This window comes from Thermomonas beijingensis, from assembly GCF_020034655.1.
Taxonomy (GTDB): domain Bacteria; phylum Pseudomonadota; class Gammaproteobacteria; order Xanthomonadales; family Xanthomonadaceae; genus Thermomonas; species Thermomonas beijingensis.
The window spans coordinates 685204-800546 of record NZ_JAIQDJ010000001.1; the positions used below are offsets into that span (position 1 = coordinate 685204).

The 115343-nt window shown below is 61.9% G+C and carries 102 protein-coding genes and 6 tRNA genes (2 of these 108 only partly in view); 46 read left to right on the forward strand and 62 right to left on the reverse strand.

All coding sequences use genetic code 11. The annotated features are described in order from the left end of the window. A protein-coding gene (locus K7B09_RS03190; RefSeq protein ID WP_223626704.1) for a LytTR family DNA-binding domain-containing protein crosses the window boundary here: on the forward strand, positions 1-29 show its 3' end. 856 nt of this gene lie to the left of the window's left edge; 29 of the gene's 885 nt are visible here — the last part of the coding sequence; its start codon lies off the left edge, out of view; the stop codon is at positions 27-29. Between the two features lie 17 nt (positions 30-46). On the opposite strand, the gene K7B09_RS03195 is transcribed toward K7B09_RS03190, so the two are convergent. The 15 genes from K7B09_RS03195 to ccmA all read right to left on the reverse strand — a co-directional run bounded on the left by K7B09_RS03195 (position 47) and on the right by ccmA (position 11605). Beyond that, complete coding sequence (locus K7B09_RS03195) at positions 47-832, reverse strand: SDR family oxidoreductase (protein ID WP_223626705.1); 786 nt, start codon at positions 830-832, stop codon at positions 47-49. Between the two features lie 109 nt (positions 833-941). Continuing rightward, the gene (locus tag K7B09_RS03200; protein ID WP_223626706.1) at positions 942-1493 is read right to left on the reverse strand and encodes a phosphatase PAP2 family protein; all 552 of its coding nucleotides are present in this window, start codon (positions 1491-1493) and stop codon (positions 942-944) included. Continuing rightward, complete coding sequence (locus tag K7B09_RS03205) at positions 1471-2619, reverse strand: glycosyltransferase family 4 protein (RefSeq protein ID WP_223626707.1); 1149 nt, start codon at positions 2617-2619, stop codon at positions 1471-1473. The genes K7B09_RS03200 and K7B09_RS03205 overlap by 23 nt, the downstream gene beginning before the upstream one ends. Before the next feature lie 131 nt (positions 2620-2750). Further along, positions 2751-2837 (reverse strand) — tRNA-Leu (locus K7B09_RS03210). A gap of 32 nt (positions 2838-2869) precedes the next feature. Then, positions 2870-4021, reverse strand: a complete 1152-nt coding sequence (metX, locus tag K7B09_RS03215) for a homoserine O-acetyltransferase MetX (RefSeq protein ID WP_223626708.1) — start codon at positions 4019-4021, stop codon at positions 2870-2872. Between the two features lie 89 nt (positions 4022-4110). Continuing rightward, positions 4111-5121 (reverse strand): tetratricopeptide repeat protein, encoded by a 1011-nt coding sequence (locus K7B09_RS03220; protein ID WP_223626709.1) that lies wholly within the window; start codon positions 5119-5121, stop codon positions 4111-4113. Beyond that, a complete protein-coding gene (locus K7B09_RS03225; RefSeq protein WP_223626710.1) occupies positions 5115-5573 on the reverse strand; it encodes a cytochrome c-type biogenesis protein in 459 nt (152 codons plus the stop codon). Before K7B09_RS03225 ends, K7B09_RS03220 begins: the two co-directional genes overlap by 7 nt. After that, positions 5570-6115 (reverse strand): DsbE family thiol:disulfide interchange protein, encoded by a 546-nt coding sequence (locus tag K7B09_RS03230; RefSeq protein WP_223626711.1) that lies wholly within the window; start codon positions 6113-6115, stop codon positions 5570-5572. The genes K7B09_RS03225 and K7B09_RS03230 overlap by 4 nt, the downstream gene beginning before the upstream one ends. After that, positions 6112-8037 carry a heme lyase CcmF/NrfE family subunit gene (locus K7B09_RS03235; RefSeq protein WP_223626712.1) on the reverse strand — a complete coding sequence of 642 codons (1926 nt, stop codon included), beginning with the start codon at positions 8035-8037 and terminating at the stop codon, positions 6112-6114. The genes K7B09_RS03230 and K7B09_RS03235 overlap by 4 nt, the downstream gene beginning before the upstream one ends. Continuing rightward, positions 8037-8525 (reverse strand): cytochrome c maturation protein CcmE, encoded by a 489-nt coding sequence (ccmE, locus tag K7B09_RS03240; protein WP_223626713.1) that lies wholly within the window; start codon positions 8523-8525, stop codon positions 8037-8039. Before ccmE ends, K7B09_RS03235 begins: the two co-directional genes overlap by 1 nt. A 10-nt stretch (positions 8526-8535) precedes the next feature. Further along, a complete protein-coding gene (locus K7B09_RS03245) occupies positions 8536-8712 on the reverse strand; it encodes a heme exporter protein CcmD (protein ID WP_223626714.1) in 177 nt (58 codons plus the stop codon). Continuing rightward, a complete protein-coding gene (locus tag K7B09_RS03250; protein ID WP_223626715.1) occupies positions 8709-9461 on the reverse strand; it encodes a heme ABC transporter permease in 753 nt (250 codons plus the stop codon). Before K7B09_RS03250 ends, K7B09_RS03245 begins: the two co-directional genes overlap by 4 nt. Before the next feature lie 101 nt (positions 9462-9562). Next, positions 9563-10141, reverse strand: coding sequence for an azurin (gene azu / locus K7B09_RS03255; RefSeq protein WP_223626716.1), 579 nt, complete (start codon positions 10139-10141; stop codon positions 9563-9565). Positions 10142-10289: 148 nt separating this feature from the next. Continuing rightward, a complete protein-coding gene (gene ccmB / locus K7B09_RS03260) occupies positions 10290-10961 on the reverse strand; it encodes a heme exporter protein CcmB (RefSeq protein ID WP_223626717.1) in 672 nt (223 codons plus the stop codon). Beyond that, positions 10958-11605: a heme ABC exporter ATP-binding protein CcmA gene (gene ccmA, locus K7B09_RS03265; RefSeq protein WP_223626718.1), complete on the reverse strand. Its 648-nt coding sequence runs from the start codon at positions 11603-11605 to the stop codon at positions 10958-10960. Before ccmA ends, ccmB begins: the two co-directional genes overlap by 4 nt. A gap of 106 nt (positions 11606-11711) precedes the next feature. Here ccmA and K7B09_RS03270 point away from each other — a divergent pair, with 106 nt between their 5' ends. From K7B09_RS03270 to K7B09_RS03300, 7 genes are all read left to right on the forward strand, one after another. Next, positions 11712-12860: a pyridoxal phosphate-dependent aminotransferase gene (locus tag K7B09_RS03270; protein WP_223626720.1), complete on the forward strand. Its 1149-nt coding sequence runs from the start codon at positions 11712-11714 to the stop codon at positions 12858-12860. Positions 12861-12880: 20 nt separating this feature from the next. Then, entirely contained in the window at positions 12881-14218 is a 1338-nt protein-coding gene (gene msrA, locus K7B09_RS03275; RefSeq protein ID WP_223626722.1) for a peptide-methionine (S)-S-oxide reductase MsrA, read from the forward strand. Positions 14219-14234: 16 nt separating this feature from the next. Beyond that, a complete protein-coding gene (locus K7B09_RS03280; RefSeq protein ID WP_223626724.1) occupies positions 14235-15038 on the forward strand; it encodes an amidohydrolase in 804 nt (267 codons plus the stop codon). A 360-nt stretch (positions 15039-15398) separates the two neighbouring features. Continuing rightward, a complete protein-coding gene (locus K7B09_RS03285) occupies positions 15399-19502 on the forward strand; it encodes an RHS repeat-associated core domain-containing protein (protein WP_223626726.1) in 4104 nt (1367 codons plus the stop codon). Beyond that, positions 19484-19798, forward strand: coding sequence for a hypothetical protein (locus K7B09_RS03290; protein ID WP_223626728.1), 315 nt, complete (start codon positions 19484-19486; stop codon positions 19796-19798). Before K7B09_RS03285 ends, K7B09_RS03290 begins: the two co-directional genes overlap by 19 nt. After that, positions 19789-20403 (forward strand): hypothetical protein, encoded by a 615-nt coding sequence (locus tag K7B09_RS03295; RefSeq protein WP_223626730.1) that lies wholly within the window; start codon positions 19789-19791, stop codon positions 20401-20403. The genes K7B09_RS03290 and K7B09_RS03295 overlap by 10 nt, the downstream gene beginning before the upstream one ends. Positions 20404-20682: 279 nt before the next feature. Continuing rightward, entirely contained in the window at positions 20683-21267 is a 585-nt protein-coding gene (locus tag K7B09_RS03300) for an SEL1-like repeat protein (protein ID WP_223626732.1), read from the forward strand. A gap of 94 nt (positions 21268-21361) precedes the next feature. Here the strand turns inward: K7B09_RS03300 and K7B09_RS03305 are convergent, their stop codons facing one another. From K7B09_RS03305 to queG, 6 genes are all read right to left on the reverse strand, one after another. Then, on the reverse strand, positions 21362-23608 hold the full coding sequence (locus K7B09_RS03305) for a nitric-oxide reductase large subunit (protein WP_223626734.1): 2247 nt from the start codon (positions 23606-23608) through the stop codon (positions 21362-21364). Positions 23609-23758: 150 nt separating this feature from the next. After that, on the reverse strand, positions 23759-24511 hold the full coding sequence (locus K7B09_RS03310) for a helix-turn-helix domain-containing protein (RefSeq protein ID WP_223626736.1): 753 nt from the start codon (positions 24509-24511) through the stop codon (positions 23759-23761). Between the two features lie 19 nt (positions 24512-24530). Beyond that, the gene (gene hemN, locus K7B09_RS03315; RefSeq protein ID WP_223626738.1) at positions 24531-25931 is read right to left on the reverse strand and encodes an oxygen-independent coproporphyrinogen III oxidase; all 1401 of its coding nucleotides are present in this window, start codon (positions 25929-25931) and stop codon (positions 24531-24533) included. 63 nt (positions 25932-25994) lie between these two features. Beyond that, positions 25995-26648 carry a thiopurine S-methyltransferase gene (locus K7B09_RS03320; RefSeq protein ID WP_223626740.1) on the reverse strand — a complete coding sequence of 218 codons (654 nt, stop codon included), beginning with the start codon at positions 26646-26648 and terminating at the stop codon, positions 25995-25997. A gap of 104 nt (positions 26649-26752) precedes the next feature. Beyond that, positions 26753-29002 (reverse strand): DNA topoisomerase IV subunit A, encoded by a 2250-nt coding sequence (parC, locus tag K7B09_RS03325; protein ID WP_223626742.1) that lies wholly within the window; start codon positions 29000-29002, stop codon positions 26753-26755. Positions 29003-29065: 63 nt separating this feature from the next. After that, complete coding sequence (gene queG, locus K7B09_RS03330; protein ID WP_223626744.1) at positions 29066-30118, reverse strand: tRNA epoxyqueuosine(34) reductase QueG; 1053 nt, start codon at positions 30116-30118, stop codon at positions 29066-29068. Between the two features lie 47 nt (positions 30119-30165). Between queG and K7B09_RS03335 the strand changes: the two genes are divergently transcribed. The 4 genes from K7B09_RS03335 to recD all read left to right on the forward strand — a co-directional run bounded on the left by K7B09_RS03335 (position 30166) and on the right by recD (position 40993). Continuing rightward, the gene (locus K7B09_RS03335; RefSeq protein WP_223626746.1) at positions 30166-31638 is read left to right on the forward strand and encodes an NAD(P)H-hydrate dehydratase; all 1473 of its coding nucleotides are present in this window, start codon (positions 30166-30168) and stop codon (positions 31636-31638) included. 120 nt (positions 31639-31758) lie between these two features. Continuing rightward, positions 31759-35514, forward strand: a complete 3756-nt coding sequence (recC, locus tag K7B09_RS03340) for an exodeoxyribonuclease V subunit gamma (RefSeq protein WP_223626748.1) — start codon at positions 31759-31761, stop codon at positions 35512-35514. After that, positions 35511-39131 (forward strand): UvrD-helicase domain-containing protein, encoded by a 3621-nt coding sequence (locus K7B09_RS03345; RefSeq protein WP_223626751.1) that lies wholly within the window; start codon positions 35511-35513, stop codon positions 39129-39131. Before recC ends, K7B09_RS03345 begins: the two co-directional genes overlap by 4 nt. Beyond that, positions 39128-40993, forward strand: coding sequence for an exodeoxyribonuclease V subunit alpha (recD, locus tag K7B09_RS03350; protein WP_223626753.1), 1866 nt, complete (start codon positions 39128-39130; stop codon positions 40991-40993). Before K7B09_RS03345 ends, recD begins: the two co-directional genes overlap by 4 nt. Before the next feature lie 113 nt (positions 40994-41106). Here recD and K7B09_RS03355 read toward each other — a convergent pair. Then, positions 41107-41183, reverse strand: a tRNA-Asn gene (locus tag K7B09_RS03355). 81 nt (positions 41184-41264) lie between these two features. Then, positions 41265-41795, reverse strand: coding sequence for a GspH/FimT family pseudopilin (locus K7B09_RS03360; protein WP_223626755.1), 531 nt, complete (start codon positions 41793-41795; stop codon positions 41265-41267). Between the two features lie 172 nt (positions 41796-41967). Here K7B09_RS03360 and uvrB point away from each other — a divergent pair, with 172 nt between their 5' ends. From uvrB to rfbD, 15 genes are all read left to right on the forward strand, one after another. Then, positions 41968-44016 (forward strand): excinuclease ABC subunit UvrB, encoded by a 2049-nt coding sequence (uvrB, locus tag K7B09_RS03365; protein WP_223626757.1) that lies wholly within the window; start codon positions 41968-41970, stop codon positions 44014-44016. A gap of 70 nt (positions 44017-44086) precedes the next feature. Beyond that, positions 44087-44161: transfer RNA gene (locus K7B09_RS03370), tRNA-Val, on the forward strand. A gap of 237 nt (positions 44162-44398) precedes the next feature. Then, entirely contained in the window at positions 44399-46300 is a 1902-nt protein-coding gene (gene thrS / locus K7B09_RS03375) for a threonine--tRNA ligase (protein ID WP_223626758.1), read from the forward strand. A gap of 41 nt (positions 46301-46341) precedes the next feature. Beyond that, entirely contained in the window at positions 46342-46911 is a 570-nt protein-coding gene (gene infC / locus K7B09_RS03380; protein ID WP_223626760.1) for a translation initiation factor IF-3, read from the forward strand. Positions 46912-47296: 385 nt separating this feature from the next. Further along, a complete protein-coding gene (gene rpmI / locus K7B09_RS03385; RefSeq protein ID WP_027083463.1) occupies positions 47297-47494 on the forward strand; it encodes a 50S ribosomal protein L35 in 198 nt (65 codons plus the stop codon). Between the two features lie 11 nt (positions 47495-47505). Further along, on the forward strand, positions 47506-47865 hold the full coding sequence (gene rplT / locus K7B09_RS03390) for a 50S ribosomal protein L20 (RefSeq protein WP_223626762.1): 360 nt from the start codon (positions 47506-47508) through the stop codon (positions 47863-47865). 102 nt (positions 47866-47967) lie between these two features. Next, on the forward strand, positions 47968-48978 hold the full coding sequence (pheS, locus tag K7B09_RS03395) for a phenylalanine--tRNA ligase subunit alpha (RefSeq protein WP_223626764.1): 1011 nt from the start codon (positions 47968-47970) through the stop codon (positions 48976-48978). A gap of 9 nt (positions 48979-48987) precedes the next feature. Then, a complete protein-coding gene (gene pheT / locus K7B09_RS03400) occupies positions 48988-51372 on the forward strand; it encodes a phenylalanine--tRNA ligase subunit beta (protein ID WP_223626766.1) in 2385 nt (794 codons plus the stop codon). 12 nt (positions 51373-51384) lie between these two features. Further along, on the forward strand, positions 51385-51702 hold the full coding sequence (locus K7B09_RS03405; protein WP_223626768.1) for an integration host factor subunit alpha: 318 nt from the start codon (positions 51385-51387) through the stop codon (positions 51700-51702). Further along, a complete protein-coding gene (locus K7B09_RS03410; RefSeq protein ID WP_223626770.1) occupies positions 51695-52051 on the forward strand; it encodes a MerR family transcriptional regulator in 357 nt (118 codons plus the stop codon). The genes K7B09_RS03405 and K7B09_RS03410 overlap by 8 nt, the downstream gene beginning before the upstream one ends. Before the next feature lie 33 nt (positions 52052-52084). After that, positions 52085-52161, forward strand: a tRNA-Pro gene (locus K7B09_RS03415). A 114-nt stretch (positions 52162-52275) separates the two neighbouring features. Further along, a complete protein-coding gene (gene rfbB / locus K7B09_RS03420; RefSeq protein WP_223626772.1) occupies positions 52276-53331 on the forward strand; it encodes a dTDP-glucose 4,6-dehydratase in 1056 nt (351 codons plus the stop codon). Beyond that, on the forward strand, positions 53328-54227 hold the full coding sequence (gene rfbA, locus K7B09_RS03425; protein ID WP_223626775.1) for a glucose-1-phosphate thymidylyltransferase RfbA: 900 nt from the start codon (positions 53328-53330) through the stop codon (positions 54225-54227). The genes rfbB and rfbA overlap by 4 nt, the downstream gene beginning before the upstream one ends. After that, positions 54224-54787 (forward strand): dTDP-4-dehydrorhamnose 3,5-epimerase, encoded by a 564-nt coding sequence (gene rfbC, locus K7B09_RS03430; RefSeq protein WP_223626777.1) that lies wholly within the window; start codon positions 54224-54226, stop codon positions 54785-54787. The genes rfbA and rfbC overlap by 4 nt, the downstream gene beginning before the upstream one ends. Next, positions 54784-55674, forward strand: a complete 891-nt coding sequence (gene rfbD / locus K7B09_RS03435) for a dTDP-4-dehydrorhamnose reductase (protein WP_223626779.1) — start codon at positions 54784-54786, stop codon at positions 55672-55674. The genes rfbC and rfbD overlap by 4 nt, the downstream gene beginning before the upstream one ends. Here the strand turns inward: rfbD and K7B09_RS03440 are convergent. The 8 genes from K7B09_RS03440 to K7B09_RS03475 form a co-directional block, all read right to left on the reverse strand. Then, a complete protein-coding gene (locus K7B09_RS03440) occupies positions 55663-56700 on the reverse strand; it encodes an acyltransferase family protein (protein WP_223626781.1) in 1038 nt (345 codons plus the stop codon). The genes rfbD and K7B09_RS03440 overlap by 12 nt on opposite strands. Beyond that, the gene (locus K7B09_RS03445; protein ID WP_223626783.1) at positions 56697-57515 is read right to left on the reverse strand and encodes a M15 family metallopeptidase; all 819 of its coding nucleotides are present in this window, start codon (positions 57513-57515) and stop codon (positions 56697-56699) included. Before K7B09_RS03445 ends, K7B09_RS03440 begins: the two co-directional genes overlap by 4 nt. A gap of 31 nt (positions 57516-57546) precedes the next feature. Continuing rightward, entirely contained in the window at positions 57547-58083 is a 537-nt protein-coding gene (locus K7B09_RS03450; RefSeq protein WP_223626785.1) for a hypothetical protein, read from the reverse strand. A 1-nt stretch (position 58084) separates the two neighbouring features. Beyond that, entirely contained in the window at positions 58085-59398 is a 1314-nt protein-coding gene (locus K7B09_RS03455; RefSeq protein WP_223626787.1) for an alpha/beta hydrolase, read from the reverse strand. A 1-nt stretch (position 59399) separates the two neighbouring features. Further along, a complete protein-coding gene (locus tag K7B09_RS03460; protein ID WP_223626789.1) occupies positions 59400-59588 on the reverse strand; it encodes a DUF4177 domain-containing protein in 189 nt (62 codons plus the stop codon). Next, positions 59585-59767 (reverse strand): type II toxin-antitoxin system antitoxin, encoded by a 183-nt coding sequence (locus tag K7B09_RS03465; RefSeq protein WP_223626792.1) that lies wholly within the window; start codon positions 59765-59767, stop codon positions 59585-59587. The genes K7B09_RS03460 and K7B09_RS03465 overlap by 4 nt, the downstream gene beginning before the upstream one ends. A 3-nt stretch (positions 59768-59770) precedes the next feature. Continuing rightward, positions 59771-60655: an SPFH domain-containing protein gene (locus tag K7B09_RS03470; protein ID WP_223626794.1), complete on the reverse strand. Its 885-nt coding sequence runs from the start codon at positions 60653-60655 to the stop codon at positions 59771-59773. Between the two features lie 114 nt (positions 60656-60769). Then, complete coding sequence (locus K7B09_RS03475; RefSeq protein ID WP_223626796.1) at positions 60770-61693, reverse strand: SdiA-regulated/phytase-like domain-containing protein; 924 nt, start codon at positions 61691-61693, stop codon at positions 60770-60772. A gap of 81 nt (positions 61694-61774) precedes the next feature. Between K7B09_RS03475 and purT the strand changes: the two genes are divergently transcribed. Together purT and K7B09_RS03485 are read left to right on the forward strand one after the other, a co-directional pair. Further along, a complete protein-coding gene (gene purT / locus K7B09_RS03480; RefSeq protein WP_223626798.1) occupies positions 61775-62968 on the forward strand; it encodes a formate-dependent phosphoribosylglycinamide formyltransferase in 1194 nt (397 codons plus the stop codon). A gap of 20 nt (positions 62969-62988) precedes the next feature. Continuing rightward, a complete protein-coding gene (locus K7B09_RS03485) occupies positions 62989-63345 on the forward strand; it encodes a hypothetical protein (protein ID WP_223626800.1) in 357 nt (118 codons plus the stop codon). Between the two features lie 10 nt (positions 63346-63355). Here the strand turns inward: K7B09_RS03485 and K7B09_RS03490 are convergent, their stop codons facing one another. After that, positions 63356-64075, reverse strand: coding sequence for an arginyltransferase (locus K7B09_RS03490; protein WP_223626802.1), 720 nt, complete (start codon positions 64073-64075; stop codon positions 63356-63358). 111 nt (positions 64076-64186) lie between these two features. On the opposite strand from K7B09_RS03490, the gene K7B09_RS03495 reads away from it, so the two are divergent. Further along, a complete protein-coding gene (locus K7B09_RS03495; protein WP_223626804.1) occupies positions 64187-64669 on the forward strand; it encodes an EF-hand domain-containing protein in 483 nt (160 codons plus the stop codon). 52 nt (positions 64670-64721) lie between these two features. On the opposite strand, the gene K7B09_RS03500 is transcribed toward K7B09_RS03495, so the two are convergent. From K7B09_RS03500 to K7B09_RS03510, 3 genes are read right to left on the reverse strand one after another with little or no spacing between them, the layout of a single operon-like run. Next, positions 64722-65528 (reverse strand): hypothetical protein, encoded by an 807-nt coding sequence (locus K7B09_RS03500; RefSeq protein ID WP_223626806.1) that lies wholly within the window; start codon positions 65526-65528, stop codon positions 64722-64724. After that, positions 65525-66427, reverse strand: a complete 903-nt coding sequence (gene tesB / locus K7B09_RS03505) for an acyl-CoA thioesterase II (RefSeq protein WP_223626808.1) — start codon at positions 66425-66427, stop codon at positions 65525-65527. Before tesB ends, K7B09_RS03500 begins: the two co-directional genes overlap by 4 nt. A gap of 40 nt (positions 66428-66467) precedes the next feature. Beyond that, positions 66468-67028: an N-acetylmuramoyl-L-alanine amidase gene (locus K7B09_RS03510; protein WP_223626810.1), complete on the reverse strand. Its 561-nt coding sequence runs from the start codon at positions 67026-67028 to the stop codon at positions 66468-66470. Between the two features lie 22 nt (positions 67029-67050). On the opposite strand from K7B09_RS03510, the gene K7B09_RS03515 reads away from it, so the two are divergent. Together K7B09_RS03515 and rlmKL are read left to right on the forward strand one after the other, a co-directional pair. After that, on the forward strand, positions 67051-67575 hold the full coding sequence (locus K7B09_RS03515) for an alpha/beta family hydrolase (protein ID WP_223626812.1): 525 nt from the start codon (positions 67051-67053) through the stop codon (positions 67573-67575). Between the two features lie 3 nt (positions 67576-67578). After that, positions 67579-69708, forward strand: coding sequence for a bifunctional 23S rRNA (guanine(2069)-N(7))-methyltransferase RlmK/23S rRNA (guanine(2445)-N(2))-methyltransferase RlmL (gene rlmKL / locus K7B09_RS03520; protein ID WP_223626814.1), 2130 nt, complete (start codon positions 67579-67581; stop codon positions 69706-69708). Positions 69709-69751: 43 nt separating this feature from the next. On the opposite strand, the gene K7B09_RS03525 is transcribed toward rlmKL, so the two are convergent. The 14 genes from K7B09_RS03525 to pyrH form a co-directional block, all read right to left on the reverse strand. Continuing rightward, positions 69752-70711, reverse strand: coding sequence for an acetyl-CoA carboxylase carboxyltransferase subunit alpha (locus tag K7B09_RS03525; RefSeq protein ID WP_223626816.1), 960 nt, complete (start codon positions 70709-70711; stop codon positions 69752-69754). Positions 70712-70756: 45 nt separating this feature from the next. After that, positions 70757-74326 (reverse strand): DNA polymerase III subunit alpha, encoded by a 3570-nt coding sequence (gene dnaE / locus K7B09_RS03530; protein ID WP_223626818.1) that lies wholly within the window; start codon positions 74324-74326, stop codon positions 70757-70759. Positions 74327-74400: 74 nt separating this feature from the next. Next, positions 74401-74982 carry a ribonuclease HII gene (rnhB, locus tag K7B09_RS03535; RefSeq protein ID WP_223626820.1) on the reverse strand — a complete coding sequence of 194 codons (582 nt, stop codon included), beginning with the start codon at positions 74980-74982 and terminating at the stop codon, positions 74401-74403. Further along, positions 74979-76115 (reverse strand): lipid-A-disaccharide synthase, encoded by a 1137-nt coding sequence (gene lpxB / locus K7B09_RS03540; RefSeq protein WP_223626822.1) that lies wholly within the window; start codon positions 76113-76115, stop codon positions 74979-74981. Before lpxB ends, rnhB begins: the two co-directional genes overlap by 4 nt. Positions 76116-76248: 133 nt before the next feature. Further along, the gene (gene lpxA, locus K7B09_RS03545; RefSeq protein ID WP_223626824.1) at positions 76249-77040 is read right to left on the reverse strand and encodes an acyl-ACP--UDP-N-acetylglucosamine O-acyltransferase; all 792 of its coding nucleotides are present in this window, start codon (positions 77038-77040) and stop codon (positions 76249-76251) included. Next, positions 77037-77507, reverse strand: coding sequence for a 3-hydroxyacyl-ACP dehydratase FabZ (gene fabZ, locus K7B09_RS03550; protein ID WP_223626826.1), 471 nt, complete (start codon positions 77505-77507; stop codon positions 77037-77039). Before fabZ ends, lpxA begins: the two co-directional genes overlap by 4 nt. Next, the gene (gene lpxD, locus K7B09_RS03555) at positions 77504-78523 is read right to left on the reverse strand and encodes a UDP-3-O-(3-hydroxymyristoyl)glucosamine N-acyltransferase (protein ID WP_223626828.1); all 1020 of its coding nucleotides are present in this window, start codon (positions 78521-78523) and stop codon (positions 77504-77506) included. Before lpxD ends, fabZ begins: the two co-directional genes overlap by 4 nt. Positions 78524-78534: 11 nt before the next feature. Beyond that, positions 78535-81006 (reverse strand): outer membrane protein assembly factor BamA, encoded by a 2472-nt coding sequence (gene bamA / locus K7B09_RS03560; RefSeq protein WP_223626830.1) that lies wholly within the window; start codon positions 81004-81006, stop codon positions 78535-78537. 97 nt (positions 81007-81103) lie between these two features. Continuing rightward, positions 81104-82462 (reverse strand): RIP metalloprotease RseP, encoded by a 1359-nt coding sequence (gene rseP, locus K7B09_RS03565; protein WP_223626832.1) that lies wholly within the window; start codon positions 82460-82462, stop codon positions 81104-81106. Beyond that, positions 82459-83634, reverse strand: coding sequence for a 1-deoxy-D-xylulose-5-phosphate reductoisomerase (gene dxr / locus K7B09_RS03570; RefSeq protein WP_223627732.1), 1176 nt, complete (start codon positions 83632-83634; stop codon positions 82459-82461). The genes rseP and dxr overlap by 4 nt, the downstream gene beginning before the upstream one ends. Beyond that, complete coding sequence (locus K7B09_RS03575) at positions 83634-84485, reverse strand: phosphatidate cytidylyltransferase (RefSeq protein ID WP_223626834.1); 852 nt, start codon at positions 84483-84485, stop codon at positions 83634-83636. Before K7B09_RS03575 ends, dxr begins: the two co-directional genes overlap by 1 nt. Further along, the gene (uppS, locus tag K7B09_RS03580) at positions 84482-85234 is read right to left on the reverse strand and encodes a polyprenyl diphosphate synthase (protein WP_223626836.1); all 753 of its coding nucleotides are present in this window, start codon (positions 85232-85234) and stop codon (positions 84482-84484) included. Before uppS ends, K7B09_RS03575 begins: the two co-directional genes overlap by 4 nt. Positions 85235-85251: 17 nt before the next feature. Beyond that, positions 85252-85809, reverse strand: coding sequence for a ribosome recycling factor (frr, locus tag K7B09_RS03585; RefSeq protein ID WP_223626838.1), 558 nt, complete (start codon positions 85807-85809; stop codon positions 85252-85254). A gap of 66 nt (positions 85810-85875) precedes the next feature. After that, complete coding sequence (pyrH, locus tag K7B09_RS03590; RefSeq protein ID WP_223626840.1) at positions 85876-86598, reverse strand: UMP kinase; 723 nt, start codon at positions 86596-86598, stop codon at positions 85876-85878. Positions 86599-86757: 159 nt separating this feature from the next. Between pyrH and K7B09_RS03595 the strand changes: the two genes are divergently transcribed. Together K7B09_RS03595 and K7B09_RS03600 are read left to right on the forward strand one after the other, a co-directional pair. Next, positions 86758-86834: transfer RNA gene (locus K7B09_RS03595), tRNA-Asp, on the forward strand. A gap of 170 nt (positions 86835-87004) precedes the next feature. Next, positions 87005-88972 (forward strand): SurA N-terminal domain-containing protein, encoded by a 1968-nt coding sequence (locus K7B09_RS03600; protein ID WP_223626843.1) that lies wholly within the window; start codon positions 87005-87007, stop codon positions 88970-88972. A gap of 78 nt (positions 88973-89050) precedes the next feature. On the opposite strand, the gene K7B09_RS03605 is transcribed toward K7B09_RS03600, so the two are convergent. Together K7B09_RS03605 and gloB are read right to left on the reverse strand one after the other, a co-directional pair. Beyond that, on the reverse strand, positions 89051-89839 hold the full coding sequence (locus K7B09_RS03605) for an enoyl-ACP reductase FabI (RefSeq protein ID WP_223626845.1): 789 nt from the start codon (positions 89837-89839) through the stop codon (positions 89051-89053). A 97-nt stretch (positions 89840-89936) separates the two neighbouring features. Then, positions 89937-90701, reverse strand: coding sequence for a hydroxyacylglutathione hydrolase (gene gloB / locus K7B09_RS03610; protein WP_223626847.1), 765 nt, complete (start codon positions 90699-90701; stop codon positions 89937-89939). Between the two features lie 46 nt (positions 90702-90747). On the opposite strand from gloB, the gene K7B09_RS03615 reads away from it, so the two are divergent. The 3 genes from K7B09_RS03615 to dnaQ are packed head-to-tail and all read left to right on the forward strand — an operon-like array spanning position 90748 to position 92587. Continuing rightward, positions 90748-91422 (forward strand): class I SAM-dependent methyltransferase, encoded by a 675-nt coding sequence (locus tag K7B09_RS03615; protein ID WP_223626850.1) that lies wholly within the window; start codon positions 90748-90750, stop codon positions 91420-91422. Next, a complete protein-coding gene (gene rnhA / locus K7B09_RS03620; RefSeq protein WP_223626852.1) occupies positions 91419-91877 on the forward strand; it encodes a ribonuclease HI in 459 nt (152 codons plus the stop codon). Before K7B09_RS03615 ends, rnhA begins: the two co-directional genes overlap by 4 nt. Further along, positions 91877-92587, forward strand: a complete 711-nt coding sequence (dnaQ, locus tag K7B09_RS03625) for a DNA polymerase III subunit epsilon (RefSeq protein WP_223626854.1) — start codon at positions 91877-91879, stop codon at positions 92585-92587. Before rnhA ends, dnaQ begins: the two co-directional genes overlap by 1 nt. A 48-nt stretch (positions 92588-92635) precedes the next feature. Here the strand turns inward: dnaQ and K7B09_RS03630 are convergent, their stop codons facing one another. The 4 genes from K7B09_RS03630 to rpsB form a co-directional block, all read right to left on the reverse strand. Beyond that, positions 92636-93340, reverse strand: coding sequence for a PP2C family protein-serine/threonine phosphatase (locus tag K7B09_RS03630; RefSeq protein ID WP_223626856.1), 705 nt, complete (start codon positions 93338-93340; stop codon positions 92636-92638). 259 nt (positions 93341-93599) lie between these two features. Next, positions 93600-93690: transfer RNA gene (locus tag K7B09_RS03635), tRNA-Ser, on the reverse strand. Positions 93691-93824: 134 nt separating this feature from the next. Next, positions 93825-94703, reverse strand: coding sequence for a translation elongation factor Ts (gene tsf / locus K7B09_RS03640; RefSeq protein WP_223626858.1), 879 nt, complete (start codon positions 94701-94703; stop codon positions 93825-93827). Positions 94704-94884: 181 nt separating this feature from the next. Beyond that, on the reverse strand, positions 94885-95661 hold the full coding sequence (rpsB, locus tag K7B09_RS03645) for a 30S ribosomal protein S2 (RefSeq protein WP_223626861.1): 777 nt from the start codon (positions 95659-95661) through the stop codon (positions 94885-94887). 317 nt (positions 95662-95978) lie between these two features. Here rpsB and map point away from each other — a divergent pair, with 317 nt between their 5' ends. The 5 genes from map to dapE all read left to right on the forward strand — a co-directional run bounded on the left by map (position 95979) and on the right by dapE (position 101824). Then, complete coding sequence (map, locus tag K7B09_RS03650; RefSeq protein ID WP_223626863.1) at positions 95979-96755, forward strand: type I methionyl aminopeptidase; 777 nt, start codon at positions 95979-95981, stop codon at positions 96753-96755. A gap of 2 nt (positions 96756-96757) precedes the next feature. Further along, positions 96758-99352: a [protein-PII] uridylyltransferase gene (gene glnD, locus K7B09_RS03655; protein WP_223626865.1), complete on the forward strand. Its 2595-nt coding sequence runs from the start codon at positions 96758-96760 to the stop codon at positions 99350-99352. Continuing rightward, positions 99349-100194, forward strand: a complete 846-nt coding sequence (dapD, locus tag K7B09_RS03660) for a 2,3,4,5-tetrahydropyridine-2,6-dicarboxylate N-succinyltransferase (protein ID WP_223626867.1) — start codon at positions 99349-99351, stop codon at positions 100192-100194. The genes glnD and dapD overlap by 4 nt, the downstream gene beginning before the upstream one ends. A 140-nt stretch (positions 100195-100334) precedes the next feature. Further along, on the forward strand, positions 100335-100694 hold the full coding sequence (locus tag K7B09_RS03665) for a Spx/MgsR family RNA polymerase-binding regulatory protein (RefSeq protein WP_223626869.1): 360 nt from the start codon (positions 100335-100337) through the stop codon (positions 100692-100694). Continuing rightward, positions 100691-101824, forward strand: coding sequence for a succinyl-diaminopimelate desuccinylase (dapE, locus tag K7B09_RS03670; protein ID WP_223626872.1), 1134 nt, complete (start codon positions 100691-100693; stop codon positions 101822-101824). Before K7B09_RS03665 ends, dapE begins: the two co-directional genes overlap by 4 nt. Here the strand turns inward: dapE and K7B09_RS03675 are convergent, their stop codons facing one another. Then, positions 101825-104188, reverse strand: coding sequence for a penicillin acylase family protein (locus K7B09_RS03675; RefSeq protein WP_223626874.1), 2364 nt, complete (start codon positions 104186-104188; stop codon positions 101825-101827). 294 nt (positions 104189-104482) lie between these two features. Here K7B09_RS03675 and asnB point away from each other — a divergent pair, with 294 nt between their 5' ends. The 4 genes from asnB to K7B09_RS03695 all read left to right on the forward strand — a co-directional run bounded on the left by asnB (position 104483) and on the right by K7B09_RS03695 (position 108588). Further along, positions 104483-106171, forward strand: coding sequence for an asparagine synthase B (gene asnB, locus K7B09_RS03680; RefSeq protein ID WP_223626876.1), 1689 nt, complete (start codon positions 104483-104485; stop codon positions 106169-106171). Between the two features lie 70 nt (positions 106172-106241). Next, positions 106242-106877 (forward strand): transcriptional repressor LexA, encoded by a 636-nt coding sequence (lexA, locus tag K7B09_RS03685; RefSeq protein ID WP_223626878.1) that lies wholly within the window; start codon positions 106242-106244, stop codon positions 106875-106877. 182 nt (positions 106878-107059) lie between these two features. Continuing rightward, positions 107060-108091: a recombinase RecA gene (gene recA, locus K7B09_RS03690; RefSeq protein ID WP_223626879.1), complete on the forward strand. Its 1032-nt coding sequence runs from the start codon at positions 107060-107062 to the stop codon at positions 108089-108091. After that, on the forward strand, positions 108088-108588 hold the full coding sequence (locus tag K7B09_RS03695; RefSeq protein WP_223626880.1) for a regulatory protein RecX: 501 nt from the start codon (positions 108088-108090) through the stop codon (positions 108586-108588). Before recA ends, K7B09_RS03695 begins: the two co-directional genes overlap by 4 nt. 48 nt (positions 108589-108636) lie before the next feature. On the opposite strand, the gene dxs is transcribed toward K7B09_RS03695, so the two are convergent. The 6 genes from dxs to trxA all read right to left on the reverse strand — a co-directional run. Further along, positions 108637-110541, reverse strand: a complete 1905-nt coding sequence (dxs, locus tag K7B09_RS03700) for a 1-deoxy-D-xylulose-5-phosphate synthase (RefSeq protein ID WP_223626882.1) — start codon at positions 110539-110541, stop codon at positions 108637-108639. Between the two features lie 115 nt (positions 110542-110656). Beyond that, positions 110657-110893 carry a hypothetical protein gene (locus tag K7B09_RS03705; protein ID WP_223626884.1) on the reverse strand — a complete coding sequence of 79 codons (237 nt, stop codon included), beginning with the start codon at positions 110891-110893 and terminating at the stop codon, positions 110657-110659. A gap of 114 nt (positions 110894-111007) precedes the next feature. After that, positions 111008-111778 (reverse strand): queuosine precursor transporter, encoded by a 771-nt coding sequence (locus K7B09_RS03710; RefSeq protein WP_223626885.1) that lies wholly within the window; start codon positions 111776-111778, stop codon positions 111008-111010. A gap of 2 nt (positions 111779-111780) precedes the next feature. Beyond that, on the reverse strand, positions 111781-112473 hold the full coding sequence (locus K7B09_RS03715) for a DUF502 domain-containing protein (RefSeq protein WP_223626887.1): 693 nt from the start codon (positions 112471-112473) through the stop codon (positions 111781-111783). Between the two features lie 32 nt (positions 112474-112505). Further along, on the reverse strand, positions 112506-114503 hold the full coding sequence (locus K7B09_RS03720) for a serine/threonine-protein kinase (protein WP_223626889.1): 1998 nt from the start codon (positions 114501-114503) through the stop codon (positions 112506-112508). Positions 114504-114624: 121 nt separating this feature from the next. Continuing rightward, positions 114625-115343, reverse strand: the 3' portion of a protein-coding gene (gene trxA, locus K7B09_RS03725; RefSeq protein WP_223626891.1) for a thioredoxin. 154 nt of this gene lie beyond the right edge of the window; the window shows 719 of its 873 coding nt (coding positions 155-873); the start codon falls outside the window, past its right edge; the stop codon is at positions 114625-114627.

Here is a 115343-nt window from a genome sequence, read left to right on the forward strand (position 1 = left end):
AAAGCGTGGGTCTTGACTCGGGCGGGTGAGTGACACCGATGACATCTCAAATCGACTGCATCCGTCCACCGTCCACCGCGATTGACTGGCCGTTGACGTAGGCGGCCACTGGCGCGCACAAAAACGCGATGACGCCGGCGATTTCCGGGGCTTGTGCGAACCGCGCTACCGGCACCGTGGCCAGCATGCCGGCGGCGACGTCTTCTTGCGATTTGCCGGATGCCGCGCTGCGGTCGCGCAGGATTTGCTCCAACCGTTGGGTGCGGGTGTAGCCGGGCAGGACGTTGTTGACGGTGATGCCCGCGCCGCCCAATTCACGCGAGAGCGTCTTGGCCCAACTGGCCACCGCGCCGCGGATGGTATTGGACACGCCCAAGTTGGGGATGGGCTCATAGACCGAGGTTGAAATCACATTGACGATGCGTCCCCAACCGGCGGTACGCATGCCCGGCAGCAACGTTTGCACGAGGGCCTGCCCGGCAATCACGTGCTTGTTGAAGGCGTCTTGATACGCGCCAATATCGGCTGTATGCGCCGGTCCACCGGGTGGCCCGCCGGTATTGTTGATCAAAATATGCACCGGTGTTGCCGCCGCCAGTGCACCCACGCGTGCGCGCAAGGCATCGGTATCGGCCATATCCACCGTCAAGTAGCCGTGGGTTTGCGACTGTGGGCAGGGCAGGCTTGCAACTGTGTCGCGCAATGCACCCTCGCGCCGGGCCAGCAGCGTCACGGCTGCCCCTAGCGTAGCCAGTTCCACTGCCGTTGCGCGGCCAATGCCTTCCGAGCCGCCGCAGACCAGTGCGTGTTTTCCAGTGAGATCCAGTTGCATGGGGCCTCCAACGATGAGGCTTGATTGTAAGCGTGCAAACGTAAGGCTCTGCAATGATCCAATCTTGCCGCTTGCGTGGGCATAGGGTGCCCAGCGCAACAAGCCCAGGTCAAAGCGGCATGCCCAGCAGCTGTATCAAGCACAGCGATGCGACCGCCAGCAGTGTGCCGATACCGGTTGCCGCCAGCACGTCGCTGGGGTAGTGCAGCCCCAACACGACGCGTGAAACCGCAACGCTTGCGGTGAACGGAATCAGCAACCAAGCCAGCTTTGGGTAATAAGCGACGGCGACCACGCTGAAGGCGACCGCGTGCAGGGTGTGTCCAGAGGGGAAGCTGTACTCATCCAAGGGTGCGATCCAGGCACGAATACGCAGATCGCTGGCAAACGGGCGTGATCGCCGTGTGTGCCGTTTCAGCGATCGGTACAAGAGCAGGGCAACCACGCCGATAGCCGCCAAGTGCAGCGCGGCACGCAGGCCGGTCGCGCCATTGACGACTACCAACATGGCCATTAAGCCGTACCAGAACACACCATCGCCTAAGCGGCTGACGGTGGTGAAGTAGCGCAACATATAGCGCCGGCTGCATAGGGTATTGGCACGCAGGCACCAGGATTGTTCAACGGCGAGTAGCCGTTCATGGGAGCGCGGTTGCGACATGGCGATCACCCCGTATGGTCAGCGATTGCAGGATCTGGTCAAACGCTTCAGCCACCCGCGCCGGTTGCAAACCGGAGACAGCATCGCGGCAAGCCAGGCGCATTTGGGTGAGGTTGGTGTTATCACTTCCAAGCCGCATTGTGGCTGCGATAAAGGCAGCGTCGTCATTGCACGCGATCGCGGCGCCCTGCACACCGTCTTGCAGCGCCTCATGCGCTGCGCCGTAATCGAATGCAATCGTGGGGATGCCGCTTGCCAGCGCTTCCAGGGTCACGTTGCCGAAGGTTTCGCTAAGGCTTGGAAACAAAAATAAATCACCACTGGCGAAGTGGCGCGCCAGTGCTTCGTTGCGTTGAATGCCGCAAAAAAGGAAGTCCGGATTTTCACGCTGCAAGGCTGCACGGGCGGGGCCGTCCCCAACCCAGATGAAGCGCGCTTGCGGGCGTATCTGTTGCAGTTGGCGAAAGGCGCGGACCGCCAATGGCAGGTTTTTTTCAGCGGCAATGCGGCCGACATAAATCACCGCCAAATCGTCGTCTTTCAATCCCCAGCGCGCGCGCAGGCGTGGATCCCGCAGATTGGGGTGAAACATCTGTGTATCCACCGCACGCGGTAACCGAATCACATTATTGAACCGCTGGCCTTCAAGAAACGCTTGCAGTTCACGCGTAGGCACCAAGGTGGCCTGCGCGCTGTTGTGGAAATGCCGCATCCATCGCAATGCTGTGCCCTGTAGCCAGGGTGCACCGTAGCTGCGTACATAATCGTCGAAACGGGTATGGAACCCGCTGATGGCTGGGATTTGCAATTGCCTAGCGGCACGCAAAGCCGACCACCCCAGTGGACCTTCGGTAGCCACATAGATGGCATCCGGCCGACATTGCCGCCAGCGGTTGCGCAATAGATGCGTGGCAGGGAGGCCAAACTTGAGGCCGGGGTAGCGGGGCAGGTTGGCGCCACGCACCAGCGTGCAATGTTCCGACGGACTGTGTTCTGCCTGTTGACGTGGCCGCACCAAAGAAACGTTATGCCCGCGTTCGCGTAGGCCATGTTCGAGCCCCTGCACCGTCAGTGCAACGCCGTTGATTTCCGGGGGGTAGGTTTCGGTGACGAATGCGTAATGCATATGCGCGGCGTAGGCACCAATTGAACGTGATCAGCCTCGGGCTCGGTCGTGACCACACGGTGTCGCTGGGATGACGCAACAATGACGCGTAAAAATAAAGCCCGCACGTGGCGGGCTTTATTGCAAAACTTTGGTGCCGAAGGTGGGACTCGAACCCACACGCTTTTAAGGGCGGCGGATTTTGAGTCCGCTGCGTCTACCGATTCCGCCACTTCGGCGTGGAGCGTGCAAGTATAGCGGAGAGTTACGTTTATGCCACCCTGTTCGTGAAAATTTGTGTCGCAGGCAGGGTGCGCAGGAAGCTGGTGACTGCCGGGCCAAAGCGGGCGGCGTCGACCAGAAAGGCGTCATGGCCTTGTGGCGAGGGCATGGGCAGAAAGCGGGTTTCGCAGCCGGCATTGCGCAAACCGGCGGCGATTTCTTCTTGTTGCTGGATCGGGAACAGGATGTCGGTCTTGACCCCGATCACCAGTGCCGAGTGCACGCCCTCAATCGAGGATAGCCCGTGCAAGGTGTCGCCGCCGTGCGCTTCGCCCAGATCAAACCAATCCATCGAACGGCTCAAGTACAAATAGCAATTGGGGTCGTACTTGCGTACAAAGCGGCGGGCGTGGGCTTCCAGATAACTTTCGACTTCAAACTCCAGGCCAAACGGCTCATCGTCCTCGCGCTGCTCGGCGTCCAGCCGCACGCGGCCAAAGCGGCCGTCCCATTCCAGTGCCGAACGATAAGTCACCACGCCCAGTTTGCGCGCCATGCGCATCCCGTTTTCGGGATAGTGGTCCTCACTGTAGTCGCCGCCGTTCCAGTGCGGATCGAGGCGAATGGCTTCGCGTTGCAACGAGCGAATCGCAATCGAAAACGGCAGCGCACGCGCCGCGCCGCAGATATTGATATGGCTGCGGGCGATGCCGGGGTGGCGCGCCAACAACGACAGCGCGGTCATGCCGCCCATCGAATTGCCCAGCACGCAGGCCAGTTGCTCGATGCCCAGCTCGCGCACAACCGCCAGTGCGGCGTCGGCACCGTCTTCGATGGACAGCTCCGGGAAATCGAGGCGATAGGACGCGCCAGTGTTGGGGTTGATGCTGGCCGGCCCGGTGCTGCCTTTGCAACTGCCCAGTGCGTTGACGCACAGCACAAACCAGCGCTGGGTGTCGATGGGCTTGCCGGGGCCGATCATCCATTCCCACCAGCCAGGTGCGGGGTTGCCAGTATTGGACGCCGCGTGCGCATCCGGCGACATCCCGGTCAACACCAGGATGGCGTTATCGTGCGCGGCATTCAGCGTGCCCCAAGTTTCATACGCCATGCGCGCGCCGTGTAGCGCGCCGCCGCGCTTGATCGGAAACGGCGAGGGCAGATCAACCCAGCGGGTGCCGGGCGGGATGAATTCGGCCATGGCGATAACAAGGAAATTGAGCGATGGCCCATCTTCCTCCTTGCTTGTCCTGCCGGTGATGCCGAAACGGCATACCGTTATGCGTGTAGTCAGGGGGTGCCGATCACCAAGTCCACCGCGTCCTTGGCCGGCAAGTGCACGCGCAGTGGTTTGCTTTGCAGGTCACCGGCTTGCGGCATGGCCTCGCCAGTGGCCGATAGCCGCGCCACCAGTTCCACTTCGGTCATTTGCGAAAGCTTCAAGGTGGGCATGGGGCTGTCGGCGTCGCTGAGGCTGGCGCTGAACGGGAGTTCGGAGACGGCGTGTTTTTGTGCGGCGACCGGCATCGGCGGGCCGCCCACTTGGCGGGCGATGACAAATACTTTTGCATCCGGCTGCAAACGCACCCGCGCTGCCAGCGAGGGATCCAGTGACACCTTCACGGTTAGCAGGACGGATGCCGCCGCTGCCGGTGGTGCATCGGGCAGTGGCGGTTGCCCGGCCAAGTTGCGGGCGACGTTGATTTCCTTGCGCAAGCTGGCGGCGGTGCTGGCATCCACTTGCGCCAACAATGGCGCCCAGGTGGCCGCAGCTTGCGCATTCTGGCCGGCCTGGCGCTGCGTCACGCCGAGGAACCAACGCGCGCGCTGATGCTTGGGATTGATCTGCAAGGCGCGGTGCAAAAGTGCCAACGCCTGTGCATCGAAGTTGTGTGCGGCATCGGCCATGGCGCGGGCTTGCGCGGCATCGGTTTGCAGGTCGGCATCGTCGGCGGACAAGGCGGCGGCCTTGGCAAACGCATCGCGTGCGCCGCCGGTATCGCCGGTGCGCTGATACGCCTGCGCCAGCAACACCCAACCTTCGGCTTGCTTGGGGTCGCGCGCCAGTGCGGTCTTGAGTTGTTCGATGGCCGCTTCCAGCGTTTGCGGGGCTTGCCGGGCGGCGGCATCCAGTGCCTGCGGGGTGCCGAGCAATTGATACAGCAAACCGGCCGAGAGCAGGCTGATGCCCGCAATGCCCAGTGCCACGCCGCGTGCGCTGGCCCACAGCGGGCGCAGCACGGTGGCCAGCACGATCAGGCCCAGGACGATGGCAATAACGATGAGTGCGGCCATCACCATTCCTGCCCATCGTCGTTGGCCACGTTGCCGGTAGCGGGTTTGCGTTTGCGCACGATGGCGGTGATCGCGCCTGCGCCCACCAGCAGCAGCAGTGCCGGGCCCACCCACAACAGCCAGGTGCTGCCTTCGAATCTGGGGTTGTACAGCACGAATTCGCCGTAGCGTTGCACCAGGTAGTCCTTGATCTGCGCATCACTCTTGCCTTGCCGCATCAAGTCCAAGACTTCGTGACGCAGTTGCAGGGCGATCAGCGCGTTGGAGTCGGCCAGCGATTGGTTTTGGCACATCACGCAGCGCAGTTGCAGGGTCAGCTGATGAAAGCGGGTTTCTTCGCCACTATTGCGAAACACCAAGGGCGCGGCGTCGGTTTGTTGGCCGGCTTGGGCGAACACCGGCAGCGCGACCGCCAGCGTGGCCAGCCAGAGCAATGCGGTGAGCAGAATCCGCATCATTGCGCGGCCTCGATCTTGCCCAGCAGCGGCAGCAATTGAGTCTGGATGATGGCATCGGTCAATGGCCCCACATGCTTCCAACGCACGATGCCGTGGCCATCCACCAAGAAGGTTTCCGGCGCGCCATACACGCCCCAATTCAGTGCGGTGCGGCCTTCCACATCAGACAGCACCACCATGTACGGGTTGCCGAATTGTTCCAGCCAGCGCAGCGCATCGGCGGGTTCGTCTTTCCAGTTGTAGCCCACCACGCGCAGACGTTTGGTTTCGGCAAAGCGGGTCAATACCGGGTGCTCGACGCGGCATTCCACGCACCAACTGCCCCACACGTTCAGCAGGAACGGCTGGCCGCGCAGGTCGGACAATTTCACCGTGTAGTTGAGGTCGTGCAGCACCGGCAGCGCGAACTCCGGCGCGGGTTTGCCGATCAGCGTCGAGGGCAGGGCATCGCGGTCGGGTTTGCGGCTCATCCACACGCCTGCCGCCAACAGCGCGGCAAGCACGGCGAACGCCGCCAACGGCAGCCAACGGGCGGGTTTCATGCGCGCTCCTTGCGAATCGTGCGGAAGCGCTTGTCGGTGGCAGTGATGCCAGCGCCGAGCGCCATCAGCAGCGCGCCGGCCCAGATCCAGCGCACGAATGGCTTGACATGCACCCGCAGTGCCCAGGTGTTGTTGCCCAGCGATTCACCGAGGGCCACATAGGCATCAGCAAACACGCCACGGGCGATGCCCGACTCGGTCATCACTTGGCCACCGGCGCGGTAGCGGCGTTTTTCGGGATGCAGCTCCACATCGAAACGGCCGTTGTGCAGCACTTGCACGGTGCCGTAATCGGACACGTAATTGGGGCCTTGCACGCTGCGAATACCATCGAAGCGGAAGCTGTATGCGCCGAGTGTGACAGTGTCACCGGCTTTGACTGCCAGCTCGCGTTGCAGGTTCAGGCCTTCGACCAATAACGCGCCGATCAGGAACACCGCGATACCCAGATGGGCCACGCTCATGCCCAGCATTTCGCGGGTCATGCGCCCGCCCGGTGCGCGCAGGCGCGACCACACAAACCGTAGCGTGCCCAGCGCCACCCATACCGCACCCAGCACACCAGCGGCCACTTTCCATTGCCCTTGCGGGGCCAGAAAGAACGCCACCACCCCCAACAGCACGGCCAATGCCGCCCAGGGTGCCAGCAGGCGCAGCGGCGAGCTCATCTGTTCACGTTGCCAGCGGGTCAAGGGGCCCAGCGGGACCAGCGCCACCAGCGGGGCCATCAGCACGATGAACATGATGGCGAAGTAGGGCGGGCCGACCGAAATCTTGCCCAGCTCCAGTGCGTCGGCCAGTAGCGGATACAGCGTACCCAGCAGCACCATCGCGCAGGCGCAGGCCAGCAACAGATTGTTGAGCAGCAGCAGGGTTTCCCGCGAGCCGGCGGCGAATGGTTTGGCATTGGATTCGGTATCGGGTGCGCGCAATGCGTACAGCAGCAGCGAGCCGCCAATCACGATGCCAAGGAAGATCAGCACGAAGAGGCCGCGCCCGGGGTCGGCAGCAAAGGCATGTACCGAGGTCAGTACGCCCGAGCGCACCAGGAAGGTGCCCAGCAGCGACAGTGAAAACGCGGTGATTGCCAGCAGCAATGTCCAGCCGCCAAAGCTGCCGCGTTTTTCGGTGACCGCTTGCGAATGCAGCAGCGCGGCACCGGCCAGCCATGGCATGAAGCTGGCGTTTTCGACCGGATCCCAGAACCACCAACCGCCCCAGCCCAATTCGTAATACGCCCACCACGAACCAATGGCGATGCCCAAGGTGAGAAAGGCCCAGGCCGCATTCGTCCACGGCCGCGTCCAACGCAGCCATTGTGCGTCGATGCGGCGTTCCAGCAGTGCGGCAATGGCAAACGCAAACGGCACCGCAAAGCCGACGTAGCCGGCATACAGCATCGGCGGGTGCATGATCAGGCCGGGGTCTTGCAGCAGCGGGTTGAGGTCGCGGCCTTCGCCGGCGGCGGGCAGCAAGCGCGCAAACGGGTTGCTGGTGAAAATCAGGAACGCCAAAAAGCCTGCAGCCACAATCCCCATCACGCCCAGCACACGCGCCACCACGGGCTGCGGCAATGCGCTGGAAAAGCGCGCCACGGCGGCGGTCCACAGCGCCAGCACCAAGGCCCACAGCAGCAGCGAGCCTTCATGCGCGCCCCAGACTGCGGTGTAGCGGTACAGCATGGGCAGCAGTGAGTTGGAGTTCTCGGCCACGTATTGCACCGAGAAATCACCCACCACAAACGCATGGGTCAAGATGGCAAACGCCAAGCCCACCAGCAGCAATTGCATGTAGGCCGCAGGCCGCGCAATGGCCATCAGCGGCGCGATACCGCGCTGCGCACCCAGTAGCGGCAGCAGCGCCTGCAGTGCCGCAACCAGGAACGCCAGGATCAGGGTGATCTGGCCAAGCTCAGGCAGCATTACGGTGTGCCTGCCGCGGGGGCGGGTTGCGCATCCTGCACCTGATGTTTCTTGTGCGCCTGCGCCATCTTGTCGGCGACTTCCTTGGGCATATAGGTTTCATCGTGCTTGGCCAGTACTTCTTCGGCCACGAACACCTTGCCCCGCATGCGGCCGGTGGCGACCACCGACTGATTCTCGCGGAACAGATCGGGCAGGATGCCGGTATAGACCACCGGCAGGCGCGCATCGCCATCGTCCACCTCGAAATGCGCCTCCATCGAACCGACGGCACGCTTGAACGAGCCCTTGGCCACCATCCCGCCCAGGCGGAAACGCGCATCGCCATTGCTGACATGGGGGCCGGCGCTGCCGTTCAGGATTTCATGCGGCGTATAGAGGTAGGCCACATTGCGTTGCAGGGCCATGGTGATCAACGCCGTGGCAATACCTGCGGCAGCAAGCAAGGCAAGAATCAGGATCAAGCGGCGTTTACGAGTGGGATGCATGGTGTGTGGGTCAGTCCCGCGACAGCGGAAGGTCCGGGTTGCGAGTAGGAGAGGAGGGTTTGCGTGCATTGCGCAGCTTGGCGGCGCGCAGGGCGGCGTGGATTTGCAATTTGGGGATGAGGATGTCCCACAGCAGCACGCTGGCGAACACCGCGTAAGCACCGATGACGTACTCGCGATAGCTCATCGCGCGCCCCCTGCGGCCAATTTGGCGACCCAATCCTTGCCGGTTTCGCGGCGCAGATTGTCGGCACGGGCGCGGGCCAGCAGTGAGCCCACAAACCACAATTTGGTGCCGATGATCATCCAGATCAGTGGCCACATCATGCTGGGGTCCATCTGCGATTTGCCGAACAGGCTGATGGTTTGGCCTTGATGCAGCGAGTTCCACCACACCACCGACCAGCGGATCACCGGCAACAGCGCAACCCCAACGATGGCCAGCAAGCCTGCCGCACGCGCGGCGTTGCGGCGGTCGTCGATGGCGGCATACAGGCCGATCACGCCCAGATACAAAAACAGCAGGATCAGTTCGGTGGTCAGCCGCGGATCCCAATCCCACCACGTGCCCCACATCGGCCGGCCCCAGATCGAACCCGTCGCCAAGGTAATGAGAGTGAAGGCCGCACCGGTGGGCGCACATGCCATCGCCAAAATTTCACACAGCTTGATCCGCCAAATCAGTGCGATGGCCGAATACAGTGCCATCAGCGCAAAGGCCGCCATGCTCATCCACGCGGCGGGCACATGAATGTAGAGAATGCGGAAGCTATCGCCTTGCTGGTAGTCGGCAGGCACCTGCAAGAGGGCGCCATACAAGCCCACCGCCATGGTCAGCACGCCCAGCAGATAGGCCCACGGCGTCCAGCGGGCGGCAAAGCGATCAAAGTACGGCGGCGAGCCGAGTTGGTGGAACCAGCGGATCAATGGGGACATCGTGGCCTGAGACAGTGGCGGCGCAACGGCGGCTGCGGGCAATCCTGCCAAGGATACCAGCCCGCCTTGGGGCTGGTATCCCCATTCACCACGGAAACCGCTTACTGCACTTGGATGCTGCCCTGCATCAGCGCCAGATGGCCGGGGAAGCTGCAGAAGAACTTGAACGGGCCGCCGTCCTTGATCTTGGCCACATCGAAGCTGACCGAGGTGGATTCGCCACCGCCAATGACCTTGGAATGTGCAATCGCACGGGTATCGCCGGCCTTGACATGGGTGGCCGGGTCGGCTGCGCCATCGGCGGCGATGCCGGCCATGTCGGCTTCCTTCGCAATCACCACGTTATGCCCCATCACATTGGCGGCCAGCTTGCCGGTGTGCTTGAGGTTGATGGTGAACTGGGTGCAGCTGGCCGGCACGGTGATCGAATCGGCGTTGTATTGCATCATGTCGTTGGCTTCGACGGTGGTTGCGCAATCGGCCACCACGGCCGGCTTGCTGCTGGCTGCCGCCGGTGCTGCTGCAGGCGCAGGTGGGGCTTCCGCCGGGGCCGCAGCAGGGGCTTCGGCAGCAGCCGGGGCCGCTGCGGGGGCAGTGGTGTCGGTGGGGGCTTCGGACTTGCCGCAGGCGGCCAGGGCCAACGCAACAGCACCGGCCAGCAAAAGATGACGGGACTTCATGGGTAGAACTCCATAGTTAGGGGGCTGGCCCTGCGGCCAGTACACGTATTGTCTGCCTGTGAATGTGAAGCTGGCCTTGACTTGTCTCAAGTGTGAATGGGGGCGTCCTGCAGCGCTTTACCGCCACGCAGTGTCCGATCACGGCGTGTCATTGATGTGCAATCCGTAGCGCCGCTGCGGCGGTGACGGGGGCCAACACCAGCGACAGCACCAGCCCGGCACCCAGCAATAGCAGCGCGCCACTGGCATCCATGCCTTGCGCATGCGCGGCCACCGCGCCGGCACCGAATACCAGGACCGGCACATACAGCGGCAGTGCCAGCAGCGCCACCAGGATGCCGGCACGCCGCATGCCCACGGTAAGGGCAGCCACTACCGCTCCCAGCAGGCTGAGAATGGGTGTACCCAGCAGCAAGGACGCCAGCAGTACCGGTAGTTGCGTATGCGGCAGATGCAATAACTCACCCAGCAAGGGCACCGCCACAATCACCGGCAATGCGGTGGTCAGCCAGTGCATCACGGTGCGCACCAATATCAACCACCACAGCGGCACCGGGGCCAGCATCCATTGCTCCAGCGAGCCGTCTTCGGCGTCGCTGCGAAATAAATGATCCAGCGCCAGCAGCCCGGCCAGCAGAACCGCCAACCACAACACCGCCGAGGCCACCGGCGCCAGCGATTTGGCATCCCCCCCCAAGCCCAAGGCAAACAACACCACCGTCAACAGCGCAAACAGCGCCGGTTGCAGGGCATCGCCACGCCGCGCCCACAGCAAGTGCAGGTCGCGGGCCATCAGGGCGCGGGCGGCTTGCAGCATCATGCGGCGTGCTTGCCCAGTTCCAGCAGGCGGGTGCGTACCGGCGGCGCGGCATACGCGCCGTGGGTGGTGATCAGCGCGGCACCACCTGCGCGCAAATGCGCCTGCACCATTTGGTTGACCAAATGGATGCCGTCCAGATCCAGATTGGCATAGGGCTCATCCAGCAACCATAACGGCGCGGGGGAAAGCCACAGCCGCGCAAGGCCCAGGCGTTTTTTCTGGCCCGCTGATAACGTGCGCACCGCGGCATCTTCATACCCGGCCAAACCGGTGATTCCCAATGCCGCTTCCGCGGTTTGCGTGCGGCGACGGCCATGCAGGCCGCACAGATAATGCAGATTATGCAGTGCAGACAGATCCGCCTTCAGCCCCGGCAGATGCCCCAAATAGGCGATGTGCCGGGCACGCGAGGCTGCGTCGGCCGCCACGCCTTCGATCTCGATCACCCCTGCATCAGCGCGCAGCAAACCCGCCAGGACGCGCAGCAGCGTGGTCTTGCCGGCACCATTGCCGCCTTGCACCAGCAAGGCTTCATTGGCATCGACGGAAAACGCCAATGGCCCGAACACCAAAACGTCATCACGCGAGAACGCAAGCGCGCGCACGGCAAGCAGAGGTAATGATGGCGAGGGGATAGTTGGCATGAATGGGCGATTTTAACCGGCTACGGCCACTGAAAGGCGCCGCCGTCACCAAGCTGGCCTGCGCGATTGCGTACACTTTCCATCCCCACACCGTTCAGAGCTGGCGATGCGCGTTGAGACCAAACTGCCCAAGGTGGGCACCACCATTTTTACCGTGATGTCGCAGTTGGCGGCGCAGCATGGTGCGGTCAATCTGGGTCAGGGCTTTCCGGACTTCCCGGTACCGGCGCGCTTGGTGGAGGCACTGACCCGTGCGATGCAGGCGGGGCATAACCAGTATTCGATGATGACCGGCATCCCTGCGCTGCGGCAGGCAATTGCCAGCAAGACCGCGCGCTGCTACGACTGGATGCCGGATGTGGATGCCGAAATCACCGTCACCAGCGGTGCCACCGAAGCGATCTTCAACGCCATCCATGCGGTAGTGCGCGCCGGTGAAGAGGTCATCGTGCTGGATCCGTGCTACGACTGCTACGAGCCGGCGATCGAGTTGGCTGGGGCCACCGCCGTGCATGTGGCGTTGAATCCGCAGACCTTTGCCCCCGATTGGGACGCAGTGCGTGCGGCGATCACCCCGCGCACCCGCATGTTGATGATCAACAGCCCGCACAACCCATCCGGGGCGATGTTCAGCGCGGCCGACATGCAAGCCCTGATCGCGCTATTGGATGGCACCGAAATTATTTTGCTCAGTGACGAGGTGTACGAGCACATCGTGTTTGATGGTGCGCGGCATGAATCGGCGCTGCTGTACCCGCAATTGCGGCAACGCGCTTTCGTGATCTCGAGCTTCGGCAAGACCTACCACTGCACTGGCTGGAAGTTGGGCTATGCGATTGCGCCGCCTGCGCTGTCGGCCGAGTTCCGCAAAGTGCATCAGTACAACGTGTTTTGTTCGTTCAATCCGGCCCAGCATGCGTTTGCCGAAATGATCGAGGCCGAGCCCGAGCATTACGAAACGCTGGGCGCGTTCTATCAAGACAAGCGCGACCGCTTCCGTGCGCAGCTGGCCACGACAAGATTGAAGCTGCTGCCGGTCCCGGGCGGGTATTTCCAGTTGGTGGATTATTCGGCGGTGAGCGACCTGCCCGATTTGGAATTTGCGCGCTGGCTGACGCAAGCGCACGGTGTGACGGGGATTCCGCTATCGCCGTTCTATGCCAATCCGCCTGCCGGCCAACGGTTATTGCGGCTGTGTTTTGCGAAAAACGAAGCCACGGTGAACGCTGCGGTCGAACGCTTGTCCAAGTTGTAATCCCGCCACCGGAGGCAGCCATGTCCACCGACAAGTCCATCGCCCTGCTATTGGCACTGCTGCTGACCGCTGCTGCGGTGTTCTTGGGTTGGCGGGTGGTGAGCGCCCGTCCGATGCCCGTCCCCCCAACTGGAGCCATGCCCGTGAGTAGCCGTCAATTGCAGGATATTTATTTCGGGATGGGCTGTTTTTGGGGCGCGGAAAAACGCCTGCGTGCGGTGCCCGGCGTGGCCGAGGTGGAAGTGGGTTATGCCGGTGGCGATGCGCCTGAAGTCGGTTATGAAGATGTGCTGCGGGAAGAACAACTGATTCGCGGTGGCCGCAGCCACGCCCGCAACCATGCCGAAGTGGTGCGGGTGCGTTATGACCCCAAGCAGCTGGATTTGATGACGCTGCTGGCCACGTTCTGGGAAAACCACGACCCCACCCAGGTGGGCGGGCAGGGCAATGATCTGGGCAGCAATTACCGCAGTGCGATCTACTTCACCAATGCGGCGCAAAAGGCGTTGGCCGAACAAAGCCGCGACATCTATCAGGCCAATCTCGGCAAGGCCGGTTTTGGCACCATCACCACCGAAATCCTGCCGGTACGCAACTACAACCGCGCCGAGGAAAACCATCAGGACTATCTGCTGAAAAACCCGCAAGGCTATTGCGGGCTAGGCGGCACAGGGGTTGCCTTTGGCAAAGGTGTCAACCCGCAAGCCACGCCCGCATTGGATGCCAGCACCCTGAATGCTGCGCGGCAGTTGGTGGTGTATGAGGCCGAAGACTGCGCCTATTGCGAACGCTTTCAGGCCGATGTGCTGGCGCATTGGTCTGCGCCGGTCGCCTTTGTGAAGACGCGCTCGCAGCAAGCACCCAGCGGCTGGGCATTGGCAAAATCACTGGTGGCCACGCCGACGATTGTGCTGTTCGAACACGGGCACGAAGTCTCGCGCTTCACCGGCTATGCCGGTGATGCCAAAAAATTCTGGCAGTGGTTGGGCTTTCATCTGCTTACAAAAGAGCAACAACAAATCGCCTTCGACAGTGGCACCGAGCTACCCGGCACCGGCCCGTATCTGGACGAGCACCGCGCGGGCACCTATGTGGATCCGATCAGCGGCGTGGCGCTGTTTCGCAGCGATGCCAAATTTGATAGCGGCTGCGGCTGGCCCAGTTTCTTCGAACCGAAGGCCGGCGCATTGGAATTCATCGACGACAACAGCCACGGCATGCACCGTGTCGAAGTGCGCAGCACCAGTTCCGGGATCCATTTGGGCCATGTGTTCGATGATGGCCCCCCGCCCACCGGCAAGCGTTATTGCATCAATGGCAAAGTGTTGAAATTCATCCCCGATCCGCCCAAGGCGTGACACTTCAGGACACCGCATGCAAAACCTCCGCGTCTCCATCGTGCAGGGCGATACCCGCTGGCATGACCCCGCCGGTAACCGCGAGTACTACGGCCATTTGATTGCGCCGCTGCACGGCACCACGGATTTGGTGGTGTTGCCGGAAACCTTCACCAGCGGGTTTTCCAACGAGGCCATTGGCAACGCCGAAGACATGCACGGGCCCACCGTGGCGTGGCTGCGTGCGCAAGCGGTCAAGCTGCAAGCCGCCATCACCGGCAGCGTGCAGTTGCGTACCCCGGAAGGCGTGTTCAATCGCATGTTGTTTGCCACACCCGATGGCCAATTGATGCATTACGACAAGCGGCATTTGTTTTCCTTCGCCAAGGAGCACGAACGCTACGCCGCAGGCAGTACGCGGGTGGTGGTGGCGTGGAAAGGCTGGCGCATTTTGTTGCAGGTCTGCTATGACCTGCGCTTCCCGGTGTTTTCACGCAATCGCTTCGATGCCGATCAAGCCGGGCAGGCCGATTACGATGTGGCGCTGTATGTGGCGAACTGGCCAGCGGTGCGCAGCTACCCGTGGAAAACATTGCTGCGCGCCCGCGCCATCGAAAATTTGAGCTATGTGGTGGGCGTCAACCGCGTGGGCACCGATGGCAATGGTCTGCAGTATTCCGGTGACAGCGCGGTGATTGATTTTCTCGGCCACCCACTCAGCGAAGCCACCGATGCCGAAGTGGTCTCCACCATGCTGCTGCAAGCCGCACCGCTGCTGGAACATCGCGCCAGGTTCCCGGCATTGTGTGATGCCGATGGGTTTGGGCTGGGCGTGGATTAGTTAATTAGGATAATCATAAAGGTGTTGTTTACTTGAGTCGTTATTTATAAAATGGGCAACAACCATTCAAGATAAGGAAATCGGATGCCATACATTTCGCTATGCCAATTATTACAAAGATTACTAGCCCTCGCACTGCTTTTGAGTGGCATGACATATATACCTATGGTTCATGCCAACGGAATTTGCGGGCAGGGATATATAATGGGGATTGTCACGACCAAAGATCCGAAAACTAATAAAGTCAGTACAAGTGTGCAATGCGTACGGATGGATGTTATCAGTACGAGAGGTGGAGGCGCAGGTGGCGGAGGCGGTGGGGGTGCTGGCGGCTCAGGAGGACATACCTCCCATTTGTCCATGTCGGATGGCGGCGCAGGGTTCATAGGCAGCAAGGATTCTGGTGACGCGGACCAGACAAAGCTCCCGTGCGGGAACCCGGTCATCATCGACAACGGCAACAAAATTGAACCCGAATCAGACTTTGATACGTCTGGCGAATTTCCATTGCAGCTGACGCGCACCTACAACCACATGTGGAAAGGTGCGGGATTATTTGGCCGCTATTGGAACAGCAGCCTGGACTACAAGCTCACGTTTGGCGGCATGGAGTTGAATGCCTGCTATCCAAGACCGGGTGGCGGTACATGTACCATCGGCGCGGCAACCAGCATCTTTGCCTGGCGTCCTGATGGGCGCGTCGTGAAGTATGTCAAAGCAGCCGATGGCGTCTTCTACGAGAACAAGGCGGATCCGGTGGCACGGATCGTGAAGGAAACAGACGGCTCATTTACACTGCATGCCGATGACGACAGTACAGAAACCTATACCGCGTCCGGCTATATTTCAACCATCTCCAATGCACAAAAAATCCGCTGGACATTCACTTACACCGGTACGACCTATCCGTATCGCGTCACCCATACATCGGGTCGATATATACAATTTACCTGGTCGGGAACGCAACTGACCCAAGTGCAGGATCCTGCCGGAAACTTGTACAGCTATTCGTATTCCGCGAACCAGTTCGGCACCGGCCTGCATCGATTGGCTGCAACAACCTGGCCCGGGACACCCAACACAATCATCACCTACCACTATGAACTTTCCAACGATGCAAGCGCACTGACAGGCAAATCGCTGGGTGGCCTGCGTTATTCCACCTTCACCTACGATTCGACTGGACGTGCGACCAGCACCCAGCACAACGGATTCAACAAGTTCACTTTCGCCTATTCCACTGGTGCCGGGGGCACCGCGAACACCACGGTCACCAATCCCTTGGGCAAGCAGACGACATTTGTCCACGAAGGCGGGAAACTCAAGGCCGTGTCTGGTTCGCCCAGTGCGTACTGTCCTCTCACAACGCATGTGCTGACCGAATACGATGCAAACGGCTATCCAGCCCTGGCGCAGGATGCCAACGGCAACTTCACTGCATACAGCTACAACGCGAAAGGGCAATTACTCAGCCTCACCGAGGCTTATGGAACACCGCTGGCAAGGCAAGCGACGTACGTCTGGGATACGGGTTTCAATCGCGTGAAAGAGGTTGCAAACACCGACCGCAAACTCGTCTATACCTATACGGCTGACGACCGTGTTGCCAGCATCTCCGAAATCAATCTGGGTGCGCCATCGCCGGCCACCAACCTCAACGAGGTGCGTACAACAACCTTCACATACACCAAGCATGCAAACGGCATGCTGGCGACGATGACAATCAATATGCCATCCGCGGGAGGAAGCACAACCAACACCTATGACGCGCTGGGCAACACGGTGTCGATCAGCAACAACCTTAATCACACCACGTCATACGCCAGCCACAGCGGCAACGGTCTTCCCGGGTCCGTCACTGGCCCCAATGGAGATACTCATGAGTATGCCTACGATGCGCAAGGGCGCGTACTGACATTCAGGACGAAGTACAACGGATCAACGCAGAACTACATCTACACCTATAACGGCGACGGAAATCTATCGAGCATGGCAATGCCGGATGGTCAGTCGCGCACGTTCTATTACCATCCCGGCAACCGGGACTGGTTGAGCATCATGCAAGACAGCAGGGCCCCTTGGCTGGGGCAACCCGCTTGGGACGGCATCAGTTGGACCCGGGATGCTGCCGGAAACGTCACACAGATTCGTACATACATCAGCCACGACACCCCGCAGCCTTGTTCGCCAACCCCCTGCAGCCCACAAGGCGCACCAGAATCCGGCGAGGTGACGGGTGTACAGGACGTGCTGGCATTCGCACCATCATCGGTGCAGTCACCGGTGATGGCCGCCCTTGGCGGAGGGGGGTATATCGAAGATCTGAAAACACAAACGTTCATCGACTACGATGAGCTCAACCGCGTTCGCGCACGTCGCGGCAATAATCAGCAGAACGTCCGCTACACCTATGATGCAAATGGAAATTTGGAGACGATCACCGACTCCCTCAACAACATCACTCGGTTCACCTACGACGCCCTCAACCGAGTCATTGAAAACCGTGACCCGAACAATGAATCAACCCACTTTGCCTATGGCATCGCATCAGACAACATCGTTCGCGTAACGGATCCACGAGGAAAGCAGACCCACTACGTGTACGACGGATTCGGTCAACTGTGGCAGCAGGACAGCCCGGATACGGGAATAACCCATTACACCTACGATGCACAAGGCCGGCAGACATCGATGACGCGGGCAAGCAATCAGGTCACGGCCTATACGCACGACAGTCTCGGCCGCTTGACGGGTGTTTCCGCAGACGGTTCCACACAAGCATTTACCTACGACACCTGCGCCAACGGCAAAGGCCGGCTGTGCATGGTCAGCGACCCTACGGGGAGCGCCAGCTTCAGCTACACCCCGCAAGGCCAGGTGCTGTCGCAGTCCAGCACCCTGCCAGCAGGGGGCACCGGTACCCTTGCCTACACCTATGACCTGATGGGCCGGCTCAGCACCATCACCTACCCGGATTCCACGCTTGCCTCATACACCTACGCATACGGCAAGCCCGTGTCGATGAAAGCCACCATCAACGGCGCAAACCAATCCATCCTCACCCTGGCACAGAACCTGCCCTTCGGGCCTGCCACCCAATGGACGTACGGCAACGACGTCCGCCGTACCTATGCCTATGACCTGGACGGGCGCATCACAGGCGTTGGCGCAGGGGTACTGGCACAACCGCCGCTGCAGAGTCTGACGTATGGCTACAACGCCAACGACAACATCGCCCGGATCACCAACGGCATCAACGCCAGCCTGACGCAAGACTACGGCTATGACGCTCTGTCCAGGCTGACATCGGCAATGGCCACCGGCGCAAACCAGTCATTTGCTTACGACGCCAGCGGCAACCGCACCCGCCATACCCGCAACAGCGCCATCGACACCTACACCATTGCGGGGACAAGCAACCGCTTGCTGTCCCTCGCCGGCGGCGTGTCGGCCAGCTTCGCCTACGACGCAAACGGCAATGTGACATCGGGTGACGGCAACAGCTATACCTACGACGCCTTCAACCGGATGGCCACGGCAACGCGGGCCGGAGTAACCACCAGTTATGCGGTGAACGCCCTTGGCCAGCGGGTCTACAAGCAGGTGGGCGGGGTGGGTTCCTGGTTCCTGTATGGCGCAGGCAACACGCTGCTGTCTGAATTCAGCACGGGACAGGGTTGGACGCACTACCTCCCGTTTGCGGGTGAACGAGTAGCGATGGTGCGGGGTGGCCAGGTGTATTACCTGCACAACGACCATTTGGGGCGGCCGGAGATTGCGACCAACAGCGCGAAGGCCGTGGTGTGGCGTGCCAACAACGATGCATTCGACCGGACGGTGACGCTGGACGCCATCGGCGGATTGAACCTGGGCTTTCCGGGGCAGTATTTCGATGCCGAGACCGGCCTGTGGAGCAACGGATTTCGCGATGGCTACGACAGCAAACGTGGCCGCTATCTGCAATCCGATCCGATTGGGTTGGCGGGGGGTGTGAATACGTATGCCTATGTTTCCTCGAATCCAATCAGCAATATTGACCCCCTTGGGCTCGTAGATTGGAATGTTGGGACTTGGCAGATCAATGTTGGAAAAGGCCTCTTTGGAGCGGGAACAGGTCGTTTTACCGCAACCTCGGAATGCGTAGATGGCAAGTTCGCTGTCGTGTCTGGAGTTTTCAGCTTTGCTGGCGCAGGGTTTTCAGTTCCCGGAGTACAGGGGGCAACAAGCAAATTTTATGATGGAAATTCAAAGATAGACCCGAGTGTATTCAATGGTGGTTATGTCTCTTTGTCAGTATCAGCCTCTATCGGAGGTGGGATTGGATATTCCGCAACGAGAATTGGCGATGTCAAATCGGATTTCAGTTTTGGAGCTGTAGGTGGGATTGGGGGCGGAACAAGTGCGGATTTTGGCGCCGCAGAAACAACCGGAGCAAACTTCTACAAATGCGGTTGCAGCAAATGATTAGTTTATTGGGGGTTCTCTTTTTATTTCTTGGCCTTGTTTCTACTGTAGGCCGGATTTCGTTGTTTAGTTCCATTCGAAGAAGGTATCCGGTGGCCTACAAGAAGATAGGATCACCTTCTGTATATTTCATCAACTTTAATCCGGTCATCCCTCTCTCTGTAATTGAGATGGATGTTGGCAGCGAAGATTTTTCATCGTATAAAAGAATAAGATTTGCAATTATCGTTGCTGAAATGCTACTTGCTGCCTTTATTGTGGTTTTTGCATATCTCATATTTCTAGATTGGATTTAGCTAACATCTATACCTGTGACGGAAGGAATCCGGTTCCCCTCGTTGACCCGTGGGGCTTGGATGGTGCCGGTATGGGTTGGACGCCAGAGCAAATGCACCAAATGGGTGAGGCACACGGCAAGTACATTCATGATTATTCGGCAGGTTTGAGAGATTTTCTGTGCAACTATCTTGATATGCGAAATTTCAATACGATTGATGTAGATAAATATTTTCACTACAAAGCTAATTGTGAGGCTACTAAGCAGGGTCAGGGAGGCAAGGGTGCAGCTTGCGATGTCAGCAATACACGAGAGAAATTTGACCAGAACGTGAAAAGAGACCCAGCCTCTGCATCGGCGGCAGACCGGCAGACCAAGCTGCCAACATCTTCGGTCGCAGTAACGCTGGCTCAGGAACCTGCAGCCAAGTATGTTCTGTGCACCGCCCATCGGGCTTGGGGTCGGAGTACTAGCATGAGGAAGGCGATGCAAGTAGCAGTGGTTCTGATTATTTTTTTAGTGGTGATCATGGTCGGATTTTGGATCAAACGCCAACTTTCTATCGACAGCTGCCTTGATGAGGGGGGTAAATGGAACTACTCACTATCAAGCTGCGATAGATAAGAAATACATATCCGGAAGCTTCGAAAAATACGGGGCTTCTTTATCCAGCTCTCATGCATGATATTTGATGATCAGGCGATCCAGCACTTCGCGCACCACGCCTATTCGTTGATAAAATACGAAACATCAACAATTTGGTATGAAAGCAGTCGCCACCGCCTATCCCCTTTGGATATTCCACCCAATGGGCGTACGGCAACGACGTCCGCCGTACCTATGCCCTATGACCAAGGCGGGCGAAAAACGGGGAAAACGGGGTCATAAGAATTGAAGCCGGAGATGTTGAAAGAGTCATATTCCCCGCTGGATGCTGATCGTTTTGCTCTCGCGTGGTCGCCCTCTCAGAGAGGGAGCAAACGTCAAGCAGTTGAGCTTGGCCAGGAACTAGTGCGCGATGGCTATAAGCCCGCGCACTTGCTGATGGGATTGATTTATGAGTTTGGCGGTGACGGAATAGAAGTAGATCTATCCAAGGCAGTCGATCATTATCGAATGACCGCCTATGCGATTCCGTCTCCGATTGGCTATATCCATTTAGCTCGGGCACTAATGAAGAAAGGTAAGGAAAGTTATCCGGAGGCCCTTAGATATCTGAAAGAAGCTGACAGGGAGGGAGCCACCCCAGAGTTGAATCTCGCTTATGCCAAGTATTATGAGCCCGCCTCTGTGCCCGACTACGCGACCGCACAGCAACACTATCTGAAAGCTGCGCTACGTGGTCGATTCATGGGGTTCTTTGGATATGCAACGATGTCGAGAAGACTGGGGCAGCATTTCAGGGCATTGCTGGTTGATTGCACTCGGACCGCGCTAGGCCCTTTCATCTTCTTGCTTCTTGGAAAAACAGCAAGAAAAGGGTTTTAGAGGTGGAAAGCAGGGTCAGGCTCACCTAATCCGAAGGCTATAAAAAAGGGACGGCTTGCGCCGTCCCTGAGGGTGGTACCAAGGGGTTTTTGGATTACTTGCTGAGGCTAGGCTTCAGCCATTTGCGGGCCACGAACAGGGCAAGCAGCAGGGCGCCGGCGGAGAACACCAGGTCGCCCGGCATGCGCATCCATACCAGCATGTCGATGATCGGGCGGTTCATGAACTCGGCCGAACGTGCGAACCAGTAGCCATGTTCCAGTGCGGCATTGAGTTGCAGTACGCCCATCGGCAGCAGCGTCAGCAAACCCATCAGGCCCAAGCCGATGTTCAGGCTCCAGAACGCGCCGCGTAGCAGACCTTCCGGCCATTGCACTTGCGGCTTCAGGCCGCGCAGGCAGAACAGCATCAAACCAATACCCAGCATGCCGTACACACCAAACAGCGCGGTATGGCCGTGCAGCGCGGTCAGGTTCATGCCCTGCATGTAGAACAGCGCCAGCGGGGTGTTGACCAGGAAGCCGAACAAGCCCGCGCCCACCAGGTTCCAGAAGCTGGTGGCCAAGAAGAACATGATCGGCCACTTGTAGCGTTCCATCCACGGGGTGGCGCGGCTATGGCTCCAGGTTTCATAGGCTTCCAGCCCGATCAGCGCCAGCGGCACCACTTCCAGTGCCGAGAAGCTGGCACCTAGTGCGACAGCCGCGGTGGTGGTGCCGGCAAAGTACAGATGGTGGAACATGCCCAGCACGCCGCCGCTCAGATACACGATGGTGGCGAACAACACATTGATGGTGGCGGACTTGCCGCGCAGCAGCCCCAGTTTGACGAACAGGAAGCTCATCACGGCAACGGCGAACACTTCGAAGAAGCCTTCCACCCACAGATGCACCACCCACCAGCGCCAGTATTCGACCACCGAGATGTGGCTGTTTTCGCCCCACATCAGGCCGGCACCGTAGAACAGGCCGATGGCCACCGTGGACAGGAACAGCAGGCCCACGATCGAGGACATTTCATCCTTGCGCTGCATCGCCGGCCACAACGCACGGCCGACCAGGGTCAGCCACACCAGCAGGCCGACGAACAGGAACGCCTGCCAGAAACGGCCGATGTCCACGTATTCCCAGCCTTGATGGCCAAACCAGAAGTTGTACTTCAGGCCCAACTTCTGCATGACCGCAAACCACTGGCCGGTAAACGAGCCGACGACAATGATCAGCAAGCAGACGAACAGGAAGTTGACGCCAGCGCGCTGGTATTTCGGTTCATGGCCGGAGATCGCCGGGCCGATATACAGGCCGGTGGCCAGCCACGCGGTGGCAATCCACAACACCGCCAGTTGCGTATGCCAACTGCGGGTCAGTGCATACGGCAGGAACTCGGCAATCTTGAAACCGTAAGCTTCCTGGCCTTCCACCTGGAAGTGCGCGGTGGTGGCACCCAGCAGGATTTGGCACAGGAACAGCGCAATCACCACCCAGAAATATTTGGCGGTGGCTTTCATCGACGGGGTGATGGTCAAGCCCTGCAACGGATCCTGCGCGGGTGGTGTCGGCAGCGCTTCCTTGCCGTGATAGGCGGCGTAGTGCCACGCCAGCAAACCAACGCCACCAATCAGGAACAGGATCGAGAACATCGACCAGATAAATGTATCGGAGGTTGGCGTGTTGCCAATCAGCGGCTCGTAGGGCCAGTTGTTGGTATAGGTGCGATGGGTTTCGCCGGGACGATCGGTGCCGGCAGCCCATGCCGTCCAGAAGAAAAACGCGGTCATTGCGCGCCGATTGTCGGCATCCGGCACCGTGTTTTCACGCATGGCATAGGCTTCGCGCAGTGCATGCGTGGCGGGATCATTGGAGAACACGCTCTCGTAATGTGCGGCCACATTACTGATCGCTTGCGCCCGCATATTGCTGACGACGATGTCTTGTTTGCTGGCATCAAACGTGTTGGAGCGTATCAAGGGTTTGACGCTGGCCTGGGTCTTGGCCTGATCACCAGCCTCCATGCTGGCGTAGGACTGCCCGGCATCACTACGCGCCTGCAATTCCAGCATGGCTTCGATTTCGCGATGCAGCCAGTCAGCCGACCAGTCGGGTGCCAGCAGTGCACCGTGGCCCCAGATCGAGCCGAGTTGTTGGCCGCCGATGCTTTGCCAGACTTGGCGGCCGCGATCGATATCGGCTTTGGTGTAAAGGACTTGGCCGTTGGCGGCAACGACGCGGTTGGGGATGGGTGGGGCAGTGTGGATCAAATCCACGCCCAGCCAAGCCATAACCGCAAAACTTGCGATCAGCAGGGCGGCCAAGCCCAGCCAAAGCCGTTTCGTGGTGGACATAGTGACTCTCCTGATTGATCAAGCCGAATAAAATCAGCGGTGGCATCGTCGGTGGTTCCGCGATGCCACTCCATGACTTGTGTCAATTGTGTGTGAAGAACGCAAAAATCAGGGCAAGTACCACGGCAGGATCATGCGTGTGCGACAGCATCAGTCGCGCAGGATGGGCGCGGCGAGGGCTTCGATACGGTCCTGATCAAGCAGCTCGACTTCGCGGCGATCCACCGCAAGGATGCCGTCATCCTGCATTCGGCGCAGCACGCGGCTCACCGTTTCCGGTGCCAGGCGCAGGTAGTTGGCAATGTCGGTGCGTGCCATCGTCAATTGGAAGCGCGTGGCCGAAAATCCGCGTGCTGACAATCGCCGGGACATCCCCAGCAGGAACGCGGCAACACGCTGATCGGCGCTCCAATCACCCGCCAACAAGGCGGCGCGGCCGATGTCGCGGCTGAGCAGGCGGAACAATTCACGCTGCACGCCGGGTACCTTCGCCGCCAATACTGAAATCTTGGGGAAGGAGAATTTGCACAGCATCACCGTATCCAGTGCGATGGCATCGCAGGGGTAGCGGTGGCCGTCGATGGCGTTCAGTCCGATAACTTCGCCGGGGAAATGGAAGCCCAGCACATGCTCGTGGCCGTCGCGATCGGTCACGCAGGTCTTGACCGTGCCGGCGCGCACCGCAGCGATGGCTTCAAACGGGTCACCTTCGCGGAACACATGTTCACCGGCATGGAACGGGCCAATGTGTTCCACCAGCACATGCAGTTCTTTCAGCGCACTCTTGTCCATGCCCTGCGACAAACAGGCGTGCGAGAACGCGCAGGTGGAGCAAAACTGCAGTTCATTGCCGTCATCGGACAGCACTTGCGGGCTCAGCCGCGGAAACGGCAGGCCGCTCATCGCACACTCCGGCAACAAGTCAGATCGCGCGCGAGAAGCGCGGTTTGGTGTCGGCAGCGGTTGGGGTCAGGTATTGGTCGAAGCACATGGCAATGTTACGCAATAGCAGCCGACCTTGCGAGGTGGCTTCGATGTTGCCTTGGCCAAATCGCACCAATCCGTCCTCCTGCAGCGGCTGCAACTGCGCCAGCGCACCGGCGAAGTAGTCTTCAAAGCGGATACCGTAACGGCGCTCCAGTGCGGCTACCGGGATTTGGCCCTGGCACATCAGCGATTGGATCAGGTCGGCACGCAGCGTGTCGTCCTCGCTCATGCGCATCCCGCGGAACACCGGTAGCTTGCCGGTATCAATGGCGATCTCCCAACTGGGTAAATCGCGCGGATTTTGGCTGAAGGTATTGCCGATATGGCTGATGGCAGAGACGCCCAGACCAATCAAATCGCTATCCGCGTGGGTGGTGTAACCCATGAAATTGCGGTGCAGGCCGCCGCGCTGCTGCGCTTGTGCCAGATCATCATCGGGCAAGGCGAAATGGTCCATGCCGATATAGACATAGCCCGCGGCAGTGAGTTTTTCCACCGCCAATTGCAGCAGCGCCAGTTTGGCGTCACCGTCCAGCAGCAGGGCCTCGTCGATTTGCTTTTGCGCTTTGAACAGGTGCGGCATATGCGCATAGCTGTACACCGCCAGCCGGTCTGGACGGATCTCGGTGACGATATCCAGCGTCTTGCCGAAGCCTTCCAGATTTTGCCCCGGCAGGCCATAGATCAAATCGATATTGACCGAACGGAACCCGGCACTGCGTGCGGCATCCACCACGGCACGGGTTTCTTGCACGCTCTGGATGCGATTGACCGCTTCTTGCACCTTGGGGTCGAAATCCTGCACGCCCAGCGATGCGCGGTTGAACCCGGTCGCGGCCAGTGCCGGCATCCATGCGGGGTCGCAGAAGCGCGGGTCGATTTCGATCGAAATATCGCTGTCGCGGCGGTCGGCAAAATGGAATTGCCGGCGCAGCACATCCACGGTGTCGGCCAATTGCGTGGGGTTGAGGAAGTTCGGTGTGCCGCCACCAAAGTGCAACTGGATCACTTCCCGATCACGGTCAAACGCGGGGGCAATCAACGCGACTTCGCGATACAGGCGCGCCAGATAGCTATCCGATCGGCCCAAATCACGGGTGATGATGCGGTTGCAGCCGCAGTAAAAACACGGGCTAAAGCAAAACGGCACATGCACATACAGTGATAGCCGGCGCGGGATGGGTTCCTCATTGCTGGCCTGCACGGCTTCGCGCAGCTGCACCTCACCGAACTCCGCGCTGAATTGGGGCGCGGTCGGGTACGAGGTATAGCGCGGGCCGGGGCGATCGTAGCGACGCGCCAAATCGGCATCAAAGGCAATAGTCTGGGAGTGCATGGGCGCAGCTTAGGCAGATACGGGCAGATACGAATTGATCTTGATCAATCACTTGCGATGCGGTCAGCGGCGATGCAAGGCATACACGGCAGTATCCACCCGCGATGCCCCATTCACGAAGCCGGGGTGAGCCGCGGGAATGTTGCGCCGTTCGCACAGCGCGACATCCCAATGTTCGCCATAGCGTGCACGTACTTCGTCTTCGTGTACCGAGAACGGTGGGCCGTCGCGGTCTTGTTGCGGGTATTCCAGAGTAATCAGCAAGCCTTGGCAGTTGCTGGGCAGTGCTGCGTAGAGTTCTGCCACATAGCGTTGGCGCAGATCAGGGGGAAGTGCAATCAATGCGGCACGGTCGAACACGGCGGCACAGCTTGATAGTGCGTCACGATCCAGCCCGAAGGCGTCGCCATGGATGATTTCAATACCACCGGCGAGGTAGTGCGTGCCGTAGCGGCTTTGACGCAGCTCCGGCATCAATGCGTGGTCAGCAAAAAATTGTTCGATGGCCAGTTGTGACAGTTCCACGCCCAGCACGCGATGGCCTTGTGCGGCCAGCCATGCCAGGTCCAGCGATTTTCCGCATAGCGGCACGAACACGGTGCAATCGGCGGCAACGCCCAATCCGGCCCAGTGCTTTTGCAATAACGGGGTGGGGGTGGATTGGTGAAAACCGATTTGCTGGTTGGCCCAGCGTTGGTGCCAGAAGTCGGGTTGCATGGGTGTCTCCTTTGGATCGCTGGTGAAGCCGCCGTGCGTTTCGCGTAGCCGCATTTCGAGCGACGTAGCGAAACGCACGGCGGCTTCACCAGCGTTGGAATGGTTCAGGCTTCCACCATCAATCCATCCACTTTTTGCCAGCCACGCGGCAGCAAACCACCGCGTGAGCCGCGCGCGCCCAGATACGGCTCCAATTCCTTGTACGCGAGCGTCATCGTGCGTGCACCCGATTGCACCAACAACTTGCCGGTGGCGGGCACGACTGCAATCGCCACCACATGCTCGGTGCCGCGCTTGGCTTTGGGGATGTCGATGATCTTGTTGCCCTTGCCTTTATCCAGCTCCGGCAATTCGCTGATGGAAAATGCCAGCACGTGACCGGCACTGGTGATGGCAACGATGCGAGCGGCCTCGATGTTGGCCACTGGCGCGGGTGGCAACACCGTGCCACCTTCCCCCAGCGACAGCAGCGCCTTGCCGGCTTTCTGGCGTCCGGTCAGGTTTTCAAAGCGGGTGACGAAGCCATAGCCGTGGCTCGATGCGATCACGAATTTATGGTCGTTATCGCCGCTGGCAAGTGCCTGGAAGGTGCTGCCGGGTGCGGGCGAGAAGCGCCCGGTGAGTGGCTCGCCATTGCCGCGCGCGCTGGGCAGGGTGTGCACGGCAGTGGAGTAACTGCGGCCAGCGGAATCAATGAACGCCACTTGCTGATTGCTGCGTGCGCGCACCGCCAGCAGCAGGCTGTCGCCATCGCGATAACTGAGCGTTGCGGCATCGATATCGTGGCCTTTCGCAGCGCGTACCCAGCCCTTTTCACTCAGCACCACGGTCATTGGCTCACTGGCCACCAGCTCGGTTTCATCCAGTGCTTGCGCGGCTTGGCGTGCCACCAGAGGGCTGCGGCGGGCATCGCCAAACTTCTTGGCATCGGTCAACAATTCATCCTTGACCAGTTTTTTCAGCTTGGTTTTGTTGTCCAGGATTGAAATCAGTGTTTGACGCTCGGCCGCCAGCTCGTCCTGCTCGCCACGAATCTTCATTTCTTCCAGCCGCGCCAATTGCTTCAGGCGGGTATCCAGGATGTAATCGGTCTGCTCCTCGCTGAGGCTGAAACGTGCCATCAGCACCGCTTTGGGCTCGTCCTCGCTGCGAATGATGCGAATGACTTCATCCAGGTTGAGGAAGGCCACCAGCAAACCTTCCAGCAGGTGCAGGCGACGTTCAACTTTTTCCAGCCGATGCTGCAAGCGGCGGATGACGGTGTCTTGACGGAAAGTCAGCCATTCGGATAGCAGCATTTTCAGGTTTTTGACCTGTGGGCGGCCATCCAACCCGATCACATTCATATTGACCCGGAAGCTTTTTTCCAGGTCGGTGGTGGCAAACAAATGCCCCATGAGTTGGTCGGCATCCACGCGGTTGCTGCGCGGCACCAGCACGATCCGGGTGGGATTGGCGTGGTCGGATTCATCGCGGATGTCTTCCAGCCACGGCAGTTTCTTGGCCCGCATTTGTGCGGCAATCTGCTCGATGATTTTGGACGGCGAAACTTGATGTGGCAGTTCGGTGATGACGATATTATTGTGTTCTTTCACAAACACGCCACGTGCCCGCACGCTGCCGAGGCCGGTTTCATACATCGCCAGCAAGTCGCCGGGCGAGGTGATGATTTCCGCCGCAGTGGGGTAATCCGGGCCGCGCACGTGTTCGCACAGGTCGCGCACCGTGGCGTCGGGGTCATCCAGCAAGCGCACGCAGGCGCTGACGACTTCATTGAGGTTGTGCGGCGGCACATCGGTGGCCATGCCGACGGCAATGCCTGTAGTGCCGTTGAGCAGCAGGTGCGGCAAGCGCGCCGGCATCCACGTGGGTTCTTCCAGCGTGCCATCGAAATTGGGCACCCAATCGGCGGTACCGTGGCCCAATTCACCCAGCAACACTTCGGCAATCGGCGACAGTTTGGATTCGGTATAGCGCATCGCCGCGAACGACTTGGGGTCATCGCTGCTGCCGAAATTGCCCTGCCCTTCGATCAGCGGGTAGCGGTACGAAAATGGCTGCGCCATCAGCACCAATGCTTCATAGCAGGCGCTGTCGCCATGCGGATGGTATTTGCCGATCACGTCGCCCACGGTGCGTGCCGATTTTTTCGGCTTGGCCGATGCCGCCAGCCCCAGCTCGCTCATCGCATAGATGATGCGGCGCTGTACCGGCTTCAGGCCATCGCCGATGAACGGCAGGGCGCGGTCGAGCACCACATACATCGAGTAGTCAAGATACGCGCGCTCGGCGTATTCGCGCAGGGGGATTTGTTCAAAGCCGTGAAACGTGGTGCGCAGGAGGTCGTCGGTCATCTGCATAGTCTAAGGCTAGCGCCGGTCAACGAACATTGCGTACAGAAGTTGCGGCTGTTTCACTCAGGCCTGATGCTGCCGTAGCGCCCATTCCACATGCTCACGCACCACCGGCGAGGGGTGGTCGCGGCGGGAGTGAAGTGCCGCCAGCACTGCGGGTGTGGTGGGTGCGTTGCCCAGCGCGATGGCGATATTGCGCAGCCAGCGTTCATGCCCGCTGCGGCGGATGGCGCTGCCTTCGCTGCGGCGCAGGAATTCGTCTTCTTCCCAGGCAAACAGGTCCACCAGGCTGGCGTTGTCGAGGTCATTGCGGACGCGGAAGTCCGGCTCGTCGCTGCGTTTGGCGAATTTGTTCCACGGACAGACCAACTGACAGTCATCGCAGCCGTAGATACGGTTGCCTATCAGTGGGCGCAACGCTTCGTCGATGCTGCCTTCATGTTCGATGGTGAGATAAGAAATGCAGCGGCGCGCATCCAGCCGATAAGGCGCGGTGATCGCGCCGGTGGGGCAAACATCGATACAGCGCGTGCAGCTGCCGCAATGCGCGCTGGCGGGCGGGTCGATGGGCAGAGGAATATCGACAAACAATTCACCCAGAAAAAACCAGCTGCCACCGTGTTTGTCGATCAAGCAGGTGTGTTTGCCAATCCAGCCCAGCCCGGCATTGCGCGCCAACGCGCGCTCCAATACGGGCGCAGAATCGGTGAAGGCACGGTGGCCGAATGGGCCGATTTCCGCCTGCACGACCTCCGCCAATTTTTGCAGGCGGTTGCGCATCAGCTTGTGGTAGTCGCGGCCCAGCGCGTAGCGCGCCACGTAGGCGCGTTCGTGCGCGCGCAGGTTGGCCCATGCGGCGTCGGGGTCCTTGCCGTAATCCAGGCCCACCGAAATCACCCGCAAGGTGCCGGGCAGCAATTCGGCAGGCCGCGCACGCAGCGTGCCGTGGCGGGCCATCCATTCCATCGAGCCGTACAAGCCTTGCTGCAACCAATCCAGCAGATGTGCTTCGTCTTCACCCAGTTCGATGCCGGAAATTCCCACGCGCTGGAAGCCAGCCGCATGGGCAAGTTTGCGGATACGCTGCGCCAGTGCGTTGTAGTCGGGTGTGGACATGGCGCAAATTATAGGTCTGCGCCGCGTTGCCACCCCGGAGTCCTTCGATGCATAGCCCGTATCCACTGTTTGATCCTGCGGCACTGCGCGAAATGGAAGCACGCGGCGCGCATTATTTTGATGGCGATGCCTTTGCATTGATGGCGCGTGCCGGGCAGGCCGGTTGGCGCTGCCTGCTCAAGCATTGGCCGCAGGCACTGCGGATTGTGGTGGTGTGCGGGCCGGGCAATAACGGTGGCGATGGCTATGTGCTGGCGCGGCATGCGCACACTGCGGGGCGTACGGTACGTGTGGTGCAGCTCGCGCCACCTGCAACCCCATTGGCACAGCGGGCATGCGCGGAGTATGTCGAAGCGGGTGGCGCGTTTGGCCCTGCATTGGGTGATTGCGATGTGATTGTCGATGCACTGTTCGGCATTGGCCTGTCGCGTCCGTTGGATGCGGTCACTGCGGCACATATCGACGCGATCAATGCGTATCCCGCCAAGGTGTTGTCACTGGATGTGCCCAGTGGCATCGATGCGCGCAACGGGCATGCGGTTGGCATGGCCATCCTGGCCGATGTGACGGTGCAATTCCTCGCCCGGCACCGTGGCTTGCGCACCGGCATGGCCTTGGATCATTGCGGGAAATTGGAGTTGGCGGGATTGGACTTGCCCGAGGCATTGTGGACGGGTATTGCACCGTCGGCGCTGGCGTTTCGTGCCGATGCCTTGCACGAGTGTTTGCCGCTGCGCCCGCGCAATGGCCACAAAGGGCGCAATGGCCATGTGCTGTGCATCGGCGGCGAACATGGCAGCGGTGGCGCGATTGTCCTGGCCGCGCAAGCCGCGTTGCGCACGGGGGCCGGCTTGGTCAGCGTGGCGACGCGTGCCATGCATGTGCCAGCGCTATTGGCGCGCTGCCCGGAAGTGATGGCGCATGCCGTGGAAAGCAGTGCCGAGTTGCTGCCATTGTTGGCACGTGCCGATGTGATTGCCATTGGCCCCGGTTTGGGCCAGGGCGAGTGGGGCCGGGCGATGCTGGCCGCTGTGCTGCACGCGCTCACGCCGCGGGTGCTGGATGCCGATGCGCTCAATCTGCTGGCCGCATCTGCCACGACACTGGGCGAGGACGACATCATCACCCCGCATCCAGGCGAAGCCGCACGCTTGTTGGCAACCACCACGACGGATATTCAAGCCGATCGCTTTGCGGCAGCCACTGCCTTGCAGGACAAGTTCGGCAGCAGCGTGGTACTGAAAGGTGCGGGCAGCCTGGTGCAAGCGGCGGGCAGCGTGCCGGCGGTGATTGGCGCCGGTAATCCCGGCATGGGCGTGGGCGGCATGGGCGATGTGTTGACCGGCGTGATTGCAGCCTTGCGCGGGCAAGGTTTTGCAGCACCAGCGGCGGCCACCATCGGCGCACTGCTGCATGCCGCCGCCGGCGATGCGGCCGCATTGGACGATGGCGAGCGCGGCTTGTTGCCCAGTGATTTGCTGCCTTGGCTGCGCAGATTGGCCAATCCAGTGCGACGGTAATGTCGCTGATTCACGCCGCCTCCCTCTATGGATTCGAGGAATCGCTCTCAACTCATGTTGCGTCGCAGCCGATGAGATGCCGCTGTGCTCAAATGGCGTTTCAGATCCGAGGGCCGACGGTTGAATACTGCTGAACACGATGCGGGCCTGATCCTGCTGCGCGCCAGCCGGCTGGAGGCGTTGCTGGAACCACTGGAATCCCTATTGGCGCAAACGCGGCCGGTGCACCCGCTGGCCCCGCAGACGGTGATCGCCGCGCATCCCGGCATGAAGCAATGGCTGGCCGGCGCACTGGCACGGCAGGTGGGCGCAGGCCGCATCGTTGCCAATCTGGATGTGCAATTGCCCAGCACTTGGCTGGACCGGCTTTCGGCCGATCTACTGGACGCACGCGCGGTGGCCCTGCCGAATTACCGCCGTGGGCATCTGCGCTGGACCCTGCACGCGATGCTGGGCGATCCGTCCGCGCATGGCGTCACCGACCCACGCGTGCTGTCCTACCTGGACGCTTCGGCCAGCGCCGATGAGCGCGCTCTGCGCCGCTTCCAACTGGCCGACCGGCTGGCGCGGGTGTTCTCGCAGTACCTGGTGTATCGCAGCGACTGGCTGCAGGCCTGGGAGGCGGGCAAGCACGCCTTCGCCACCGCCAAGCATGGTGATGCGGCGTTGAGGGCACTGGAATCGGCCTGCCTCGCGCCGCTCTGGCAGGCGGTCGTCACAGCGCTGGGTGAGCATCGCGGCCGCTTGGTCGATGCGCTGGTCTCGGCACTGCAGGCGGATCCCGCGCCGCGCGCGCCGCTGCACGTGGTGGGTCTGTCGCACCTGCCGCCGGCGGAACTGTCGGTGCTGCGGGCCTATGCGCGCCGCGCGCCGGTGTTCCTGTACGTGCCCGATCCCTGCCGCGAGTACTGGGGTGGCCTGCACAGGGCGACGGGGCAGGGCGGCTGGCGCAAGCCCGATGCGTCCGGTTGGCAAGCCTTCCGCGATGAAGAGCAGGCGCGCTTCGACGATCCCGGCGCGCTCGACTGGCGCGATCAGGGTCATCCGCTGCTGGCGCGCTGGGGGCGCCTGGGCCAGCACTTCTTCGCCGCCCTGGTGGACGGCGAGCTGCGCGAAGATATCCGCCACTGGCAGGACGACGGCGCCGGCACGCCGCCCGATCGACTGGCGCGCCTGCAGGACAGCATCCGCCGCTTGCAGCCGGAGTTGCTGCAGGAGGATGCGGTCGCCGCCAATGCCACGGCCGATCCCAGCCTGCGCATCCACGCCTGCCACACCCGCCAGCGCGAGCTCGAAGTGCTGCGCGATGCGCTGCTGGATGCCATCGATAAAGCGGGGGTGCGTCCCGGCGATATCGCGGTGATGGCACCCGACATCCAGGCCTACCTGCCGTTGATCCCGGCGGTGTTCGGTGAGCCGGGCTCCGCGCGCGAGCGGCTGTTGCCCTACCACCTCGCCGACGTGCCCGTCGCCCGCAGTCATCCGCTGTTTGCCGTGTTCGACACCCTGCTGGGGCTGGGCGCATCGCGCATCACCGCGCCCGAGGTGGTGGACCTGCTGGGCGTGGCGGAGGTGCGCGCCGCCTTGGGACTGGATGCGGGCGATGCCGATATCCTGGTCGAATGGCTGCGCAACAGCCGCGTGGCCTGGGCGCTGGACGCTGCGCACAAGCAGGCACTGTCGCTGCCGGCGCGCGCCGAGCACAGCTTCGCCTGGGCGATGGACCGGCTGCTGGCCGGCTACCTGATGGCCGACGTGCCGGGCGGGATCGATCCGCAGCCGGTCACGCTGCCCGATGGCACCGCACTGCTGCCACTGGCCGGCATCGAAGGCCCGTCCGCGGCGGCGCTGGGCAGTCTGGACCGGCTGCTGTGCGAGCTGCAGGCGTGGCGCGACCTGGCCCCGATCGAACAGCCGGCAAGCCGGTGGGCGACGGTGCTGCGCGAGCGCGTGGACGCGCTGCTGCGCATCGACCGCACCGATGCCGACGCCCGCGCCGCGCTGTCGGTGGTGCATCGCGCGATCGCCCAGCTCGCCGCGGAACCGGCGCGCAACGGCGAGGACCCCGCGCTGCGCATGCCGGTGGTGTGTGAGCTGCTGCAGGACGCGCTGGCCGCCGCGCCGGAGCGCCAACGCTTCCTGATGGGCGGCATCACCTTCTGCGGCATGGTGCCGCAGCGCGCGATCCCGTTCGCCATGGTCTGCGTGTTGGGGCTGGACGAAGGCGCGTTTCCGCGCCGGCCATCCGATGGCGGCATCGACCTGATGGCGCGCCTGCGCCGCCTCGGCGACCGCGACGTGCCCGGCGACGACCGCTACCTGTTCCTGGAAACCGTGATGTCCGCGCGCAAGCGGCTGCACCTGTCGTACATCGGCCAGGGCGCGCGCGACGGCAAGCACCGCAACCCGGCCGCGCCGCTGGCCGAGCTGCTGGCCGAACTCGACCGTGCCTGCGGCAACGCGCCCGATGACGACAAGGCGCCGCGGCCGTGGCTGGTGCGACATCCGCTGCAACCGTTCGACGGCCGCTACTTCGACGGCACGCATCCGGCGCTGTTTTCGTTCTCGCCGGCATTCGCGGGCATGCGCGGGGCGGGCAGGGGAACGCTGCCGCGCCTGCGCGACGGCAATCTCCCCGTGCCGGAACCGCTGCCGGAGCCGCTGCCGCTGGCCACGCTGGAAGGCTTCTTCAAGGACCCGGCCAAGGCGCTGTTGAAGGAGCATCTGCAGCTGTCGCTGGATGCGCTGGACGACGACGTGCGGCTGGCGGAAGACGAGCCGATGGATGCGATTTCAAGGATCCACGCGGTGGCGCGCACGGTGTTCCTGCAGCAGGTGCTGCCGCGCAAATGCGGCGATCCCGCGTGGGCCTGGGACCGCCAGCCGCCGGCGTGGGTGGGGCTGGGCGGGCTGTTGCCGCTGGGCGCGGCCGGTGAAGCCGCATGGGCGAAGGAAGCGGACGCAGTGGATGCGCTGTGGAGCCAGGCCGATGCCTGTGGCCGCTTCGATGCGCGCGGCGAGCACGGCGGCCAGGCGATAAGGATCGACGTGCCGCTGGTGCTGCCCGGCGACGCGATTGCCGGGGCAAGCGCACCGCAGCGCATGACCGGGTTGCTGCGTAATGTGTTCCCGCTCAACGGGGTGGCGGACGGCGTGCAGATCGTGTTCGCATTCCCCAATCCGAAGGATGGAAAGAAGCATCTCAAGGCTCCGAAGGATCTCGGCTTCAAGGAGCGCGTCCCCGCTTTTCTGCAGTGGGCGCTGCTGCGCCTGCAGCACGCAAGCACCGACACGCCTGCGCCGGTGCGCCTGACCATGCTGGCGGCCGGCGAGCCGGATCTTGCCATGCAGGCGAATGACTGGGATGCGAGATACTGCGCCGCCGACACTGCGAAGCGTGCGGCCATGGAAGCCGACCTGCGCCGGCGCCTGCGCGCCTTGGTCGAGCTGATGCGGATGGGCCGCGAGGGCACCTCCTGGTTCCATCCGAAGTCCGGGTGGGCCGCCTTGCAGGCACAGCAAGGCGTGCCGAAAAAAGCCAAGGGCAAACAGGGCGAGGCCGAGGCGGAGAAGGACGCCGACTGCGCAGACGAGCCTTCAGCGGAAGCAGCGGCGCAGCAGTCGCGTGAGGCCGCGATCGCCAAGGCGGTGCGCGGCAAGTGGGTGAGTGAGTCCGGCCAAGGCGTCGGCGAGCGCGACTACGCCCCTGGCTACGCGCAGTTGCTGGAAGGCGACCTGATCTTCGGCGATCCCGACACCGACCCGGACAGTCGCGCCCTGCACGCACTGCTGCAGGACGCGCAGGCCATCCACGCCCTGATCCTGCTGGGTGACGGCGACGCCAGCCCTGCAAACGCCAGCGAGGAAGCCGCATGAGCCAGCCCATGGATTGGACCACCTTGCCCTTGCAGGACGGCGGCCGCAGCCTGGTGGAGGCCAGCGCCGGCACCGGCAAGACCTGGACCATCGCCGTGCTGTACCTGCGCCTGCTGCTGGAGGAGAAGCTTTCGCCGCGGCAGATCATCGTCAGCACCTTCACCAACGCCGCCGCCGCCGAACTGCGCGAGCGCCTGCGCGGCAAGCTGCTGTGGGCGCTGGCCGAGGCGAACCAGCACCAGCAGGGCATCGCCAGCGACGCGGGCAAGCATGCGGATCGCGACTGGATCCGCAAGCGCTGGCGCGACCAGCCGGCCGCGCTTGATGCGGACGTGCAGCGCCTGCAGGCCGCGCTGGCCGAGTTCGACGCCGCGCCCATTTCCACCCTGCACGCGCTGTGCTCGCGCATCCTTGCCGACCATCCCTTCGCCGCCGGCGCCTTGTTCCGCGGCCGCGAGATGATCGACGGCAAGACGCTGGAAGCCGCGCTGGTCGCGGATCTGTGGCGGGTGATCGCGCAGGGCGATGAAGCGGATGAGCTGGTGGCGCTGGCCCGCGCGGCCGGGATCACCCTCAATTCGCTGAAGAAATACGTGCCGGTGTTGTTGCAGGCGGATGTGGAGGTGGGGTGTCTGGATCTCAATGCGCTTCGTGGCCGGCTGGGTTTTCTTGGCGATCTGGATGCGTGGGCGAGCAGGGTACGCGGCTTGCTTGACGATGATTGCTGGTTCCACCAACGCAGCGCGCTACGTCAGACGTGGCGCAGTCTGGTTGATGTCATCGTGCCGTTGCCGGGTGTGGTGCCGGGTGAAATTGATCTGGCGAAGCTCAAGGCCGCAAAGGCGCTCACGGCAATCAGCAAGGCGGGTGTTGCAAATCCTGATATTCAGGCATTGGCAAACGTATCCGGTGATATCGCTGCGGTGTTCTCTGATGAGGAATGGGATCGTGCCGGCAGCATCCCGCTGCGCCAATTCCTCGCCGTCGCCCAGCACTGGTGCCGCGCCACCCTGCAGGCGCGGCTGGATGCCGCCAACCAGTCCAGCTTCGACCAGCTGCTGGTCACGGTGCGCGACGCGCTGGCACCTCGCGACGGGCAGCGGGTGCTGGCCGATGCGCTGTTCGCCGCCTGGCCGGTGGCGCTGGTGGACGAGTTCCAGGACACCGACCCCGTGCAGTTCGGCATCCTCGATGCGATCTACAGCGACGAGGACAGCGCGCAGCGCGGGCGGCTGGTGATGATCGGCGACCCCAAGCAGGCGATCTACCGCTTCCGCGGCGGCGACGTTGCGACATACGAGCGAGCCAAGGCGCTGGTACCGGACGCAGACCGGCTTACGCTGGGCACCAACCATCGCTCCAGCCGGGGCTATGTCGAGGCGGTCAACCAGTTCTACGCGAACACACGCGCCGAACTGGGGCCGCAGCAGTCGGCGACGTCCATCCGCTATCAGCGCGTTGCGCCGAGCGGCCGCCGCGACGGCCAGCCGCTGCGCGCCGCGCACGACAATACGCCCGTCAGCCGTCCGCTGATGCTGCACCGGCTTGCGGCGGACGACGCTGCGCCCGACCTCGAAGCGCACGCGCTGCGGGTGTGCGCGGGGCAGATCGCGTGGGCGCTGTCGGAAGATGGCTATTCCATCGGCGAAGACCGGCTCCAACCCGGCGACATCGCCGTGCTGCTGCCGAGCAATGCGCAGATCGTCAAGCTGGCGGTGATGCTCAAGGCGCGTGGCGTGCCCTGCGTGACGGGCTCGCAGAAGAGCGTGTTCGACACCGCCATCGCCCGCGAGCTGCGGCTGGTCCTGCACGCGGCGCTGCACCCCGAGGATCCGCGCACGCTGCGTGCCGCGCTGGCCACGCGCCTGATAGGCGCGAGCCTCGGCACGCTGCAGGCCCTGCGCCACGATGCGGCAGCCTGGGACAGCCACGCCAGCCGCTTCCATGTCCTGCACGCCACGCTGGAGCGCGGCGGCCCGCTGGCGCTGGTGGCGGCGTTGCTGGAGCAGCACGCCGCGCGCTTGCTGGACACGGCGGAAGGCGAGCGCATCCTCACCGACCTGCGCCACCTCGGCGAGCTGCTGCAGGAAGCCTGGGACGAAGGCGGCGGCGAACGGCTGCTGGCGTGGTTCGCCGAGCAGATGGCCGATGGAGCCGAAGGCAGCGACGCCGTCGACGCACGCGCGCTGCGGCTGGAATCGGATGCCGCGCGGGTCAAGCTGATGACCCTGCACGCCAGCAAGGGGCTGGAGTTCGGCGTGGTGTTCCTGCCGCTGATGTGGAAGCACGGTCGCTCGAAGATCGCCGAGCGCAAACCGCATGTGCTGGCCAGTGCCGACGGCAGCGTCAAATATCTCGTCGAAGGGCCGGCCAAGGACATCGTCAAGCAGCAGGAATCCGAGGAGCGCCATCGCATCCTCTACGTGGCGCTGACCCGCGCCATCCATGCCTGCCATGTGTTCGTGCTGCCGACGGGCGATGTTCTGGCCGACGCCATCCGCAGCGCGAGCGCAAAGGACGTGGCGTTGAACGACCTGGAGCTGTCCGTGTTCCCGACCGACGAGGCCAACTGCATCCACGTCGTCGACGGCTGGGATCCACATCCAGACCTCGTATGGCTGGGTGGCGGAGAAGTGGCCGAGGCGCGCAGCGCCCGTCCGTTGCCCGCCGCACCGCCCGGCCCGCTGCCGATGCGGCACAGTTTCACCACGCTCGGCGGTGGTGGCCGGCATCGCCTGGGGTTCGAGGACAGCGCGGCCGAGGATGAAGCGCAGACCGAGCAATTCGCCGCTGAGCAGACCGATGCCGCTGAGGTGACAGCCGCGCCGATCATCGAGGCAACCCGCCATCCCGAACTCGACGCACTGGCTGGCGTCGCCGGTGCCGACTTCGGCAACGCCGTGCATGCATTGTTCGAGCATCGCGTGCCGGGGCAGCCGATTGCGCCGCACACCGTGCTTGCCGCCCTGCACGAGCATGGCGTGCGCCCGCGCGAAGGCGAGCTCGACGCGCTGGCCGCGCCGTTGACGCGGCGCCTGCAGAAGGTGCTGGAGGCGCCGCTGGCGGATGGCGGCGGTCCGCGCCTGTGCGATCTCGCGGCGACCGACATGCGCGCGGAACTTGAGTTCAACTACCACCTCGACGGCGTATCGCTGCGCGCCTTGCGCAAGGCCTGCGAGGCCCATGGGGAGCCCGGCCTGGTGCCGGTACGCGAACAGACCCTGGCGGGCTTGATGAACGGCAAGATCGACCTGGTGTTCGCCCATGGCGGGCGCTTCCATGTGCTGGACTACAAGGGCAACCAGCTCGCCGCCGGGCCGCAAGGCTGCCTGCAGGACTACGCCCCCGAAGCGCTGGAGACGAAGATGCTGGCCACCGGCTACCGCCTGCAGGCACTGCTCTACACCGTTGCGGTCGAGCGCTACCTGCGCGAGCGCCTGGGCAAGGACTACCGCCGCGACCAGCACCTCGGTGACTGCTGGTACCTGTTCATCCGCGCGGTCGGCCTGCGCCTGCCGGACGGCACGCCCTGCGGCGTCTGGCGCCACCGGTTTGATGATGGCTTGCTGGATGCCGTGCAGGGCGTGCTGGGGCTGGACCTGGAGGAGGCTGCATGAGCGCGTACACCGCCGGCGAGGCATTCGGTTTCGCTCGACAGCAACGGGTGGTGGACAGTCCCGACGAGTGGCGCGACCTCGATCGCGCGGTCTGGCACTGGGTGATGGCGCATGGTGGCGACGAGGCGACCGCCCGAGCGGCGGCTTGGGCCAGCCACGCCGAAGGCCAGGGCCACAGCGCGCTGCCGCTGGCGTATTGCGACAGCAGCGGGCGACGGGTGCTGGATGACCGGCAATGCGACGCGCTGGCGCGAAGCCCGCTGGTGGCCGCGGTGCAGGCGGGTGATGCGCCGGAGGCACGGCCGCTGGTGCTGGATGGCGAGCATCTCTACCTGCTGCGCAATCATCGCGCCGAAGTGGACGTGGCCCGTGCGCTGCGCGCCCGCCGCGATGCCGCGCACGCACCGCGCAGCCCGATCAGCGATGCCGACCTGCGCGCGCTGTTCAACGGCAGCTGGCAGGACGCCGAGGAGCGCCAGCGCGCCGCCGTGCGCCAGGCCCTCGGCCGTCGCCTGATGGTGCTGACCGGTGGTCCGGGGACCGGCAAGACGACGACCGTGCTGCGCATGCTGCTGGGCCTGTCGTGCGAACACCACGCCGTCACCGGCCGTCTGCCGCAGCTGCGGATCGCCGCGCCCACCGGCAAGGCCGCGCAACGGCTGGCGGAATCGTTGCGGCAAGGGGCCGAGCGCCTGCACGGTGGCGCACAGCCAATCGGGGCGGAATGGCTGCCGCATCTTGGCGCGGTGCTCACCGCCGATGCCGCCACCGTGCATCGCCTGCTGGGCAGCCGCGGCCGACATGGCGGATATGCCTTTAACGCCGGCGAGCCGCTACCGGCCGACATCGTCGTCATCGACGAAGCCTCGATGCTCGATCTCGGCCTGCTGCGCGCCCTGCTGGCGGCATTGCGCGAGGACGCGGTGCTGGTGCTGGTGGGCGATGCCGACCAGCTCACCTCGGTCGGTACCGGCTCGGTGATGATGGACGTGGTGCAGGCACTGGAAGACGACCTGCGCGGCGACCTGGTGCGGCTGTCGCACTGCTTCCGCGCCGATGTCGCGCTGGTGCCGATCAACGAAGCCGTGCGTGCCGGGGATGTCGCGGCGTTCGATGCCGCCATCGGCGCCGCCACTGTGCATGCGGTGCCCGACGTGGCCAGCCTGCGCCGCCGCCTGTTCGCCTGGGCGCGCGACCTGCAGGCCGCGCTGGAAGCAGTGGCCATCACCACGCCGGTTGCCGCGAACCACCAGCGCGCATTGGCTGCGCGGCTCGCGGTATTGCGTCGCCAGCAGTTGCTGTGCGCCCTGCGCGAAGGCTCGTTCGGTGCGACCCAGGCCGCCGAAACGATTGCCGCGCGCCTGCGCGCGTGGGAGGCGCTGGCGCCGTGGTCCGGCGGCGCGTGGTATCCGGGCCGCTGCGTGATGGTGACCCGCAATGACCACGCCGCGCGGCTCTACAACGGCGATGTCGGCGTGTGCGTGCTGGTCGATAACGGCGCCGGCAAGCCGCTGTTGCAGGTTGCGTTCGAGCCTGCGCCCGATGCGTCCTCTGCCATCCGCGAAACAACTGCCGCCGGCTTGCGGCTGCTCGATCCAACCACACTGCCGCCACACGAGGACGCATTTGCACTGACCGTGCACAAAAGCCAGGGCTCCGAGTACGACCGCGTGGCGGTGCTGCTGCCACCCGATCCCGCCTCGCCCCTGCTGGTGCGCCAGATGCTTTACACCGGCATGTCCCGCGCCAAAACCGTCGTCGAGTTGTGGGCGCTGTCGGAGGTCACGAAAAAAGCCCTGTCCACGCGGCTGGCGCGGCATGGGCGGCTGGCAAACCGAATAAGCGCATCCCGGCATGGATGACCTGGACGGCTACGCTGAACGAGTGCGCATGCAGTCACTGACGATTGGCTACGATTTGGCTAGGCTAGGAACGAGAAAGGGCCGCCGAAGCGACCCTAAATCATTGAAAAAATTGGCGCCCGAAGTTGGACTCGAACCAACGACCCCCTGATTAACAGTCAAGTGCTCTAACCGGCTGAGCTATTCGGGCGGGGAGCGGCATTGTAGTCGGCAGTCTCCGTTCGGGCAAGCGCTTGCAGCGAAAATATTGCAATTGATGACGGGTACGCGCTTATGCGGGGCAGGGCGTGGTGGCTTTTGGATGTTCGCTGCGTGGGCGTCCCATGTTGTTGACAATCACTTGGCCCAGCAGCTCACCGGCGTGGTTGCAGATGGAAATGGTGAGATTGCTGCCGGCGCTGCTGCCATCGGGCAGGTAGCGTAATTGCTGACGCCCGGTGGTGCTGACCACGCGCAGGTGTGTGCTGGTGGGTTGCAGGTCCACCCGTAGGATGTCGTCATTGTGGTCGGGACGGCGGTTGCCATCGTCGTCCACGAACAGCATCCAGCCGGTGCTCCAATCGATACCAGCGGCGCAGCTGGTACCGTCGCTGGAGGGGCACAACACGGCGCGGCGGTTGCGGCTGACGGCAGCCATTCGCGCTAGTTGCATGTGCGTGGTCAGGGAAGCTGCGGCGGCCGTGGCGCGTTGGTGTTCGATAAAACTTGCCATGGCCGGGCCCGCAACACCCGCCAAGATCGCGATGATCGCCAAGGTGATGGTCAATTCGATCAGAGTGAAGCCAAAGTGCTGGCGGCGCATGGCGAGATTCCCGTGGGTGTGCAAGTCAGGCTAGGCGCGCCGGACTGAAGCGGGGATCGGCAGACGCCTGGACGCGATGTCGGAAAACCCCGAAATTGGGTCAGGAGTTTTGAGGTCTGTGCCTCAGGCGGCTTCGGCGTAAACTCAGCGGTTGCCCTTTGCCGTGCCCGCGATGAGCCAGTCCGTTCCCTCCGATCTCGACCTTGCCACTGCTTCGGATCGCTTCGAGTTGGTTTCGCCTTACCAGCCGGCAGGCGGTCAGCCGCAGGCGATTGAAAAACTGGTGGCCAATTTTGGCGCGGGCATTGCCAAGCAGGTGCTGCTGGGTGTGACCGGTTCGGGCAAGACCTACACCATTGCCAATATGATCGAGGCGGTGCAAAAGCCGACTTTGGTGATGGCGCCCAACAAGACCCTGGCGGCGCAGTTGTATGGCGAATTCCGCGCATTTTTTCCACGCAATGCGGTCGAGTATTTCGTCAGCTATTACGACTACTACCAGCCCGAAGCCTACTTGCCGTCGACCGATACCTTCATCGAGAAGGACAGTTCGATCAACGATCACATCGAACAAATGCGGCTGGCGGCGACCAAAGCCTTGCTGTCGCGCCGTGACACGATTGTGGTGGCCACGGTGTCGGCGATTTATGGGTTGGGTGCGCCGGAAGATTACCTGTCGATGCGGCTGATTTTGTCGCGCGGTGAGCGCATCGATCAGCGCGAACTGCTGCGCCATCTGACCACGCTGCAATACAGTCGCAATGAATTCGAGTTGGATCGCGGCACATTTCGCGTGCGCGGCGAGAGTATCGACGTGTTCCCGGCTGAGTCGGATCTGGAGGCGCTGCGCATCGAATTGTTTGATGGCGAGATCGAGCAGTTGTCGATGTTCGATCCGCTCACTGGCGAAGTGTTTCGCAAGTTGCTGCGCTACACCATCTATCCCAAAACCCACTACGCCACACCGCGTGCGCGGGTGCTGGCGGCGGTCGACACCATCAAGGAAGAATTGCGCGAGCGCCAGGAGCAGTTGTACTCGGCCAATAAATTGCTGGAAGTGCAGCGGCTGTCACAGCGCACGCAATACGATCTGGAAATGATGGCCGAGGTGGGTTTTTGCACCGGTATCGAAAACTATTCCCGGCATTTGACCGGGCGCAATGCGGGTGATCCACCTCCCACCTTGTTCGACTATTTGCCCGCCGATGCGTTGCTGGTGATCGACGAATCGCACGTCACCATTCCGCAGATCGGCGCAATGTACAAAGGCGACCGTTCGCGCAAGGAAACCCTGGTGGAATTTGGTTTTCGGCTGCCATCGGCGCTGGACAACCGGCCGCTGCGGTTTGAGGAATGGGAGCAGCGCGCGCCGCGCAGTATTTATGTGTCGGCGACGCCCGGCCCGTACGAACTGCGCGAAGCTGGCGATGATGTGATCGAGCTGGTGGTGCGCCCGACCGGTTTGGTCGATCCACCGGTCGAAATTCGTCCAGTGGCGACGCAAGTGGACGATCTATTGGGTGAGATTCACGGGCGGGTGGCGATGGGCGACCGCGTGTTGGTCACCGTGTTGACCAAGCGCATGGCCGAGAATTTGACCGAATACCTGTCCGAGCACGATGTGAAAGTCCGCTATCTGCATTCCGATGTGGACACGGTGGAGCGCGTGGAGATCATTCGCGATCTGCGGCTGGGTGTGTTCGATGTGCTGGTCGGCATCAACCTGCTGCGCGAGGGGCTGGACATGCCGGAGGTGTCGTTGGTGGCAATTCTGGATGCCGACAAGGAAGGGTTTTTGCGCAGTACCGGTTCGCTGATCCAGACCATTGGTCGTGCTGCCCGCAACCTGCGCGGCAAGGCGATTTTGTATGCCGACCGCATCACCAATTCCATGCAGCGCGCACTCGACGAAACCGATCGTCGTCGCCAGAAACAGCAAGCCCACAACGCCGAACACGGTATCGTGCCGCAGTCGGTGCAGCGTGCGGTGATGGATGTGATGGAAGGTGCGCGCGCCGAGCCGGGTGAGCTGAAGGGCCGTGGAAAAATGAAGCGGGTGGCCGAGCCGGAGCAGGAATATTTGCGGATGAGCCCATCCCAGCAAGTCGCCAAACTCAAGGCACTGGACGCGCAAATGCACCAGCACGCCCGTGATCTGGAGTTTGAAGACGCCGCCCGCGTCCGTGACCAGATCCGCAAGCTGCGTGAAGCCGCGCTGTAATTGCGGGCGCTGTGCTTGTCGTTCGCCTCAAGCACAGGCTATAATCACCGGCCCCGTGTTTGGGGATAGCGGGCGGTTAGCTCAGCGGTAGAGCACTACCTTGACATGGTAGGGGTCACAGGTTCGAACCCTGTACCGCCCACCACGCCAGATTCTCGTAAAGTAAGAGCGTTGGCGTGGCAACACATCGGAGACCAAGGTGGCCTGCGGCAGCGCAGGTCTCGCGTGCGACATGAACACTACCTGCGCCCATTGCTGAGTCTGCCGACGCATTCGTCCACGTGTTGACGTGGGTTATCGAAAGGCGCTTCGGCGTCTTTTTTCGTTTTAAATTCCGCAACCGGCCGCGCGCCAGTGCTTACGACTTTTGAGTGTTGTCACCATGATCAATATCACGCTTCCCGATGGTTCCGTGCGTTCGTTCGACAATCCCGTCACCGTAGCCGAGGTGGCTGCCAGTATTGGCGCAGGGCTTGCCAAGGCCACCCTGGCCGGCAAAGTGAACGATGTGCTGGTGGATGCCAGTACCCTGATCGACCACGATGCCGCGCTGGCGATCGTCACCGAAAAATCCCCGGAGGCGCTGGACATCTTGCGCCATTCCACGGCCCACTTGTTGGCGCAGGCTGTGCAGCGCCTGCATCCCGGTGCGCAGGTCACCATCGGCCCGGTGATCGACAATGGCTTCTATTACGACTTTGCCTACGAGCGTCCGTTTACGCCGGAAGACCTGCCCGCGATCGAAGCGGAAATGCAAAAGATCGTGAAGGAAGCCCTGCCGCTGAGTCGCAGCGTGAAATCGCGCGACGAGGCGGTGGCCTACTTCAAGGGGATTGGCGAGGCCTACAAGGCCGAAATCATCGAAAGCATTCCGGCCGATCAAACGCTGTCGCTGTACACGCAGGGCGAGTTCACCGACTTGTGTCGTGGCCCGCACGTGCCCGGCACCGACAAGCTGCGCGCGTTCAAATTGATGAAGGTGGCCGGCGCGTATTGGCGTGGCGACCACAACAACCAGATGCTCAGCCGCATTTACGGTACGGCATGGCTGAACGACAAAGAGCTGAAAGCGTATCTGACCCAGCTGGAAGAGGCTGAAAAACGCGATCACCGCAAAATTGCCAAAGCGCAGGATTTGTTTCACCTGCAGGAAGAAGGTCCAGGCTTGGTGTTCTGGCACCCGAAAGGCTGGAGCATTTGGCAGACGGTTGAGCAGTACATGCGCAAGGTCTACCGCGACACGGGTTATGGCGAAGTGCGTTGCCCGCAGATTCTGGATGTGGAGCTGTGGAAGAAGTCCGGCCATTGGGACAACTACAAGGACAACATGTTCTTCACCGAGTCCGAAAAGCGGACCTACGCGGTGAAGCCGATGAATTGCCCCGGCCATATCCAGGTGTTCAATCAGGGTCTGCACAGCTACCGCGACTTGCCGATCCGCTACGGCGAGTTCGGCGCCTGCCACCGCAACGAGCCGTCCGGCGCGCTGCATGGCATCCTGCGCGTGCGCGGCTTCACCCAGGACGATGGCCATGTGTTCTGTACCGAAGGTCAGATCGAATCCGAAGTGCGGGCCTTCCATGAGCAGGCCCTCAAGGTTTACTCGGACTTCGGTTTCAGTGACATCCAGATCAAGATCGCATTGCGCCCGGACTCGCGCCTGGGTGACGATGCCACATGGGACAAGGCCGAAGACGCCCTGCGCAGTGCGCTGCGTGCATCGGGCGTGGAATGGCAGGAATTGCCGGGCGAGGGCGCGTTCTATGGCCCGAAAATCGAGTATCACCTAAAGGACGCGATTGGCCGCACCTGGCAGCTGGGCACCATGCAGGTGGACTTCATGATGCCGGGCCGTTTGGGCGCGGAATATGTGGATGAACACAGCCAGCGCAAGCATCCGGTGATGTTGCATCGGGCCATCGTGGGCTCGATGGAGCGCTTCATCGGCATCCTGATCGAACACCACGCTGGCCAGTTCCCGCCGTGGTTGGCGCCGGTGCAGGCGGTGGTGCTGAATATCACCGATGCGCAAGCCGATTATGTCGATGAAGTAAGGAAATCCCTTGCAAATCAAGGTTTCCGTGTAATCGCCGATTTGCGGAACGAAAAAATCGGCTATAAAATCCGCGAACACACGCTGCAGCGCGTGCCCTATCTACTGGTGGTCGGTGACCGCGAGAAAGAAACTGGCCAGCTGTCCGTGCGTACGCGGGGTGGGGAAGACCTCGGTACCCTGTCCGTCGCCGAGTTCGCAGCGCGTTTGCGTGAAGAACAGGCGGGCTGACGGGCCGCCCCTGCAACAACCGGTCATTGATTCCGGAATCAATGACCGTTCCGGCCGATAACGGCCAACCCTTGGAGACAGCCACAATCAGTACCCCCGACAACAAGCAGAACCGCAGGAACCTCGAAATTCGAGTGCCGCGCGTGCGCGTCATTGGTAGCGACGGCGAGATGATCGGCGTTCTGTCGCGTGATGAAGCCTTGCGCATGGCCGAAGACGAGGAGCTTGATCTCGTCGAGATCCAGCCCAACGCGGATCCGCCGGTCTGCAAGATCATGGACTTCGGCAAGTTCAAGTTCGAACTGCAAAAGAAGGCCAATGAAGCCAAGAAAAAGACCAAGCAGGTCGAGATCAAGGAAGTCAAATTCCGCCCGGTGACGGACGAAGGCGACTACCAGATCAAGCTGCGCAAGATGCGCGAATTCCTGGTCGAAGGCGACAAGATCAAGGTCAATATCCGCTTCCGTGGCCGCGAGATGAGCCATCAGGAGCTGGGACGCGAAATGGCGGCCCGGATTGAAGGGGATCTTGGCGAAGACATCGTCATCGAGTCGCGTCCGCGCCTGGAAGGCCGGCAGATGGTGATGATGATCGCGCCGAAGAAGAAGTAGGTTTTGCGCGGGCGACTGCCGGGGATTACGGGCAGTCAGTCCTGCCCGCCGGAATACCGGCGGGCGTGCAGACCAATGGTCTGCACGCGCAGCCTGACTCACCCCCGATACTTGCTTTGTGCCCGCAATCCCCGGCAGTGGCGGTGGCGTTGTGTGGCACACCGCAACGTCCGGATGTTCAGGACAAAGATTGCAAATCCGGTTGTGGCCCGCCATAATTGGCGGCCCGGTTCGCCGGAATTGTTGTCAGCAGTACCCAGGACCCGCCCTGATTCGCTCCTGAATCACAGGCTTACCCACCGGCAAGGCAGGATGGAAAGCGTGATCGCGCCCTCGTGGCAAGATTGCCGCCTCAGCCAGTTAGTTGATTTCGCAAGGACTCCCAATGCCCAAGATCAAGACCAATCGGGCGGCGGCCAAGCGCTTCCGGAAGACCGCTTCCGGCAAGTACAAGTGCGGCCACGCCAACAAGAGCCACATCCTCACCAAGAAAGCGACCAAGCGCAAGCGCAACCTACGGCAGACGAACCATGTTCGTGCCGAGGACGCGGGCCGCCTGGACCGCATGCTGCCGTATTTGTGAGGAGATAAGACATGGCACGAGTTAAACGTGGTGTGACGGCACGCGCCCGTCACAAGAAAATCCTGAAGCAGGCCAAGGGCTACTATCACGCCCGTCGCAAAGTCTTCCGCGTCGCCAAGCAGGCGGTGACGAAGGCTCTGCAGTACGCCTACATCGGCCGCAAGCAGAAGAAGCGTCATTTCCGCACCTTGTGGATTGCGCGTATCAATGCCGCAGCCCGCGCCAATGGCCTGAGCTACAGCCGTTTCATGAACGGTCTGTTGAAGGCCGGCATCACCTTGGATCGCAAAGTGCTGGCGGACATCGCCGTGCATGATGCGGCGGGCTTTACTGCCCTGACCGAAAAGGCCAAGGGCGCTTTGGCGGCGTAAGCTGCTGATCCACACGCAGATGCATCCGGTGGCGCAAGCCACCAACACGTGGGGAAGGGCGCAAGTCCTTCCCCATGTTCGTTTACGGGACCGTACAACCTCATGAGCGATATCGAATCGTTATCCACCCAAGCCCTGGCCGACATCGCAGCGGTCGCCACACCCGATGCGCTGGAAGCCCTGCGCGTGGCACTGCTGGGCAAGAGCGGCAGTATCACCGCGCAGCTCAAAGCGCTGGGTGCGTTGCCGGGTGATCAGCGCAAAGCCGCAGGCGAGGCCATCAATCGTGCACGTGATGCCATCGGTGATGCGCTCTCCGCACGCAAAATCAGTCTGGATGCTGCGGCATTGGATGCGCGGTTGGCCTTGGAAACGGTGGATGTCACCCTGCCGGGGCGCGATGGCACACGCGGTGGCGTGCATCCGGTCAGTCGCACGCTGGAGCGCATCACCGACATCTTCGGCCGGCTGGGCTATGCATTGGCCGATGGTCCGGAAATTGAAGATGATTGGCACAACTTCGAAGCGCTGAATTTCCCGCCGCATCATCCGGCGCGGGCGATGCACGATACGTTCTATTTTCCCGATGGTCGCCTGCTGCGCACACATACCTCGGGCGTACAGATTCGCTACATGCAGGACTTGTTGGCCCAGGGTGGCACGCCACCGCTGCGCATGATCGCCGCCGGCAAGGTGTATCGCAGCGATTCCGACCAGACCCACACACCGATGTTCCATCAAGTGGAAGGCTTGTTGGTGGACGAGCACGCCAGCTTTGCCGACCTCAAAGGCACCTTGGTCGAATTCGTGCGTGCGTTTTTCGAACGCGATTTCGATATGCGTTTCCGGCCCAGCTATTTCCCGTTCACCGAGCCGTCGGCGGAAGTGGATATTGCCTGGCAGCAGCCCGATGGCAGCCAGCGCTGGCTGGAAGTGTTGGGCTGCGGGATGGTGCATCCCAACGTGCTGAAAAGCGTGGGCATCGACCCGGAAAAATACACCGGCTTTGCATTTGGCTTGGGCGTGGAACGCTTTGCGATGCTGCGTTATGGCGTCAATGATCTGCGTGCGTTTTTCGATAACGATGTGCGCTTCCTGCGCCAGTTCGCCTGAGGTGCTGTGATGAAATTCTCCGAAAACTGGCTGCGCCAGCATGTCAAAACCTCGGCCAGCCGTGATGCACTTGCGGCCACGTTGACCGCAATTGGCTTGGAAGTCGAAGCGCTCACCACCTTGGGCGAGCAGCTCGATGGTGTGGTGGTGGGCAAAATCCTAGCGGCCGAAAAACATCCCGAAGCCGACAAGTTGCAGGTCTGCCAAGTGGACGTTGGCGGTGCCGCGCCGCTGCAAATCGTGTGCGGCGCGCCCAATGCGCGTGCAGGGCTGATGGCGCCACTGGCCACCATTGGCACGCAAGTGGGCAACTTGACCATCAAGGCTGCCAAACTGCGCGGCGTTGCGTCCAACGGCATGCTGTGCTCGGCCAAGGAATTGGGCATCGATGCCGATGCTTCGGGTTTGCTGGAATTGCCGGACGATGCGCCGGTCGGCAAGCCGCTGGCTGACTATTTGGGCCTGCCCGACGCCAGCATCGAACTCAAACTCACCCCCAACCGCGCCGACTGTTTTGGCGTGCGCGGGATCGCGTTTGACGTGGCGGCAGCCACGGGCTGCGAGGTAGAACCGCTGCATGCAGAACCGGTTGCGGCGGTGACAACCGCAGCGATGGCGGTGGAATTGAGCGCCGGTGCCGATGCGCCGCGCTTTTGCTGCCGCGTGATCGAAGGCGTGAATGCAACCGCAAAAACGCCATTGTGGATGGCGCAGCGTTTGCTGCGCAGCGGTGTGCGCCCGATCAGCCTGCTGGTGGATGTCACCCAGTACATCATGCTGGAGCTGGGTCAGCCGATGCATGCGTATGACCGCGATTTGCTCACGGGCCCGCTGGGTGTGCGCCATGCGCGCGCCGGGGAAACCTTGACGCTGCTCAATGGCGATGCCGCCGAATTGGACGCGCAATTTCTGGTCATCACCGACGCCGATCGCGTGGTCGGGCTGGCCGGCATCATGGGTGGCGATGCCACCAAGGTGAGCGATGGCACGCGCAATGTGGTGCTGGAAGCCGCACATTTTGCACCGGCCGCCATCATCGGCCGCAGTCGCAAACTGGGATTGCATACCGATGCCGGGCACCGCTTCGAGCGCGGCGTGGACCCTGAGCTTCCGCCGATTGCCATCGAATACGCCAGTCGCCTGATTCTGGAGATCGCCGGTGGCACACCGGGGCCGTTGGTGGATGTGGCGCGTTTGTCTGATATGCCGCAGCCGCAAGTGGTGCGCTTGCGGCGTGCGCGTTTGGCGCGAGTGCTTGGCACGCAAGTGGACGATGCCGAGGTCACGCGCATGTTGGGCGCGCTTGGGTTTGCGGTGGAATACACCGACGCGGGCTGGACGGTGACTGTGCCGCCACGCCGCTTTGATATTGCCATCGAAGAAGATTTGGTCGAAGAGATTGCACGCATCCATGGCTATGACGCGATTCCCGCAACCCTGCCGGCGGGTTCCACGCGCTTGATCGCACCCTCGGAAACCCGCAGCAGCGAACACGATACACGTCGGCAATTGGTGGCACGCGAATATCTGGAAGCGATCAACTATGCGTTTGTCGATGCCGCGCTGCTGGCCTATTGGCAGCTGGATACGGGCAGCGTGGCGCTAGCCAATCCACTGAGTGCAGAGCTCGGTGTGATGCGCACGCGCTTGTTGCCGGGGCTCACTGCCGCGTTGGCGCGCAACAGCGCACGCCAGCAATCGCGGGTGCGGTTGTTCGAATTGGGCCGCACGTTTGCGGCGGGCAGTGCTGCGCCGATCGAAACCCGGCGCATTGCCGCCGTGGCCTGTGGTGATGCCGCCAGCGAGCAATGGGGCGTGGCTGCGCGCAAGCTCGACTTCCATGACATCAAGGGTGATCTGGACAGCCTTGCGGCAATATCAGGCGCAACACTGGAGTACCGTGCTTCCACGCAGCCATTTGCACACCCGGGCCGCAGCGCCGAGGTGTATCGCCTGAATGAAGCCGGGGATGCCGTGTGCATTGGCTGGATTGGTCAACTGCATCCACGCGTGCAGCAGGCGATGGCTATCGATGCCGAGGTGTACGGCTTCGAGCTTGAGCTCGATGCGCTGCTGGTGCGGCCACTGCCGCGTGCGGCGGCGTTGTCGCGCTACCCGTCTGTGCGGCGTGATTTGGCGTTTGTCGTCCCGGAGTCCGTGCATTGGGCGGTGATGCAGGCGACTGTGCGGCAGGCTGCCGGCAACCAGCTGCGCGACCTGCAGTTATTTGACCGTTATGTGGGCAAGGGCGTGGAAAGCGGATGCAAGAGTTTGGCTATGGCCTTGATTTTGCAAGATGATTCCCGCACTCTGACTGATCGTGACGTGGATGCCGTGGTGGCCGAGGTAGTGGCCGCGCTGAGCGCAAACCATGGCGCGGTGATTCGCGGTTGACAGGGGGCGGAAATGGCGTTGACGAAGGCGGAAATGGCCGAAAAGTTGTATGACGAAGTCGGCTTGAACAAGCGCGAGGCGAAGGAATTCGTCGATGCGTTTTTCGATGCACTACGCCAGGCATTGGAGCAGGGCCGGCAGGTCAAACTGTCGGGCTTCGGCAATTTTGACCTGCGGCGCAAGAATCCACGCCCGGGGCGCAACCCCAAGACCGGTGAGGAGATCCCGATCACGGCGCGTACCGTAGTGACCTTCCGTCCCGGCCAAAAGCTGAAAGAACGCGTTGAAGCGCTGTCCAGCAACCAGAACGCGGAGCTGGCACATGCTTGATCCCGGCAGCAATCGCGAACTTCCACCGATCCCCGCCAAGCGTTACTTCACCATCGGCGAGGTCAGCGAGCTGTGCGACGTCAAGCCGCATGTGTTGCGCTACTGGGAAACCGAGTTCCCGAGTCTGGAGCCGTCCAAGCGTCGCGGCAACCGCCGCTACTATCAGCGCCATGACGTGTTGATAGTGCGCCAAATCCGCAGCTTGTTGTACGAACAGGGCTATACCATCGGTGGTGCGCGATTGCGCTTGGATGGCGAAGGTGCCAAGCAAGAGTCGGCACTGAGCAACCAGATCGTGCGGCAAGTGCGTACCGAGCTGGAAGAAGTGTTGCAACTGCTGCGCCGCTGAGCATGTCTTTCGGCTATAATCGCCGGCCAATCTCGGGGTATAGCGCAGCCTGGTAGCGCACTTGTCTGGGGGACAAGTGGTCGTCGGTTCAAATCCGGCTACCCCGACCAATTTTCAGTGTGCCATCGGCGCATCGCAGAACCCCGCCCACAGCGGGGTTCTTGCATTTGGGCGATACTTGCATGCCTGCACTGCAGCAACGATAGAAGGACAGGGCCGTTCGCATGACAACATGGCTGGTGACCGGCGGTGCCGGGTTTATTGGTGGCAATTTCGTATTGGAAGCAGTTGCACGCGGCATTCGGGTCATCAATCTGGATGCGCTGACCTATGCAGGCAACCGCGATACCTTGCGTTCAATTGAAGCCGACACCCATCATGTGTTTGTGCATGGTGATATTGGTGATCGCGCACTGGTGGCACGCTTGCTGGCCGAGTACCGACCCGAGGCGGTGGTGAACTTTGCGGCCGAAAGCCATGTCGATCGTTCGATTGACGGGCCGGCAGCCTTCATCCAAACCAATGTGGTGGGGACGCTGGCGCTGTTGGAAGCGGTGCGTGACTACTGGAAGGCGTCGGATGCTGCCGCCAAGCACGCATTCCGCTTTCTGCATGTCTCCACCGATGAGGTGTATGGCAGTTTGGGTGAAACCGGCAAGTTCACCGAGACCACCGCGTATGCGCCCAACTCGCCGTATTCGGCATCAAAGGCGGCCTCCGATCATTTGGTGCGTGCCTTCCATCACACCTACGGGCTGCCGGTACTGACTACCCATTGCAGCAACAACTACGGGCCGTATCACTTCCCGGAAAAACTCATTCCATTGGTCATCGCCAAGGCGTTGGCGGGTGAGCCGCTGCCGGTGTACGGCGATGGCAAGCAAGTGCGTGACTGGCTGTTTGTGAGTGACCATTGCGAAGCCATCCGCACGGTGCTGGCCGCCGGCCGTGTGGGCGAGACTTACAACGTGGGCGGCAATGCGGAGAAGCAGAACATCGAGGTGGTCAACGCCATCTGCGCGCTGCTGGACCAGCGGTGCCCGCGCGAGGACGGCCAGCCGCGCGCCTCGCAGATCACCTATGTCACCGACCGGCCGGGCCATGACCGCCGCTATGCCATCGACGCGAGCAAGCTGCGCGACGAGCTGGGCTGGGAGCCGAAATATTCGTTTGAATGCGGCATCGCGCAAACCGTCGATTGGTACTTGGATAACCAGGATTGGGTGAACCGCGTGTTGGATGGCAGTTATCGCATGGAAAGAATCGGGGTGGTGGCATGAGCCCGCTGACCAGCGGCCGCAAAGGCATCATCCTCGCTGGTGGCAGTGGCACCCGGCTGTATCCGATCACCCAGGCCATCAGCAAGCAACTGCTGCCGGTGTACGACAAGCCGATGATCTATTACCCGCTCAGCGTGTTGATGCTGGCCGGGATCCGCGAAGTGCTGATCATCAATACCCCGCACGAACAGGCACTATTCCAGCGCTTGTTGGGTGATGGCACGCAATGGGGCATGCGCATCGAGTACGCGGCGCAGCCCAGTCCCGACGGTTTGGCACAAGCATTCCTGATCGGTCGCGAATTCCTGGCTGGTGGCCCGTCGTGTTTGGTGCTGGGTGACAATATTTTTCATGGTCACGGACTCACCGAATTGCTGCAGCACGCAGATGCGCGCAGCGCCGGTGCTACCGTGTTCGGCTATTGGGTGCGCGACCCGGAACGCTACGGTGTGGCCGAGTTTGATGGCACCGGCAAAGTGGCGGGTCTGGAAGAAAAGCCGACACGGCCGCAGTCCAATTACGCGGTAACCGGGCTATATTTTTATGACCATCGGGTGTGTGATTTCGCTGCGGAGTTGCAGCCATCGCCACGTGGTGAGTTGGAAATCACCGACCTCAACAAGCGCTATCTGGAAGATGGCAGTTTGCATCTGGAGAAAATGGGGCGTGGTTATGCGTGGCTGGATACCGGCACGCATGAGTCCCTGGTGGAAGCCTCGACCTATATCGAAACCATTGTCAAGCGCCAAGGCCTGCGGGTGTGTTGCCCAGAGGAGATCGCTTATTTCAACCATTGGATCGACGCCGACCAGTTGCGCGCGCTGGCGCAGCCGCTGGCCAAGAACGGGTATGGCCAGTATCTGCTTGGCCTACTCAAGCATGGACGCATCGCATGAAAGTGATGGAAACAAACCTGCCCGGTTGCAAGATCATCGAACCTGCCGTGTTCGGTGATGCGCGTGGTTATTTTTACGAAGGTTGGAATGCCGCACGCTTTGCGGAGGACGGTCTGCCGACACGGTTTGTGCAGCACAATGTGTCGCACTCGCAACGCGGTGTGCTGCGGGGACTGCACTACCAATGGCCGCACAATGTGCAAGGCAAGTTGGTGAGTGTGCTGGTTGGCGAGGTGTATGACGTGGCGGTGGATCTTCGGCGTGGATCCCCCACGTTTGGCCAGCATGTGGCGGCCATCTTGAGTGCGGAAAACAAGCGCCATTTCTGGATCCCAGAAGGTTTTGCGCACGGGTTTTTGACTCTAAGCGATACCGCCATCTTCACTTATCTTTGCACCGCCCCATATGATCGCGACAGCGATTGCAACTTGCTTTGGGATGATCCGCAGCTGGCCATTGATTGGCCGCTGGCGGAAGTCTCGCTGTCGGCCAAGGACAGCGTTGCGCCGGTATTGGCAGACATCGCGGAAGCACGTTTGCCAAAGTTCATCGCGCCGTGAAAATTTTACTGTTAGGCGGTAATGGCCAAGTCGGGCGCGAGTTGCGTCGCAGCCTGCCGACACTGGGTGAGGTCATCGTAGCGACGCGTGATGGTGTGGGCGCGCAATGCAGCGCTGATTTCGATTCGCCCGGGCGATTGACCGAACTGGTGTTGCAACTGTCGCCAGATGTGGTAGTCAATGCGGCGGCCTATACCGCGGTGGACCAAGCAGAGTCCGATGCCGAAGCCGCCTTTCGGATCAATGCAGAAGCCCCTGCGGCACTTGCGCGTGCGTGTGCAGCAAGAGATGCGCTACTGCTGCAGTATTCCACCGACTATGTGTTCGACGGATGCAGTACGCAACCGTATCGCGAAGACGCGGTTACTGCACCACTGGGCGTGTACGGGGCCAGCAAACTGGCGGGCGAACAGGCTATCCGCGACAGTGGTGCGCGCCATGCCATTCTGCGCACGGCGTGGGTCTATGCCGCACATGGCAAGAACTTCTTGCTGACGATGTTGCGCTTGGCGGCAGGGCACGATGCCTTGCGGGTGGTGGCCGATCAAATCGGCGCGCCCACATCCGCTGCCTGGATTGCCGATGCCAGCACGCAACTGTTGCAGCAAGGTGTGCAGAGTTCCAATACCTGGCACCTGGTCTGTGCCGGGCAAACCAGCTGGCATGGGTTTGCCCAGGCAATTGTGCATGAGGCACATGCACTGGGCTTGTTGCAACGGCTGCCGCAGGTCATCCCTATTTCGACATCGGATTACCCGACACCAGCGCAGCGCCCGGCCTATTCGGTATTGGATACTGCGAAATTGCAGCATGATTTTTCCATCGCGCCACCGGATTGGCAGCACGCGCTGCGCACGACCTTGCGCGTGTTGGCATCAACGCGTTGAGGCATTCGATACGTTCAAACGCCGCTTCCATTGCAGCGCCGGACGTTCAATGGCAAACCACGAACCCGCCGCACACAACAGTGCCAATACAGTGGCCGCCAGCATGTTATGCAGCGGGCCACCTGGCGAGTAGGTTTGCACCAGTTGCGCCATTGGCCAGCCATACAGGTATACACCGTAAGACAGATCGGTGTGACGGATTTGCGGCAATGTCGGGATCAAGGCCAGCCACAACGTGCCATAGGTGACCAGTGCGAAATATGGCAGATGGAACCACACGGTACCGCGTGCGGCGGCGGCGATGGCCAGCAGTCCCAATAGTGGCCAGACCTGCAACCGAAGCCGCGTACGATTGACCCAAAACAAGGTGCCGGTGATGAAGCACGCGGTACACCACAGAGCGTTGGTCCACATCTCGGGCAAGGGATGCCGCCACACTGCAAACGCATACGCGCCAGCCACGGCCAACGCCCACAGCGGTGTATAGCGCGGGGGGGTCAGGACGCCGCACAGGCTCGCCACCAGTAGCGCCAAGTACAGCCGTGCCTCGCCGGGCAATGTCCACAATGAGCCGTTGACTGCGGTGTAGGGCAGGTGCTCAAACACGCCGGGCAAGGTGTGCGTGGTAGACCATAACGAGGCATTGAGCAGCAGGTAGCGCCACGTTTGCGGGCTATGCCAATAGTCGCGTGCGGTCGTCAATAGCGGGCCCAGCACGAACACGCTCAGCGCCACACAGGTCACCAATGCCGGCAAGATGCGCAATGCACGTGCCTGCAAGTAGTTGCGCACGGAATTGCGTTGCAAACTGGCTGCAATCAGAAATCCGCTGATGACAAAAAACAGATCGACCGCGACTGCGCCGGCGAATTTGAATTGGGTCAACCAGGTGATGACGTCCTGGCCAGCAGTTCCGGTGATCGCCCATGCGTGGCCATAGATCACCATCCATGCTGCGACAAGGCGCAATGCATTGAAATTATTGCGGCCACTGGCCCACGCTTCGGCAATGGTGGGCGCTTTCATGCCTCGCCAAAACGCCAATGCCACGGCTCGTAGATGATCCCGTGCGGATTGTCGCGGGGGTAGCTCATCGCGAAGCCATATGCACTTGCATGGCTATGCAGCCACGCAAACGCGGGTGTGGTTTCGAAGGCCTCTTCGGCGGGCGCTGCGTCCGGCGTGCCGATATCCAGTGCCAGCCCGCTGTGGTGTTCGGAAAACCCGGGTGCGGCATTGACCGCAAGGATGTCCGGCATCGAAAGCCCACGCCCCAGCTTGCGTTCGAAAATTCCCAATTGGTAATCGTGGCTGCGATAGCCTGAAATGGCGTCCAGCATCACAGCATCGGCCAATGCAGCCGCTTGCATCCGCAGCCATGCGCGCGCGGCGTCGATGTGCAGCCAGAGCGGACGCTGAAATTGGTCGAAGCCGGCAAACGCCAGCCAGTTGGGCTCTGGCACCAGCGGCAGACCCACCTGCACCGAGTAGCTTTCGACATCCAGCCCCAGCCACTGCAAGCGCTCATGCAGGCGATGCAGCGGCAAGCGGATGACGTGCTCCAAACCGTTGCGGGTGTGCGGCAGGGCATCGCGCAAGGCCGCTTGCGCCGCGCGCAGGCCGGGTTCGCGGGCAAGCCCCGGGACCAAGGCGTGCAGGCCATCGTCCAATTCGGCGGCCAAGTACACGCCATCGCGCTTGCGCCGCAACACGCGCCGGGCACGCGCCAACAAGCGTGCGTGCGCATTGCTGCGCGCACGCAGCAGGCTGGCCGGCCATAATTCAATGTCGTCGGTATTGCGCAGCGCGAGTTTCAACGGGGCAGGTTGCAGGTGCGGCATCGGGCAAGCATAACGGGCCAGCAGGATGCCGTCAGCGATTGCCGGCGCGCAGCGCATCCAGCAGCGCTTGTGGTCGTTCAAGACTGATCAAATACTGCGTTTTGCCATCTCTGCGCGGCAGCCACAGGACTTTCTGGGAGTTGGTGATCAAGCAGAAGGCTTTGCCGAAATGCTCACGCAGACGGAAATAGCCCGCAGTGAAACCCGGTGTGGCAAACCCATTGGTCTTGATGAATGGCTTGAGTTCGGTGTGCTCTGCCAAATCCACGATGCGTGCGCGTTCTGTATCCAGTTCGGATACGGCCACGTTCTGCGTATACAGTGCGGCGCGAATTTCCAGCACGCCATTGTGCAACATCACCGAGCGGCGGCGCATGGTGAGCAACAGCAATGCCAGCACCATCGGGATGATGAAGAGTGCCGGCGTTGCGCCATGCGCAGGGTTGCCTGAGAGCGCCAGCATGCCGATGATGCCCAGCGGCAGCAGACCGGCCAAGCCGGCCAGTAGCCACCACGCCCAAGCGGGCGGCGGTGGCACGGCAAACGATTGCGCTTGTGGGGTAGCCATCTCAGTGCTGCTTAACCCAAGCGGCCACATCAGTGAGCAAGTGTGCATCCACATGCCCGGGTTGCTGGTATTCGGCCAGTGAACCTTCGCCTTCACCGGCAATCCCCAGATGATTGAGCTTGGGGTAGAGCTTGAACGTGGCCTCGGCATCGTCAGCAAAGGCATCGCGCCAGTTCTGCCAGTCGGCATCCACCACTTGAATATCGCGTGCGCCTTGCAAGAGCAGCATCGGCAACCTCACCTGTTGTGCCTCGCTAACCGCATCCACTGCCTCGATACTGCGCCAGTAGCCTGCGGGTTGGCCCATCACGGTCGGGCTGGTGGCAGCGGTTTTGGGGTCGCGGGTGATGCGCACTTGTTCGATGATGGCGTTGATCGCGGCGCGTTCGGCATCGTCGATTTTGCCGTCGTTGAGTGCCGCCAGCCGGCGGTTTTGTTCGATCAGGATATCCAGCAGCGGGCGCGTGGGCGCAGCCATCAGAATCAGTCCTGCCACATGCCCGGAGACGGCGGCAATGCGCGGTGCCAGCATGCCGCCTTGGCTGTGGCCCAGCACGAAGATGCGCTTGGGGTCGATGTCATCGGTCTTGCGCAACGCATCTACCGCGATCACCGCGTCATTGGTGGTTTCATCATCCACCCCGAAATTGCCGCCGGCAAAATCCTGCGGACGTGCCTTGGTGCGCTTGTCATAGCGCAACACGGCAATGCCCTGCGCGGCCAGCGTGCGCGCGATGTCCAGAAAGGGTTTATTGGGGCCAATGGTTTCATCGCGGTCTTGCGGGCCGGAGCCATGCACCAGCACCACGGCGGGGAACGGGCCATTGCCTTTGGGCATGGCCAAGGTGCCGGGCAGGGCGCGCTCGCCGTCGCCCACGCTGAAATCGCGTTCGCTGAAATTGGCATCGGCGGCCACCGCAGGTGCGGGGGAGGTGGATTGCGCGGGTTGAATCAAAAAGCCGACGATTTTGCCGCTGGCGTCGATGGCAAACTTCGCCACCAGTTCGGCTTTTTCAAAATGCAGCGGGATCTGCACAAAATGGGTGTCGCCTTGCGCGCTGACCTGCGCTTGCTCGCGGCCCTTGGCGTTGCCCATTTGTGCGGGCAGTGACTCCCAAATGGCTTGCAGCTTGTCAGCCGGCACTGCAGCGGCCATCTGTGGGCCAAACAGTTGCTCCACTTGCGCGTAGTGACCGGCATCCAGCGCATCCAAGGCTTGCTGTGCGAGTGCGGCAGGGTCGGCAGTTTGCGCATGGCTGGTACCGGCGATGGCAAGGCTGGCGGCAAGGACGGAGGCGATGAATGTATGACGCATCTCAGGCTTCCTTCTTGAAGATGAGGGTGGGGGAGGACACCGTGGGCGTGGCATGGACGACATTGACCAGTTCCCAACCATTGCGGCCTTGCTTGTCCAATTCTTCCTGCAAGGTTTCCAGCTTGAAGCCGCCCATCAGGCCGGTTTTCAGTTCAATGACTTGATATTTCCATTGGGTGCTGGTGTTCACGTTGCATCGTCCTCGGGTGTTTGGGTTGGCGCGGGCAGGCGCCCGGCTTTGCGCAGGGATTCGCGCAGTACGTATTCGATTTGCGCGTTCAGGCTGCGCAGTTCGTCATCGGCCCAGCGCTGCGCGGCCGCCAGGATGTCGGCATTGATACGCAGCGGGTAGGCTTTTTTTTCGGCCATGGCTCAGTACAGCGAGCCGGTATTGACGATCGGTTGGGTGCTGCGCTCGCCGCACAAGACCACCAGTAAGTTGCTGACCATGGCCGCTTTGCGTTCTTCGTCCAGTTGCACCACGCCGTTTTTTTGCAGCTCGGCCAGCGCCATTTCCACCATCCCCACCGCACCGGCGACGATCCGCGTGCGCGCGGCAATGATCGCGTTGGCTTGTTGGCGCTGCAGCATCGCTTGGGCGATTTCTGGTGCGTAAGCCAAGTGGCTGATGCGTGCGTCGATCACTTGTACACCGGCATCGGCCAGGCGCTCTGCGAGTTCATCACGTAAATGTTGTGAGACTTCCGTGGCATGACTGCGCAGCGCAATCTGGCCGTCTTCATGCTGATCATACGGGTAGCTGGTGGCCATCGTGCGCAGTGCGGATTCCGACTGGATGTGCACGAAACTTTCGTAGTCATCCACGTTGTAAACCGCCTCGGCACTGTCTTGCACTTGCCAGACAATCACGGCGGCAATTTCAATCGGGCTGCCGTCGAGCTCGTTGACCTTGAGCTTGCCTGACTCGAAGTTGCGCACCCGCAGCGAGATTTTTTTCTTCGCATAAAACGGGTTGTTCCAACGCAGGCCGTCGTGTTTGACGGTGCCCACGTATTTGCCGAACAAGCTGAGCACGGCGGCTTGGTTGGGCTGCACCATGTACAGGCCGGTCAGGCTGAACCCGGCCAATACAGCCATGCCGATGCCGCTGAAAACGCTACCGATGGAGGCTGGGCCTGCGGCATTGGCATCGGGGCCGATGCCGGTGATCAGCAACCAGATGCCGGCAGCGGCGAGCAGCAGCATCGCCAGCAAAAAGGGAATGCCGGGGAGGGAGGACAGCGGGTTTTCTTTCATGGCAAGGCTCGCATACGCCCGTCTGGGCTTCGGCATATTGATATCAAAATGATATCAATCAATGCAAGCGTCGTCCGACGAACGGTAGGCTGCCTGCCTGATCGGATGCGGCAGCTATTGCTGCGGAACGAGGTAATACAGGGGTGCCGGGCGTGATTCCCCGCTGGCATACAGGCCGGCCCCACCGGCGCTCCAGCCCAGTGCTTCGGCTTGCGGGATCCAGGGCACATCATGGGTTTCGGGCGGGTGGGAGACGGCATCGGCCCAGGTCTCGCCCTCCTGGCGACGGTAAAACAGCACGCTGCCATAGGTCAGCACCGCCAGCGTTTTGCGGTCGGGCGACATGTCGGCGGCAGTCACTTGCGAAAACAGCGCGGCCAGCGCGGGATCCTTGTCCCGCATCGCCGCGCTGACTTGCGGCACACCTTCCAGCCGGCCAATGCGGCGCGCCTCTTGCACCTGCCCATGCGGGTTGCTCAGCGGCAGTGAAAACAATTCCGGAGGGAAGCGCTTTTTCGATATCAACAGCACTTGCCCGGTGGCGGCATCCACGGCGACCGCTTCGCAATCGCGCGGGCCATCCGGCCAATGCGCGCGGATGCTCCATGCTGGCCGCACAACGCCGCTGGTCAGTTGCGCGGGTTCTTCAATTACGTGCAACGCAAAGTCACGCCGCTGTCCGCCGTTGTCGCCGATATCGGCCAGCAGCAGGTAGTGCTTGCCGTTCAAATTGAAACTGGCGATGTCTTCCCAGTCGATGTTCTTGGCGCCCACCACATCAAAGCGTGCCAGCAGCCGGCCACGGGTGCTGATGGCATACAGCCGCGCCGGGTTGCCACTGTCGTTGTGCACCCACAGCACATCCTCGTGCACATGCGAGGCCGCTAAGCCACTGATTTCGTCCAGCTCGCGGTGGGTGATCAATCCAGCCAGCCGCGCAAACGGCAGCGAAGGGGCCGAACAGGCGGCGATGCAAACCAGCAGCGTGGCCAGGCACGTCAGTGGCAGCGCACGGCGGATGGCAAAAAAACGAGGCATGGGTGCAAGGATCGCATAGCCCAGCGCGCTGGCTGAGTCTGCTGCCTTTAGAATCGCGATTCCAGTGATTGAGTTTTGCCGATGACCCGAATTGGTACCCCCCTGTCGCCACAGGCTACCCGTGTACTGTTGCTGGGCTCGGGCGAGTTGGGCAAGGAAGTGGCGATCGAGTTGCAGCGTTTCGGGGTGGAAGTGATTGCCGCCGATCGCTACGCCAATGCGCCGGCGATGCAGGTGGCGCATCGCAGCCATGTGTTGGATATGTTGGATGGTGACGCCGTGCGCGCGCTGATCGCGCTGGAGCAGCCGCATATCGTGGTGCCCGAAATCGAGGCGATCAACACCCACGTGCTGATTGCATTGGAGGCGCAGGGTGCGCTGCGGGTCATCCCCACCGCGCGCGCTGCGCAGTTGACGATGGACCGCGAGGGCATTCGTCGTCTCGCTGCGGAGACGCTGGGGCTGCCGACGTCGTCGTACCGGTTTGTGGACACGCCAGACGATTACCGCGCAGCGGTAGCCGCCATTGGCTTGCCCTGCGTGGTCAAGCCGGTGATGTCGTCTTCGGGGCATGGGCAATCGTTGCTGCGCACACAGGCCGACATCGACGCCGCATGGGATTATGCGCAAACGGGTGGGCGTACTGGCGCGGGGCGCGTGATCGTGGAGGGCTTTGTCGATTTCGATTACGAAGTCACCCTACTGACCGTGCGCCATGCTGGCGGGACCTGTTTTTGCGCACCGATTGGCCATTTGCAGGAAGACGGCGATTACCGCGAAAGCTGGCAACCACAGCCGATGTCGGCGCTGGCGCTGCAACGTGCACAAGACATCGCCCGCGCGGTGGCCGACAATCTGGGCGGCTGGGGTGTGTTCGGCATGGAGTTTTTCATCAAAGGCGATGCGGTGTGGTTCAGCGAAGTCAGTCCGCGCCCGCATGACACCGGGCTGGTGACGCTGGCCTCGCAAGACCTGTCCGAATTTGCGCTGCATGCGCGCGCGATTTTGGGCCTGCCGATTCCGCACATTCGCCAGTTGGGGCCATCGGCCTCGTGCGCGGTGTTGGCGCATGGGCAGGGCGTACCGGTGTTTGATCATGTGGACGCTGCCTTGATGCAGCCCGACACACAAGTACGTTTGTTCGGCAAGCCGCGTGTGGCCGGGCATCGGCGGGTTGCGGTGACTTTGGCGCGCGGCGACAACATTGACGCGGCCCGCGCCACCGCCCGCGATGCCGCCGCCGCGCTTGTCATCCACCTTGAATCCGAGTCTTGAATCTGAGTGAGGAGTCCACCATGAGCGAATCGTCTGGCTATGCCGTGTTCTTGTTTCCACAAGCGTTGGAGGCGTTGGGCGATGCGGTCAAGCCGTATTTGCAAACCGGCCCGGCCGGCCCGTTTGTGCCGTGCAAGGAAGTGGATACCGGCGGTGCGTTTATCGAGATGATGCTGGAAGGCCGTAGCCCGGACGGGCGCGTGATTGAACTTGAACTGATGGTGCCCGGAAATATGGTGCGGATGATTGTGTCTGCGCATAGTGAATCGGGCGGCCCGGATTTCGGGTTCTACAACCGCAAGCCAACACCATCCGTTGAGCCTGGGTTGCCGCCAACGGCCAGCGCCAACACGGCGGCAATATCCGTGCAGGGTTAAGTGGGCAGCGTCAGGCGGGCAAGGGTCCCCAGCCGCGCCCATCGAAGGCTTCCAGCGGCTGGAAGCGGCGTTTGTAGGCCATCTTCGGATGGCCGGCGATCCAATAGCCCAGATACAGATGTGCGCGGGCGTCACGCTGCGCCCATTCGAGTTGTTTGAGCACACCCAGCGTCCCCAAACCGCGTGCAGCTTCATCCGGATCGAAGAAGGTATAGACCGCCGATACCGCATCCGGCAGCACATCGCTGACCGCCACCGCCAGCAAGCGATGGGTGTTGCGCTGGCGAAGCTCCAAAAAGCGCCCGTCATTCCAGCTGCCGATCAGGAATTGTTCGAACTCGTGCGCGCCGTGGTCGTCCATGCCGCCACCGCGATGGCGTGCACCCAGATAGCGCTGGTACAGATCCAGATATTCGGCATGACTGGACGGCGCGACAATGTGCGCATCCACATCGACATTGCGTGCCAAACAGCGGCGCTGGCTGCGATCCGGGCAAAACGTGGCGACTGGAATGCGCACCGGCACACAGGCACGGCAACTGCCGCAGCTGGGCCGATACACGATGTCGCCGCTGCGCCGAAAGCCCCATTCCAGCGCCATGGGATAGTAGCCAGACAGACGCGGATCGCACGGGTCGAGCACCAAATCGCGTGCTTCCCGCTCTGGCCAATAGCCGCAAGGGTGCGGGGCGCTGTGGAATAGGCGCAGGTTGTCGGCGTCATTGCGCATGTTGCCAGCATAGCGCCGTCGTTCATGTGTGCGCAGGGTTGGCGGTCAACCGTGGGTGAGGTGATGCGTTTTCGATGACAAGCCCGGACGGTGCCGGGAGGAGATGATGCGATGAAGAAGTTGCTGTTATTGACGTTGGCGGTTTCTGTTGGATTGGCTTCCGCCTGTGCGCTGGCCCAAGCGGCTGGGCAAGCGGAGCCTCAGTCAGGCCACAACAAGATGATGTCGCGCATGGATGCCAATGGCGATGGTGCGATCAGCAAGGACGAGGCGGCGAAGTTCCCGCGCCTTGCCGCCAGTTTTGATCAGATCGACACCAACAAGGACGGCAAACTGAGCCAGGATGAGCTGGCCGCATGGCGTAAGAGTCGCGCCGCTTCAGGTGATCGCATGCATAGTGGCTACAAAGACCCCGAAGATATGCAGGCCCGGCGTGCCGCATGTTTCGACAAAGCCGACACCAATCACGATGGCCAGTTGAGCCGCGATGAGTTCACTAAAATGGGCGAGGTCTGCGGGATGGGCCATGGGGGCCGTGGGCATATGCCGCCACCTGCACCGCCTGCTGCTCCGGTAGCGCCGGTAAAGAAATAGTCCACGTGCATCACCACGGCCCGCCCAGTGCGGGCCGTGTGATTTTGTTGCGTCAGTGCCTGCGCACGACGCGCCAGGCCGTGCCGTTGCGCTCGACATCGACCAATTGCGAATCTTCCACGTCCAGATCCAGTTGCACCGTGCCACTGCCGCTGCCATCGGTCATGTAGTCGTGCACGGCGATCACAAAACCACCGGTGGCCGGGCAGATGGATGCCGGGTAGAGCTGGCTACCGCGAATGTCGGACAAGGCTTGCAGCAGTACTGGCGAAGGATCCTTGCCATCCACTTCCAGGCAGGCGTGCCGGGGTTTGCGGTTGCGCACGGCTTCATCCAGCAATAAATGCGCCAGTGCGGTGGGCACATCGACGCGGTGCACGGCCAATTCGGTAATCGTTTCCGGAATCGGGGGCGGCGGAGTCTTTGCCATGCTCCGCGCCGTTGGCGGGGGGGCAACGCTGGGTGCTGGCGCTTGTTTGCGCACGGTGTAGGTGATCAGGCCAATCCCGGCGATCAGCAACACCAGCAAGCCTTGACGTACACGCTTGCCACTCCAGAAACCAGAGGTGGTGGCAGCGTGACGCGCGCTGGGCAGAAAACTGGGTAACTCTTCGCGGGTACTCTCAAGCAGGCCCATGTCACGCAGCAGTTGCCGGCCGCGGGGCTGGTCTTCGGCATTCACGATCCAGACTGCGGGCACCACAACCGAGGCTTTGCGCTGGTCGTAGCTGAAGTTGCCACGGCGATGGCCTTTCCAACTGCGGCCATTTTCGATCTTGACCGCAATGCCTTCGGCACGCAGCAGGTTGGCGACCTCTTCCACGTTTTCAAGGCGCTGGCTGGAAAATACCTTTCTCACGCAGTTTGACCGTTGGCCAATACACGGATCAGCCCTTCCTGCGCGGTGCTGGCTACCAAGCGGCCACTGCGGTCGTATACCTGTCCCCGCGCCAAGCCGCGCCCACTTTGTGCGCTGGGGCTGTCGATGGAATACAGCAGCCACTCGTCGGCACGGAACGGGCGGTGGAACCACAGGGCATGATCCAGCGATGCCATCAACACGTTTGGTTGGTAATAGCTGATGCCATGTGGAAAGGTGGCAGTACCGAGTAAATGGAAATCGCTGGCGTAGGCCAGCAGTGCACGATGCAACTCGGGAGCATCGCCCACTTTTTCCACCAAACGGAACCACACCTGTTGATACGGCGGGCGCTTGGGTGGGTTCAGCTCATCGCGCGGGTAGACATGGCGAAACTCGAACGGGCCTTGCCGATCCAGCCAGCGTTGCACCTTGGTGGGCAGGCGCGCCAGCGCTTCTGCCGACAGTGGCGGTGCAGGCTCCAGATCCTCGGGCAGGGGCACTTCAGGCATGGATAATTGATGTTCGCCACCGATTTCCTCATCCTGGAATGAGGCGGCACAGAAAAAAATCACCTTGCCATGCTGGATGGCGGTCACCCGGCGCACGGAAAAGCTGCCGCCGTCACGGGTACGATCCACCTCATACACGATCGGCGCTTCGATATTGCCGGCGCGCAGAAAATACGCATGCAGTGAATGCGCGTTGCGCGGTTGGTCCAAGGTCGCCTGCGCCGCCGAGAGTGCCTGTCCCAGCACTTGCCCACCAAACACGTACTTGGTGCCGATATCACGGCTTTGGCCGCGAAACAGGTTGTCTTCCAGCTGCTCCAGCGAGAGCAGCTCAATCAGTTCAGAGACGGGCGCATTCATCCCGCTGATTATACGGAGTTGCTGCATGGCCCTTCCTTTCAGGGGGCCGATTGGGTGGGGGTGGTGTTCAGCAGCGAGCGCGCCGCAGTGCTACCGCCGCCAGCACCGCAGGCCAGGGAAACTGCGGCCCCGGGTCAAGCTTGCGGCGCACCATGATCGACGGGTCATCGCTGGCAGGCACTTCGGCCTGGTCCAGATCCTCGTGCCCTGCGATCTGGATGAGCGTGGGAACTTGCCCGCCCAGCCATTGCAGCAGCGCAATCAGGGCTTCGATCTGCACATCGGGATAAGGCGCGTCCATCGCCTGGTGGCGGGAGTCCAGCCAATCCGGAAAGCGCCCGCGGTTGGCCAGTTCGATCCCGATACTGCGCGCATTCCAGCCATGGGTGTGGTGCGCCACGCGCGAGGGCGGCACATATTCTTCGATCCGGCCATCGTGGTCGATGTAGTAATGCCCACTGTTGCCGGTACCGGAGGGGTACAGCACGCGCTCGCCGTACTCGCGTGCGGTCGCCATATCCGGCAGCTCGGTGCAGTGGATGACCACACTGTCGATGGCGTCCAGCGGGCGTGCATCCAAAGACAGCACATACGGCAGTGGCAGCGGGTGGATGGCGAAGGAATACATGTGCCGATGCTAGCATTCACCCATGAAAGGACACTGCATACTCTCGCACGGCTTCGAAAGCGGCCCCGATGCCACCAAGGTGACCGCACTGGCCGAAGCCGCGCAGCGCCTCGGCTGGAGCCATGAGCGCCCGGATTACACCGACCTTGACAGCAAGCGCGAGGTGACGCCGTTGGGCGATGTGCCCGCCCGTATCGCACGCCTGCTGGCGTTGGCACAGGCGGCAGCACAACGCGGCCCGCTGGTCTTGGCGGGGTCAAGCCTGGGGGCTTACATCAGCGCCCATGTGGCACAGCAAATGCCGGTGGCCGGGTTGTTTTTCATGGCGCCACCGGTGGTGATGCAAGGCGCGCCGCCGATGCCGGCAGCCCATGTGCCCACGTCCATCCTGCATGGCTGGCACGATGAATTGATCCCGGCGCAACAAGTCGTGGACTGGGCTGCGCCGCGCAGTGCGCGCCTGCTGCTGGTGAATGACGGCCATCGCTTGAGTGATCATGTGCAGGTCAGCGCCGAGGCGTTTGCGGCATTGTTGGGGGCGCTGTAACGCATGAAATTTTTTGCATCCTGCGGTAAAGGCCTAGAATATCTGCTGGCCGATGAATTGCTGGCACTGGGCTGTGCGCGTGCTACCGCCACCATGGCGGGAGCCAATGTGGAAGGCAGCCTGTTGGATGCGCAGCGGGCGGTACTATGGTCGCGCCTGGCCAGCCGCATCTTGTGGCCGATTGCCGAGTTCGAGTGCGCCGACGAGCACGCGTTGTACGCCGGTGCCGGTGCGCTGGATTGGACGCAGCACATCGGGCCGGGACACAGCATCGCCATTGATGCGCACGTCTCCGGCGAGGCCATTACCCATGCGCGCTATGCCGCGCAGCGGGTCAAGGATGCCATCGTCGATAGCTTGCGCGGCAAGACCGGGCAGCGTCCGGATGTGGATGTGGACGCCCCCGATGTGCGTATCAGCCTGGTGCTGCGCAAGGGCCGTGCGCTGCTGTCGATTGATTTGTCGGGTGGGCCGATGCACCGGCGCGGTTGGCGCAAGGTGCAAGGGGAAGCGCCGCTGAAAGAAACGGTGGCGGCGGCGGTACTGCTGCGCGGCAAATGGCCGCAGGCATATGCCGAAGGTGGCGACCTGCTGGATCCGATGTGCGGCAGCGGCACGTTGTTGATTGAGGGTGCGTTGCTGGCGGCCGACGTGGCACCAGGCTTGCGTCGGCACGACGCCCGCCCACCCACGCGCTGGCCGGGCTTCGATGTGGATGCCTGGACTGGCTTGCGGGTGGATGCGCTGGCGCGTGAGGCACGCGGCTTGGCCACGTTGCGCCCGTGTTTTTCCGGCAGTGATCTTGACCCGCATGCCATCCGCGCCGCCCGTGAAAACGCGCAGTACGCGGGTGTGGATGATGCCATCACCTTTGCGGTGCGCGATGTTGCGGATTTGCCCGTGCAGCAAAACCCGCTGGGCGTAGTGGTGTGCAATCCGCCGTATGACGCACGACTGGCGGCCGATCCCGCCCTGTATCGCGCGCTGGGTGATGCCCTCAAGCGCGCCACACCGCAGTGGCGTGCAGCGTTGCTGTGCGGGGATGCCGAACTGGCGCGTGCCACCGGCCTGCGGGCGAAGAAGAGTTATCAATTGTTCAATGGCCCGATCGAATGCAGCTTGATCGCGGTGGATCTGATCGCGCCAGTGCAGCGCGAAAACAGCGCGCCGCGTGCGTTACCGGAAGGTGCGCAGATGGTGGCCAATCGGCTGCGCAAGAATCTGGACAAACTCGCACGTTGGCGGCAGCAAGCACAAGTGAGCTGCTATCGCGCCTACGATGCCGACATCCCGGAGTATGCGTGCGCGGTCGATGTGTACACCACCATCAACGATGACATCTGGCTGCACGTGCAGGAATACGCCGCGCCGGCTGAAATCCCGGAGGCCACCACCCGCAAGCGCTTGACTGATTTGCTGTTGGCGGTGCGCGAGGTGTTTGGACTACCCAAGGAGCGGGTGGCGGTGAAAACCCGCAGCACCGGCAAAGGCGGCTCGAAATATGGCCACTTCGATCACCGTGGCGAATTTCTGATTGTGGAAGAAGGCGCGGCGAAGCTGCAGGTCAATCTGTTCGACTATCTGGATACCGGCCTGTTTCTGGATCATCGCCCGCTGCGTGCGCGGATGGCGCAGGAAGCACGCGGCAAGCATTTCCTCAACCTGTTTTGCTACACCGGCGTGGCCACGGTACAAGCGGCAGTGCAAGGTGCGCTACAGACCACCAGCGTGGATTTGTCGGCAACCTATCTGGAATGGTTGGCCGACAACCTGCGTGAAAACGGCATGGGCGGCACTCGGCACCGCATCACCCAGGCCGATGCGCTGAAATGGTTGGAAGCCGATAGCGGCCACTACGACGTGATCTTCTGTGACCCGCCAACGTTCTCCAATTCCAAGCGCGCCGACGACTTCGATGTGCAGCGCGACCACGTGCGCCTGTTGCGCGCCGCGGTGGCGCGGTTGGCGCCCGGTGGCGTGTTGTATTTTTCCAACAACTTCCGCCGCTTCAAGCTGGATGAAGCCGCCTTGGGCGAGTTCGCACGGATCGAGGACATCAGCGCCGCTACCATCCCACAAGACTTTGCCCGCAATGCCCGCATTCACCGTGCATGGCGGTTGACGGTGCGCTGAGTCAGCCCACCGCGTTGTCCTTCATTGGCGGGTTACCGGTGACTTAGTGCGCTTCGTAGGCACCATAGCCACGCAGGCGCTGGTAGCGGCGTTGCAGCAGGTCTTCAATGGGCAGTGCTTCCAGGCGATCCAATTCATTCAGCAGCACCGCTTTCAGGCGCTTGGCCATCTGCACCGGGTTGCGGTGCGCGCCGCCGGCGGGTTCGCGCATGACTTTGTCGATCAGGCCCAAACTCTTCAAGCGCTTGGCGGTCATGCCCAGTTGCTCGGCGGCATCCTTGGCTTTGCCGGCGTCGCGCCACAGGATCGAGGCGCAGCCTTCCGGGGTGATCACCGAATAGGTGCTGTACTCGAGCATGATGGTGCAGTCGCCCACGCCGATGGCCAGCGCGCCGCCGCTGCCGCCTTCGCCAATCACGCTGCAGATGATCGGTACGCGCAGTTCGGCCATTTCCAGCAGATTGCGGGCGATGGCCTCGGACTGGCCGCGTTCTTCGGCATCGATGCCGGGCCACGCGCCCATGGTGTCGATGAAGGTCAGAATCGGCAGGCCAAAGCGCTCAGCTATCTGCATCAGGCGCAGTGCCTTGCGGTAGCCCTCGGGCTTGGGCATGCCGAAATTGCGCTTGAGCTTGCTCTTGGTGTCGCGGCCTTTTTCGTGGCCGATCACCATCACCGGGCGGCCGTCGATGCGGGCCAGCCCCCCCACAATCGCATTGTCATCGGCAAATGCGCGGTCGCCGGCCAGCTCCTGGAATTCATCGCAGATCACCCGCAGGTAATCCAGCGTGTACGGGCGCTGCGGGTGGCGCGAGAGCTGCGAGACCTGCCATGGGGTGAGGTCGCGGAAAATGGCCGCGGTGCGCTTGCGCAGTTTTTCCTGCAGCGCATGCACTTCCTTGTCGATGTTCAGCGCCGGGCCATTGCTGGCTTGTCGCAGCTCCTGGATTTTGGTTTCCAGATCCGCGATGGGCTGTTCGAAGTCGAGATAGTTCGGGTTCATTCGTGCAAGTTTAGCCCAGACCGCCGCCCATACCGAATCGTATGGCTAGCTGTTGGCCCACGGCCTTGCCAGTTGCACGTTGACCGTGCCAATCCCCGGCAGGCTGCGCAGCAGGCTTGGCAGCTGGGCATCCACGCGCAGGCCACGCCCACCATTCAAGGTGAGGCGGCCGATGCCGGCGGCGGTGATGACCTCCAGCAGCACCGGGGTTGTCCCGGCGTGTGATTTTAGGATGTCTTCGAAACAAGCCAGCGCATCGGGATGACGCAGGTCGAGGCGGATGGCGATACGCTGCGCCTGCTGGTTGCAGATCTGGGTGAAGTCCCAGCAGCGTTCTGCACGCAGCGAATAGCCACCATTGAATTCGTCCTCACGCAGGCCGCCTTCGATCACAAGCAGACGGTCGCGGGTCAGTAGTGGCGCGAATTCCTGCCATGTGTCGCCGAAGAAGCCGCATTCAATCTGGCCGCGGCCGTCATCCAGTTGCACGAACGCCTGCGAATCGCCGCGTTTGCGCATGCCCAGCACTTGCCCTGCGACCACGGTTTGCACCAGCGGGCGCCAACTGCGGCCTTCCTGCGGGCGATGGTTGCGAGAGCCGCTTTCCCAGATGCTGGCCAAGGCCGACAGGTCATGGCCCACGAGTTTTTGCACATCCTCGCGGTACGGATCCATCGGGTGCCCGCTGAGGTAATGCCCCAGCGTGTCGTGTTCGCCCTGCAGGAGTTGCGCCAGCGGCCACTCGTCGGTATCTGGCAGTTCGATCCGGATGTCACTGCTGCCGCCACAGCCGAACATATCGAACATGCCGGCATCGCGGTTCTTGGTCATCTGTTCGGTGGCCCGCATGGCCTCGGGCAATTGCAGCATCAGCGAGGCGCGGTTCTTCGCCAACGCATCCAGTGCGCCAGCATGGATCAAGGCTTCCTGCGTGCGCTTGTTCATGCCCCCGGCGGACACGCGTTGGCAGAAGTCCAGCAAGTCGCGGAAGGCGCCGCCGCTATCACGTGCGGCTTCAATGGCTTCGCATACGCCTTGTCCGACACCTTTGACTGCGCCCAGACCATAGCGAATCGTGTCGGGTGTGGTGGCCTTGAACATATAGCCGGAGGTGTTCACGTCTGGCGGCAACACGGTCAGCTTCAGCCCGCGGGCTTCCTCCAGAAAGGCCACTACTTTATCGGTCTTGTCCATGTCCGAGGAAAGCGTGGCGGCCATGAATTCGGCCGGGTAGTGCTTCTTCAGCCACGCGGTCTGGTAGGCCACCAGCGAATAGGCGGCGGCGTGCGATTTGTTGAAACCGTAGCCGGCGAACTTCTCCATCAAGTCGAAAATTTCGTCGGCCTTGGCCGCGCTGACCGCGCCCTTGGCGGCACCTTCGCGGAAGATCTCGCGGTGCTTGGCCATTTCGGCCGGCACTTTCTTGCCCATCGCGCGGCGCAGCAGGTCGGCACCGCCCAGCGAGTAGCCGCCGACGATCTGCGCCATCTGCATGACCTGCTCCTGATAGACCATGATGCCGTAGGTTTCTTGCAGCATGGCTTTGGTGCGCGGGTCGGGGTAGTCGAAGGTCTCGGTGCCGTGTTTGCGCGCCACGAACGAGGGGATCATCTCCATCGGGCCAGGGCGGTACAGCGCGTTCAGTGCGATCAGATCCTCGAAGCGGTCGGGTTTGGCGTCTTTCAGTGCGCGACGCATGCCGGCCGATTCGAACTGGAACACCGAGCCGGTATTGCCGTTGGCGAAGATGTCGCGGAACACGCTGGCGTCGTCCAGCGGAATGCTGCTGATATCAAGTGGTGCTTGGCCTTCCTGGGCGCGGCGAATATTGATCGCCTTCACCGCCCAATCAATGATGGTCAGCGTGCGCAGGCCCAGGAAGTCGAACTTCACCAGGCCCACCGCTTCCACGTCGTCCTTGTCGAACTGTGTGACGGGGTTTTTGCCCAGCAGGCCGTGGTCGTGTTCGGCATACAGCGGGCTGAAATCGGACAGCGGGCTGGGCGCGATCACCACACCACCGGCATGTTTGCCGGCATTACGGGTCAAATCTTCCAGCTGCAAGGCAAGGTCGATGAGGTCGCGGACGTCGTCTTCACTTTCATAGCGCTGGATCAGCTCGGGTGAGGCCATCTCGCCATCCATCCCGCCCTTGCCCTGACCCATCGCGTCCTTCAGCGAGATGCCGAGGATGTTGGGGATCAGCTTGGCGATGCCGTCCACCATGCCGTAGCCGTACCCGAGCACGCGGCCGGTATCGCGCAGCACGGCCTTGGCCGCCATCGTGCCGTAAGTGATGATTTGCGAAACGCGGTCGCGGCCGTATTTGCGCGCGACGTAGTCGATGACCTCGTCGCGCCGGTCCATGCAGAAGTCGATGTCGAAGTCGGGCATCGACACGCGTTCCGGGTTGAGGAAGCGCTCGAACAGCAGGTTGTACGGCAACGGGTCGAGGTCGGTGATCTGCAGCGCCCACGCCACCAGCGAGCCGGCGCCGGAGCCGCGGCCGGGGCCAATCGGGATACCTTGGTTTTTGCCCCACTGGATGAAGTCGGCCACGATCAGGAAGTAGCCGGGGAAGCCCATCTTGATGATGGTATCCAGCTCGAATTCCAACCGCGCCTCGTAGTCCTCACGGGTCTTGCCGGGTGCTATCGGATTTTTTTCAAGCCGCGCCGCAAGCCCGCGTCGTGATTCACTGCGAATCCAACTGTCCAGTGTTTCATCCGCAGGCACTGGATAGGCGGGCAGGAAGTAAGTGCCCAGTTTGAGTTGCATATTGCAGCGCTGCGCCAGCGCCACGGTGTTGTCCAGCGCGTCGGGGACATCGGCAAACAGCGCCACCATCTCATCGGTGGAGCGCAGGTATTGCTGCGCGCTGTAATCACGCGGGCGGCGCGCATCGTCCAGCACGCGGCCGGTGGAGATGCACACGCGTGCTTCATGCGCATCAAACCCGGCGGCATCCAGAAAGCGCACATCATTGCTGGCGATCAACGGCAAACCAAGTGTGCCGGAGGCATGCAGTGCAAATTGGTTGAACGCATCTTCGCCGTCGCGGCCGGTGCGGGTCAGCTCCAGATGCAGATCCGCGCCGAACACGCGTCGCCATTCTGCCAATTGCGCTTCAGCGATGTCATGCCGGTTGGCCACCGCCATGCGCCCGGCCAGACTTTGCCGGCCGGCAATGGCGAACAAGCCGGCGTGGTCATCGCGCAGCCACTCCGGATTGATCGCCACGCAATCGCCGCGCTGGCCTTCCAGCCAGGCACGGCTCAGCAAGCGCGACAAACTCAGGTAGCCGCTGTGGTCGCGGCACAGCAAGGTCAGTAGCGATGGCGCATCGCCGCCGTCGGCAATCAATACATCGGCGCCAGCAATGGGTTTGATGCCCACACTCTCGGCGGCTTTGTAGAACTTGACCAGCGCAAACAGGTTGTTGCGGTCGGTGATCGCCAGTGCCGGTAATTGCAGTTCCACTGCGCGGCTGAGCAGGTTCGGGCGGTCACCGGCTTTTTCCGGGCGCGCATAGTCCGGCTTCTCGGGCACGCGGATGGTGGAATCCACAAGCGAGAATTCGGTGTGCAGGTGCAGGTGGACGAATTGGGCGGGCATCGCGGTATCGCGTTATGACGTAGCAGGGTAGGGCGGTGACGCAGATGGAGCAAGGCTTGACATCGGCAACGGCATCAACCGGGGCCACGTGTCTGCAACAGTGCACGCACCGGCGCATAGCTGCGCCGATGTTCCGGGCAGGGGCCATGCGCCAGCAAGGCGGCGCGGTGCGCAGCGCTGGGATAGCCCTTGTGGCGGTCGAAGCCGTAGTGCGGGTAGTGCGCATGCAATTCCAGCATGCGGCGGTCGCGGCTGACTTTGGCCAGGATCGAGGCTGCGGAAATCGCCGGTTCGCTGGCATCGCCCCCAATGATCGCGGTGGCAGGGCAGGGCAAGTGGTTGGGGATGCGGTTGCCGTCGATCAATGCGTGTTGCGGTGTAATCGCCAGGCCCTCCAACGCACGCTGCATACCGGTCAAGGTGGCTTGCAGGATGTTGAGGCGGTCGATCTCGTCGGCTTCGACAAACTCGATGCGCCATGCCAATGCGCGTTCAAGGATCAGCGGATACAGCGCCTCGCGTTTGCGTTCGCTCAGTTGCTTGGAGTCGTTCAGGCCAGCAATCGGGTGCGTTGGATCCAGAATCACCGCAGCTACCGTCACCGGCCCTGCCAGCGGGCCACGCCCGGCCTCATCCACGCCGGCAATGTGGATCATGGTTGCAACACCTCGGCCACCGCCTCCGCCGCGCGCGCCGACGCATCGCAGCGCAAGCTTTCATGCAGGGTCAGAAACTGCGGCTGCAAGGCAGCCACCGCGTCAGCATCGGTAAACCAATGCAGCAAGGCGCGATGCAAATTGTCTGCGGTGCATTGGTCTTGCAATAGCTCCGGCACCAGCGTCTTGCCTGCCAGGACATTGGGCAAGCTGACGTGTGCGGATTTCAATAAGCCGAACAATTTGACAATGCGATACGTCAGCGCGGAAATGCGATGGCCAATCACCATCGGCCGCTTGCACAGCATCGCTTCCAATGCAGCGGTGCCCGAGGCCAGCAACACCACATCGCTGGCGATCATGATCTGCTGCGCCTGGCCGTCGATGACGCGAAACGCCGGCGCGTCGCCGAGGATGGCGTCGATGGCGGCACGGCACTGTGCGTTTGCCGCCGGCACCAGCACGCGGAGACCGGGAATGCCTGCGGCAAGGCGGCGCGCGGCATCGACGAAGTCGGGCAGCATGCGACGGATTTCACCCAGCCGGCTGCCCGGTAGCAGCGCCAGAATCGGCGTATCGCTGGATTCGCCTAGCGCAGCGCGTGCGGCAGCGCGGTCGGGTTGCAGCGGGATCGCATCGGCCAGTGGGTGGCCGATAAAGCGCGCAGCCACGCCGTGCTGCGCGTAGATCGGCGGCTCCATCGGGAACAGACACAGCACGCGGTCGGCGCTCTCGCCGATCTTCGCAGCGCGCCCCTGTCGCCACGCCCAAATCGAGGGGCTGACATCGTGCACGGTGCGCACGCCGCGCTGCTTCAGCCAGCGCTCGATGCCGAGATTGAAGTCGGGCGCGTCGATGCCGATGAAGACATCCGGCTGCCACGCCAGCACGCGCTTACGAAATTGTTTGCGCAGGCGCAGCAAGCGCGGCAGATGTGCCAATACTTCGGCCAGACCCATCACCGCCAATGCATCGGCATCCCACCACGTTTGCATCCCCGTGGCGCGCATCAACGGGCCGCCAATCCCGGCAAATTGCGCATCCGGGTAGCGTGCACGCAGTGCGTGGATCAGCCCCTCGCCGAGTTGGTCGCCGGAGGTCTCGCCGGCACACAGCGCAATACGAAGCGTCATCAGTCACCTCGTGCCAGAGCTGCACTGTTGCGGGGTCTGCGGTGTATCCCGAGTCGCTCCCCGATACTCGCTTTGTCGGGACACACCGCAGACCCCGCACCAGCGCTAATCGCGATGTTCACAGCAACCAATCTCACCGCAACAACGGCCGCTCGCCGGCGTCGATGAAATCGAGAAAAGCACGCACATCGCTGCTGCCCAGGGCGATTTCGCCCAGCTCGGTCTTGGCTTCTTCCAGCTTGGTATCGCCCATGAACAACGCACGGTAAGCGCGCTTGATTGCAGCGATGCGGCTGGCATCGAAGCCATGCCGCTTCAAGCCCTCGGCATTGATCCCGCGCGGGCGCGCATATTTTTCTTGCGCCACCATCAAATACGGCGGCACATCGCCGTTGACGAACGCCCCCATGCCGATAAACGCAAAATCACCGATGCGGCAGAATTGATGCACGCCGGAGAAGCCGCTGAGGATGACGTGGTTGCCCACCGTCACGTGCCCCGCCAGTGTGGCGTTGTTGGAAAACACGCAGCCATCGCCCACGCTGCAATCGTGCGCGATATGGCAGTACGCCAAAATCCAATTGCCGCTGCCCACGCGGGTGCTGCCGCCACCGTCGCCGGTGCCACGGTTGATGGTGACAAACTCGCGAATGGAATTGCCATCACCAATCTCAAGCGTCACGCGCTCGCCACGGTATTTCTTGTCTTGTGGCTCGCCACCGATGGCGGCGTGCGCATGCAGGACGTTGTCGCGGCCAATCCGGGTGGGGCCTTCGATGGTGCAATGCGGGCCGATGCGGGTGTTGTCACCGATGACAACTTCGGCCCCGATCACCGCATACGCACCTACTTGCACGCCCGCCCCCAATACCGCCGACGGGTCGATCACCGCAGTGGGGTGGATCGCAGGCGCGGCGCAGTTCATTCGCGTGCCGCTGCTGCACACAGGATTTCGGCGCAGGCCACTTGCTGCCCATCTACCCGGGCCACGCCCACGTACTGCGCCATGTTGCGAATGCGGCGCTTGAGCTCCACATCCAACTCCAGGCGATCACCGGGCACGACCATCCGGCTGAACTTGGCGTTGTCCACTTTCACCAGATAAAACACTTGCCCCTCACCCGCGCCGGGGTCGCGCGAGAGCTGGGTGAGCAGACCGCCAGCCTGCGCCAGTGCTTCCACCACCAGCACGCCCGGCATCACCGGGTTGCCGGGGAAGTGGCCAGTGAAAAACGGTTCGTTGTAGCTGACATTCTTGTACGCCAGCACGCGCTTGTCTTTTTCGAATTCGACCACGCGGTCCACCAGCAAAAACGGATAGCGATGCGGCAGCAGATGCTCGATTTCGCTACTGGTGACAGGCAGGGTGACGGTGTCGTGTGAATCAGTCATTCGGAATCCTTCTCAGCACCGGGCAAGCGCCTGGCGATGCGATCAAGTTGTTTAAAGCGCGCCGCGCTTTTGCGCCAGCTGCGGTTGTCCATCAAGGGTGTGCCGGAAGAATACTCGCCCGGCTCACGGATGCTGTGTGTCACCAACGACATCGCAGTGATGATCACGCGGTCGCAGACCTCCAAATGGCCCAGTACGCCGGCACCGCCACCAATCAGGCAGTGCCGGCCGATGCGGGCGCTGCCGGCCACTGCCGCGCAACCCGCCATCGCGGTGTGTGCACCGATGTGTACGTTGTGGCCAATCTGGATCTGGTTGTCCAGACGCACATCGTTTTCCAGAATCGTGTCGTCCAGCGCGCCGCGGTCGATGGTGGTATTGGCCCCGATTTCGCAATCATCGCCAATGGCCACACCGCCCAGCTGCGGCACCTTGATCCAATGACCGGCATCCATCGCAATGCCAAAGCCATCGGCACCCAACACGACGCCGGGATGCAACAGCACGCGCTTGCCCAGCCGTACCCGCGTCACCAAGGTGACGCGGGCCACCAGCTCGCAGTCTTCGCCAATGACGCAGGCATCGCCAATCACACAGCCCGGGCCGATACGCGCACCCGCCGCCACTACGCTGCCCGCACCAATACTGACGTGTGGACCGATACTGGCGGCAGGGTCGACACGCGCAGTTGGATCGACGCATGCGGTGGAGTGAACGCCTGCAGCAAACGTGGGTTTGGGTTCAAACAGCGCAGCGATTTTTGCATAGGCCGCATACGGATCGCGGGCGATCAGTGCGCTGCCTTGACGGCCCTGCACATCGGCCTCGCGCAGCACCACCACGCCGGCGCGGGTGTCCACCAATTGCGTGCGATAGCGCGGGTTGGCGAGGAAGGCCAATTGCGCGGGGCCGGCGTCGGCAAGGGTGCCGACACCTGTAATTGCGTGATCTTCCCCACGCAACTCCAGCCCAAAGCGCGCAGCCAGCATTGATGCGGTGTATGCCGGCGCGTTCATGCCATTGCCCGTCAGAGCTGACCACCGAAGTTGAACTGCAAGCGCTCGATCTGGTCGCCATCCTTCTTGCGCAACGGCAGTGCGTAGCTGATCGACAGCGGCCCCATCGGCGAGCGCCACAGCAGGGCGATACCGGCCGAAGCGCGTAGCTCGGACGCACTGAAGTTCTTGTAGCCGTTGTACACGTTGCCGAAATCCAGGAACGCAGACACGCGCGCGGCGGGGCTATCGAATAACTTCGGGAAAATGGCTTCCACAGACCCGGCCACCAGCACCGAGCCGCCCAGCGGCTGGCGGTAACCAAAGCCGGAGACATAGGCGGGGCCCAGGGTATTGTCGGTGAATCCGCGCACCTTGCCGCTGGACGCAATACCGCCGGCGTAGAAGTTTTCGAAGAACGGCAGGCCGGTGGCAGTGACGGTCTTGATGTAATCGGTGGAGGTGGTCAGGCAGGGGTTGCTGGGCGGTGGCGGTGCGGGAGGTTGGGTTGGATTGGGGTTGTCGGTCGTGGGCGGAATCGGCGGCAAGGGGGCGGTGAAGCACAGGTTGCGGCTGTAATTCTTGCCGTAAGAGTCACCGTAACCCAAGTTAAGTCCGGTCTTGAGCACCAGCGCTTGACTCAACGGCCAGTATTTGGCGACGTCGTATTGCAGCTTGAAATACTCCACCGTGGAGCCGGGCAGGGCGATTTCGGCGGAGAGGTTCTGGGTGCTGCCCACCACAGGAGTGAAGTAGTTGTTGCGGGTGTCGCGGCCCCAGCTCAACTGGGTGCGCCAGCTGTGGAAGGTGTTCTGACCCACCGCTTTGATGTAGTCCACCATCGGCGGCGGGGTGCTGCCTTCAAATGCCAAAATCTGGTTGGAGTCGATGCCGAACATCACTTGCACCGAATCACTTTCACTCAATGGCAGGCCCATGAACACCTGGAAGGCGCCACTATTGGTGGAGTATTGGGCGACGTTGTAGTTGGAGTAGTCGAACTCGCGCCACCAGAGGTTGTAGCCCAGTGACAGCCCGTCATCGGTGAAGTATGGGTTCATGTACGAGAAGTCGTAACGCTTCTGGTAGTTGCTCTTGGTCAGCGCCATGGAGACCCGATTGCCGGTACCAAGGAAGTTGTTTTCCGAAAGCTGCAACGACAAGTTAATGCCCGACAATTGCGAATAGCCAACACCGGCCGAAATACTGCCGGAAGTGGTTTCCTTGACGGTGTAGGTCACGTCCACCTGGTCATCACTGCCGGGAACTGGCTGGGTATCCACGTCCACGGTTTCGAAATAGCCCAAGCGATCCAGGCGCACCTTGCCGCGGTCAATCGCGGCTTGCGAATACCAGCTACCTTCGAACTGGCGCATTTCACGACGCAAGACCGGGTCGGCAGTGCGGGAGTTGCCCTTGAACACGATCCGGCGCACGTTTACGCGCGGGCCGGGTTGCACCTGGAAATCAATCGCGACGGTGCGCTTGTCGCGGTCGATGGTGGGGACCGGATTGACCTTGGCGAATGCGTAGCCGATGTTGGCCAGGCGCGCGGTGACCGAGTTGGTTGCCAACTCCAGCAGCCCGCGCGAAAACACATTGCCCGGACGGATAAAGCTGACCAGGGTTTCGATTTCCGGCTTCGGCAAGATGGTGTCGCCAGAGACGCTGATAGCAGCAAAATTGTAAGCCTCACCCTCGGTCATGCCGGCGGTGATGAACATGTCTTTCTTGTCGCCGCTGATTGCCACTTGGGTGGAATCCAGGCTGAAATCGACGAAACCGCGATCCAGATACCAGGAGTTGAGCTTTTCGATATCGCCAGATAACTTCTCGCGCGAATACTGGTCATCTTTCTTGTACCAGGACATCCAGTTGCTGGTATGCGACTCCCAGTCCTTGGTGATGTCTTCCTCAGGGTAGCGATCGTTGCCAATCAGGTTGATGTGGCGGATCTTGGCCGCCTTGCCTTCCTTGATAGTGATGGTCAGGTTGACGCGGTTGCGATCCAGGTGCTCGACGCTGGGTGAGATCGACACGTTGTACTTGCCGCGATTGTTGTACTGGCGGGTCAATTCCTGGGTAACCCGGTCCAGATTGAGCGGGTTGTAAGTCTCACCCTCGGCCAAGCCGATTTCTTTCAGACCTTTGATCAGATCTTCGGTTTTCAGATCCTTGTTGCCGGTCAAGGTCAGCTTGTTGATGGCCGGGCGCTCGATCACCTTGATCACCAGAATGCTGCCCTGATGGTCAATGCTGATGTCTTCAAAAAACCCGGTCTTGTACAAGGCGCGCACGGCCTCGGCGGCCTTGCCCTGATCCAGGGTGTCGCCGCGCTCAACCGGCAAATAGGTAAATACGGTGCCGGCGCCGATGCGCTGCAGGCCGTCGATGCGGATGTCGCTGACCGTAAACGGGGTAAACGCCGCCTGCGCCCAGACTGGCAGGGAAAGTGCCGAAGCCAGGGCAAGGGTCAGTAAGCGGCGGGACATGGGTCGGGTCATTCGGAACATCCTGAGGTGGGTGCTGCGCGGGGGTGGCAGCGCGAACTTGCGCTGCCGGGTGCTGCGTCAATCGTGGGGGCGAACAGGTAGAAACAGGTTAAGACACGAGGTGCAAAATATCGTTGTAAAAGGCCAGCCCCATTAGTCCTGCGATCATTGCAAGACCAAGGTACTGACCCACAGCCATCGCCCGCTCGCCCAATGGGCGGCGGATCGTCAGCTCGATAAGGTAATACAGCAAGTGACCCCCGTCCAAGACCGGGATGGGAAGCAAGTTGATCAAGGCCAAACTGACCGACAGCAGGGCCAGAAAGTTCAGGAACCACGCCGGGCCACGGGACGCAAAATCATTGGCAGCCCGGGCAATGGTGATCGGTCCGGATACGGTATTTTGCACCGAAACCTTGCCGGAAACCGCCCGCATCACCATATCCACGATCTGTTTGGCCTGGTAGCCGGTTTCCTGCACAGCAGCCGGCACCGCAGCCAGCAGCCCCAGTTTCAGCACTGCGTCGTGGGGGGGCTCCACCGGGGCAGCATTGGTGACGCCCAGGATCCAATGCGGTTGACCGTCGTTGCCCTGCATGCGCCGCGGAGTCAGTTCCAGTGCCAAGCGTTCACCGTCGCGCTCGACTTCCACCATCCCTGGGCCACCGCGCGCGCCCAATTTTGCTACCAGCGGGGCAATGTCTTCGAAGCTGACAACCGGATGTGAATCAATTGCGGTGATGCGATCACCCTCGGCCAACACCCCCCACGCCGGACTGCCTTCGCGCACACTCCCGACCAGGGCCGGCAGCAGCAAATGCCGCGGAATCAGGCCGATGCCACTCAGTGCGCGCAACTCATCCACGGAGGCCGGCAGATTCTGCAGCGGCAGCGTGCGCTGCACGAGGCGGCCATTGGCGCGGCGTAGCGACAGCGTGACCGGCTGACGATCCAGGGCATCCACATTCAACGCCATCACCAGCTCGCTCCAGGTGGGCGTGACGCGGTCGCCAACGGCCAGTATGTGATCACCCGGCTGCAATCCGGCCTGTGCCGCAATGGCGGTGGCCTGGCCCACCACCGGGGCATAGTCAGGGCGGCCAATCACCAGCATGGCCCAGAGCAGGCCAAACGCCAGCACCAGATTGGCCAGCGGCCCGGCGGCGACGATTGCAATACGCTGCAGCACCGGTTTGCGATTGAACGCCAGATGTAACTGCTGGGCGGGCACGTCATCCTCGCGTTCATCCAGCATGCGCACATAGCCGCCCAAAGGGATTGCGGCGAGCACGTATTCGGTGCCGTCTTTGCCACGATGTGTCCACAGCGGTTTGCCAAAGCCTATCGAGAATCGCAGGACCTTGACGCCGCAGCGGCGCGCAACCCAGAAATGGCCAAATTCGTGGAAAGTGACCAATACGCCCAGCGCCACCAGCAGCCACCAGACCGAGCCGAAGAACGTGCTCATGTTCGGCTTCCGGCAATGCGGGCAATCGTCTGTCGGGCGTTGACGCGGGCCTGCGCGTCGCTGGCCAGCAAGGCTTCGATGGAGTCGGTGGGGTTCGCTGGCATGGCGTCCAGGGCGGCGGCAACGGTGGAGGGGATGTCCAGAAAACCAATATGGCCCTGAAGAAATGCTGAAACTGCTTCTTCATTGGCAGCGTTGAGTACGGCCGGTGCGGTGCCACCGGCGCGGATCGCTGCAAATGCCAGCGACAAACATGGAAATGCGGCCAGATCCGGGGGTTCAAACTCCAGCCGTCCACCCTCGCTAAGCAAATCCAGCGCCGGCACCCCCGAGGCAATGCGCTTGGGCCAGCCCAAACCGACCGCCAGCGCGGTGCGCATGTCGGGCAGCCCCAACTGGGCCAGACTGCTGCCGTCGATGAAATCCACCATCGAATGCACCAATGATTGCGGATGTACCAGCACCCGAATGGCATCGACGGGTACCTCGAACAAGTGGTGGGCCTCGATGACCTCCAGGCCCTTATTCATCAAGGTGGCCGAATCCACCGAGATTTTTGGACCCATTGACCATTTGGGATGGGCCACCGCCTGTGCCGGTGTCACCTGCGCCAATCGCCTGCCAGACCAGCCACGAAACGGTCCGCCGGAGGCCGTCAGGGTGATGCGTGAGGGTGTGTTGCCATTCGCCAGGCATTGGAAAATGGCGTTGTGCTCACTGTCGATCGGGACGATCACCGCGCCATGTGCGTGCGCCTCGCGCATCAGCAGTTCACCAGCCAGCACGAGTGATTCTTTATTTGCCAGCAACAGGCGCTTGCCGACACGGGCTGCCGCCAAGGTGGACGGCAATCCCGCAGCTCCCACAATGGCCGCCACTACGGTATCGCAAGCATCGCTGGCTACCAATGCATCCAGAGCTTCGCTGCCGGCGTGTGCTTGAGTGGCAAGCCCCGCCGTACGCAGGCCATCGCGCAGTGCGCTGTAGCTGGCCATATCGGCGATGACCGCGTGGTCTGGTGCATGCGAGCGACACAGCGCCAGCAGGGCATCGACTTGGCTGCCGGCTGCCAGCACACTGGCGCGCATGCGCTGCGGGTGACGTGCGATCACATCCAGCGCGGATGTGCCAATCGACCCTGTGGCACCCAGAACGGCAACACGTTGCATCATCAGAAACCCAGCCATATCTTGCCCAGTGCAAACACCGGCAGTGCGGCCAATACACTGTCCACCCGATCCAGCACACCGCCGTGACCTGGGATTAAGGAGCCGGAATCCTTCATGCCGGCATGGCGTTTGAGCAGGCTTTCGAATAAATCACCGGCCACGCAGAACAGCACGGTGATCGCCGCAGCTCCCGCGATCGCCGGGAATTTGCTCGCCGGCGCGCCGATCAGCCATGCCCCCAACAAGGCCACTAGCATCGCCAAGGCCACGCCACCGCTGACCCCTTCTAGGGTTTTATTCGGGCTGATGCGTGGCGCCAATTTGCGGCCGCCAAACCATTGCCCGCCGAATTTGCGGCCGGTGAAGTAGGCGCCGCTGTCGGCTGCCCACACGATCAGCAATACCAGCAGTAGCCAGCCGGGGCCGCGCGGTTGACTGCTATGAATGACGGCCAGCGCGCACCAGGCGGGGATGATGGCGGCGGTGGCAGCCACCAGTTTGGCCGCACGCGCCTTGCCAAGGACTTCTGCGGAAAAGTGATAGTGCTTCAGCCATAGCAACGCCAGCAGCCACCACAACACGCCCAGCACAACAATGAGCTGGAACAAGGGAAGTGAGCGCACCGAATGCGATTGCGAGCCCCACACCAAGGCAACCATCAGTCCAAGGTTGCAGGCCAGCAGTGCGCTACGCGCCAATGTGTCTTCCAAACCGGCCAAGCGCAGCCATTCCCACAGTGCCAGCAAAAATACGATGGCGCTCACCAGCATCAGCCAACCGGTGGGCAACAACAACACGGCGGCAATAACGGCGGGTGCCATGATCAGCGCGGCCAAAATGCGGGTTTTGGTCATGGCGTATTCCCGGGGTGGGGTGCCCGAAGTTGGGCGCTAGTCAGGCCGAAGCGGCGTTCGCGGGTGGCAAAGTCATCCACCGCTTGTTGCAGCATTTGCGCATCGACATCCGGCCACAGTGTGTCGGTGAACCATAGCTCGGTATACGCCATCTGCCACAGCAGGAAATTACTGATGCGCAATTCGCCGCCGGTCCGGATGAACAAATCCGGTGCCGGCAGGTCGGCCAATGCCATCTGTGCCGATAGTGCGGATTCGTCAATCTGCTCGGGCAGCAAGCGGCCTGCAGCGACGTCCTCCGCCAGCAGTCTTGCCGCATGAACGATGTCCTGGCGACCGCCGTAACTGGCCGCAATCGTGAGCTGCAGTTTTGGATTGCTGGCGGTCAGGGCTTCTGCAGCGTGCATGCGCGCTTGTATTGCAGGGTCAAACCGCGAGCGTTCACCGATAAAACGCAGGCGTGCACCCAGGCGATGCAGCTCGTCCACCTCACGTTCCAGCGCACCCAAGAACAGCTTCATCAGGCCGCCAACTTCCTCGCTGGGGCGGTTCCAGTTTTCGCTGGAGAAGGCAAACAGCGTGAGTGCCTCGATCCCACGCTGCAGGCAAAACTCGACGCAACGCTTGACCGCCTGCGCACCCGCACGATGGCCGATGATGCGCGGGCGATGGCGTCTTTGCGCCCAGCGGCCATTGCCATCCATGATGATGGCAATGTGGTGCGGCAGCGGTGCGGCGCGGGTCGGCATGGGCAGGCTCGTATGCCTCAAACCGACATCAATTCCTGCTCTTTCGCCTTGACCACATCATCCACATCCTTGATCGCAGCATCGGTGATCTTTTGGATTTCGGCCTCGGTGCGTGCGCTTTCATCCTCAGTGATCTGCTTGTCTTTCAGCAGTTCCTTGACTTGATGGTTGGCGTCGCGGCGGATGTTGCGTACCGCTACCTTGGCGTCCTCGCCCTCGCCATGCACGACCTTGGTCAGGTCACGGCGGCGCTCTTCGGTCAGTGCCGGGATATTGAGCCGAATGGTGGTGCCGGCGGTATTCGGGGTCAGCCCCAGATCAGACGCCAGAATGGCCTTTTCCACCGCGCCAACCATTTGCTTTTCCCACGGCGTGATCAGGATCGAACGGGCATCTGCCACCGACACGCTGGCGACTTGTGACAGCGGCATGTCGGAGCCGTAATAGTTGACCTTGATGCTGTCCACCAGGCCGGCATTGGCGCGGCCAGTGCGCACTTTCACCAGATTGTGGCGGAGCGATTCGATGCTTTTGACCATGCGGGCTTGGGCATCTTTCTTGATTTCGTTCAACATGGCATCGCTCCGAACTGAATGTGCAAACCGCTGATTATAAGCGGCAAGCAGGCTATCGGGCGCGGTTTAGCTGCGGCCTTGCACCAAGGTGCCCACCTGCTCGCCGTGCAGAATGCGCAGCAATACGCCGGGTTCGGCCATGTCGAAAATGCGCAGCGGCAGGCTGGCATCACGGCACAGGGCGAATGCCGCGGTATCCATCACTTGCAAGTTGCGGGCAATGACTTCGTCATAACTCAGGTTATTCAGCTTGATTGCATCGGGGTACTTCTTGGGGTCTTTGTCATAGACGCCGTCGACTTTGGTCGCTTTCAGCAATAAATCGGCACCGATCTCGATCGCGCGCAGCGCAGCACCCGAGTCGGTGGTGAAGAATGGGTTGCCGGTGCCGGCGGCAAAAATGACCAGACGACCCTTTTCCAGGTGGCGGATAGCGCGCCGCCGGATGTAGTCTTCGCACACGTCATTGATTTTCAAGGCGCTCATTACGCGGGCCTTGCCACCTTGCTTTTCCAATGCATCCTGCATGGCCAAGGCATTGATCACCGTGGCCAGCATGCCCATATGGTCGCCGGTGACCCGATCCATCCCGCCGGCGGCCAACCCTGCGCCGCGGAAGATATTGCCGCCGCCGATCACCAGTGCAATCTGCGCACCGGCTTCGCTGGCTTCAATCACTTCTTGCGCCAACCGGATCAATACATTGGGGTCGATACCGTAATCCTCGTTGCCCATCAATGCCTCGCCGGAAAGTTTCAACAGCACACGGCGATAGGCAAGTTGCGACATGGGAATTCCTAGTCAAGAGGGCGACCAATTCTAACGGAAAGCCCCGCATGACGATTCGACGTGCACAGGTCAATCGCAAGACTTGGACTGCCGCTGCAAGAAATTTGCGAAAAATGTTGCGCGATCGAAAAACCCTGCGTATGATTGCGGGCTCACAGCGGAGTGGTAGTTCAGTCGGTTAGAATGCTGGCCTGTCACGCCGGAGGTCGCGGGTTCGAGTCCCGTCCACTCCGCCAGTTTGAAGCAAAAGCCTCGCAGCAATGCGGGGCTTTTTGCTTTTTGCTTTGCGCACGTCGTGCCAGTGCGCCCAATCGACGCCAAGCAGCATGGGCGAGCACGACCAACTGGACTAGGGTTGCATTAGACGAGTTAGACTACGCGGCTACGCCTCAATGTCAGCTTGCCCATGTTGCAGAAACTTCGCGAAAAGACCTCCGGCTGGATCGCCACCGCAATCCTCGGCCTCCTGATTGTTCCGTTCGCTTTCTTCGGCATGGAGTCTTACATGTCGCAGCGAGTGGACACCTATGTGGCGCGGATCGCGCAGCCGCCGTCGTGGTGGGCCTCGGCACCACGAGTGTGGCCGATCACCTATCTGTGGAAGATCGAAGACATTGATGCCGCGGCCTATAAAGAGCGTCTGGAAACGGCGCGTATGCGGATGCGTGCGCAGCAGGGCGAGAGCTACGACGCCAAGGCATTCGAGTCGGTCGAAAACAAGCGCAAGATTCTTGACACCCTGATCGATGATCGTTTGATGCAGCTGGCAACCAAGCGCGACAACATCGTGATCAGTGATGCGCAGGTGGCCGAGGCCATTGGCAAGATTCCGGACTTTCAGGTCGATGGCGCATTCAATACGGATCGTTATCAGATGTTGCTGTCGACGCAGAATCCGCCGATGACGCCGCGCAGCTTTGAAGCCAAGGTGCGCGACGGACTGATGGATGACTTGATTCCTTCGCGGATCGCACAATCCGCCTTCGTTACCGATACCGAGCTGGATCGGCTGATGCGGTTATTGGGTGAGCATCGCGATGTCAGCTATGTCAACCTGCCTGCCCCCGCCGCCGATACTTCCGAAGTCACCCAGGCCCAGATTGATGCTTGGTACAAGGCGCATGCAGCGCAGTTCCATGCCCCGGAAACCGTGCGCTTGGAATATGTCGAAGTGGATGGCAGCAAGCTGGCCCCACCCGTGGTCGACGATGCGGCCTTGCATAAGAAGTATCAAGAGCAGATTGCGAAATCGCCCTCAGGCGACAAGCGTGAGGTCTCGCATATCCTGATCGCAGTGGCGGCAAATGCCAGCGATACCGAGAAGAAAGCCGCCGAGGCCAAGGCCAGGCAACTTGCAGACATGGCGCGTGCGCCGGGTGCAGATTTTGCAGCGCTGGCCAAGGCCAATTCGGATGACAGTGGCTCCAAAGCCAAAGGTGGCGACCTCGGCTGGCTGAGCAAGGGCGGCATGCCGGGTACGTTTGACGATGCTGCGTTTGCCATGCAGCAAGGTGAGATCCGTGGCCCGGTCAAAAGTGATTTCGGCTGGCATGTGATCAAGGTCAACCAAATCCAGCAGGGTGTGCAGCGCTCGTTTGAAGACATGCGCGCCGATCTTGAAAAAGAGTTGCAGCAAGGTGGGCGTGAGCAAGCATTCAATGAATTGACCGGTAAATTGGTCGATGCGGTGTACAAGAACCCAACCTCGCTGGAGCCGGCGGCCAAGGCCTTGGGGCTGACGGTGCAAACCACACCGGCGTTCACCCGTACCGGCGGCCCTGGCATTGCTGCCGATCCGAAGGTGCTGCGTGCAGCGTTTTCGGACAACCTGATGCAAGATGGCACGGCCAGTGACCCCATCGAAATTGGCCCTGAACACACGGTGTTGATTCGCGTGATTGCACATGAGCCAGAACGGGCGTTGCCGCTGGCACAAGTGCGTGATGCGGTGGTGCAGGCAATCCATGCCGACCGCCAGCGCAAGGCAGCTGAAAGCGCAGCGGATGCATTGCTGAAAGCAGCGCAGGGCAAGGGTTTGGCTGCGGCAGCGCAGGCCGCCGGGTTGGCCGTAGCCGATGCCAATGACCTTGTGCGGCGCAGCCCATTGCCTTCGGCACAAGCGGTGGAGGCATTCTTCAATCTGCCGCGTGCGCGTGACAACAAGTTGTCGATGGGCAAGGCCTTGATCGGCGGCAGCTACATGGTGTTTGAGTTGCGTGCGGTGCGTGATGCCGACATTGGTCAGGTATCGGCGCAAGAGCGCACGCAGTTGCGCCAACAGGTCTCACAGAGCACGGGGATGCAGGCACAAGATGCCTTCGTGCGCGCTGCACGTGCGCATTACGATATCAAGGTGGCGGAAGACCGGCTGTAAGTGCCGCAGCGGTATCGCAACAAAAACGCCCGGCGATATGCCGGGCGTTTTTCTATGCGGCAATGGGGCGCGAGTGTTTCACTCGATCCCGCTCATGCCCATGATGTTGTAGCCGGCATCCACATAGGTGACCTCGCCGGTGATGCCATTGGCCAGATCCGAGCACAGGAACGCAGCAGCGTTGCCCACATCTTCGATTGTCACCACGCGCCGCAGCGGTGCGGCGGCTTCGAATGCACTCAGCATCTTGCGGAAATTGGCCACGCCACTGGCGGCCAAGGTGCGGATCGGGCCGGCCGAAATCGCATTCACGCGGGTGCCCTCCGGGCCCAGCGCCATCGCCATGTAGCGTACGGTCGCTTCCAGCGAGGCCTTGGCCACGCCCATCGTGTTGTAGTTGGCCAGTGCGCGTTCCGCACCCAGATACGACAGGGTCAGGATGCTGCCGTTGCGCCCCTTCATCAGCGGGCGCGCCGCCTTGCCCAGCGCCGCCAACGAGTAGGCGCTGATGTCGTGGGCAATGTGGTAACGCTCGCGGTTGATGCCGTCGAGAAAATCCCCTTCGATCGCTTCACGCGGGGCGAACGCGATGCAATGCACGAGGATGTCGAACCCATCGTTCCAATGCTTGCCCAGTTCGGCAAAGCAATGGTCGATTTGCGCGTCGTCGGCCACGTCCAAAGGCAGCACGATAGTGCTGCCATACTCGGCGGCGGCGTCTTCCACCCGCGATTTCAGTTTTTCGTTCTGATAGGTCAACGCCAACTCCGCGCCTTCGCGGTGGAAGGCGTCGGCAATGCCGGTGGCGATGGAGCGTTGGCTGGCGATGCCGGTGACCAGCGCACGCTTGCCTTGCAGGAATCCCATGGTGTCTCCTTGTGAGTTGCGCGTGGGGCGCGTCGAGCGAATGCTCTAGTTTGCCTTGCGCGGCTGCTTGCGGCCAGTCCCATTGCGTTTGCCCGCGCTATCCCGCAAACCCATCCTTCCATGCGCGTAGCGCGGCAAACACGGCGGTCTCGTCGGGCAGTGCCATTCCGGCATGCTGCTGCACCGCAGCGCGCACGCCCGCGGCATGGCAGCGCAAAAACGGGTTGCAGGCGCGCTCGGTGTCCAGCCGCACGGGCAGGCTGGGATGCCCGGAAGATCGCAGCACGTGGATCTCTTTGACCCGTTGCTGTAGTGCCGGGTTATCCGCATCCACGACCAGTGCGAATGCAGCATTGGCCAGCGTGTATTCGTGTGCGCAGCAAACCCGGGTGTCACCCGGCAGCGCCGCCAGTTTCGATAGCGAGGCATGCATCTGTGCCGGCGTGCCTTCAAACAGACGCCCGCAGCCAAGGCTGAACAAGGTGTCGCCGCAAAACAGCAGGTCTTCCCCGACATAGGCAAGGTGGCTGCGGGTATGGCCGGGGACAGCCAGCACGCGGAACTGCCACGGGCCGATGGCGAGCACCTGGCCCTCGCTGACCCGCTGGGTGGCATGTACGATGCGCGCATCATCCGGTGCAAACACGGGCGTGTCCGGCCAGCGCGCCAACAGCGCCGGCAGTCCGCCGATGTGGTCGCTATGGTGATGGGTAATCACGATGGCGTGTGGCGCAGGGCCATCGCCGATTGCAGCCAAAACGGGCGTAGCATCGCCAGGATCAACGACCAGCGCACGCCCGCTGGCATCACGCAGCAGCCAGATGTAATTGTCATCAAATGCGGCAAGCGCGTGCAGATTCATGATTCCAGCGGTGACGGCGCGCGGGCTTTCCCGCAGAATCACCACCATGCCGCTGCCTGTCCCTGATCGTCAACCCAAGTTTGCCGCCACCGATGCGTGGTTTGCCAGCGTGGCCGGACAAGCGCTATTGGCCAGCGAGGCCGAATGCGTGCGTATTGCGGGCCAGCAATCGCCGGGGCAGCCGTATGTGTGGCTGGGAGCAGGCGCCAGCTTGCTGCCGCCCGATACGGGTGGCAGTGGCCTGTTGCTGCGCCTGCATTGCGCGGAACAGGGGGGCTGGGCGGGCGATCTATGCTGTGATTTGCCGTTGCCCGTGGTCAGCGAATCGTGCGCCAGCGTGATCGTGCAACATGCATTGGATGCAAGCCCCGTGGCAAATGAGTTACTGCACGAATGTGCACGGATCCTGCTGCCGGGCGGCATTCTGTGGCTGCTGGCACTGAACCCCATTTCACCGTATCGCCTGCGTTGGCAGGGGCAGGGGTTGGCAGCCTCCGAGCCGATCCGTTGGCGTCGGAGGCTGCGTGCAGCGGGGCTCAACCCAGAACCTGTTTCGCAAGGTGTGGGGCCGACATGGAACGTGGCACCAGTACTGGACGTACAAGAAGGCGCGGGGTTGCGGGCTGCGTTCCTGTTGCGTGCGCACAAGCGCCGCCTTCCGATGACGCCGATGCGTAGTAAACCACACGCATTGGGCTGGCACCCTGAGGTTGCGGCATGACAAACGCCCGCAAACAGGTGGATATCCATACCGATGGTGCCTGTTTGGGTAATCCCGGCCCGGGAGGCTGGGGTGTGTTGTTGCATTGGTGCGGGGTTGAGCGCGAGCTCTCCGGCGGCGAGGCTGATACCACCAATAACCGCATGGAACTGATGGCCGCGATTGCCGCGCTGGAGTCGCTGCGCGAGCCGTGCGAAGTTATTTTGCACACCGACTCCCAATATGTGCGGCAAGGTATTTTGGAGTGGATGAGTGGTTGGATTCGACGGGGCTGGAAAACAGCGGGCGGTGCGCCGGTCAAGAACCGCGATCTGTGGGAACGGTTGCATCAGGCGGCAGCCCGGCATCAGGTGGATTGGCGCTGGGTCAAGGGCCATAGCGGTGACCCCGGCAATGAACGCGTGGATCAACTGGCGCGCAACCAGGCACTGAAATTCAAGGAGAACGCAAGCTGATGCGGCAAGTGATTCTGGACACTGAAACCACCGGCCTGGATTGGCGCAAAGGCAACCGCGTGGTCGAAATTGGCTGTGTCGAGGTGCTGGAGCGGCGTCCCACCGGGCGCACCTTCCATTACTACCTGAATCCGGATTGCGAATTCGAGCCGGGGGCGCAGGAAGTGACCGGCTTGAGTTTGGATTTCCTAGCCGACAAGCCGCGCTTTGCCGACATCGCAGAAGACTTCATTGCATTTATCGACGGCGCCGAGCTGATCATCCACAACGCAGCTTTCGATATCGGGTTTTTGGATGCTGAACTTGCACGGCTGAAAGACTTCGGCAAAGTGCTTGATCGATGCACGGTGGAAGACACCTTGTTGATGGCGCGGCAACGCTTCCCAGGCCAGCGCAATTCCCTGGACGCTTTGTGCAAGCGATTGGGGGTGGATAATTCCCACCGACAGTTGCACGGCGCATTGCTGGATGCGCAGATTTTGCTGGATGTGTATCTGGCACTGACTTCGGGCCAGGGTGAAATTGGCTTTCAGATCTGTGAGGAAGCAGTACTCTCAGCGGCAGTCGTGGTCAATCCACAAGCCGGCGATGCGTCACGGCCACGGGTGCTCATTCAACCCGAAGAGGCGCAGGCGCACGCAGAGCGCCTTGCGGGGCTACAAAAAAAATCAGGCAGGTGCCTGTGGCTGGAAGCGGATGCCTTGATCTGAGCAGGCGTTGCTGGATGGCCGCAAGCATGCTGGTCATCCCTGATTGCTTCAGTGCCGGCGCACCAGCACGACCGTGACATTATCCGAGCCGCCACCGTCCAGCGCGGCGGCCACCAAACCATCCACACATTCCTGTGCACTGCATTCGCCATGCGCCAGCACCCGCGCAATTTGGCGATCGTCCACTTCCTCGGTCAGGCCGTCGCTGCATAGCAGCAATTGCATGCCTGCACGCAGCTCGCCGTTGAGCGTTTCCACGTTCAACTGTTCTGGTGCCGTCACCCCGAGTGCTTGCGTCACCACGTTGCGGTGCGGATGGTTGCGTGCCTGCGCAGCACTGATCGCACCTTGTGCAATGAGCTCTTGCACATAACTATGGTCATGCGAGATCTGGGTCAGTGTCCCATCACGCCACAGGTACACTCGGCTGTCGCCCACCCATGCAACCTCGAACTGGTTGCCGTGGATACGCGCCGCAACCACGGTGGTCCCCATCGGCAGGCTGTCGCCACGGCGCTTGGAGCAGCGGATGATTTCCTCGTCGGCTACTTTGATGGCACGGCTCAAATCGCTGCCTGCGCGCACTTCATTGACGATGATTTCGCGCGCCATAGCCGCAGCCACTTCGCCGTATTCATGGCCACCCATGCCGTCGGCCACAAGCCACAGCCCCAGCTCGCTGTCCCCGTAATAGGTATCTTCGTTCAGCTCGCGTCGCAGGCCGACATGGGTCAGATGTCCGAATTCAATCATGCGTAGGGCAGGCGTCCGGTGTTTATGGTGGTAACGGAATGGTGCGATAGAACCGGACGGGGGCGCGGCACATGGACATCATGCGAAGCAGTATGACGTTCTTCCCGTGTCGAAAGTGGGGTGAAATCCGACCTGATTCACGATTCTGTTAGATGAGTGGGTATTCCCGGATCCGTAATCTGGGCAGCGGGCTTGGGTATGGTGTCGCGGAGCCGACGCAGCTGATACAAAAACACCCCCGAGCGGGGGTGGTTTGTAGTGGCGGAGAGGGAGGGATTCGAACCCTCGGTAGGCTATAAACCTACGCCTGATTTCGAGTCAGGTACATTCAACCGCTCTGCCACCTCTCCGGAAGTGGGCCGCAAATGATAACGGGATAGAGACTTTGCTGCAAGGTTGTCACGTCTTGATGGCAGCGGCTGGTAACAAAAAAAACCCGCCAGCACGGGCGGGTTTTTTTCCGGAACTCAAGCTGGTGCCTGGTTCAGACCTGCATCGCCTTTGCAACTTCGGCGGCGTAGTCTTCCACCACCTTTTCGATGCCTTCACCCACCACCAGACGCTGGAAGCCGATCACGTCGGCACCGGCAGCCTTGAGCACGGCCTCCACGGTCTTGTCGCCGTCCAGCACGTAGGGCTGACCGTACAGGGTCACTTCGTTGATGATCTTGGCGATCTTGCCGCTGATGATTTTTTCCAGGATGTCGGCTGGCTTGGCCTTGTCCTTTTCGCTCATCTTGGCCAGCTCGATTTCCTTTTCCTTGGCCACGAACTCGGCCGGTACATCGGCCGCCTTGTTGTGCGGCGGGTTCATCGCGGCAACGTGCATCGCCAGGCCACGGGCGAGGTCGGCATCGCCGCCAGCCAGTTCCACCAGTACGCCGATCTTGCCGCCGTGGACGTAAGCGGCCACGTGGTTGCCGGTGTTCATGCTGACCATGCGGCGCACCTGGATGTTTTCCCCCAGCTTGGCGATGGCTGCGGCGCGGGCTTCTTCGACGGTGTCGCCGGAGGCCAGCTTGGCGGCCTTCAAGCTGTCGACATCGGTGCTACCCGAGGCCAGTGCGGCAGCGGCGATGGCTTCGCACAGGTCAACAAAGTTGCCGTCTTTGGCCACGAAGTCGGTTTCCGAGTTGATTTCCACCAGTACGGCCTTGCCGCCGGCTTGGGCTGCGGCCACGCGGCCTTCGGCAGCCACACGGCTGGCCTTTTTGTCGGCCTTGGCCAGACCCGACTTGCGCAGCGCTTCGGCCGCGGCGTCGATGTCGCCATTGGTTTCGGTGAGTGCCTTCTTGCACTCCATCATGCCGGCGCCAGTGCGCTCGCGCAGTTCCTTCACAAGGGAAGCGGTGATTTCAGCCATTGGGATTACCTCTGAATTGAATACGGTGAAACCCCTCTCCCGTTGGGAGAAGGGTTAGTGTGAGAATTTGGCGCGTGCGGAATTCCACAACGCGACCGAACCCTCATCCGGCACTTACGGGCCACCTTCTCCCAGCGGGAGAAGGGACAGTCGCAGCCTGCGCGGCTGCGTGATGGGGTGATTACTCGCCCTTCTTGCCGCGACGGCTCGGCTTGGCCTCTTCGCCTTCAACCGCAGCAGTGAAGTCTTCTTCACGCACGTTGGCGGCGTTCGGCGCAGCGGCCTTGCCTTCCAGTACGGCGTCGGCAGCAGCGCGTGCGTACAGCTGCACTGCGCGGATGGCGTCGTCGTTGCCGGGAATGGCGTAGTCCACCAAGGCCGGGTCGTAGTTGGAGTCGACCACTGCGATTACCGGAATCCCAAGCTTCTTGGCTTCCTTGATGGCGATGTCTTCATGGCCGATATCAATCACGAAGATCGCGTCGGGCAGGCGGTTCATTTCCTTGATACCGCCGAGCGAGGCCTCCAGCTTGTCGCGCTCGCGGCGCAGGCCCATCACTTCGTGCTTGACCAGCTTCTGGAAAGTGCCATCGGTTTCGGCGGCTTCCAGTTCCTTCAGGCGGGCAACCGACTTCTTCACGGTGGCGAAGTTGGTCAGGGTGCCGCCCAGCCAACGCTGGTTCATGAAGGGCATGCCGCAACGCTCGGCTTCTTCCTTGATGGCTTCACGCGCGCTGCGCTTGGTGCCCAGGAACAAAATGATGCCGCGCTTCTGCGCAACGCCGCTGATGAAGTTCATCGCGTCATTGAACAGCGGGACGGTCTTTTCCAAGTTGATGATGTGGATCTTGCCGCGCGCACCAAACAGGTACGGGGCCATCTTGGGGTTCCAGTAGCGGGTCTGGTGGCCGAAATGGACGCCGGCTTCCAGCATCTGACGCATGGTGATTTGGGGCATTGCAAACACTCCGATTGAATGGAATCCGCGCCGGTTGAATGAGGGCGCTGCACCCTGTCCGCAAGGATGGGTGCGGGATTCCGGGGTTGGGCCTCCCTGTCGTCACTGTGTCCGAACCCGCTTGCGCGGGCACCCCGGAACAGGGATTGCCGACAGGTGTGGATTCGACGGTACGCCCGTCGTGGCGGCGATAAAGCCCCCGAAGTATAGGGGAAACCAGGCGGCAGGGCAATCTTGGCGGTGGGCGCGCCACTGGCCTGGCGCGTGCGGCACAGCCACATGATCGATCTGCCTCTTCAATGCGCGATAATGCGCAAATGACAATCAATCTGAAGACCCCGGCGGATATCGAAAAAATGCGCGTGGCGGGCCGTTTGGCCGCCGAAGTGCTGCAAGTGGTGGCCCCATTCGTGAAACCGGGCGTCACTACTGAAGAACTCGACCGCATCTGCCATGACCATATCGTCAATGTGCAGGGCGCGATTCCGGCCAATGTCGGCTACCGTGGCTTTCCCAAGACCGTGTGCACCTCGGTCAATAACGTGATCTGCCACGGGATTCCCAGTGACACCAAAGTGCTGCGTGATGGCGATATCGTCAATATCGACGTGACCGTGATCAAAGACGGTTGGCATGGCGATACCAGTCGGATGTACTACGCGGGCACGCCGTCGGTGATGGCCAAGCGTTTGGTGGATGTGACCCGCGAGGCGATGTTCCGTGGCATCCGTGCCGTGCGCCCCGGGGCCACCTTGGGCGATGTGGGGCACGCCATCCAGAGCTATGTGGAAGCCGAGCGCTTCAGCGTGGTGCGCGAATATTGCGGGCACGGCATCGGCAAGATTTACCACGATGAACCGCAGGTGCTGCATTACGGTCGGCCCGGCGAGGGCTTGGTTTTGCAGGAAGGCATGACCTTCACCATCGAGCCGATGGTCAACGAAGGTGCCCGCCATACGCGCTTGTTGCCGGATGGTTGGACGGTGGTGACCAAAGACCGCAAATTATCTGCGCAATGGGAACACATGGTGGTGGTCACCCATGACGGTGTGGAAATCCTGACCCGCTTGCCGGGTGACGACAACGATTTGTGAGCATGCAGGCGGCGGCAACCGGCGCGCTGATCGACGATGCTGCGTGGTCGGTGGCGGCACGTACTGCGGTGGCGTTGGCCGATGCCAAATTGGCGCGGCGCTTTGATGCCGGTGCGCCAGCAGACCGTTTGATTGCGCTGCGTGCGCGTGCGGTGGATGTGCAAGTGCGCGCCGCGTGGCAGCGTTGTTTCGATGAAGCGGTGCCGCTGGCACTGTTTGCCGTCGGTGGCTACGGGCGCGGCGAATTGTTTCCGCATTCCGACATTGACTTGTTGGTATTGGCCGAACCTGCCGCGCAGCAACAAGGTGAAACCGCACTGGCCAGGTTCAATGCCATGTTGTGGGATGCCGGTTTGCAAGTCAGCATGGCGGTGCGCTCCGCACAGGAATGCACGCAAGCCGCCGCCGATATCACGGTGGTGACGGCCCTGATCGAAGCCCGCCCGTTGTGTGCCAATGACGCGGATGTGGCACGTTTGGCGGATGCGGTTTCATCCGGGCACTTGTGGCCGCCGGCACGGTTTTTTGCTGAAAAATGCGAAGAGCAGCGCCGCCGCCATGCGCGCTTCGGGGACACTTCCGACAACCTGGAACCCAATCTCAAAGATGGTCCGGGTGGCTTGCGTGACCTGCATCTGTTGGGCTGGTTGGCGCTGCGCAGCTTTGGCGCGCGCAGCTTGGATCAGATGATCGAGCTGGGCCGATTGGGGTTTGATGAAGCCGCCGCGCTGGAGCGCGAGCGTCGCGCCTTGTGTCGTTTTCGCTATGGATTGCATCTGGTGGCGGGGCGGCGCGAAGAGCGTTTGCGTTTTGATTATCAAAAACCGCTTGCGGCACGTTTGGGCGATGTGGACGATGCCGATTCGCTGGGTGTCGAGAAAATGATGCAACGCTTTTACCGCAGCGCCGCCATCGTGCGCCGGGTGGGTGAGCGCCTGTTACAACGTTTCGAAGAATACTTTGCGGGTATCCAGCCGCCGGAGCCACTGGACACCCAGTTCGAGCGGCGCGGTGATTATCTTGCTACGGCTGTTTCCGGTTGGTTGGAAGCGGATCCTGCGCATGTGTTCGCAATGTTTGCTGCCTGGGCAGCCACGCCCGGGCTGCGTGGCCTGCATTCGCAAACCGCACGTGAGTTGGCCTTGGCATTGCCTTTGATTCCAGCGTATGACGAGGCTCCGGCTTCCCTGCGCGAGGCGTTCATGCAATTGCTGCGTGGGCCGCAAGCGGTGGCCACTCTGGAACGCATGGCCAGGCTGGGCGTGTTGGGGCACTGGATTCCAGCATTTCAGCGGGTTTCCGGGCGGATGCAGTTCGACTTGTTCCATGTCTTTACCGTCGATCAACACACGTTGACCGTGTTGCGCAATCTGGCCAGCTTTGCCAGTGGCGAGGCGGATCCGCGTTTTGCGATTACCCATCTGGTGTGGCCGTCGCTGCGCAAGCCGGAGTTGTTGTTGCTGGCGGGCTTGTTCCACGATATCGGCAAGGGCCGCGGGGGCGATCATTCCGAGCTCGGCGCGGTGGATGCGCGCACCTTTTGCGAAGCGCATGGCTTGTTGGAAGCCGACATCGCGCTGGTGGAATGGCTGGTGCGCAAGCATTTGTTGATGTCCGTCACCGCGCAAAAACAAGACATCACCGACCCGGATGTGATCCATCGTTTTGCGGAAATCGTGGCCGATCGCCAGCGGTTGGACTATTTGTATTTGCTCACCTGCGCGGATATCGCCGGCACCTCGCCAAAACTCTGGAATGGCTGGAAAGACCGCTTGTTGGCGGATTTGCACACTGCCACCCGGCTGGCATTGCGGCGCGGCCTGGGGCAACCGGTGGCGGCGGAAGAGCGTATATCCGAAAACCGTGAAGCGGCGCGTGCGATGCTGCTTGCCGAAGGACATGACGATGCGGCGATTGCGGCGATGTTTGCACGGATGCCACAGGAAAATTTCCTGCGCAGCCGGCCCGACCAGATTGCGTGGCAGGCCGCCTCATTGCATTTGGCGGCAGCAGGCGAGGCGGTAGTGGCATCACGTGCCATGTCCGGACGCGATGGGCTGGAAGTGCTGGTGCATATGCCCGATCAGGATGGGCTGTTTGCCGCCATCGTGATGGCACTGGACCGGTTGGGGATGAGTGTGCAGCAGGCACGGGTGCTGGATGCGCCGGGTGGTGCGATTCACGACACCTTTCACGTACTCCCCGTGGATACCCGGCAAGCCATTGAGCCGGCACGATTGGCCAACGCACTGGCGCATGCACTGGTGGGTGATGTCGGGCGAATGCTGCCGGCACGGCGCAGCCAGCCGCGTCATCTCAAACATTTCAAAGTGGCACCACAACTGGATTTCATCGACCTTGCCGGTGGCACCCGCATTGGCTTGGTCTGTACCGACCGCCCCGGGTTGCTGGCGGATATCGCGCGAGTCCTGCGCGAACAACATCTGCGTGTGCACGATGCACGTATCGCCACCTTCGGCGCACGCGCCGAAGACTTGCTGCTGGTCAGCGATGAGCACAATCACCCCCTTTCGCCAGAACGTTGTGATGCACTTCGCATTGCCTTGCTGGCGGTTCTTGATGGAGACATTGCATGAGTTCGCCCCACATCGACAGCCTGCGTGACACCTTGGAAGATGCGTGGGAGCGCCGCACTGACTTGCAGGCTGACGAGATCGCCAGCCGCGTGCGCCCGGCAGTGGATCAGGCGATTGCCGGATTGGAGCAAGGCACGCTGCGGGTGGCCGAACCCGACGGGAATGGCGGCTGGCAGGTCAACCAATGGTTGAAAAAAGCGGTGCTGTTGTATTTCCGTACCCAGGACATGGCGCTGATGGATGCCGTGCCCGCCCCGTTCTGGGACAAAGTGCCGGCGCGCTTTGCCGGCTTCGATGAGGCTGCCTTCCGTGCTGCGGGTGTGCGTGTGGTGCCTGGCGCCGTGGTGCGCGCCGGCAGCCACATCGGCAAAGACGTGGTGTTGATGCCGAGTTTCGTCAACATCGGCGCCTTCGTGGGCGAAGGCACGATGGTGGATACCTGGGCCACGGTGGGAAGCTGCGCGCAGATCGGCAAGGGCTGTCATCTGTCGGGCGGCGTGGGCATCGGTGGCGTGCTGGAACCGCTGCAGGCGGGCCCGACCATCATCGAGGATCATTGTTTCATCGGCGCACGTTCGGAAGTGGTGGAAGGCTTCGTGGTCGGCCATCACAGCGTGGTGGGGATGGGTGTGTTCCTCGGCCAGAGCACTCGCGTCTACAACCGCATGACCGGCGCAGTGAGCTACGGCAGTGTGCCGCCGGGGAGCGTGGTGGTGTCCGGCTCGCTGCCCGCAGCCGATGGCAGCCATTCGTTGTACTGCGCGGTGATCGTCAAGCAGGTGGACGAGAAAACCCGCAGCAAGACCAGCGTCAACGAGTTGCTGCGCGGGTTGGCGGATTGATCTTTACCCGTATCGCGAAGCTGGCCGGCATGCAGTTTCCGCGACACGCCGTGAATACGTCCTTGTAGGCTCATCGGCGACATCCCTGTCGCCGATGGTCGCGGAACCCGCATGCCGGCCATCTCCATGGAGTTTCTCGCATGACCACGTTGTACGGACTCAAGAGCTGCGACACCTGCAAGAAAGCACAAAACTGGCTTAAACGTTTTGGCGTGGAATACACCTTCGTGGATTACCGCGACCAGCCGCAGTCGCCGGAAACCCTGCTGACATGGAAAGACGCGGCGGGTGGTTGGGATGCGCTGATCAACAAATCCTCGACGACCTGGCGTGAACTTGCGCCGCAGCGCAAAACCCCGGGCAGCGATGCCGAATGGAGATTACTGCTGCGCGAATATCCGCAATTGATCCGGCGGCCCGTGGTGGTGTTGGCTGATGGCCGCGTGGCGCAAGGATTTTCCGACAATGGTTTCAAGAAATTGTTCGGGGTAGGCGCATGAATGACGTGTTGCAACTGACATGCGAGTTGATCGCGCGCGCCTCGATCACACCGGACGATGCCGGTTGCCAGCCATTGATCGCGCAGCGCTTGCAAGCGGTGGGGTTTTCCATCGAATCCTTGCGCTTTGGCGATGTGGACAATCTTTGGGCCACCCACGGCAGCGGCGACGGCCCGGTGCTGGTGTTGCTGGGGCATACCGATGTGGTGCCGCCTGGCCCGCGTGAGGCGTGGGCCAGCGATCCCTTCGTCGCCGAGATTCGCGACGGCGTGTTGTACGGGCGCGGTGTGGCCGACATGAAGGGCAGCGTAGCGGCGTTCGTGATCGCGCTGGAACGCTTTGTGGCCGCGCATCCGCAACATGCCGGCACGGTGGCGTTGCTGTTGACCTCCGACGAAGAAGGCGATGCCATCGACGGTGTGCGCAAGGTGGCCGACGTGTTCCGCGCACGCGGTCAGCGCATCGACTGGTGCATCACCGGCGAGCCATCCTCCAGGCACGCCTTGGGGGATTTGCTGCGGGTTGGCCGGCGCGGCAGTCTGTCGGCCACACTCACCGTGCGCGGCGTGCAGGGGCATGTCGCGTATCCGGAAAAAGCGCGCAACCCGATCCATCAGGCGCTGCCGGCGCTGGCCGAATTGGCCGCACGGCAATGGGACCAAGGTTTCGAAACCTTCCCGCCGACCCGTCTGCAAATTTCGAACATCCACGCCGGCACCGGCGCCAACAATGTGATCCCCGGCGAGCTGCAGGTGCTGTTCAACCTGCGCTACAACCCGCATTGGACGGCAGGAGCACTCGAAGCCGAATGCGAGGCCGTGCTGCGTGCGCATGCACTTGACTACGCGATCCACTGGCACCGCAGCGGCGAACCCTTCTACACCCCGCAAGGGTCGCTACGTGCAGCGGCGCGCAAGGTGCTGGCCACGTTTGCCGGCGCAGCCCCCGAAGAAAGCACTGGCGGCGGCACCTCGGATGCGCGCTTCATTGCGCCACTGGGCGCGCAGTGCATTGAAATCGGCCCGGTCAATGCCAGCATCCATCAAGTGAATGAGCAGGTACGGGTGGAGGATTTGCAGCAGCTGCCGGCGTTGTATTTAGAATTGATGGAGACGTTGTTGCTGGGTTGATCAGCGCGTTGCCGGCAGCAACGTCAACGTGTATTTCACCGGTCCCGGCAGGAACGGTGCGGGGTCGCCCTCCACCCATGCGGCGTGGCCGGCACCCCAGAACGGTGACAGCGGGTGGCCGCTTTGGCCGCCGGGCATTTCGATGATGCCGTCTTGTTCGTGGCCCGGTGAGACCACCATGCGTTCAGACGCACCAAAGGCGGGGCCGGCTACGCGCGGCATGTTGCCATCGCCGGCCAAGGCTTGTGCGGGCATGCATAGCCAAGGTTTGCCGAAGATGGGAATGGCTTTGGCCAAGGGGTGGCAGATCGCGGCGGTATTGCGCTGCCCCCAGGTGCGCTGGCCCAGTGGGCCGGATTTTTCCAAGTTACTGCGCACTTCGCTGGCGGCATCTTCAAACAGCGCGTTCCAACTTGCATAGTGACGTGGCAGCAGATTGATCGGCATCTGCGTCACCAGCGGCCAGACCACGCCCTCCAGTTGCGGAAGATGGGGTTTTTCGAACGCTTTACCCAGTGCCACACGCGCCGGGGCGATCAGGCCATCGGCAATCCGCGCGGTGACGGCCAACCGCCAAGCGCGCACGATGTGGTAGCTCACCGAGGCAGGGGCGGCGCGGCCCTCCCAGGTGGATGCGGCCTGCGCCAAGGCATGCAGTGCGGGCGTGTTGGCAGTCCTGGCGCGTGCTTGCAGCAGGTGTTGCCACGGGGTGAGGAATACAGCGCGATCGTCCAATTGCACGGCCAGTAAATCATACTCCCGGAAGCGTTGCTTGGCGTGCAAAGCATCGCGAATTTGCGCGCCACGGGCACCCAGGGCGTAGCCGCCATCGCCTACGGTGGCCAGCGTTGCGCCATCCACCACGCGGGCGTTGGCGGTCCACAAACGCGGGAATTCCGGCGAACGCAGAACAGGAGTGTTGCGGGTGGACATGGCCCATGGCGGGCAGACTTGCGTGCGTGCATCGATCACGGTGTTGCTGGCGCGGCAGCTGGCGGCCCGTTGCGGAATCGGCCCCAACAACCGCCATGCGATCTGGCCTTGGGTATCGGCGATCACCAGGTTTTGCGTAGGCAGGGCAATGTCCTGCGCCAGTTGCAGGGCGTTATCCACGCTCTGTGCCAATGCAAACCGGCTCAAGCCAAGATTCACCGCTCCTGGTAATTGCGCCACCCAGCGCAGGCTGAGCACGCGGCCATCGGCTTGATGCTGCATGACAGGGCCCCATGCGGATTCTTCTACCTGCAAGGTGGCCGGCTTGGCGTGGGCGATCTCGATGCGCTCAGTGAATTCACGCAGCGGCGCGCAACCCGATGCGACGGCACGGGTGCAGGGGGTTTCCAGCTTCCAATCCTGTGTGTCGATATAGCTATTGGTAAAGCCCCAGGCCACCCGCCCATTGCTGCCGGCCACCACCAGCGGCAGGCCGGGGAGGGTGAAGCCCTGCACATCGACCTTGCCGTCGGGCGCAGCCGGGTCGCGGTAGCGCAGGCGCGCACGAAACCAGATATTGGGCGCGCGCAGGGTCAGGTGCATGTCGTCGGCGACGATGGCGCGGCCGTCGGCGGTCAGACTGGCGGCCACCGCAAAATTATTGCTGCCGGGGGCGTGCCAGACATCCGCGGTGACCGTGTCCACAGGATCGCCGGGAAGGGTGCGCAAATTCACCTGCTCAGCACCGGGTAGCATCGCATCGCCACGCGCGGTGCCTTGCAGCGGCGCATCCCAACGCGTGCCATCGCGAGTCAGCAGGGCATACAGCGCCGGTGGCAGATGCGGGCGTATTCGCCACAGCGCAAGTTCACTTGTGTTGTCACCACCTTGCAGATCGAAATACATGGCCATCGCGGCCAGCGGCGTGTCTTCGGCCATCCACGGCTGTGGCGCTTCGCGCAGCAACAGGTATGGCCACGGGCGTGCACGCAGCGCGGCAAGACCTGCGTTGACGCCGGCGACATAGGCATCCAGTTGCGGCCGTTTGTCCGCCACGATCAGTGGCAGATCCTGTTTCACCCGCGCACGCAGGCGATGCAGGCGGTGCTGTTTATCCACGTCAAGCGCCAGTGGTCCCACCAGTGCGGCCAGCTCGCCTGCGGCGCTGCGGCGCATCAAATCCATTTCGAAAAAGCGCTCCTGTGCATGCACATAGCCGAGTGCACGCAGGGCGTCGGATTCGTTTTGCGCGTCGATGGTGACGGTACCGTTGGCATCGCGTGACACGGTGGCGGTTGCCTGCAAGCCCGGCAAGGCGTGCTGGCCTTCCAGCGTGGGCAGGCTGCCGCGCAACAGGCAATAGACCGTGATGGACGCAGCCACCACCAGCAGCAACAATGCAAGCAATCCCCGGTTAAGCCATCGACGCATCACGTTCCCCGTCTTAATCTGGTGATGTATCGAAGAAGTTGCATCCGCAAGCATCGCTTGCGCACAGGCAAGCAAATAGTGCACGATCGCCGCATGTCGTTCGCCCTTGCCAACATTAACAATAATTGCAACCGCAATAATCGCGGCACGAGACAGCGTGCGCGGCAGCGGGCCCGCGCATAGGCAAGGCAAGACTAGCCGAACTTCCCAAGACCCGCATCGCAAGATGCGGGTCTTTTCGTTTTATCCCTTCGCAATCCACCCACATACTCTCTTCCAGCAAGGACCTCCACCATGTGTTCCATCTTCGGAATATTTGATCTGCAATCGGCCAGCGAAAGTCAGCAACTACGGCGCGAAGCCCTGGAGCGCTCCGGCCATCAGCGCCACCGTGGCCCGGATTGGAGCGGGGTGTATGTGGATGCCGGCGCGATCCTTGTGCATGAACGGCTTGCCATCGTCGATCCCGCCGGTGGCTCGCAGCCGCTGCTGTCCGACGACGGCCAACTGGTGCTGGCGGTCAATGGCGAGATCTACAACCATCGCGCCCTCAAAACCGAGCTCGCCCAGCCCTATGCCTTCCAGACCGAATCCGATTGCGAGGTAATCAACGCGCTGTATCGCGAAGACGCGCCGGCCTCCTTCCTCAACCGCTTGAACGGCATCTTCGCGTTCGCGTTGTGGGACAAGGCCAAGGGGGGCGCGATCATCGCCCGCGATCCGATCGGCGTGGTGCCGCTGTATTGGGGCCATGACAAGGAAGGCCGCTTGCGGGTGGCATCGGAGATGAAGGCGCTGGAAGCCGACTGCGCGGACGTGGCGCAGTTTCCGCCGGGGCATTGGTTCGATACGGCCACGGGAGAACTGACCCGGTACTACCAACAGCCGTGGCGTGATTACGCGGCGGTGGAAGGTGCAGAGGTCGGGTTGGCCGAATTGCGCGAAGCGTTCGAAGCCGCCGTGCATCGTCAGCTGATGACCGACGTGCCGTATGGCGTGTTGTTGTCGGGCGGTTTGGATTCCTCGTTGGTGGCCGCTGTGGCTGCACGCTATGCGCGGCATCGGGTTGAGGATGGTGATCAAACCGAAGCGTGGTGGCCGCGCTTGCACAGTTTTGCCATCGGCTTGAAGGGCTCACCGGATCTGGCTGCAGCTAAGGTGGCGGCAGACATGCTGGGTACCGTCCATCACGGGTTCGAATACACCTTCGAAGAAGGTCTCGACGCGCTGCCGGAGGTGATTCGTCATGTCGAAACCTATGATGTGACGACCATTCGCGCATCGACGCCGATGTTCCTGCTGGCACGCCGGATCAAGGCGATGGGGGTGAAGATGGTGCTGTCCGGCGAGGGCAGCGACGAGATTTTTGGTGGCTATTTGTATTTCCACAAAGCGCCCAATGCACGTGAATTCCACGAGGAGTTGGTGCGCAAACTGGATGCGCTTTACAACTACGACTGCCTGCGTGCCAACAAGTCGATGATGGCCTGGGGCGTGGAGCCACGGGTGCCGTTTCTGGACCGCGAATTCCTAGACGTGGCGATGCGCATGGATGCCAAGGTCAAGATGGTGGACAAGGCCAGCGGGCGGATTGAAAAGGCGGTGCTGCGGCAAGCCTTCGAGGGCTATCTGCCGAAGGAAATTTTGTGGCGGCAAAAAGAGCAATTCAGCGATGGTGTGGGCTACGGCTGGATCGATGGTTTGAAGGCGCATGCCGAGGCGCATGTCACCGACCGCACGCTTGCCGCCGCCGACAAGCGCTTTCCGCACAACCCGCCGCAGACGAAAGAGGCCTATTTCTACCGCACGATGTTTGCGCGCTTCTACCCCAGCCCGGCAGCGGCGGAAACCGTGCCCGGTGGCAAGTCGATCGCGTGCTCTTCACCCGCCGCCATTGCGTGGGATGCCAGCTTTGCCGCGATGGCCGACCCGTCCGGACGCGCGGTGGCAGGGGTACATGAGCAGGCGGTGACAGTGGTGTGACGGTGCGGGGGGGCTGCCGGGGCGCGAAAGGTTTGACAATGAGAGGTCGTTAGTAGTATTACTACTAACCATGATGCTTACCGACACCCAGCTCGCCATCCACGCCTTCCTTGCCGAGCGCATCGAAGCTGATGGGTTTGCGCCGTCGCAGACGGAAATCGCGCGTGCCTTTGGCTTCAAAGGCGTACGTGCGGCCCAATACCACTTGGAGGCACTGGAAGCGGCGGGGGTGCTGGAACGCAGCCCCGGCCGTGCGCGCAGCCTGCGCCTGCTGCAATGGCCAGACGGCCCCAAGCAGCTGCCCTTGCCTGCCAATGATGACGCCCTGCAATTGCCGGTACTGGGGCAAGTGGCCGCCGGTGTACCCATCGGAGCAGACATTGGCAGCGAGCAGATGGTGCTGATGGATCGCGCCTTGTTCACGCCCACACCGGATTACTTGTTGAAGGTGAAGGGCGATTCGATGCGCGATGAGGGCATCTTCGATGGCGATTTGATTGGTGTGCATCGCACCAACGAAGCCCGCAACGGGCAGATTGTGATTGCGCGCATTGATGACGAAATCACGGTGAAGTTGCTGCGCATCGGGCAAGGCCGCATTCGCCTGTTGCCGCGCAACCCCGACTACGCCCCCATCGAAGTCAAACCCGGCCAGGACTTCGCGATTGAAGGCTTGTACTGCGGTCTGGTGCGCCCCAATGCGTAAATCTCGCCCAATGCCTGCTGCATGCGCAAGTGCAATTCCGACGCCGTACACGGCATTTCCCGATGCCCGGCGGTGCAGCAACGTGCGAATTTTTAATCCGGCCCAATGCTGTCGCAGCCTGTGCGACAGCTGCCGCCTAAGCTGACCCCATTCCAGACATCACCGACTTGAGGAGCACCACAATGGACGAGAACAAAAAGCGCGCACTTGCCGCTGCCCTGGGCCAGATCGAACGCCAGTTCGGCAAGGGCTCGGTGATGCGGATGGGCGACCGCACCGTGGAAGCGGTGGAAACCATTGGTACCGGCTCGCTGATGCTGGATATCGCGCTGGGCATTGGCGGCCTGCCCAAAGGCCGCGTGGTGGAAATCTACGGGCCGGAATCTTCCGGCAAGACCACACTGACCCTGCAAACCATCGCCCAGTGCCAGAAGGCCGGCGGCACCTGCGCCTTCATCGATGCCGAGCACGCACTGGATCCGGTCTATGCGCAGAAGCTGGGCGTAAATCTTGAAGATCTGTACCTGTCGCAGCCGGATACCGGCGAACAGGCGCTGGAAATTGCCGACATGCTGGTGCGCTCGAACGCGGTGGACATGGTGGTCATCGATTCGGTCGCTGCGTTGACCCCGAAGGCCGAAATTGAAGGGGAAATGGGTGACCAATTGCCTGGCCTGCAGGCCCGTCTGATGAGCCAGGCGCTGCGCAAGCTGACCGGCAATATCAAGCGCAGCAACTGCATGGTGTTCTTCATCAATCAGTTGCGCCAGAAGATCGGCATCATGATGCCGGGCCAAAGCAACGAAGTGACCACCGGCGGTAATGCGTTGAAGTTCTATGCCTCGGTGCGGTTGGATATCCGCCGGATTGGCAGCATCAAGAAAGGTGATGAAATCATCGGCAACCAGACCCGCATCAAAGTGGTCAAGAACAAGCTGGCGCCGCCGTTCAAGCAAGTCGTCACTGAGATTTTGTATGGCGAAGGCATCAGCCGCGAAGGCGAGCTGATCGACATGGGCGTGGATGCCAAATTGGTTGACAAGGCCGGCGCTTGGTACAGCTACGACGGCGAACGCATTGGCCAGGGCAAAGAAAACGCCCGTCAATACCTCAAGGAAAACGTGGCCGCGGCGCAGAAACTGGAAGCTGCACTGCGTGAGAAATTCGTACCGGAAGAAGCCTCCCGCGATGAAAGTGAAGGCCGCGAAGAATGAGCGCATCGGGTGGCGGTGACGCTGCGTCGTCCTCGTCAGTGGGGCAACGTCGCCGCCGCCCGGAGCCTTCACCCACCCAGCGGGCGTTAGGCTTGCTGACCCGGCGCGAACATTCCCGGCAAGAGCTGACGCGCAAGCTCCAGCAGCGCGGTGTTGCCAGCGCGGATGCAGCAGCGGTGATTGACAAACTGGCTAGTGCGGGCTGGCAAAACGATGCAAGGTTTGCCGAATCACTCGTGCGCAATCGTGCCAATAGCGGCTATGGACCGGCCTATATCCGCGCAGAGCTTTCCACTCATGGCCTCAGCGGTGAGGCCATCAACATTGCAATGGATGGTTTTGAAGGCGATTGGGCAGCGATTGCCCGGGATCTGGTCGACCGTCGCCACCCACAGGCTTTGACAGGCGACCGTGGGGTTCAGCGCAAAGCTGCGGATTTTCTGCTGCGGCGCGGGTTTGCAATGGACCATGTGCGGGCTGCGATAGGCCATCCGTAGCAGCGGCCGATGGCCGCGACCTCGGTTGTGATGCCGCATTTTCAGCGGTCAGGCGCTACGCGCAGCACCAGCCGTTTGTGTCAGGTGTGGCCAGCGCTGCAGCACCGCAGCACGGATACCCGCTACATCCAGCCCGGCTTCGGCCAGCAGGTCTTCACGGCTGGCGTGATGCTGGAAGGCGTCGGGCAGACCCAAGTGCAGGATGGGCAGGTTGCTGCCTTCGGCGGCCAGCAATTCGGCCACACCACTGCCGGCGCCCCCGGCCACCACATTGTCTTCCAGTGTCACCAAGCCTGCATGGGTCTTGCTCAGTTCCAGAATCAGCGCGCGGTCGAGGGGTTTGACAAAGCGCATGTTCACCACGGTCAGGCCAAGTTCTGCCGCCACCTGTTCTGCCGCCGGCACAATCGCGCCAAATGCCAACAGTGCAATGCGTGAACCTTGCCTGCGGAGCTGCGCCTTGCCGATCGGCAGCGTGTCCAGCGTGGACTGCACTGCCACGCCGGGGCCGGTGCCGCGTGGGTAGCGGACGGCGGCGGGGCCGTTGTAGTGAAAGCCGGTGCTGAGCAGTTGCCGGCATTCGTTCTCGTCGGCCGGGGCCATCACCACCATGTTGGGCACGCAGCGCAGGAAACTCAGATCCAGATTGCCGGCATGGGTGGCGCCATCCGGACCGACCACACCGCCACGGTCGATGGCAAACAACACGTCCAATTGTTGGATGGCCACATCGTGCACCAGCTGGTCATAGCCGCGTTGCAGGAACGAGGCATAAATCGCGACGACGGGTTTGGCGCCTTCGCAGGCCATGCCAGCGGCCAGTGTGATGGCGTGTTGCTCGGCGATGGCGACATCAAAATAGCGCTGCGGATACTCTTGGCTGAACCGCACCAGCCCGGAGCCTTCGCGCATCGCCGGGGTGATGCCCAGCAACTTCGGATCAGCGGCGGCCATGTCGCACAGCCAGTCGCCAAACACGTCGGTATAGGTGGGCTTCTTCGCGCCAGCTTTGCCAATCACACCCACCGACGGATCAAACGGGGCAACCGCGTGGTAACCGATTTGATCGCCCTCGGCCAGATCATAGCCCTTGCCCTTGGTGGTGATGATATGCAGTAGCTGCGGGCCTTTCAGGCCTTTGAGGGTTTTCAGGGTATCCAGCAGGGCGGCGGTATCGTGGCCATCAATCGGGCCGGTGTAGTGGAAGCCCATTTGTTCGAACAAGGTGGACGGCACGAACATGCCTTTCCAATGTTCTTCCCAGCGCTTGACGAAGCGCGCCGGTGGGTTGTGCTTGTCACCCAATAATTTTTTGCCGCCTTCGCGAATGGCGTTGAGGGTGCGGTTGCCGGACATGCGGCCCAGCATCTTGGTCAGCCCGCCCACTGCCTCGCTGATCGACATGCGGTTGTCATTGAGGATGACCAGCAGGTTGGGATCGGGTTCCATGCCGCCGGCGTGGCCCAGTGCTTCCCACGCCATGCCGGCGGTCATCGCGCCATCGCCAATCACCGCCACCACTTTGCGCCCGCTGCCGGTCTGTGCACTGGCAATCGCCATGCCCAAGGCCGCCGAAATCGAGGTGGACGAATGCCCCACGCCAAAGCTGTCGTAGTCGGACTCGTCGCGCTTGGGGAAGGGGGCCACGCCGCCTTTTTGCTTGACGGTGTGAATGGCATCGCGCCGCCCGGTCAGGATTTTGTGCGGGTAGCACTGGTGGCCAACATCCCACACCAGGCGATCGCTTGGGGTGTCGAACAAATAGTGCAACACGGTGGTCAGCTCCACCACACCGAGGCCCGCACCAAAGTGACCGCCGGACTTGCCAACCGATTCAATCAGGTACGCGCGCAGCTCATCGGCCACCGCACGCACCTCCGTCTCAGGCAGGGCGCGCAGGTCGGCGGGGCGGTCGATCTTGGATAGCAGGGGGTAGCGGGCAGCATCAATCATGGTGCGTATTGTCGCGCCGACGGGCGGAGCGGGCAATGCGGGCGCGCATGGGCGGGCTTAAACCAGCAAAGCCCGCGATGCGGGCCTTGCCGGGGAGTCGCTGGGTTTGGCTGAATCAGCCGCAACTGCCGCAGCAGGTGCTGCCTTCGGGGTGCTCCGGGGCCATGGTGGCAGGGTAGCCGGCCGCACGCAGGGCATCACTGATGGTGTTTTCGTCCACTGCAGAGTCCACCAACAGACGGCCGCGGGCCAGGTTGGCGGTGATTTTGGCGTGTGGGTCGGCCGCATGGACGGCAAACGCGATGGAGCGGGCGGTGGTTTCATCCACCAGGCCAAGGACGTCGAACAGCATGGGAACTCCAGATAACAAAATGCGCGTGGCACGGTGGCCGCATGATCGAATAGTGCGGCAGCGAACGCCTTGACCGATGTCAGATCATCGCCACTTCGCCGATATGCCGGATGGTCAGTCTTCCTGCGCCGCCAGCGTGCGCAGTTCGGCGGCGCGATCGTGCCCCAGATAGCGGTGGATGCCGACGCGGGCCAAATACAGCAGCGGAATCAGTGCGATGGCGGCCAGCATTTTGTAGACGTAATTGAGCGTCCCGATGGCCAGGAATTGTGCCGTGGGCCAATGCTGAGGGCCGATCACAAAGGCGATGTACAGCACCACGAAACTGTCGACCAATTGCGACACTGCGGTAGAACCGGTGGCGCGCAGCCACGCGTGACGGTCACCGGTGTGGCGACGAATGCGGTGGAACACCCGCACGTCGATCAGTTGCCCGACCAGGAATGCCACCAGTGACCCCACAATGATCCACATGCCCTGCCCGAAGATGGCGGCATACGCGGCCTGATAGTCGGGTACCCCCTGCGTTTGCGCCGCGCCCATCCACCACGTGGCTGGGGCCAGATGGATGGCGATGTAGGCGAACAGGAAGCCGTACGCCACCAGCCCTGCGGCCAACCAACTGATCATGCGCACACCGCGCATGCCGAAGTATTCGTTGACGGTGTCGGTCATGATGAACACGATTGGCCAGATCACGGTGCCGGCGGTGAAATCCAGCGTGCCGCGATTGCCGAACAAATCCCAATGCAGGGGCGCGATGCCCAAAGTGGCTTCCAGCGCAAAAATCTTGACCCCGATGAATTCGGCCAGCACCGCATTGGCACAGAAAAACGCCGCCAGCCCTACAAATAAGCGGATGGTGCGGTCTTCCAGAAGGCGCATATTCAGGTGGTTCCGGCCGTGTCAGCAGGGCGCGCCGCCGGCGGCGAGAATGGAATCGTATCGGGGGCCACGGCGCCCCCGCTGATGATGAAGCTCATCGCCTGATCCACGTTCCAGTCGGTGGGGGTGATTTTCTCCATCGGCACGATTTCCAAATAGCCCGATGTGGGATTGGGTGTGGTGGGCACATACACCGCAGCCAATTCGCGGCCGGTGCCTTGTTCGCGCATCACCCGGGTGACGAAACCGAGGGTCTTCATTTCGTTGTGCGGAAAATCGATCAGCACGACGCGCTGGGTGCCGTCAGGCTTGGTTTGCAGGATATCCAGCAATTTGCGCGCGCTGCCGTAGATGGTGCTGGCCAGTGGGATTCGCGCCACCAGCGCTTCGAACCAGCCCAGCAGGCGCTGGCCAATCACGCGGCGGGTCAGCCAGCCGACCAGCAGGATCACCAGCACGGTGGCGACCAGGGCCAGTGCGTTTTGCACCCACGGTTCCACCAGCCAGCCAAAGGTCATGGGGTTGCCTTCGGCGATACCTCGCAGGGTCGGCTCCACCATGGGCTTGCTTAAATCGCCCAGCAAGACAAAGACAAATTTCACCACCACCCAGGTCAACCAGAGCGGCAGCAGGGTGAGCAAGCCCGTCAGGAACAGGCGTTGCAGGCGGTGGCCAAGCGTGAGGGGGGCAGACATCCGGCTAGTTTACGGGCAACGCGGTGCGGCGTTTAGTCCAATTTTGCCAGTCGTATCCCCACATTGTCATAACCGCGCACGGAATCCAGTGCTTGCAACTTGCCACTGGTCATGCGCTGGGTGCAGGCATGGTCGGCGCACAGGCTCAGCCAGCCCGCCACCGGAGTGGTGGGCTGCGCACGCAATTCGCCGGCACTGGGCAGGCGATAGTGGTGGCCATCCTGTGCTTGCAGCCAACGCGCATAGGCTTGCGCATCGGCAGCGTTGACGCAGACCACCGGCTTGCGATCATTGCCGGTGTTGTTCCAGCGCAGGCTGCGGCCCAGGAAGCCTTTGCCGCAGTCGGCCGCGTCACGCGCGGTGGCGGTGGCAAAGCGTGCGTAGTCGCTTCGGCTGACAGTGATAATACTGACCGGTGTCGTCGCCACCGGCGCCGCCGCCGCCGTTACCTGTGCCGAGGCGCTGGTAGGGCCATTTTGCGCAGCGCTGATACGCGCTTGTAGGTTGCGTTTACGCGCGGGATCCAAGCCTAGCCAGGCGACCTGATCCAACAGTATTTGCGCGGTCTTGCGCGTCTCGGGTTTGGCCAGTTGCACGGTGAGCCGCTCATCCAGCGCTTTGTCCAGTCGAGCCTGCAGCAGGCTGATGGCAGTGCCGGTGCCGCCTCGCCGGTTATCCAGGGTCTGTGCGCGCGCGAATGCGAGTTTGGCGGTGACAGTATCGCCATTGTGCAGTGCCCGCTCTGCTCGATCCCCTAGCGCATCGAATAGCAGCGCAGTCAAACGCAGGGTTTGCGGGTGGGTTGGGGCAACGTGCCACGCAGCTTCAATGCTGTCCCATGCATTGCCATTGCGGGGTTCCAGCAGCTGCCCGGTACGCAGTTGCTCTTCGGCATTGGCTACAAACGCGGCAATGCTGGCATCAGTGCGATCGGTTGCAGGCAGGGCAAGCACGGGGCTAGACGATGCGGGACTACTGGTCGGTGCGGGCAAACCGGTGGCGGGTTGTGTTGCTGCCACCGCGGCGGGCTGGATGACCGCAGCTGTGGATTGATTTGCAAGGTGCAGGTAGTAAGCAGCGCCCAGTGCAGCGAGCAGTACGACGCCAGCCGCTGCAAGCCACAGACCGCGGCGGCGGCTGGTATCTGCCGTTGCCCGCGAGGTCGCCTGCGCTGAAGCGTCAAAGGCGGCCGGAACCTCCACCGCGGCGAACGCCTTCCCTGATTGCTTTTCCAATTGCACTAGCGCGCTCAGCATTTCTTGCGCGCTGGCGAACCGGTCACCTGGTTGCTTGGCCATCGCCTTGTCGATGAAAGGCTGCCAATGCTTGAGTACTGACGGTAAGCGCGGGATGGGTTCCTGCACATGCCTGATCGCCATGGTCAGCGCATCGCCAGCGTTGTACGGCAGGCGGCCCACCAGCATTTCCCAAGTCAAGACACCCATGCTGTAAAGATCAGCACGGCGATCTACTTCTTGCCCACGTGCTTGTTCCGGCGGCATGTAGGCCGTGCTGCCCACCGCCAGCCCGGCATTGGTCAGGCGTGGGTTGCTGCCACGCCGCAGGGCGATACCGAAATCAGTCAGCAGCGGTCGGTCGGCCTCATCGAATAGCACATTTTCGGCTTTGACATCGCGATGCACCACCCCGCGCACATGCGCGTAGTCCAGCGCCTGCAACAGTTGGCTCAGGATCGCGGTGATTTTTGGTTGGTCGCCGGCCAGCTTGCGTTGTGCCAAATGCCCATGCGAGAGATACGGCATCGAATAGAACAGGAGGTTTTCGGGGGTGTGGCCAACCTCGTGAATACGTACGATGCCGGGGTGTTCCAGCCGTGCGATGGTGCGGGTTTCATTTTCGAAACGCGCGCGATTGGTGCCATCGGTCAGTGCATCGGGCAACATCACCTTCAACGCAACCTTGCGATCCAGCGAGACTTGCTCGGCCAGATATACGGTGGACATGCCGCCTTGGCCAATAACGCGCAACAGCTTGTAGCCGTCAATGCGTGGAAAGGTTTGATCTGTCACTGCGTCTTGCTCCAGCAAGCCCCCCCGAGCCCGCCGCGAGCATACGACGGACACGCAGGCCAAGGGAATGCTTGTGCTTGACCAGTGTGAAGCGGTGCCAGCGTACCAATCACACCGGCAATTACACCAGCAGCAATGCCGACATCTGCCGGCGCACGCGGCTGACCAGATCTGCGTCGTCCAGAATCCGGAACGCATCGATCAGCGATTTGCGCGCCAGCCCGTCGGCGTAAGCCTTGTCGCGCCTCAGCATGTCGATGAATTGCGCCAGCCCGGCTTCGGCATCACCGCCGACCAATTGGCGTACGCCCAGCAGGTGGCGCGCGCGCAGGTCGGCGGGGTCACTGGCAATCGCGGCGTGCAGCACTTCGAGCGGTGGCGCGTCCTTGAGCAGGGCGGCAAAACCCAGACGAGCACGTGCCTTGATGGTGCGCTCATCGGTGGCCAGGTTGGCCGGCAGCTTGTCCAGCAAGTGTTCGGCTTCCACCGCCGCACCGGTTTGCAGCAGCGCCAGTGCCAGATCGAGTTGGTGTTCAGCCTTGTCCGGCTCGATCTCGGCCAGCTTGCGCAGACGCAGCACTTCGGCGTGCGGGTCGAGCGGGGCGGAGGGGACTTCGGCCGCGGCGTCATCGACAGGCTCCGCCGGTTGGATGCCCACTTGCGCCAGCATCTCGCGCAATTGGCCCTCCGGCAGTGCGCCGGGGATCGCGCCCAGCACTTGGCCGTCCTTGACCACCGCAATGGTGGGCACAGAGCGAATCTGGAACGCGGCGGCCAGCTCCTGCTCCTTGTCCACATCCACCTTGGCCAACACGAAGGCGCCGTGGTATTCGGCGGCCA

What these genes read in the sequence shown, in the direction of transcription:
- K7B09_RS03495 (WP_223626804.1), top strand. Translation starts at nt 64,187, where the DNA reads ATGAAGAAGTTGCTGTTATTGACGTTGGCGGTTTCTGTTGGATTGGCT.
- K7B09_RS03345 (WP_223626751.1), top strand. Translation starts at nt 35,511, where the DNA reads ATGAGCCAGCCCATGGATTGGACCACCTTGCCCTTGCAGGACGGCGGC.
- dapE (WP_223626872.1), top strand. Translation starts at nt 100,691, where the DNA reads ATGAATGACGTGTTGCAACTGACATGCGAGTTGATCGCGCGCGCCTCG.
- lpxD (WP_223626828.1), bottom strand. Translation starts at nt 78,523, where the DNA reads ATGAACGCGCCGGCATACACCGCATCAATGCTGGCTGCGCGCTTTGGG.
- hemN (WP_223626738.1), bottom strand. Translation starts at nt 25,931, where the DNA reads ATGCACTCCCAGACTATTGCCTTTGATGCCGATTTGGCGCGTCGCTAC.
- tesB (WP_223626808.1), bottom strand. Translation starts at nt 66,427, where the DNA reads ATGCAGCAACTCCGTATAATCAGCGGGATGAATGCGCCCGTCTCTGAA.
- rseP (WP_223626832.1), bottom strand. Translation starts at nt 82,462, where the DNA reads ATGAGCACGTTCTTCGGCTCGGTCTGGTGGCTGCTGGTGGCGCTGGGC.
- pheS (WP_223626764.1), top strand. Translation starts at nt 47,968, where the DNA reads ATGAGCGATATCGAATCGTTATCCACCCAAGCCCTGGCCGACATCGCA.
- pyrH (WP_223626840.1), bottom strand. Translation starts at nt 86,598, where the DNA reads ATGTCGCAACTTGCCTATCGCCGTGTGCTGTTGAAACTTTCCGGCGAG.
- K7B09_RS03360 (WP_223626755.1), bottom strand. Translation starts at nt 41,795, where the DNA reads ATGCGCCGCCAGCACTTTGGCTTCACTCTGATCGAATTGACCATCACC.
- ccmE (WP_223626713.1), bottom strand. Translation starts at nt 8,525, where the DNA reads ATGCATCCCACTCGTAAACGCCGCTTGATCCTGATTCTTGCCTTGCTT.
- metX (WP_223626708.1), bottom strand. Translation starts at nt 4,021, where the DNA reads ATGGCCGAATTCATCCCGCCCGGCACCCGCTGGGTTGATCTGCCCTCG.
- lpxB (WP_223626822.1), bottom strand. Translation starts at nt 76,115, where the DNA reads ATGACGCTTCGTATTGCGCTGTGTGCCGGCGAGACCTCCGGCGACCAA.
- K7B09_RS03320 (WP_223626740.1), bottom strand. Translation starts at nt 26,648, where the DNA reads ATGCAACCCGACTTCTGGCACCAACGCTGGGCCAACCAGCAAATCGGT.
- K7B09_RS03220 (WP_223626709.1), bottom strand. Translation starts at nt 5,121, where the DNA reads ATGGTGATGGCCGCACTCATCGTTATTGCCATCGTCCTGGGCCTGATC.
- rfbB (WP_223626772.1), top strand. Translation starts at nt 52,276, where the DNA reads ATGACAACATGGCTGGTGACCGGCGGTGCCGGGTTTATTGGTGGCAAT.
- K7B09_RS03270 (WP_223626720.1), top strand. Translation starts at nt 11,712, where the DNA reads ATGCGCGTTGAGACCAAACTGCCCAAGGTGGGCACCACCATTTTTACC.
- rpsB (WP_223626861.1), bottom strand. Translation starts at nt 95,661, where the DNA reads ATGCCCCAAATCACCATGCGTCAGATGCTGGAAGCCGGCGTCCATTTC.
- dnaQ (WP_223626854.1), top strand. Translation starts at nt 91,877, where the DNA reads ATGCGGCAAGTGATTCTGGACACTGAAACCACCGGCCTGGATTGGCGC.
- dxr (WP_223627732.1), bottom strand. Translation starts at nt 83,634, where the DNA reads ATGATGCAACGTGTTGCCGTTCTGGGTGCCACAGGGTCGATTGGCACA.
- K7B09_RS03525 (WP_223626816.1), bottom strand. Translation starts at nt 70,711, where the DNA reads ATGAACCCGAACTATCTCGACTTCGAACAGCCCATCGCGGATCTGGAA.
- asnB (WP_223626876.1), top strand. Translation starts at nt 104,483, where the DNA reads ATGTGTTCCATCTTCGGAATATTTGATCTGCAATCGGCCAGCGAAAGT.
- rpmI (WP_027083463.1), top strand. Translation starts at nt 47,297, where the DNA reads ATGCCCAAGATCAAGACCAATCGGGCGGCGGCCAAGCGCTTCCGGAAG.
- K7B09_RS03705 (WP_223626884.1), bottom strand. Translation starts at nt 110,893, where the DNA reads ATGCTGTTCGACGTCCTTGGCCTGGTGGATGAAACCACCGCCCGCTCC.
- rfbA (WP_223626775.1), top strand. Translation starts at nt 53,328, where the DNA reads ATGAGCCCGCTGACCAGCGGCCGCAAAGGCATCATCCTCGCTGGTGGC.
- K7B09_RS03230 (WP_223626711.1), bottom strand. Translation starts at nt 6,115, where the DNA reads ATGAAACCCGCCCGTTGGCTGCCGTTGGCGGCGTTCGCCGTGCTTGCC.
- recD (WP_223626753.1), top strand. Translation starts at nt 39,128, where the DNA reads ATGAGCGCGTACACCGCCGGCGAGGCATTCGGTTTCGCTCGACAGCAA.
- azu (WP_223626716.1), bottom strand. Translation starts at nt 10,141, where the DNA reads ATGAAGTCCCGTCATCTTTTGCTGGCCGGTGCTGTTGCGTTGGCCCTG.
- K7B09_RS03665 (WP_223626869.1), top strand. Translation starts at nt 100,335, where the DNA reads ATGACCACGTTGTACGGACTCAAGAGCTGCGACACCTGCAAGAAAGCA.
- fabZ (WP_223626826.1), bottom strand. Translation starts at nt 77,507, where the DNA reads ATGACTGATTCACACGACACCGTCACCCTGCCTGTCACCAGTAGCGAA.
- msrA (WP_223626722.1), top strand. Translation starts at nt 12,881, where the DNA reads ATGTCCACCGACAAGTCCATCGCCCTGCTATTGGCACTGCTGCTGACC.
- K7B09_RS03290 (WP_223626728.1), top strand. Translation starts at nt 19,484, where the DNA reads ATGCGGTTGCAGCAAATGATTAGTTTATTGGGGGTTCTCTTTTTATTT.
- bamA (WP_223626830.1), bottom strand. Translation starts at nt 81,006, where the DNA reads ATGACCCGACCCATGTCCCGCCGCTTACTGACCCTTGCCCTGGCTTCG.
- queG (WP_223626744.1), bottom strand. Translation starts at nt 30,118, where the DNA reads ATGTCCACACCCGACTACAACGCACTGGCGCAGCGTATCCGCAAACTT.
- K7B09_RS03410 (WP_223626770.1), top strand. Translation starts at nt 51,695, where the DNA reads ATGCTTGATCCCGGCAGCAATCGCGAACTTCCACCGATCCCCGCCAAG.
- K7B09_RS03455 (WP_223626787.1), bottom strand. Translation starts at nt 59,398, where the DNA reads ATGCGTCATACATTCATCGCCTCCGTCCTTGCCGCCAGCCTTGCCATC.
- K7B09_RS03300 (WP_223626732.1), top strand. Translation starts at nt 20,683, where the DNA reads ATGTTGAAAGAGTCATATTCCCCGCTGGATGCTGATCGTTTTGCTCTC.
- K7B09_RS03630 (WP_223626856.1), bottom strand. Translation starts at nt 93,340, where the DNA reads ATGATTGAATTCGGACATCTGACCCATGTCGGCCTGCGACGCGAGCTG.
- pheT (WP_223626766.1), top strand. Translation starts at nt 48,988, where the DNA reads ATGAAATTCTCCGAAAACTGGCTGCGCCAGCATGTCAAAACCTCGGCC.
- parC (WP_223626742.1), bottom strand. Translation starts at nt 29,002, where the DNA reads ATGACCGACGACCTCCTGCGCACCACGTTTCACGGCTTTGAACAAATC.
- purT (WP_223626798.1), top strand. Translation starts at nt 61,775, where the DNA reads ATGACCCGAATTGGTACCCCCCTGTCGCCACAGGCTACCCGTGTACTG.
- K7B09_RS03675 (WP_223626874.1), bottom strand. Translation starts at nt 104,188, where the DNA reads ATGCGTCGATGGCTTAACCGGGGATTGCTTGCATTGTTGCTGCTGGTG.
- uppS (WP_223626836.1), bottom strand. Translation starts at nt 85,234, where the DNA reads ATGCCGACCCGCGCCGCACCGCTGCCGCACCACATTGCCATCATCATG.
- lpxA (WP_223626824.1), bottom strand. Translation starts at nt 77,040, where the DNA reads ATGAACTGCGCCGCGCCTGCGATCCACCCCACTGCGGTGATCGACCCG.
- K7B09_RS03440 (WP_223626781.1), bottom strand. Translation starts at nt 56,700, where the DNA reads ATGAAAGCGCCCACCATTGCCGAAGCGTGGGCCAGTGGCCGCAATAAT.
- K7B09_RS03465 (WP_223626792.1), bottom strand. Translation starts at nt 59,767, where the DNA reads ATGGCCGAAAAAAAAGCCTACCCGCTGCGTATCAATGCCGACATCCTG.
- K7B09_RS03485 (WP_223626800.1), top strand. Translation starts at nt 62,989, where the DNA reads ATGAGCGAATCGTCTGGCTATGCCGTGTTCTTGTTTCCACAAGCGTTG.
- K7B09_RS03515 (WP_223626812.1), top strand. Translation starts at nt 67,051, where the DNA reads ATGAAAGGACACTGCATACTCTCGCACGGCTTCGAAAGCGGCCCCGAT.
- K7B09_RS03205 (WP_223626707.1), bottom strand. Translation starts at nt 2,619, where the DNA reads ATGCATTACGCATTCGTCACCGAAACCTACCCCCCGGAAATCAACGGC.
- dapD (WP_223626867.1), top strand. Translation starts at nt 99,349, where the DNA reads ATGAGTTCGCCCCACATCGACAGCCTGCGTGACACCTTGGAAGATGCG.
- dxs (WP_223626882.1), bottom strand. Translation starts at nt 110,541, where the DNA reads ATGATTGATGCTGCCCGCTACCCCCTGCTATCCAAGATCGACCGCCCC.
- recA (WP_223626879.1), top strand. Translation starts at nt 107,060, where the DNA reads ATGGACGAGAACAAAAAGCGCGCACTTGCCGCTGCCCTGGGCCAGATC.
- K7B09_RS03280 (WP_223626724.1), top strand. Translation starts at nt 14,235, where the DNA reads ATGCAAAACCTCCGCGTCTCCATCGTGCAGGGCGATACCCGCTGGCAT.
- K7B09_RS03490 (WP_223626802.1), bottom strand. Translation starts at nt 64,075, where the DNA reads ATGCGCAATGACGCCGACAACCTGCGCCTATTCCACAGCGCCCCGCAC.
- rplT (WP_223626762.1), top strand. Translation starts at nt 47,506, where the DNA reads ATGGCACGAGTTAAACGTGGTGTGACGGCACGCGCCCGTCACAAGAAA.
- K7B09_RS03285 (WP_223626726.1), top strand. Translation starts at nt 15,399, where the DNA reads ATGTCGGATGGCGGCGCAGGGTTCATAGGCAGCAAGGATTCTGGTGAC.
- K7B09_RS03615 (WP_223626850.1), top strand. Translation starts at nt 90,748, where the DNA reads ATGCCGCTGCCTGTCCCTGATCGTCAACCCAAGTTTGCCGCCACCGAT.
- ccmA (WP_223626718.1), bottom strand. Translation starts at nt 11,605, where the DNA reads ATGCCAACTATCCCCTCGCCATCATTACCTCTGCTTGCCGTGCGCGCG.
- rnhB (WP_223626820.1), bottom strand. Translation starts at nt 74,982, where the DNA reads ATGATCCACATTGCCGGCGTGGATGAGGCCGGGCGTGGCCCGCTGGCA.
- ccmB (WP_223626717.1), bottom strand. Translation starts at nt 10,961, where the DNA reads ATGATGCTGCAAGCCGCCCGCGCCCTGATGGCCCGCGACCTGCACTTG.
- frr (WP_223626838.1), bottom strand. Translation starts at nt 85,809, where the DNA reads ATGTTGAACGAAATCAAGAAAGATGCCCAAGCCCGCATGGTCAAAAGC.
- gloB (WP_223626847.1), bottom strand. Translation starts at nt 90,701, where the DNA reads ATGAATCTGCACGCGCTTGCCGCATTTGATGACAATTACATCTGGCTG.
- K7B09_RS03335 (WP_223626746.1), top strand. Translation starts at nt 30,166, where the DNA reads ATGCATAGCCCGTATCCACTGTTTGATCCTGCGGCACTGCGCGAAATG.
- K7B09_RS03445 (WP_223626783.1), bottom strand. Translation starts at nt 57,515, where the DNA reads ATGCCGCACCTGCAACCTGCCCCGTTGAAACTCGCGCTGCGCAATACC.
- rfbC (WP_223626777.1), top strand. Translation starts at nt 54,224, where the DNA reads ATGAAAGTGATGGAAACAAACCTGCCCGGTTGCAAGATCATCGAACCT.
- K7B09_RS03605 (WP_223626845.1), bottom strand. Translation starts at nt 89,839, where the DNA reads ATGGGATTCCTGCAAGGCAAGCGTGCGCTGGTCACCGGCATCGCCAGC.
- tsf (WP_223626858.1), bottom strand. Translation starts at nt 94,703, where the DNA reads ATGGCTGAAATCACCGCTTCCCTTGTGAAGGAACTGCGCGAGCGCACT.
- rnhA (WP_223626852.1), top strand. Translation starts at nt 91,419, where the DNA reads ATGACAAACGCCCGCAAACAGGTGGATATCCATACCGATGGTGCCTGT.
- K7B09_RS03305 (WP_223626734.1), bottom strand. Translation starts at nt 23,608, where the DNA reads ATGTCCACCACGAAACGGCTTTGGCTGGGCTTGGCCGCCCTGCTGATC.
- uvrB (WP_223626757.1), top strand. Translation starts at nt 41,968, where the DNA reads ATGAGCCAGTCCGTTCCCTCCGATCTCGACCTTGCCACTGCTTCGGAT.
- K7B09_RS03470 (WP_223626794.1), bottom strand. Translation starts at nt 60,655, where the DNA reads ATGAAAGAAAACCCGCTGTCCTCCCTCCCCGGCATTCCCTTTTTGCTG.
- K7B09_RS03710 (WP_223626885.1), bottom strand. Translation starts at nt 111,778, where the DNA reads ATGCGCCTTCTGGAAGACCGCACCATCCGCTTATTTGTAGGGCTGGCG.
- lexA (WP_223626878.1), top strand. Translation starts at nt 106,242, where the DNA reads ATGATGCTTACCGACACCCAGCTCGCCATCCACGCCTTCCTTGCCGAG.
- K7B09_RS03715 (WP_223626887.1), bottom strand. Translation starts at nt 112,473, where the DNA reads ATGTCTGCCCCCCTCACGCTTGGCCACCGCCTGCAACGCCTGTTCCTG.
- infC (WP_223626760.1), top strand. Translation starts at nt 46,342, where the DNA reads ATGACCGTTCCGGCCGATAACGGCCAACCCTTGGAGACAGCCACAATC.
- K7B09_RS03575 (WP_223626834.1), bottom strand. Translation starts at nt 84,485, where the DNA reads ATGACCAAAACCCGCATTTTGGCCGCGCTGATCATGGCACCCGCCGTT.
- K7B09_RS03475 (WP_223626796.1), bottom strand. Translation starts at nt 61,693, where the DNA reads ATGCCTCGTTTTTTTGCCATCCGCCGTGCGCTGCCACTGACGTGCCTG.
- glnD (WP_223626865.1), top strand. Translation starts at nt 96,758, where the DNA reads ATGCAGGCGGCGGCAACCGGCGCGCTGATCGACGATGCTGCGTGGTCG.
- K7B09_RS03450 (WP_223626785.1), bottom strand. Translation starts at nt 58,083, where the DNA reads ATGGCTACCCCACAAGCGCAATCGTTTGCCGTGCCACCGCCGCCCGCT.
- K7B09_RS03235 (WP_223626712.1), bottom strand. Translation starts at nt 8,037, where the DNA reads ATGCTGCCTGAGCTTGGCCAGATCACCCTGATCCTGGCGTTCCTGGTT.
- K7B09_RS03695 (WP_223626880.1), top strand. Translation starts at nt 108,088, where the DNA reads ATGAGCGCATCGGGTGGCGGTGACGCTGCGTCGTCCTCGTCAGTGGGG.
- K7B09_RS03225 (WP_223626710.1), bottom strand. Translation starts at nt 5,573, where the DNA reads ATGATGCGGATTCTGCTCACCGCATTGCTCTGGCTGGCCACGCTGGCG.
- K7B09_RS03195 (WP_223626705.1), bottom strand. Translation starts at nt 832, where the DNA reads ATGCAACTGGATCTCACTGGAAAACACGCACTGGTCTGCGGCGGCTCG.
- K7B09_RS03250 (WP_223626715.1), bottom strand. Translation starts at nt 9,461, where the DNA reads ATGTCCCCATTGATCCGCTGGTTCCACCAACTCGGCTCGCCGCCGTAC.
- thrS (WP_223626758.1), top strand. Translation starts at nt 44,399, where the DNA reads ATGATCAATATCACGCTTCCCGATGGTTCCGTGCGTTCGTTCGACAAT.
- K7B09_RS03200 (WP_223626706.1), bottom strand. Translation starts at nt 1,493, where the DNA reads ATGTCGCAACCGCGCTCCCATGAACGGCTACTCGCCGTTGAACAATCC.
- K7B09_RS03405 (WP_223626768.1), top strand. Translation starts at nt 51,385, where the DNA reads ATGGCGTTGACGAAGGCGGAAATGGCCGAAAAGTTGTATGACGAAGTC.
- K7B09_RS03310 (WP_223626736.1), bottom strand. Translation starts at nt 24,511, where the DNA reads ATGAGCGGCCTGCCGTTTCCGCGGCTGAGCCCGCAAGTGCTGTCCGAT.
- K7B09_RS03600 (WP_223626843.1), top strand. Translation starts at nt 87,005, where the DNA reads ATGTTGCAGAAACTTCGCGAAAAGACCTCCGGCTGGATCGCCACCGCA.
- dnaE (WP_223626818.1), bottom strand. Translation starts at nt 74,326, where the DNA reads ATGCCCGCCCAATTCGTCCACCTGCACCTGCACACCGAATTCTCGCTT.
- K7B09_RS03510 (WP_223626810.1), bottom strand. Translation starts at nt 67,028, where the DNA reads ATGTATTCCTTCGCCATCCACCCGCTGCCACTGCCGTATGTGCTGTCT.
- rlmKL (WP_223626814.1), top strand. Translation starts at nt 67,579, where the DNA reads ATGAAATTTTTTGCATCCTGCGGTAAAGGCCTAGAATATCTGCTGGCC.
- K7B09_RS03245 (WP_223626714.1), bottom strand. Translation starts at nt 8,712, where the DNA reads ATGAGCTATCGCGAGTACGTCATCGGTGCTTACGCGGTGTTCGCCAGC.
- map (WP_223626863.1), top strand. Translation starts at nt 95,979, where the DNA reads ATGACAATCAATCTGAAGACCCCGGCGGATATCGAAAAAATGCGCGTG.